This window comes from Helcococcus sueciensis DSM 17243, from assembly GCF_000423145.1.
Taxonomy (GTDB): Bacteria; Bacillota; Clostridia; order Tissierellales; family Peptoniphilaceae; genus Helcococcus; species Helcococcus sueciensis.
Genome location: NZ_AUHK01000001.1, coordinates 1 through 115,343, shown reverse-complemented (window position 1 = coordinate 115,343; position 115,343 = coordinate 1). Strand labels below are relative to the sequence as shown.

At 27.2% G+C, this 115,343-nt stretch carries 105 protein-coding genes and 1 pseudogene (1 of these 106 running past the window's edge); 90 read left to right on the top strand and 16 right to left on the bottom strand.

Annotated features, from left to right (window positions below):
* The 35 genes and pseudogenes from tgt to G534_RS0100365 all read left to right on the top strand — a co-directional run.
* Window positions 1-189: the final stretch of a tRNA guanosine(34) transglycosylase Tgt gene (gene tgt, locus G534_RS0100535; RefSeq protein ID WP_027347385.1), read on the top strand. The gene continues 942 nt to the left of window position 1, outside the view; the window shows 189 of its 1,131 coding nt (coding positions 943-1,131); its start codon lies beyond the left edge, outside the window; its stop codon occupies window positions 187-189.
* Complete coding sequence (yajC, locus tag G534_RS08480; protein ID WP_084509967.1) at window positions 190-801, top strand: preprotein translocase subunit YajC; 612 nt, start codon at window positions 190-192, stop codon at window positions 799-801.
* Window positions 802-882: 81 nt separating this feature from the next.
* A complete protein-coding gene (gene recJ, locus G534_RS0100525; RefSeq protein WP_027347384.1) occupies window positions 883-2,631 on the top strand; it encodes a single-stranded-DNA-specific exonuclease RecJ in 1,749 nt (582 codons plus the stop codon).
* Window positions 2,632-2,656: 25 nt separating this feature from the next.
* Window positions 2,657-4,819 (top strand): RelA/SpoT family protein, encoded by a 2,163-nt coding sequence (locus G534_RS0100520; protein ID WP_027347383.1) that lies wholly within the window; start codon window positions 2,657-2,659, stop codon window positions 4,817-4,819.
* 2 nt (window positions 4,820-4,821) lie between these two features.
* The gene (dtd, locus tag G534_RS0100515; protein WP_027347382.1) at window positions 4,822-5,271 is read left to right on the top strand and encodes a D-aminoacyl-tRNA deacylase; all 450 of its coding nucleotides are present in this window, start codon (window positions 4,822-4,824) and stop codon (window positions 5,269-5,271) included.
* 8 nt (window positions 5,272-5,279) lie between these two features.
* Window positions 5,280-5,915 (top strand): MBL fold metallo-hydrolase, encoded by a 636-nt coding sequence (locus tag G534_RS0100510; protein WP_027347381.1) that lies wholly within the window; start codon window positions 5,280-5,282, stop codon window positions 5,913-5,915.
* Between the two features lie 2 nt (window positions 5,916-5,917).
* The gene (gene aspS, locus G534_RS0100505) at window positions 5,918-7,672 is read left to right on the top strand and encodes an aspartate--tRNA ligase (RefSeq protein WP_205617651.1); all 1,755 of its coding nucleotides are present in this window, start codon (window positions 5,918-5,920) and stop codon (window positions 7,670-7,672) included.
* A 7-nt stretch (window positions 7,673-7,679) separates the two neighbouring features.
* On the top strand, window positions 7,680-8,111 hold the full coding sequence (locus tag G534_RS08285; protein WP_051177358.1) for a SoxR reducing system RseC family protein: 432 nt from the start codon (window positions 7,680-7,682) through the stop codon (window positions 8,109-8,111).
* Window position 8,112: 1 nt separating this feature from the next.
* Complete coding sequence (glyA, locus tag G534_RS0100495) at window positions 8,113-9,336, top strand: serine hydroxymethyltransferase (protein ID WP_027347379.1); 1,224 nt, start codon at window positions 8,113-8,115, stop codon at window positions 9,334-9,336.
* Between the two features lie 9 nt (window positions 9,337-9,345).
* Entirely contained in the window at window positions 9,346-10,668 is a 1,323-nt protein-coding gene (gene der / locus G534_RS0100490; protein ID WP_027347378.1) for a ribosome biogenesis GTPase Der, read from the top strand.
* Window positions 10,665-11,279: a glycerol-3-phosphate 1-O-acyltransferase PlsY gene (plsY, locus tag G534_RS0100485; protein WP_034595790.1), complete on the top strand. Its 615-nt coding sequence runs from the start codon at window positions 10,665-10,667 to the stop codon at window positions 11,277-11,279. The genes der and plsY overlap by 4 nt, the downstream gene beginning before the upstream one ends.
* Window positions 11,276-12,265: an NAD(P)H-dependent glycerol-3-phosphate dehydrogenase gene (locus G534_RS0100480; protein WP_027347376.1), complete on the top strand. Its 990-nt coding sequence runs from the start codon at window positions 11,276-11,278 to the stop codon at window positions 12,263-12,265. Before plsY ends, G534_RS0100480 begins: the two co-directional genes overlap by 4 nt.
* A gap of 6 nt (window positions 12,266-12,271) precedes the next feature.
* Window positions 12,272-13,396: a biotin/lipoyl attachment domain-containing protein gene (locus tag G534_RS0100475; protein ID WP_027347375.1), complete on the top strand. Its 1,125-nt coding sequence runs from the start codon at window positions 12,272-12,274 to the stop codon at window positions 13,394-13,396.
* 53 nt (window positions 13,397-13,449) lie between these two features.
* Entirely contained in the window at window positions 13,450-13,962 is a 513-nt protein-coding gene (locus G534_RS0100470) for a cell division protein SepF (protein WP_027347374.1), read from the top strand.
* Window positions 13,963-14,003: 41 nt separating this feature from the next.
* A complete protein-coding gene (gene lspA / locus G534_RS0100465) occupies window positions 14,004-14,468 on the top strand; it encodes a signal peptidase II (protein WP_027347373.1) in 465 nt (154 codons plus the stop codon).
* The gene (locus G534_RS0100460; RefSeq protein WP_034595788.1) at window positions 14,455-15,105 is read left to right on the top strand and encodes a uracil-DNA glycosylase; all 651 of its coding nucleotides are present in this window, start codon (window positions 14,455-14,457) and stop codon (window positions 15,103-15,105) included. The genes lspA and G534_RS0100460 overlap by 14 nt, the downstream gene beginning before the upstream one ends.
* Complete coding sequence (locus G534_RS0100455; RefSeq protein WP_051177357.1) at window positions 15,093-16,028, top strand: RluA family pseudouridine synthase; 936 nt, start codon at window positions 15,093-15,095, stop codon at window positions 16,026-16,028. The genes G534_RS0100460 and G534_RS0100455 overlap by 13 nt, the downstream gene beginning before the upstream one ends.
* Window positions 16,007-17,467 (top strand): ATP-binding protein, encoded by a 1,461-nt coding sequence (locus G534_RS0100450; protein ID WP_027347370.1) that lies wholly within the window; start codon window positions 16,007-16,009, stop codon window positions 17,465-17,467. The genes G534_RS0100455 and G534_RS0100450 overlap by 22 nt, the downstream gene beginning before the upstream one ends.
* A 79-nt stretch (window positions 17,468-17,546) precedes the next feature.
* Entirely contained in the window at window positions 17,547-18,104 is a 558-nt protein-coding gene (gene efp, locus G534_RS0100445; protein WP_027347369.1) for an elongation factor P, read from the top strand.
* A gap of 1 nt (window position 18,105) precedes the next feature.
* The gene (locus tag G534_RS0100440; RefSeq protein WP_027347368.1) at window positions 18,106-18,498 is read left to right on the top strand and encodes a transcription antitermination factor NusB; all 393 of its coding nucleotides are present in this window, start codon (window positions 18,106-18,108) and stop codon (window positions 18,496-18,498) included.
* Window positions 18,495-19,667 (top strand): exodeoxyribonuclease VII large subunit, encoded by a 1,173-nt coding sequence (gene xseA, locus G534_RS0100435; protein ID WP_027347367.1) that lies wholly within the window; start codon window positions 18,495-18,497, stop codon window positions 19,665-19,667. The genes G534_RS0100440 and xseA overlap by 4 nt, the downstream gene beginning before the upstream one ends.
* The gene (gene xseB / locus G534_RS07535) at window positions 19,660-19,839 is read left to right on the top strand and encodes an exodeoxyribonuclease VII small subunit (RefSeq protein WP_034595786.1); all 180 of its coding nucleotides are present in this window, start codon (window positions 19,660-19,662) and stop codon (window positions 19,837-19,839) included. Before xseA ends, xseB begins: the two co-directional genes overlap by 8 nt.
* A 2-nt stretch (window positions 19,840-19,841) precedes the next feature.
* Entirely contained in the window at window positions 19,842-20,660 is an 819-nt protein-coding gene (locus tag G534_RS0100425; protein ID WP_027347366.1) for a polyprenyl synthetase family protein, read from the top strand.
* An 18-nt stretch (window positions 20,661-20,678) separates the two neighbouring features.
* The gene (locus tag G534_RS0100420) at window positions 20,679-21,131 is read left to right on the top strand and encodes an arginine repressor (protein WP_027347365.1); all 453 of its coding nucleotides are present in this window, start codon (window positions 20,679-20,681) and stop codon (window positions 21,129-21,131) included.
* Between the two features lie 17 nt (window positions 21,132-21,148).
* Window positions 21,149-22,792, top strand: coding sequence for a DNA repair protein RecN (locus G534_RS0100415; RefSeq protein WP_169513537.1), 1,644 nt, complete (start codon window positions 21,149-21,151; stop codon window positions 22,790-22,792).
* Complete coding sequence (locus G534_RS0100410) at window positions 22,789-23,334, top strand: NUDIX hydrolase (protein WP_027347363.1); 546 nt, start codon at window positions 22,789-22,791, stop codon at window positions 23,332-23,334. Before G534_RS0100415 ends, G534_RS0100410 begins: the two co-directional genes overlap by 4 nt.
* Window positions 23,334-23,951: a site-2 protease family protein gene (locus G534_RS0100405; protein WP_027347362.1), complete on the top strand. Its 618-nt coding sequence runs from the start codon at window positions 23,334-23,336 to the stop codon at window positions 23,949-23,951. Before G534_RS0100410 ends, G534_RS0100405 begins: the two co-directional genes overlap by 1 nt.
* Window positions 23,944-24,684, top strand: a complete 741-nt coding sequence (locus G534_RS0100400) for a segregation and condensation protein A (protein WP_027347361.1) — start codon at window positions 23,944-23,946, stop codon at window positions 24,682-24,684. The genes G534_RS0100405 and G534_RS0100400 overlap by 8 nt, the downstream gene beginning before the upstream one ends.
* Entirely contained in the window at window positions 24,677-25,225 is a 549-nt protein-coding gene (gene scpB / locus G534_RS0100395) for an SMC-Scp complex subunit ScpB (protein WP_027347360.1), read from the top strand. The genes G534_RS0100400 and scpB overlap by 8 nt, the downstream gene beginning before the upstream one ends.
* Entirely contained in the window at window positions 25,215-25,904 is a 690-nt protein-coding gene (locus G534_RS0100390) for a pseudouridine synthase (RefSeq protein WP_027347359.1), read from the top strand. The genes scpB and G534_RS0100390 overlap by 11 nt, the downstream gene beginning before the upstream one ends.
* 8 nt (window positions 25,905-25,912) lie before the next feature.
* The gene (gene cmk, locus G534_RS0100385; RefSeq protein WP_027347358.1) at window positions 25,913-26,566 is read left to right on the top strand and encodes a (d)CMP kinase; all 654 of its coding nucleotides are present in this window, start codon (window positions 25,913-25,915) and stop codon (window positions 26,564-26,566) included.
* Window positions 26,556-27,137, top strand: coding sequence for a lysophospholipid acyltransferase family protein (locus G534_RS0100380; protein WP_034595780.1), 582 nt, complete (start codon window positions 26,556-26,558; stop codon window positions 27,135-27,137). Before cmk ends, G534_RS0100380 begins: the two co-directional genes overlap by 11 nt.
* A gap of 179 nt (window positions 27,138-27,316) precedes the next feature.
* Window positions 27,317-28,519: pseudogene (gene rpsA, locus G534_RS0100375) on the top strand (30S ribosomal protein S1); the annotation flags it as partial.
* A gap of 228 nt (window positions 28,520-28,747) precedes the next feature.
* Window positions 28,748-31,246, top strand: a complete 2,499-nt coding sequence (locus G534_RS08280) for a glycoside hydrolase family 73 protein (protein ID WP_027347355.1) — start codon at window positions 28,748-28,750, stop codon at window positions 31,244-31,246.
* Between the two features lie 143 nt (window positions 31,247-31,389).
* On the top strand, window positions 31,390-31,959 hold the full coding sequence (locus G534_RS0100365; protein ID WP_027347354.1) for a rhodanese-like domain-containing protein: 570 nt from the start codon (window positions 31,390-31,392) through the stop codon (window positions 31,957-31,959).
* A 79-nt stretch (window positions 31,960-32,038) separates the two neighbouring features.
* Here G534_RS0100365 and G534_RS0100360 read toward each other — a convergent pair whose 3' ends face one another.
* Window positions 32,039-32,734, bottom strand: coding sequence for an LrgB family protein (locus G534_RS0100360; RefSeq protein ID WP_027347353.1), 696 nt, complete (start codon window positions 32,732-32,734; stop codon window positions 32,039-32,041).
* Window positions 32,715-33,092: a CidA/LrgA family protein gene (locus G534_RS0100355; protein WP_027347352.1), complete on the bottom strand. Its 378-nt coding sequence runs from the start codon at window positions 33,090-33,092 to the stop codon at window positions 32,715-32,717. Before G534_RS0100355 ends, G534_RS0100360 begins: the two co-directional genes overlap by 20 nt.
* A gap of 234 nt (window positions 33,093-33,326) precedes the next feature.
* On the opposite strand from G534_RS0100355, the gene nox reads away from it, so the two are divergent.
* Window positions 33,327-34,664, top strand: a complete 1,338-nt coding sequence (gene nox / locus G534_RS0100350; protein WP_027347351.1) for a H2O-forming NADH oxidase — start codon at window positions 33,327-33,329, stop codon at window positions 34,662-34,664.
* 97 nt (window positions 34,665-34,761) lie between these two features.
* Window positions 34,762-35,229: a PASTA domain-containing protein gene (locus G534_RS0100345; protein ID WP_027347350.1), complete on the top strand. Its 468-nt coding sequence runs from the start codon at window positions 34,762-34,764 to the stop codon at window positions 35,227-35,229.
* A 46-nt stretch (window positions 35,230-35,275) separates the two neighbouring features.
* Here the strand turns inward: G534_RS0100345 and G534_RS0100340 are convergent, their stop codons facing one another.
* Together G534_RS0100340 and G534_RS07525 are read right to left on the bottom strand one after the other, a co-directional pair.
* Entirely contained in the window at window positions 35,276-36,454 is a 1,179-nt protein-coding gene (locus G534_RS0100340) for a hypothetical protein (RefSeq protein ID WP_027347349.1), read from the bottom strand.
* Window positions 36,454-37,914, bottom strand: coding sequence for an FAD/NAD(P)-binding protein (locus tag G534_RS07525; RefSeq protein ID WP_034595778.1), 1,461 nt, complete (start codon window positions 37,912-37,914; stop codon window positions 36,454-36,456). The genes G534_RS0100340 and G534_RS07525 overlap by 1 nt, the downstream gene beginning before the upstream one ends.
* A gap of 134 nt (window positions 37,915-38,048) precedes the next feature.
* Here G534_RS07525 and G534_RS0100330 point away from each other — a divergent pair, with 134 nt between their 5' ends.
* The 18 genes from G534_RS0100330 to G534_RS0100245 all read left to right on the top strand — a co-directional run bounded on the left by G534_RS0100330 (window position 38,049) and on the right by G534_RS0100245 (window position 62,212).
* Entirely contained in the window at window positions 38,049-38,657 is a 609-nt protein-coding gene (locus G534_RS0100330) for a DUF5412 family protein (protein WP_027347348.1), read from the top strand.
* 136 nt (window positions 38,658-38,793) lie between these two features.
* Entirely contained in the window at window positions 38,794-39,876 is a 1,083-nt protein-coding gene (locus G534_RS0100325; protein WP_027347347.1) for an ABC transporter ATP-binding protein, read from the top strand.
* A gap of 1 nt (window position 39,877) precedes the next feature.
* Window positions 39,878-40,756, top strand: coding sequence for a carbohydrate ABC transporter permease (locus G534_RS0100320; protein WP_027347346.1), 879 nt, complete (start codon window positions 39,878-39,880; stop codon window positions 40,754-40,756).
* A gap of 7 nt (window positions 40,757-40,763) precedes the next feature.
* On the top strand, window positions 40,764-41,579 hold the full coding sequence (locus G534_RS0100315; RefSeq protein WP_027347345.1) for a carbohydrate ABC transporter permease: 816 nt from the start codon (window positions 40,764-40,766) through the stop codon (window positions 41,577-41,579).
* A complete protein-coding gene (locus G534_RS0100310) occupies window positions 41,563-42,876 on the top strand; it encodes an MBL fold metallo-hydrolase (protein ID WP_027347344.1) in 1,314 nt (437 codons plus the stop codon). The genes G534_RS0100315 and G534_RS0100310 overlap by 17 nt, the downstream gene beginning before the upstream one ends.
* Window positions 42,863-44,116: an extracellular solute-binding protein gene (locus G534_RS0100305; protein ID WP_027347343.1), complete on the top strand. Its 1,254-nt coding sequence runs from the start codon at window positions 42,863-42,865 to the stop codon at window positions 44,114-44,116. The genes G534_RS0100310 and G534_RS0100305 overlap by 14 nt, the downstream gene beginning before the upstream one ends.
* An 87-nt stretch (window positions 44,117-44,203) precedes the next feature.
* Window positions 44,204-45,721 (top strand): bifunctional metallophosphatase/5'-nucleotidase, encoded by a 1,518-nt coding sequence (locus G534_RS0100300; RefSeq protein ID WP_027347342.1) that lies wholly within the window; start codon window positions 44,204-44,206, stop codon window positions 45,719-45,721.
* 140 nt (window positions 45,722-45,861) lie between these two features.
* Window positions 45,862-47,511 carry a putative manganese-dependent inorganic diphosphatase gene (locus G534_RS0100295; protein WP_027347341.1) on the top strand — a complete coding sequence of 550 codons (1,650 nt, stop codon included), beginning with the start codon at window positions 45,862-45,864 and terminating at the stop codon, window positions 47,509-47,511.
* A 2-nt stretch (window positions 47,512-47,513) separates the two neighbouring features.
* On the top strand, window positions 47,514-49,400 hold the full coding sequence (glgB, locus tag G534_RS0100290) for a 1,4-alpha-glucan branching protein GlgB (RefSeq protein ID WP_205617650.1): 1,887 nt from the start codon (window positions 47,514-47,516) through the stop codon (window positions 49,398-49,400).
* Between the two features lie 13 nt (window positions 49,401-49,413).
* Complete coding sequence (locus G534_RS0100285) at window positions 49,414-50,553, top strand: glucose-1-phosphate adenylyltransferase (RefSeq protein WP_027347339.1); 1,140 nt, start codon at window positions 49,414-49,416, stop codon at window positions 50,551-50,553.
* A gap of 9 nt (window positions 50,554-50,562) precedes the next feature.
* The gene (gene glgD, locus G534_RS0100280) at window positions 50,563-51,681 is read left to right on the top strand and encodes a glucose-1-phosphate adenylyltransferase subunit GlgD (protein ID WP_027347338.1); all 1,119 of its coding nucleotides are present in this window, start codon (window positions 50,563-50,565) and stop codon (window positions 51,679-51,681) included.
* 1 nt (window position 51,682) lies between these two features.
* Complete coding sequence (gene glgA / locus G534_RS0100275; protein ID WP_027347337.1) at window positions 51,683-53,107, top strand: glycogen synthase GlgA; 1,425 nt, start codon at window positions 51,683-51,685, stop codon at window positions 53,105-53,107.
* 14 nt (window positions 53,108-53,121) lie between these two features.
* Window positions 53,122-55,392 (top strand): glycogen/starch/alpha-glucan phosphorylase, encoded by a 2,271-nt coding sequence (locus G534_RS0100270; RefSeq protein WP_027347336.1) that lies wholly within the window; start codon window positions 53,122-53,124, stop codon window positions 55,390-55,392.
* Window positions 55,379-57,217 carry a type I pullulanase gene (gene pulA / locus G534_RS0100265; protein ID WP_027347335.1) on the top strand — a complete coding sequence of 613 codons (1,839 nt, stop codon included), beginning with the start codon at window positions 55,379-55,381 and terminating at the stop codon, window positions 57,215-57,217. The genes G534_RS0100270 and pulA overlap by 14 nt, the downstream gene beginning before the upstream one ends.
* Before the next feature lie 8 nt (window positions 57,218-57,225).
* Window positions 57,226-58,920, top strand: a complete 1,695-nt coding sequence (locus G534_RS0100260; RefSeq protein ID WP_027347334.1) for a phospho-sugar mutase — start codon at window positions 57,226-57,228, stop codon at window positions 58,918-58,920.
* A 101-nt stretch (window positions 58,921-59,021) separates the two neighbouring features.
* Window positions 59,022-59,567 carry an FHA domain-containing protein gene (locus G534_RS08870; protein ID WP_027347333.1) on the top strand — a complete coding sequence of 182 codons (546 nt, stop codon included), beginning with the start codon at window positions 59,022-59,024 and terminating at the stop codon, window positions 59,565-59,567.
* A 1-nt stretch (window position 59,568) separates the two neighbouring features.
* Window positions 59,569-60,840 carry an FtsW/RodA/SpoVE family cell cycle protein gene (locus G534_RS0100250; protein ID WP_027347332.1) on the top strand — a complete coding sequence of 424 codons (1,272 nt, stop codon included), beginning with the start codon at window positions 59,569-59,571 and terminating at the stop codon, window positions 60,838-60,840.
* A complete protein-coding gene (locus G534_RS0100245; RefSeq protein WP_027347331.1) occupies window positions 60,821-62,212 on the top strand; it encodes a peptidoglycan D,D-transpeptidase FtsI family protein in 1,392 nt (463 codons plus the stop codon). Before G534_RS0100250 ends, G534_RS0100245 begins: the two co-directional genes overlap by 20 nt.
* A gap of 59 nt (window positions 62,213-62,271) precedes the next feature.
* Here G534_RS0100245 and G534_RS0100240 read toward each other — a convergent pair whose 3' ends face one another.
* Window positions 62,272-63,084 (bottom strand): NAD(+)/NADH kinase, encoded by an 813-nt coding sequence (locus tag G534_RS0100240; RefSeq protein ID WP_084509962.1) that lies wholly within the window; start codon window positions 63,082-63,084, stop codon window positions 62,272-62,274.
* Window positions 63,085-63,334: 250 nt separating this feature from the next.
* Here G534_RS0100240 and G534_RS0100235 point away from each other — a divergent pair, with 250 nt between their 5' ends.
* From G534_RS0100235 to G534_RS0100080, 31 genes are all read left to right on the top strand, one after another.
* Window positions 63,335-63,835, top strand: a complete 501-nt coding sequence (locus G534_RS0100235; RefSeq protein WP_027347329.1) for a YtxH domain-containing protein — start codon at window positions 63,335-63,337, stop codon at window positions 63,833-63,835.
* Between the two features lie 9 nt (window positions 63,836-63,844).
* Window positions 63,845-64,303: a DUF948 domain-containing protein gene (locus tag G534_RS0100230; RefSeq protein WP_027347328.1), complete on the top strand. Its 459-nt coding sequence runs from the start codon at window positions 63,845-63,847 to the stop codon at window positions 64,301-64,303.
* 217 nt (window positions 64,304-64,520) lie between these two features.
* Window positions 64,521-65,327, top strand: a complete 807-nt coding sequence (gene rpsB, locus G534_RS0100225) for a 30S ribosomal protein S2 (RefSeq protein WP_027347327.1) — start codon at window positions 64,521-64,523, stop codon at window positions 65,325-65,327.
* An 84-nt stretch (window positions 65,328-65,411) separates the two neighbouring features.
* Complete coding sequence (gene tsf / locus G534_RS0100220; RefSeq protein WP_027347326.1) at window positions 65,412-66,482, top strand: translation elongation factor Ts; 1,071 nt, start codon at window positions 65,412-65,414, stop codon at window positions 66,480-66,482.
* 61 nt (window positions 66,483-66,543) lie between these two features.
* On the top strand, window positions 66,544-67,254 hold the full coding sequence (gene pyrH / locus G534_RS0100215; protein ID WP_027347325.1) for a UMP kinase: 711 nt from the start codon (window positions 66,544-66,546) through the stop codon (window positions 67,252-67,254).
* A 1-nt stretch (window position 67,255) separates the two neighbouring features.
* Window positions 67,256-67,813: a ribosome recycling factor gene (gene frr / locus G534_RS0100210; protein WP_027347324.1), complete on the top strand. Its 558-nt coding sequence runs from the start codon at window positions 67,256-67,258 to the stop codon at window positions 67,811-67,813.
* Window positions 67,814-67,826: 13 nt separating this feature from the next.
* Entirely contained in the window at window positions 67,827-68,564 is a 738-nt protein-coding gene (locus G534_RS0100205; protein WP_027347323.1) for an isoprenyl transferase, read from the top strand.
* Entirely contained in the window at window positions 68,557-69,342 is a 786-nt protein-coding gene (locus G534_RS0100200) for a phosphatidate cytidylyltransferase (protein WP_027347322.1), read from the top strand. Before G534_RS0100205 ends, G534_RS0100200 begins: the two co-directional genes overlap by 8 nt.
* Window positions 69,339-70,331 carry an RIP metalloprotease RseP gene (rseP, locus tag G534_RS0100195; protein WP_027347321.1) on the top strand — a complete coding sequence of 331 codons (993 nt, stop codon included), beginning with the start codon at window positions 69,339-69,341 and terminating at the stop codon, window positions 70,329-70,331. The genes G534_RS0100200 and rseP overlap by 4 nt, the downstream gene beginning before the upstream one ends.
* 10 nt (window positions 70,332-70,341) lie before the next feature.
* A complete protein-coding gene (locus G534_RS0100190; RefSeq protein ID WP_027347320.1) occupies window positions 70,342-74,544 on the top strand; it encodes a PolC-type DNA polymerase III in 4,203 nt (1,400 codons plus the stop codon).
* A 93-nt stretch (window positions 74,545-74,637) separates the two neighbouring features.
* Entirely contained in the window at window positions 74,638-75,099 is a 462-nt protein-coding gene (locus G534_RS0100185; RefSeq protein WP_027347319.1) for a ribosome maturation factor RimP, read from the top strand.
* A gap of 8 nt (window positions 75,100-75,107) precedes the next feature.
* Window positions 75,108-76,295, top strand: coding sequence for a transcription termination factor NusA (nusA, locus tag G534_RS0100180; RefSeq protein ID WP_027347318.1), 1,188 nt, complete (start codon window positions 75,108-75,110; stop codon window positions 76,293-76,295).
* Window positions 76,288-76,536 (top strand): RNase P modulator RnpM, encoded by a 249-nt coding sequence (gene rnpM, locus G534_RS0100175; protein WP_027347317.1) that lies wholly within the window; start codon window positions 76,288-76,290, stop codon window positions 76,534-76,536. The genes nusA and rnpM overlap by 8 nt, the downstream gene beginning before the upstream one ends.
* A gap of 12 nt (window positions 76,537-76,548) precedes the next feature.
* Window positions 76,549-78,654, top strand: coding sequence for a translation initiation factor IF-2 (infB, locus tag G534_RS0100170; RefSeq protein WP_027347316.1), 2,106 nt, complete (start codon window positions 76,549-76,551; stop codon window positions 78,652-78,654).
* A 6-nt stretch (window positions 78,655-78,660) separates the two neighbouring features.
* The gene (gene rbfA / locus G534_RS0100165) at window positions 78,661-79,041 is read left to right on the top strand and encodes a 30S ribosome-binding factor RbfA (protein WP_027347315.1); all 381 of its coding nucleotides are present in this window, start codon (window positions 78,661-78,663) and stop codon (window positions 79,039-79,041) included.
* Entirely contained in the window at window positions 79,022-79,996 is a 975-nt protein-coding gene (locus tag G534_RS0100160) for a DHH family phosphoesterase (RefSeq protein WP_027347314.1), read from the top strand. The genes rbfA and G534_RS0100160 overlap by 20 nt, the downstream gene beginning before the upstream one ends.
* A gap of 10 nt (window positions 79,997-80,006) precedes the next feature.
* A complete protein-coding gene (gene truB, locus G534_RS0100155) occupies window positions 80,007-80,858 on the top strand; it encodes a tRNA pseudouridine(55) synthase TruB (protein ID WP_169513536.1) in 852 nt (283 codons plus the stop codon).
* On the top strand, window positions 80,846-81,784 hold the full coding sequence (locus G534_RS0100150) for a bifunctional riboflavin kinase/FAD synthetase (protein ID WP_034595776.1): 939 nt from the start codon (window positions 80,846-80,848) through the stop codon (window positions 81,782-81,784). Before truB ends, G534_RS0100150 begins: the two co-directional genes overlap by 13 nt.
* 93 nt (window positions 81,785-81,877) lie before the next feature.
* A complete protein-coding gene (rpsO, locus tag G534_RS0100145) occupies window positions 81,878-82,144 on the top strand; it encodes a 30S ribosomal protein S15 (protein WP_027347311.1) in 267 nt (88 codons plus the stop codon).
* 160 nt (window positions 82,145-82,304) lie between these two features.
* A complete protein-coding gene (gene pnp / locus G534_RS0100140) occupies window positions 82,305-84,404 on the top strand; it encodes a polyribonucleotide nucleotidyltransferase (protein ID WP_027347310.1) in 2,100 nt (699 codons plus the stop codon).
* A gap of 494 nt (window positions 84,405-84,898) precedes the next feature.
* Complete coding sequence (locus G534_RS07520; protein WP_051177356.1) at window positions 84,899-85,873, top strand: ABC transporter substrate-binding protein; 975 nt, start codon at window positions 84,899-84,901, stop codon at window positions 85,871-85,873.
* A gap of 1 nt (window position 85,874) precedes the next feature.
* Entirely contained in the window at window positions 85,875-86,858 is a 984-nt protein-coding gene (locus G534_RS0100125) for a FecCD family ABC transporter permease (RefSeq protein ID WP_169513535.1), read from the top strand.
* Window positions 86,858-87,646 (top strand): ABC transporter ATP-binding protein, encoded by a 789-nt coding sequence (locus tag G534_RS0100120; protein WP_027347308.1) that lies wholly within the window; start codon window positions 86,858-86,860, stop codon window positions 87,644-87,646. The genes G534_RS0100125 and G534_RS0100120 overlap by 1 nt, the downstream gene beginning before the upstream one ends.
* Window position 87,647: 1 nt before the next feature.
* A complete protein-coding gene (locus G534_RS0100115; RefSeq protein ID WP_027347307.1) occupies window positions 87,648-89,321 on the top strand; it encodes an ATP-binding cassette domain-containing protein in 1,674 nt (557 codons plus the stop codon).
* Window positions 89,311-90,915, top strand: a complete 1,605-nt coding sequence (locus G534_RS0100110) for an ATP-binding cassette domain-containing protein (protein ID WP_027347306.1) — start codon at window positions 89,311-89,313, stop codon at window positions 90,913-90,915. Before G534_RS0100115 ends, G534_RS0100110 begins: the two co-directional genes overlap by 11 nt.
* A 231-nt stretch (window positions 90,916-91,146) precedes the next feature.
* A complete protein-coding gene (locus G534_RS0100105) occupies window positions 91,147-93,387 on the top strand; it encodes an FtsK/SpoIIIE family DNA translocase (RefSeq protein WP_027347305.1) in 2,241 nt (746 codons plus the stop codon).
* Window positions 93,371-93,910 carry a CDP-diacylglycerol--glycerol-3-phosphate 3-phosphatidyltransferase gene (gene pgsA, locus G534_RS0100100; RefSeq protein ID WP_027347304.1) on the top strand — a complete coding sequence of 180 codons (540 nt, stop codon included), beginning with the start codon at window positions 93,371-93,373 and terminating at the stop codon, window positions 93,908-93,910. The genes G534_RS0100105 and pgsA overlap by 17 nt, the downstream gene beginning before the upstream one ends.
* 8 nt (window positions 93,911-93,918) lie before the next feature.
* The gene (gene recA / locus G534_RS0100095; protein WP_027347303.1) at window positions 93,919-94,980 is read left to right on the top strand and encodes a recombinase RecA; all 1,062 of its coding nucleotides are present in this window, start codon (window positions 93,919-93,921) and stop codon (window positions 94,978-94,980) included.
* 12 nt (window positions 94,981-94,992) lie between these two features.
* Window positions 94,993-96,537: a ribonuclease Y gene (gene rny, locus G534_RS0100090; RefSeq protein WP_027347302.1), complete on the top strand. Its 1,545-nt coding sequence runs from the start codon at window positions 94,993-94,995 to the stop codon at window positions 96,535-96,537.
* A 706-nt stretch (window positions 96,538-97,243) separates the two neighbouring features.
* Window positions 97,244-97,984, top strand: a complete 741-nt coding sequence (gene gpmA, locus G534_RS0100085) for a 2,3-diphosphoglycerate-dependent phosphoglycerate mutase (protein WP_027347301.1) — start codon at window positions 97,244-97,246, stop codon at window positions 97,982-97,984.
* Between the two features lie 499 nt (window positions 97,985-98,483).
* On the top strand, window positions 98,484-99,455 hold the full coding sequence (locus G534_RS0100080) for a tyrosine recombinase XerC (RefSeq protein ID WP_034595773.1): 972 nt from the start codon (window positions 98,484-98,486) through the stop codon (window positions 99,453-99,455).
* Window positions 99,456-99,646: 191 nt separating this feature from the next.
* Here G534_RS0100080 and lexA read toward each other — a convergent pair whose 3' ends face one another.
* Window positions 99,647-100,243 carry a transcriptional repressor LexA gene (gene lexA / locus G534_RS0100075; RefSeq protein WP_034595771.1) on the bottom strand — a complete coding sequence of 199 codons (597 nt, stop codon included), beginning with the start codon at window positions 100,241-100,243 and terminating at the stop codon, window positions 99,647-99,649.
* A 126-nt stretch (window positions 100,244-100,369) separates the two neighbouring features.
* On the opposite strand from lexA, the gene yneA reads away from it, so the two are divergent.
* Together yneA and G534_RS0100065 are read left to right on the top strand one after the other, a co-directional pair.
* On the top strand, window positions 100,370-100,666 hold the full coding sequence (gene yneA, locus G534_RS07515) for a cell division suppressor protein YneA (RefSeq protein WP_034595769.1): 297 nt from the start codon (window positions 100,370-100,372) through the stop codon (window positions 100,664-100,666).
* Window positions 100,667-100,713: 47 nt separating this feature from the next.
* On the top strand, window positions 100,714-101,643 hold the full coding sequence (locus G534_RS0100065; protein ID WP_027347298.1) for a diacylglycerol/lipid kinase family protein: 930 nt from the start codon (window positions 100,714-100,716) through the stop codon (window positions 101,641-101,643).
* A 105-nt stretch (window positions 101,644-101,748) separates the two neighbouring features.
* Here G534_RS0100065 and miaA read toward each other — a convergent pair whose 3' ends face one another.
* The 9 genes from miaA to gap form a co-directional block, all read right to left on the bottom strand.
* Window positions 101,749-102,657 carry a tRNA (adenosine(37)-N6)-dimethylallyltransferase MiaA gene (gene miaA / locus G534_RS0100060; RefSeq protein WP_027347297.1) on the bottom strand — a complete coding sequence of 303 codons (909 nt, stop codon included), beginning with the start codon at window positions 102,655-102,657 and terminating at the stop codon, window positions 101,749-101,751.
* A 22-nt stretch (window positions 102,658-102,679) separates the two neighbouring features.
* Window positions 102,680-104,518, bottom strand: coding sequence for a DNA mismatch repair endonuclease MutL (gene mutL, locus G534_RS0100055; protein WP_027347296.1), 1,839 nt, complete (start codon window positions 104,516-104,518; stop codon window positions 102,680-102,682).
* Window position 104,519: 1 nt separating this feature from the next.
* On the bottom strand, window positions 104,520-107,117 hold the full coding sequence (mutS, locus tag G534_RS0100050; RefSeq protein ID WP_027347295.1) for a DNA mismatch repair protein MutS: 2,598 nt from the start codon (window positions 107,115-107,117) through the stop codon (window positions 104,520-104,522).
* Window positions 107,104-108,039, bottom strand: a complete 936-nt coding sequence (locus G534_RS0100045) for a DMT family transporter (protein ID WP_027347294.1) — start codon at window positions 108,037-108,039, stop codon at window positions 107,104-107,106. The genes mutS and G534_RS0100045 overlap by 14 nt, the downstream gene beginning before the upstream one ends.
* 227 nt (window positions 108,040-108,266) lie before the next feature.
* Window positions 108,267-109,022 carry an iron ABC transporter ATP-binding protein gene (locus tag G534_RS0100040; protein ID WP_027347293.1) on the bottom strand — a complete coding sequence of 252 codons (756 nt, stop codon included), beginning with the start codon at window positions 109,020-109,022 and terminating at the stop codon, window positions 108,267-108,269.
* Window positions 109,019-110,014, bottom strand: coding sequence for an iron chelate uptake ABC transporter family permease subunit (locus G534_RS0100035; protein ID WP_027347292.1), 996 nt, complete (start codon window positions 110,012-110,014; stop codon window positions 109,019-109,021). Before G534_RS0100035 ends, G534_RS0100040 begins: the two co-directional genes overlap by 4 nt.
* Window positions 110,011-110,976 carry an ABC transporter permease gene (locus G534_RS07510; protein WP_034595766.1) on the bottom strand — a complete coding sequence of 322 codons (966 nt, stop codon included), beginning with the start codon at window positions 110,974-110,976 and terminating at the stop codon, window positions 110,011-110,013. The genes G534_RS0100035 and G534_RS07510 overlap by 4 nt, the downstream gene beginning before the upstream one ends.
* Entirely contained in the window at window positions 110,976-112,010 is a 1,035-nt protein-coding gene (locus tag G534_RS0100025; protein WP_034595763.1) for a siderophore ABC transporter substrate-binding protein, read from the bottom strand. Before G534_RS0100025 ends, G534_RS07510 begins: the two co-directional genes overlap by 1 nt.
* A 220-nt stretch (window positions 112,011-112,230) precedes the next feature.
* Window positions 112,231-113,226 (bottom strand): type I glyceraldehyde-3-phosphate dehydrogenase, encoded by a 996-nt coding sequence (gap, locus tag G534_RS0100020; RefSeq protein WP_027347290.1) that lies wholly within the window; start codon window positions 113,224-113,226, stop codon window positions 112,231-112,233.
* Window positions 113,227-113,419: 193 nt separating this feature from the next.
* Between gap and G534_RS0100015 the strand changes: the two genes are divergently transcribed.
* Window positions 113,420-113,722 carry a DUF4298 domain-containing protein gene (locus tag G534_RS0100015; RefSeq protein WP_027347289.1) on the top strand — a complete coding sequence of 101 codons (303 nt, stop codon included), beginning with the start codon at window positions 113,420-113,422 and terminating at the stop codon, window positions 113,720-113,722.
* Window positions 113,723-113,777: 55 nt separating this feature from the next.
* Here G534_RS0100015 and G534_RS0100010 read toward each other — a convergent pair whose 3' ends face one another.
* A complete protein-coding gene (locus G534_RS0100010) occupies window positions 113,778-114,707 on the bottom strand; it encodes a D-alanyl-D-alanine carboxypeptidase family protein (RefSeq protein ID WP_027347288.1) in 930 nt (309 codons plus the stop codon).
* A 325-nt stretch (window positions 114,708-115,032) separates the two neighbouring features.
* On the opposite strand from G534_RS0100010, the gene G534_RS0100005 reads away from it, so the two are divergent.
* Window positions 115,033-115,343: helix-turn-helix domain-containing protein (locus G534_RS0100005; RefSeq protein ID WP_027347287.1), on the top strand; the 311-nt coding region annotated here is incomplete at its 3' end.

Below are 115,343 nucleotides of genomic sequence, written 5' to 3'. Positions count from 1 at the left end.
TTTACAAGAGCCTATATTAGACATTTAAATAATGCAAATGAAATATTGGCTTCAAGACTTCTAACATATCACAATCTATATTTCTTAACGCATTTAATGGATAATATAAGACAATCAATTTTAGAAGACAGATTTTTAGAATATAAAGAAGAATTTTATAAAAAATATGGATATACAAAGGAGGATTAAATGTATATAATAGCAGCACAACAACAAGGAGTAGGAAGTATTTTACCTTCACTTGTTATGATGGCGTTAGTTTTTGGGGTGTTTTATTTTATGTTGATTAGACCACAAAAGAAACAACAAAAAAAATTCCAAGATACTATGAATGAATTGAAAGTAGGAGATCAAATAGTTACAAGAGGTGGAGTTAGGGGTAAAATAGTCGAATTAAAAGCAGATTCATTTGTTATACAATCTGGGAATACACAAATTGAATTTTTAAAACAAGCTCTAAGTTATGTAGAAGATCCAACAAAACAATCAAATGAAGGTGTAAATTCAGAATTTCAAAATGTACCAGTACAACCACTACCATATGGAAATGATAAAAGATTTTCAGATAAATTAGATGAACTTAAATCTAATATAAATGAAGAAATTGAATATGATTTATTACTTGAAGATGTGTATGAATTTATAGTAATAGAAGATAAAGCTTCAGTAAAAGAAATTTCAAATACATTTAGACTTTCAGAAGGAAGAGCTACAGAAATTATGAATCAGTTAGCTTTACTTGGAGTAGTTGGAGAATCAACTGGTACTGATTATAGACAAATCTTAGTAGATCCAAGATAGTTGTTTATTTTTAAGAATTTTAAATAAGTAAAAATGGAAAGTTTTTAACTTTTCATTTTTTCATATATAGAGATAGGTATTATGGAAAACTGGTATTTAATGCAAAATGCAACAAATTACAATTTAATAAAAGATATGAGTGAGTTTTCAACAATTCAGAAAATTATATTGGCCAATAGAGATACTGTGGATGAGTATAGTCTGAATACTTTTTTGAATCCATTAATGAAAAATATGCATTCACCCCTTCTTATGAAAGATATGGAAAAAGGTGTAGATGTAATATTAGAATCTATGAGAAAAGGTCAAAAGATCTTGATTGTAGGTGATTACGATCAAGATGGAGTATCCGCAACAGTAATATTATATAAAGGATTAAAATTTATTTATGATGAAGTTTATTATTCAATACCAGATCGCATAGAAGATGGTTATGGAATTAATAATAGTATTGTAGATAAAGCATGTGAAGATGGAATAGGACTTATAATAACGTGTGATAATGGTATAGCCGCTCTTGACACAATTCAGTATGCAAAAGATAAGGGTTTAACTGTGATAGTAACTGATCATCATGAAATTGTAGTTAAAGATAATATTGAGTATTTACCAAATGCAGATGCTATTATAAATCCCCATCAAAGAGAAGATAAGTATCCTTTCAAGATGATATGTGGAGCTTTAGTTGCATATAAGTTTATAGAATCTATACAAATTATGTATGGAAATATGCTTGGATTTGATAGAAGTTCAGTTGAATCTCTTGTCCAATTTGCAGCACTTGGAACAATTTGTGATATGATGCCAATTATAAATGAAAATAGAATTGTAGTTATTGAAGGTTTAAAACAATTAAATTTCAGAAATAATTTAGGTGTAGATGCTCTATTAAATGAAATGAATTGGACTAAGGATGTAGATATTTATACAGTTGGATTTTTAATAGGTCCTACTATCAATGCTTCAGGTAGGATATATACTGCAAAACTTGGCGTTGAATTATTTTTAGAAGAAAATATTGAAATTGTAAAAGAATACGCAAGTGCTCTTGTTGAATTAAATAATGAAAGAAAAAAAATGACAAAAGATTCTGTTGAACTTGCAATTTCAAGAATAGAAGATGAAAATATTGATAAAAATGATATAATTGTACTATATGAAAATTCAATTCATGAATCAATATGTGGTTTAGTAGCAGGAAGAATTAAAGATAGATATAATAAACCAACATTAATACTGACAGATGCTACTGAAGATGGTTTAATAAAAGGTTCGGGAAGAAGTATAAAGGCGTATAATATGTTTGAAAGATTAAATCAATTTAGAGACGATTATGTTGCCTTTGGTGGTCATGAAATGGCATGTGGATTGACTTTAGAAAAAAATAAATTGGCTTATATTTATAAAAGTTTATTAGATAATAGTCACTTACAATCAAAAGATTTCATGAAGGAAATAGAAATTGATTTGACATTGAAATTTAGTCAAATAAAATCAGAAATTATAAAAGAGATTGAGTTTTTAGAACCTTATGGATTTGGATTTAGAAGTCCTATATTTGCTACAAAAAATGTAAATGTAGTTAATGCAAGTATTTTAGGTGTTAATAGAAATGTGCTTAGACTTGTATTATCTGATGGGACAGATACTCACCAAGCTGTTGGTTTTAAGCTTGAAGATTATGTAAAAATATTAAATAAAGATAATATTAAAGATACTGATGATCTAGAGAAATTAAAAGGTCAAAATATAGACATAGCTTATAAAATTGGTCTTAATACATTTAATGGATATACAAATATTCAATTAGAAATATTATCTATAAGATGATTATTAATTTTTAGAGGATGATACTATGTTAGAAAGATTACTTAATTCAATAAAAAAATACAATAAAAATCCTGATGTTGCTCTTATAACAAAAGCTTTTAATTTGGCTAAAGAGAAACATGAGGGACAAGTACGTAATTCTGGTGAAGCATATATAGTTCATCCTGTTGAAGTTTCGATAATATTAGCATCATTAGAAATGGATGATGAAACGATATGTGCAGGACTTATGCACGATGTACTAGAAGATACGGATTATACACGAGAAGAGATGGTTGAAGAGTTTGGTGAGGAAATTACAGCTTTAGTTGATGGTGTAACTAAGCTTAAAAACTTACAATATAAAACTAAAGAAGAAGCTCAAATTGAAAGTATCAGAAAAATGGTCCTTGCTATGGCAAATGATATCAGAGTTATTATTATTAAACTTTCTGATAGATTACACAATATGAGAACTTTAGAATATAAAACTCGTGAAAAGCAAATATCTACAGCAAATGAAACTTTAACTATTTATGTACCAATCGCACATAGACTTGGTATCAATACTATAAAATGGGAGCTTGAAGATTTATGTTTAAGATATATAGATCCTGTTTCTTATTATAATGTTGCTCAACAAATTGATCAAAAAAGATCTGAAAGAGAAAAAGTAATAGAACATATTATAGAAAAAATATCGAATGAATTAGATAAGTTTAATTTTAAATATTCTATAACAGGAAGACCAAAAGGAATTTATAGTATATACAATAAAATGAAAAAACAAGACACTACAATTGATAATATATTTGATTTAATTGCAGTTAGAATTATTGTACAAGATATAAATCAATGTTATGCAGTTCTAGGTATAGTTCATAATATGTGGAAACCGATTCCTGGCAGATTCAAAGATTATATTGCTAAGCCAAAACCAAATTTTTATCAATCATTGCATACAACTGTTATTGGTGAAAAAGGTCAAATATTTGAAATTCAAATTCGTACTGAAGAAATGCACAAAAATGCAGAATTTGGTATTGCAAATCATTGGCAATATAAAGAAAATAAAAAGAAAGCTTCAAATTTTGATAATAGATTAAATTGGATTAGACAGCTGATAGAATGGGGTAAGGATACTTCTGCTTATGAATTTATGGACTCATTTAAAGGAGACTTATTCAATGACGAGGTATATGTATTTACACCAAAGGGTGATGTGATTGATTTACCAAAGGATTCAACACCAGTTGATGTCGCATTTAGAGTGCATTCAGAAGTTGGAAATAAAACTGTTGGGGCAAAAGTAAATGGTAAAATGGTTCCACTATCTTATAAACTCAAAACGGGTGACATAGTAAATATATTGACGTCAAATAATTCAACAGGACCAAATATAGATTGGTTAGATTTTGTTGTATCTTCTCATGCTAAAAATAAAATTAAAGCTTTTTTTAAGAAGAGAGATAAAGATAAAAATATCGAATCTGGAAGAGATTTACTTGAAAAAGAAGCTCGTAAAAAAGGATATGATATTTCAAAAATATTGGACACCGAATCCCTAAACTTTTTAGTAGAAAAGTACAAGAAAAACAATATAGAAGATTTATATAATTCAATAGGTTATGGTTCTTTAAATGTAAATACTATGATGAAACATTTAGAATCAAGATACAATGAAAAATATAAAATTAAAGAAGAAGAAACTGAAGAAAATGTAGATAATATAAAAAATGTTGAAGTTAATAATGAAGTTAGAAATAATTTATCCGATGGCATAATTATCGATAATTTAACAAATCTAGATGTTAAATTTGCTAAATGTTGTAATCCAGTACCTGGAGATGATGTAGTAGGTTATATAACTACGGGCCATGGAATTACAGTTCATAGAAAGACATGTATGAATATAAAAAATGCTAAGAATAAAGAAAGACTTATAAAAGTTAGCTGGAATGAAAGTTCAAATTCTTCTTTCTATGTAGTTGTAAATATCACTGCAAATGATAAACCAGGATATTTAGCTGAATTGACACGTGTTTTATCTAAAGAAGGATATAATATTGCAGGAATTAATTCTAGAATAAATAGTGATACTACTGTAAATATTAGTTTAACAATACATGTTAAATCTACAGAAGAAATTAAAAAAATATTGTATTTAATTCGAAAAACAGACGGTACATTAGAAGTTTATAGGGAGTAATTTTGAGAGCTATTATACAGAGAGTAACAAAATCAAATTTATATATTGACAACAAATTATATTCATCAATTAATAAAGGAATGCTTGTATTACTTGCAATAGAAAAAAGTGATGAATACGAAGATTTGGAATATATAGCAAAGAAAACTTTAGGACTTAGAATATTTAGCGATAGTGAAGATAAAATGAATTTATCCATTAAAGATATAGATGGAGAGATTATGATAGTTTCACAATTCACATTATATGGAGATGCTAGAAAAGGTAATAGACCAAGTTTTACTAACTCAGCAGATTCTAAAAAAGGTGAATACTTTTATGAAAAATTTATTGATAAGGTAAAAGAAAATATAAAAATTGTAGAGACTGGTGTATTTGGTGCAGATATGCAGATAGAATTTGTAAATGATGGACCAGTAACTATACAGCTAGATTCAAGTAAAATTTATTAGGAGATTATATGTCACTAAAAATTATGCAAGATAATAATAGTCCTGCAAGCACAAACACTTATTTAATATGGGACGAAGATACCAAAGATGCTTGGATTATAGATGCATCTTCAAAGACAAAGCCTTTTATTGATAAAATTGAAGAAGAAGGCTTAAAAATAAAGTATTTAATGCTTACACATGGTCATTGGGATCATATACTCTCACTTGATTTTTGGAGAGAAAAATATGGAGTTAAAGTTGTAGCACATAAGAATTCAAAAGATTATCTAGAAGATTCAAGAATTAATATGAGTTTCAAATATTCAGATATACCAGATATAAGTACTCATGCAGATATTTATCTTGAGGGTGAAGAAGGGAATTTTGACATTTTTGAATATTATTATACACCTGGTCATTCATATGATCATCTTATGTATAAATTAGGAAATAAATTAATATTTTCTGGGGATTTAATTTTTAGAGAATCAATTGGTAGAACAGATATATATGGTGCTAAATTTGAGGACTTAAAAAGTTCAATTCTAAATATTGTGTATAGTAAATTTGATGACGAAACTATACTTTTACCAGGACATGGTGGAAGTACAACTATAAAGCATGAAAAACAAAATAATCCATGGATAAGGGAAGAGGAATAATTATGAAAAGAACGCATTTTTGTGGAGAACTTAGAAAAGAAAATATTGGAGAAACTGTTGTATTAAATGGATGGGTATCTAAAACTCGTGATTTAGGCCCGTTGCTTTTTATAGATATTAGAGATAAAACTGGTATCTCTCAAATAGTTTTTAAGAAAGAAGATAATGAAGGACTTTACTTAAAAGCTAAAGAATTAAAATCAGAATATGTAATTGGCATAAAAGGTAATGTTGAAGAAAGAGAAAGTAAGAACCCAGATATATTAACTGGTGATATTGAAATAATTGTAGATGAATTAGTTTTATATGATAGCGCAAAAACACCTCCAATATATATAAAGGATGGTGATAATGTTTCAGAAGAAATGAGATTAAAATATAGATATTTAGATCTTAGAAAACCATCTATGCAAAAGACCTTAAGACAGAGAGCAGAAATCGTTAAAGCTTTTAGAGATTTTCTATATGATAATGGTTTTATAGAAGTTGAAACACCTTTTTTAGGAAAACCAACTCCTGAAGGCGCTAGAGACTATTTAGTACCTTCACGAATAAACAAAAATACTTATTATGCACTTCCTCAATCCCCTCAATTATACAAACAAATGTTAATGGTTGGTGGAACGGATAGATATTATCAAGTTGTAAAATGCTTTAGAGATGAAGATTTAAGAGCGAATAGACAGCCAGAGTTTACACAAGTAGACTTAGAAATGAGTTTTGTTGATATCGAAGATGTAATAGAATTAAATGAAAATTTGGTTAAACATATATTCAAAAAAGTAAAGAATATTGATTTAGAGTTACCTTTCAACAGAATGAGCTTTGATGAGGCTATGAGTAAATATGGTTCAGATAAACCTGATTTAAGATATGGATTTGAAATTCAAGACATTTCAGATTTATCAGAATTTATAGATTTCAATCTTTTTAAGGATTCAGTAGCTGATGGAAAGAAAATTAAAGCGATTAATTTCAATTCATTAAGTGAAAAATATTCAAGAAAGAAAATCGACAAATTAACATCTGTAGTAAAAGGTATGGGAGCTAGTGGTTTAATTTGGTTTAGATTAGAGAATGGAGAAATTAATTCTTCAATAAATAAATTTTTAAATGAAGAGTTCAATTCAAAATTAATTGAAAAATTAAAATTACAAGATGGAGACTTAGCTTTAATAATAATTGACAAAGAACCAAGAGTTTTAGAACTTATGGGTTCTCTTAGAACTATGATAGCAGATGAAAATCTTGAATTTGATAAAAATGATTTTGCTATAACTTGGATAAATGAATTCCCAATGTTTGAATATGATGAGGAAGAAGAAAGATATGTTGCTAAACACCATCCTTTCACACATCCAGTAGATGAAGACATTGAATTTTTAGAAACTCATCCGGAAAGCATGAGAGCTAAGGCTTATGACTTAGTTATAAATGGGGATGAAATAGCTGGTGGATCTATAAGAATAAATAATTCAGAACTTCAAAATAGAATGTTTAAGGCCTTAAAATTAACTAAGGAAGATATTGAAAGAAAATTTGGATTCTTTGTAGAATCCCTTGCATATGGAACACCTCCTCATGGTGGTATTGCATATGGATTAGATAGATTAGTAATGACATTATTAAATAAAGATAATATTAAAGATGTAATTGCTTTTCCAAAAACACAATCAGCTTCTGACTTGTTAACTGAAGCACCAACAGTAGTTGATGAAGAGCAATTGAAAGAATTAAATATTAAAAATATAGATTAGGGAAATTATGAATAAATTAGGTATTATAACAGAAGTAAAAGACGATACAGCTCTTGTAATGGTTGCAAAATCAGAAGCTTGTGGAACAAGTTGTGGATGTGGTGCACTTACAAGAACTGGTAATCATATGAAACAAGATAATCATCATTATGTTAAAGTGAAAAATACAATAAATGGTGAAGTAGGAGATCCAGTAAACATTGAATTTGCAACAAATAAATTATTATCAACATCAGCATTAATCTATTTATTACCACTTATAATGTTGGTTATTGGTATAGTTATAGGAAATGCAGTGCAAGGAGAAAATCCTAGTGAATTGATATCATTTTTGATAGGAATAGTTGCACTTATCAGCTCATATTTAATTTTATCTATAGTTGATAAGAAAAAAGGTAAGGAAGAACTAGTTTCAATTACAGAATTTAGAGGTTTTTAATATGGAAAATATAAAGAAATTTGATCCGGAAATATATGATACTATTTTAAAAGAAACAGAAAGACAAGAAAACAATATTGAATTAATAGCTTCCGAAAACTTTGTTTCAAAATCAGTACTTGAAGCTGCAGGATCTATTTTAACTAATAAATATGCTGAAGGATATCCAGGTAGAAGATACTATGGTGGTTGCGAATATATTGATATAATTGAACAAACTGCAATAGACAGATTGAACAAATTATTTGGTTCAGAATATTCTAATGTTCAACCACATAGTGGTTCAAGTGCAAATTTAGGTGTATACTTCGCTTTATTAAATCCAGGAGATAAAGTTTTAGGAATGAATTTAGCTGAAGGTGGACACTTAACTCATGGATCACCAGTTTCAATTTCAGGTTCATATTTTGATTTTGTTCATTATGGTGTTGATAAAAAAACTGAAATGATAAATTATGACGATGTCTATAATATAGCTTTAAGAGAAAAACCAAAAGTAGTACTTGCTGGAGCTAGTGCTTATTCAAGAATAATTGATTTTAATAAGTTTAAGGAAATAGCTGATGAAGTAGGAGCTATATTTATGGTTGATATGGCACATATCGCAGGACTTGTTGCTGCAGGTTTACATCCATCACCAGTTTCACATGCAGATATAGTGACTTCAACTACTCATAAGACTTTAAGAGGTCCAAGAGGAGCTTTTATTCTTATGAAAGAAGAATATCAAAAACAGGTTAACAAAGCTATTTTCCCTGGTACACAGGGAGGACCATTAGAACATATAATAGCAGCTAAAGCTATTGCGTTTAAGGAAGCTATGCAACCAGAATTTAAAAAATATCAAAAACAAGTTCTTAAGAATGCTAAAGCAATGTCTGAAGTTTTATTAGAACAAGGAATTAGAATAGTGTCTGGTGGTACAGATAATCACTTAGTTTTATTAGATGTGTCTAGTATCGGATTAACAGGAAAAGATGCTGAACATATGCTTGATGAAGTTAATATAACTGCAAATAAAAATACTATTCCAAATGAAAAACAAAGTCCTTTTATCACTTCAGGTTTAAGAATTGGTTCACCAGCGATGACAACTCGTGGATTCAAAGAAGAAGATATGAGGGAAGTTGGAATGCTGATAGCAGATGTTTTATTAAACAGAAAAGATAAAGAAAATATTTTAAGAAGGGTAAAATATCTTACAGAGAAATACCCTTTATACTAAGGAGTTTTTATGGCAAGACCAATAGTAAGTATTATAGGTAGACCAAATGTTGGTAAGTCAACATTATTTAATAAATTAGTAGGAAAAAGACTATCTATAACTGAAGATACCCCAGGGATTACTAGAGATAGATTGTATAGTGAAGTAGAGTGGCAAAATAACTACTTTGTTTTAGTTGATACAGGTGGTTTAGAATTAGAATATAGTGGAGATTTCAACAAAGAAATTGAAATTCAAGCTGATATTGCCATTCAATCTTCAGATTTAATTTTATTTTTAGTAGACGGTAGAGAAGGTCTTACTAATTTAGATAGTTTAATTTCTGAGAAATTAAGAAAATCAGGTCGAGATATTATAATAGTAGTAAATAAAATAGAATCACGAGAAACACCTTTATCAGTTTATGATTTCTATACTTTAGGTTTTGGAGATATTCAAGTTATATCTGCGGAGCAAGGTTATGGACTAGGGGATTTACTTGACGAAATTGTAAATAGATTTCCTGATGATTCCTTAAAAGAAATAGATGATGATAGACTACATATAGCAGTTATAGGAAAACCAAATGTTGGTAAATCATCATTTATAAATATGATTATAGGTGAAGAAAGATCTATTGTATCAAATATTCCAGGAACAACACGAGATTCTATCGATTCAGAATTTGAAAGAAATAATAAAAAATATACATTTATCGATACAGCAGGACTGAGAAGACAAAGGTCAGTAGACTCAAGAGTTGAAAGATTTTCAGTTATTCGTACACTAAATGCTATTGATAGATCTGACATTGTATTATTCTTCATTGATGCAGCTGAAGGAGTGACTGAGCAGGATACAAAAATAATTGGATATGCTCACAATAACAATAAAGCTTCAATTATAGTTGTAAATAAATGGGATTTAATTGAAAAAGAAACTAATACAATGCGAGATTTTGAAGCAGATATTAGAAATAAAATTACATTTACTTTGTATGCTCCTGTAGTATTTATATCTGTGAAAGATAAACAAAGGATTGATAAATTATTTGATTTGATAGATGAAGTTGATGAAAATTATAGCTTTAGAGTTCCTACTGGCCTTCTAAATACAATGCTGAGAGATGCTATGTTAATTAACCCTCCTAAGACTAAAAAAGGTAAAAGACTTAAAATTTATTATATGTCTCAAGTAACTACGAGACCACCTAAGTTTTTAATATATGTAAATGATGAAGAATTGATGCATTTTTCATATTTAAGATTTATTGAAAACAAATTACGTGAAAGTTTTAATTTTAGAGGGGTTCCTATAACTTTAGAAGTTAGAAGTAGGAGATTTGATGTATGATAATTAAAACAATATTGATTTTAATTTTTGTATATCTATTAGGATCAATATCAGGATCGATAATTATAAGTAAGAACTTTTTTAGAGAAGATATAAGATTAAAAGGAAGTGGAAACGCTGGAACAACAAATGCTTTTAGAGCATATGGAGTTAAATATGCTGCACTCGCAATGAGTATAGACTTTATAAAGACTATACTTGCAATGCTAATTGCTGATAAAGTCGGATTAGCAGTTGGAGCATCAGAATTTACTAAGTATATATCTGGTGTAGTAGTTGTTATAGGTCATATCTGGCCAATATACTATAATTTTAAGGGTGGAAAAGGAGTTGCATGTTCAATCATGGTAAATCTATATCTATCTCCGATTATAGTAATAATTCAATTAATAGAATTTTTCACGTTAAATTACATTTTTAGAATAATGTCATTAACATCCTTGATTTTGACTTATTCTGCGGTTATTTATCAATTTATAAAAAATAATAATTTGCCTATGTTAATCATGCTAATTGTTAATGCTATAATAATTACATATAGCCATAGAGAAAATGTAAAAAGATTGTTTAAAGGTAAAGAAAATAAAATTGAAAGATTGGGTAAAAGATGAATATTTCAGTACTAGGTGGAGGTAGTTGGGCTACAGCTATTTCTAAAGAACTATCAAAAAATCATAATATTTTTATGTATGTAAGAGATGAAATAAATGCAAAATCTATAAATGACAATCATCAGAATATAAAATACTTAAAAGGAAATATATTACCTGACAACATAAAAGCATATACAAATATAGAAGATGTATTGCATAATAAATATATAATAAATGCAGTACCAACTCAAAAAATTAGATCTATGCTTGAAGAATATTCTGAAAAGTTTTCTAAAGATAGTATTATAATTAATCTTTCCAAAGGAATTGAGGTGGATACTGATCTTAGAATTTCAGAGATATTTAAGGAGTTTCTTCCTGAAAATAAATTTGTTGCGCTTTCAGGTCCATCACATGCAGAAGAAGTAATAAAAGGCGTACCTACATCTTTAGTAGCTGCTAGTAAAGACTTTGATGTAGCAAAAGAAATTCAAAATATAATGATAAGTGAATCTTTAAGAGTCTATACTAATGAAGATTTGATAGGTGTAGAATTTGGTGGAGCTGTGAAAAATGTTTTAGCCATTGGAGTAGGTATACTTGATGGAAAAAATTTTGGAGATAATTCTAGAGCTGCTGTGATAACTAGAGGAATCCATGAAATGACAAGGTTTTGTATAGCTATGGGTGGAGATAGAACTACTTTATATGGTTTAGCTGGAATTGGTGATTTAATTGTAACGGCTACGTCCCAACATTCTCGTAATCGTAAAGCGGGAGAATTAATAGGACAAGGACACACTATAGATAGTTTAGAAAAAGATATTGGAATGGTTGTGGAAGGTATACCTACATGTAAGGCATTGTATGAAATATCTAAAAAGAAAGATATATATATGCCTCTAACCAATATTATTTATAATATTTTATATAAAAATATGGACGTTTCAACGGCTGTTGAAATTCTTATGTCAAAATCTGGAAAAAATGAATTTGAATTTTAGGATAATATGAAAAGAAAATCAAAATTTGGAATAACATTATTCATAATAGTAGTAGTTATATTAATGTTAATTTCTTTTACAGTAGAGATAATACAACAAAATAAAAGAGAAAAGAACTTATACAATATACAAAATCCAATAGTTGAAGAAATTGATCTTAAATTACCAGCGATAGCAATTTTTAATGAATTTGTAATGGATAATTTTAACGGCTTAGAGGTCGAAAAAGATAATTCTAAAATATATAGGGTTGGAGATATAGTTGAAAATACAGAAAATAATGAGGCATTAAATGCAATACAAAATCTTTTAAATGTTTCTGTAATGAATATAGATTCAAAAGATATAAATGAGTTTAATTCTATAAAAGAAAAAATTTTTAATAAGGATTATAATAATTTAAATATAGACTATATAAATGGAGTAAACCCGGGTAAGGACTATGGTAAGGTATTAGAAAAATATATAAAATCATATGTTTCTAATCATTCTGTTTTTATGGACAATTCAGGATATATAGTTAATTATTATGATGGTTATGAAAATTTATTTGATATTAATAATTTATCGATAGATTTAGATACTTTAATTGGTAATAAAGAATTAAATAAAATGACTGGATTAAAATATGTCGATAATAAGATGTATCATATTGTGACATATATTGAAGACTTAAATCAAATTAATATAAAAGCATTAAAACAAATTAGTTTGAATATTTTAAAAAATAATAAAGAGTCAGATACTTTACAAGCAATATATGAAGATATTTTAATTCTAGATAAGGGATATTTGATTGTTTTTAAGTTGTTTGATGGTATAGAAGAAAGTTTAGAAAATAGATTTTTTGATATTAAACTAAACTTAGGCAAATTTGAAACTTATAAAATACCAAGTACAGCTATAACTCAAAGAAATGGTGTCGATGGTGTATTATATTTGAAAGGCAATATTATTAAATTTACGCCTGTGAAAATAGAAAAAGAAGAAGATGATTATGTGTATATATCTAATGATTTTTCTGAAATATTTCCAAACACCGATACGACAAGTATTGAATTTGAAAATTTACATCCATTTACAAAGATAATAAAAAATCCAATTAATTATTCTGAAGGAGAAATTTATTAAAAAAATAGAAAATAAAAAATATTTATTATATAATAGATTAAATAGGAGGTAGTATGGCTATTTGGGATAAAATTAAAGATTTCATAGGGATTGAAGATGATTACTATGACGAAGATTATGAAGAATATATAGATGATGATTTTGGTGAATCTGAAGAAACTGAAGAAGTAGTTTCTAATGAAACTACAAAAATAGAACCAACTATAAAATCAGAAAGAGCAGACACCAATTCAATTCAAAACGTTTCAAAAAGACCGACAGAAACAAATAGATATTATAAGACAAAATCAGGAGAAAATATGGTAGTTACAATTAGAGAACCAATGACATATGAAGATGGTAAACTGGTTATAGATGACATATTACAAAGAAAAGCAGTTGTATTAAATCTAGAAAATTTAGAAGTAGATAAGAAAACACAAATATTTTACTTTGTAAGTGGTGGAGTTTACTCATTAAAAGGTACAATACAAAATGTAACAAAAGATATTTATGTATTGGCTCCTGAAGGAGTAGAAATAGATGGCAAAGCATCAAAATTATTTGCCGAAAAAAATCTATACTAAAATTCAAAGGGCTTAAAGCCCTTTTTTTATTAGGAGATAATATGTACGCAATTTTATTTGTAATATTGGTAGCGATAGACCAAGTTACCAAATATATAGCAATTATAAATTTAAAAGGAAAAAATGAAGTAGTAATTATTGATAAATGGCTACACTTTACATATGTAGAAAATTCTGGAGCTGCTTTTGGAATATTTCAAAATGCGACTATTTTATTTACAATATTGACTATAATAATAGTTTTTGGAATTATGTGGTATATGTTAAAGGAAAGTAATAATATTGGCATTTTTTTAAAGTTTAGTCTTGTTATGATAATAGCAGGGGCTATTGGAAATTTAATAGATAGAATTCGCCTTGGATATGTGGTAGATTTTATATATTCACCACTTGGGGGACTTTATAATTTTCCTGTTTTTAATTTTGCCGATATATATGTTACTTGTTCCGCTATACTCTTAATTATATATTTATTATTTATTGATGGAAAAGATGTTAAACAATAATTGGGATGTCGTTTTAAGCGATATAATTAATTCAGAAAAATTTAATAATTTTTTTAATTCAATTAAGGAAGAATATAAAAAAGAGAGTATATTTCCAAAATTTGAAGATATATTTAAAGCTTTTAAATTAACGGATTATGATGGTGTTAAGGTAGTAATACTTGGACAAGATCCCTATCATGGAGAAAATCAAGCTAATGGTCTTGCATTTTCAGTAGAATCAGGTCAAATATTACCACCATCATTAAGAAATATATTTAAGGAAATAAATAATGATTTTGGGATTGTGAATACGAATGGAGATCTTTCTTCTTGGGCGAATCAAGGAGTCTTTTTACTAAACTCAGTATTAACAGTAAAAAAGTCTAAACCTGGATCTTTTTCGAATACATACTGGGAAGAATTTACCGATATTGTCATAAACCGCATTTCAAAGAGAAAAAATATCGTATTTCTATTATGGGGAAAATATGCTCAAAGCAAAGAAAGTGTAATCGAAGATGGTAATTATATAATTAAAACAAGTCATCCATCACCTTTTTCAGTATATAGAGGGTTTAGAGATTCAAAAATTTTTTCTGAAACAAATAAAATATTAAAAAATATTGGAAGTGAGGAAATAGATTGGAGAACTTAGAAAAAATTATAGTAGATGATACTGAAAACATAAGAATTGATCAATATCTATCTGAATACTATGAAGATATTTCAAGATCTAAATTATCTAAAATGATTAAAGATAAAGCTGTTTTGGTAAATGGTAAATCTGTTAAACCATCATTTATAGTTTCTGAAGACGATTTAATTGAAATAAATCTTAAATATTTAGAGTTAAAAGAATTAGAAGCTGAGAATTTAGATATAGAAGTAATATATGAGGACGAAGATATCGCTATAATAAATAAACCTTTTGGTATTATTTCTCATCCTACTAATCAAATTAGAACTAATACAGTAGTAAACTTTCTACTTAGTAAATATTCTAATCTTCCATCTTTATATGGTCATGATAGAGTAGGCATAGTTCATAGACTTGATAAAGATACTAGCGGCCTTATGATTATAGCTTTAAATGAAAATTCTATGTTTAAATTAAAAGATATGTTTAAAAATAGAAAAATCATAAAAAAATATAGAGCAATAGTTCTTGGCAAAATGCCTGAAACAGAAGGAACTATTGAAGGTTATATTTCAAGATCTACTAGAAATAGAAAATTAATGATGCTTTCAGATTCAGGAAAATATTCTTTAACTACTTATGAACTTAAAGAATATAATGAAGGTTTTTCATATATTGAGTTAAATTTACACACTGGAAGGACACATCAAATAAGAGTACATTTAAGCTCAATAAGTCATCCTATTTTAGGTGATAGAGATTATAATACTTCAAAAAGTAAATTTAATGTACAAAGACAATTATTACAAGCTTTCTATCTAGAATTTCATCACCCAGTATCAGGTGAATTGATGAAGTTCGAAATTGATCCATACCCCGAATTTAAAAAATATTATGATTTAATATTTAAGGGGGAAGAATGGAAGGAAGAATCAAAGTAGTTAACTTAGAAGATAAGAAGGATTCAATTGTTGAGATAGATACAAAAATTACTAAAGGTATGGTAAAATTTACTATTACTGGAATGATTTCAAGAACGATTAGAGAATCAAACACTAGAATTAAACAAGCGTTTAAGAGTGTTGGATTGAAATTTCCCTATGGAAATGTAATAACAAATATTAGTCCTGCAAATATAAAAAAGAATGGAACACATTTTGATTTACCAATTGCAATTTCTATATTAAAGGCTCATGGACTTGTAAATTTTAATGAAGATTTTGTTATATTAGGAGAATTAAATATAGATGGTACTTTAGTTCCATTAGATAATCCATCTAGACTTATAAATGCTTGTATACAAAATAATATTAAAAATATACTAATAGCTAAAGGGAAATATGATTATATTTCTCTTTTTACTGATTTAAATATTACTATGGTTACCAATTTAAAGGATGCAATTAATTTTTTAAATGGTAAGTATAAAAAAGAAAACATAGAGTATACATATCCAATTCAAAAATATGAAACTACAATCAATGATATTATATCTCAAGAATCCCTGATTAGAGCATTAATTATTGCAATTTCCGGAAATCATAGCTTACTTATTAAAGGCCCAATAGGTAGTGGTAAATCATTTTCTATAAAAGCTTTAGAATCTATTTTACCAATAATGAATATAAGAGAAGCTTTAATTTTAGACGATATAAAAAGAAGATTTGATTTAAACAAGCAATTTAGTTTTATTCCTGAAATTTATTATGCTTCATTAAATTCATCTGCAAATGAAATATTTGGGAATGATAAAATTTTGGGGAAAATCTCACTTTCGAATTTTGGAATATTAGTATTTGATGAGATTAATATTTTTTCAAAAAAAGTATTAGATTTACTAAAATTACAAATGGATAATTATCAATTTTATGATGAAAATTTAAATAAATATTATGATTATCCAGTAAACTCAACAATTATAGGTATAATGAATCCTTGTCCATGTGGAAAATATGGAACGAATGAAAAATGTACATGTACGGCTGGAGAAATTAGCAGATTTAATAAAAAAATAGATGAATCTTTAATGGATAGATTTCAAATGAAAATTTATGTTAATTCACCAAAATATGGGTATTCTAAACATAGCTATAATATAAATAATATTAGAAACAGTATTGAAAATGCATATAATAAACAATTACAAAGATATTTATCTGGAGAAATTAGAAATGCAAATATAAATACAAATATTTTAACTGAAAAAATTTCAATTACAAATGAAATAAAGAATATATTAAACGTATTTATGAATAAATACAAATTATCTAAAAGATCATATGATAATATTGTCAAAGTAGCTAGAACAATAGCAGATGTTGAAATTTGCAAAGATATAGAAGTTCAACATATATATGAAGCGATAAATTATCAAAAATAAAATTTATTTACATTTATGATATTTATCCGAATACATGATTATGATATAATAAATTCATAATATTTTTATGGAGGATTTAATGATAGGAGCAAATGAATTAAGAAAAGGAATTACTTTTGAATATGATGGAGATTTATATGAAGTGATAGATTTCCAACATGTTAAGCCGGGTAAAGGACCAGCATTTATACGTACTAAAATTAGAAATGTATTAAATGGTTCTTCAAAAGAGGTTACTATTAATCCAAATGATAAATTTAAACAAATCATTGTTGAAACAAAAGAAATGCAATATTTATACAATGATGGTTCATTAAATTATTTTATGGATATGAATACTTATGAACAATTACCAATAGAACAAGAATTATTTGAAGAAGCTTCACAATTTGTAAAAGAAAATGAAATGGCAATTATAAAATTCTATAGCGATAGACCATTTTCTGTTGAAGCACCAAATTTTGTGGAACTTGAAGTTACTGATACAGAACCAGGATTTAGAGGTGATACAGCGCAAGGAGCTAGTAAACCAGCAACTGTAGAAACAGGGTATACTTTAAATGTTCCTTTATTTATTGAAATAGGTAATGTATTGAAAATTGATACAAGAACTGGTGAATATTTATCAAGAGTATAAAATGAATAGAGCTGATGAAAGAAAATGGATAACAAAGTTAATATTTCAAAATGATTTTAATGAATTTGATTACTCTATGATTGAAGATGTAATTGATAAGCATAATATTAAATTGTCTAAGTTTGCATATAATTCGATTGAATCAATACTAAATAATAAAGAAAAAATAGATGAGATCATAGATTCAAAATTAATAGGAAGAAAAACACAGGATTTACCCGCTATTGAGCGTGCCGTGTTAAGAGTTTCAATAAATGAATTTTATATTCAAAAAACAGTTCCTGTTAGTGTATCAATAAATGAAGCTGTAGAAAATATAAAAATATTTTCCATAGGAATTTCTCATAAATTGATAAACGGAATACTTTCTTCTGTCGCTAAGGATATGAAATGACAAAAGCCATTACAGTTAAGCAATTAGGTCAATATTTAAAAAGAGAAATTACAACAGATCCTTTTTTAAGAGACTTATATGTAGTAGGGGAAATTACAAGTTTAAGTAAAAAGAAATTTACATATTTCTCATTGACTGAAGAGAATGAGTCTATATCATGTGTATATTTTGACTCAAATTTTCCTTTTGAAGAAGGAGATGAAGTTGTAGTTAAAGGATCTATAAATTTATTTTTAAGGGATAGTAGATATCAAATAAAAGTTGATGAAACTAAACTCGTTGGTGAAGGAAGTCAATTAGCAGAATTAAATAAATTAAAAAAGAAATTAATTGATAAAGGATATTTTGATTTAGATAGAAAAAAAGCTATACCAAAATTCCCATATAAAATAGGATTGATTACAGGATATAACTCGGCTGCGTATTATGACTTTTTAAAAGTTTTAAATGATAATAGATATAATTGTGAAATATATTTATTTCACACTTTAGTTCAAGGAGAATATGCTTCGCAAGAGATTGTACAGGCTTTAGAATATCTGGATAATGAAAATTTAGATTTAATTGTTTTAACAAGAGGTGGAGGTTCAAAGGATGATTTGTCGGTTTTTAATAGTGAATTAATAGCTGACAAATTGTTTGAAATGAATACCCCTGTAATTTCTGCGATAGGACATGAAATCGATTTAAGTATTTCTGATTTAGTTGCGGATATGTATCTTTCTACACCTACAAAGGCATCGGAATATATCACTACTAATTATGTTCATTCAATAAAAAATGTAATTAATATAAATAAAAATATAGAATATTTTATCAAAAGTAAACTATATGAATCTGAAAATATAATTAATAGTATAAAGTTAAATATTAAATCCAATACACCAGAGTATCTTATAGAAGGATATATTAAGGATATATCTATTCTTAAAAATAATATAGATTATATTATCAATGAAAATATTAATTCTATACAAGAAAAAGTTAATTTCACATATCAAAGACTACAAGATAGTATGAAAAGAATAATGGAAGAAAATTATATCGATTTATTAGATATAGATAAAAGACCCATTAGTTTTGATGAATTACAGATAAATAAAAATTACTATATTAAAAACAAAAATACTATTTATAAAATTTTAGTTGAGGAGAAAATCGATGAGTGAAAATTTTGAAAAACTTTTAGACGAATATAAATCTATTGCTGATAGATTAGAAAGTAAAGAATTAAATTTAGAAGAATCTATCAAAATTTATGAAGAGAGTAATGAAATTTATAAAAAATTAAATGAAAAAATAGAGAATGCGAAACAAAAAATTATTAATATAAGGCAGTAAATATGTTTAGTGAATATGTAAAAAGAAAAAAAGAAATAGACTCATTAATAAAAAACTACTTTCCACGGAATAACTTTAATGATATACTTAACTACTCTATAGAAGAAGGTAAAAGAATAAGACCAATAATAATGCTAGAAACATTTAAAATATTGGGTGGGAAAAGCAAGATGGTAAACGATTACGCTTTAGCACTAGAGTTTATTCATAATTATTCTTTAGTGCACGATGATTTACCTGCTATGGATGATGATAATTATAGGAGAGGAAGAGAGTCAGTCCATTATAAATATGGTGAAGATAAAGGCATTTTAGCTGGAGATGCGTTATTAAATTACGCATACGAATTATTATTTGAGACTATATTGGAAAATAATGATACTGACTATATAAAAGCAGCTAAATATATTTCAAATGCTTCAGGAAAAGATGGTATGATCAATGGACAGATATTAGATGTTCAAAGTGATTTAAATAGTTTGGATAAAATTAAAGAAATGTATAAAAACAAAACTTGTAGACTTTTTATGTGTGCTACAACAGTTCCAGCATATTTAACTCACCAAAGTTCAGAAATCATACAAGAAATGGAAAAACTTGGATACTATATAGGTATGGCATTTCAATTACAAGATGATATACTTGATTTAGACCAAGATAAGGAAATCAATAAAGTAACATATGCTAGTTTTTTAGATGAAAAAAGGACATATAATGACATGATTGATTTCACTGATAAAGCAATTGAAATATTAAAGAAATATAATAATAATGAATTTCTTATAAAGCTGATTAATTATTTACGAAATCGAGAGTTATGAGGAGAGGATTATAAATTTATGAAAAAGTATGATAGACAAAGAATTATTTTATCATTAATAGAAGATCAAGTTGTTGAAACACAAGAAGAACTTACAGAATTACTTTTACAACATGGGGTAAGAGCTACACAAGCTACAATTTCACGAGATATAAAAGAACTTAGAATAACTAAGGTTCAAACAGATGAAGGTGTATATAAATATACAGTAATCGATGCTATGAGAGATACCCTTAATGAAAGACTAAGAAAAATCTTTAAGTCAGCAGTTTTATCTTTTGAAATTAATGAAAATCGTATATATGTAAATACTATTTCATATGCAGCTACAGTAACTGCACAAGCTATTAATATTAAGAAAATTGAAGGTATAGCAGCTATTTTAAGTGGACATGATACAATCTTTATTGATGTTAAAAAAGATTATGATGTAAACAAAGTATTAAATGAATTAAAGGATATGATTGTTTAATGTTAGTTAATTTGTATGTGAAGAATTTCGCGATTATTAAAGAAATTAATATTGATTTTGAAAAAGGATTAAATATTTTATCAGGAGAAACAGGTTCAGGTAAATCTCTATTATTAAAGGCTCTATCTATACTTAAAGGAGAGAGATTTAATAAGAATTATATTGGAGTATTTGGGGATAAAACAATTATTGAAGCTGTTTTTTCTACCAATCAAACAATAAATAAAATCCTTGAAGAAAATGATATAGATATAGATTCAAATATCGTTTTGTCACGTACATTTACTGAAAATAGTTCGATAACTAAAATAAATAATAGGGCATGTAATATTAAATTTTTGGGTGAGATTTCTTCACTTTTATTTGATATTCATGGTCAACATTCAAACTTGGTGGTATTAAACAAAAACAACTATATATCATTGATAGATAAATTTAATGAAAAAACTGATGAATATAAGTTAAAACTAAGTAATAATCTTAGAAGACTACAGTTATTAAATAAAGAAAATCAAGATTTAAATATGTCAGATGATGAGATTGAAAGAGAAAAAGATTTATTAACATATCAAATCAATGAAATTGAAAATTTTGACTTTGATAGTTATGATGAAGATTCATTAAATAAAGAATATAAAAAATTATCTAATCAAAGTGAATTGATTAGTGGAACAAATTCTATTATAAACTTTTTATCAGAATCTTCGAGAATTCCTTCTTTTAAGGAGATGTCACAGATATTGTATGATAATTTAGTAGATTTAGAAAATTTAGATGAAGATTTAAATACCTTAGTTAGTGACGCTTTGAATATTAAAGAATTAATAAAAGATTTATCTGAACAAATTGAAAGATACTCTTATAGTTTAGATATAGATGAGGAAAGAATTCAAATTATTGAAGAATTATTTTCTTCTTTTCAAGTTTTGAAATTAAAATATGGCAGAAATAGTGAAGAAATCTTAGGCTTTCTAGAAGAAAATAAAAAAAGATATAAGATTGTTTCAAATATACATGCCAGAAGAGAAGAAATTCAAAAAGACATAGATGATATAAAAAGAGAAAATATTGATATTTCAAAAAAATTAAATGAAATAAGAAAAGATATCATAAAATATTTAGAAACAAAAATAATAAATGAATTAAATGAGATGAATATGCAATATATTGATTTCAAAATAGATATAAAAATCAATGATAAAATTACTAAGGAAGGATTTGATGAGATAGATTTCCTAATATCAACGAATAAAGGTCAAGAATTAAAAAGTTTAAGTGAAGTATCTTCTGGAGGTGAAATTTCAAGATTTATGCTTGCTATGAAGGCGGCATTTATTGAAAAAGAGGATATTGATACTATTATTTTTGATGAGATAGATTCTGGTATTAGTGGTAAAACTGCTGATATTGTTGGAAGTAAATTAAAGAAAATATCAAATTCTGTTCAATTGATAGTAATATCTCATTTAGCTCAAATTGCAAGCAAAGCAAATGCAAATTATTTATTATCAAAGAAAGAAATAGATGGTTTTACACAAAGTAGTATAGAAAAATTAAATTATGATAATACTATTAAAGAGATAGCTCGATTAATTTCGGGTTCTGATATAACTGAAAAAAGTTTAATTTCAGCTGAAGAACTGTTAAAGGAGGATTTATGAGTGATAATTTTCATTATGAAGAAACGATTAAATCAGAAAAAATTTATGAGGGAAAGATAATAAAAGTTAAAGTGGATACTGTAGAATTACCCAATAGATCCTATGCTAAAAGAGAAATTGTCATACATGGTAGAGGTGTTGCTATAGTAGCAATTAATGATGAAAATAAATTATATTTAGTAAAACAATTTAGAAAACCATTGAATAAGGTAATTTACGAAATTCCTGCGGGAATAGTAGAGCCAAATGAATCAATTCAAGAAGCTGCTATTAGAGAAGCTCAAGAAGAAATTGGTCAAAAACCAAATAAATTAGAATTGGTAACGGAAGCTTATGCATCTCCTGGTTTTACTGACGAAATAATTTCAATTTTTTTAGCAACAGAATTAGAAGAAAATAAATTAGAACTTGATGATGATGAGTATGTTGAAGTTGAATTAGTAAGCATACAAGATGCATTGGACATGATTGATAGTTTTGAAATAACAGATGCTAAATCGATTATTGGTATTTTATATGCAGCTAGAAAGTTAGGGATATAATGCCTTCTAAGGATATAACTACAATTATATTGCAATTTGTAGCGATTTTATTTGTATTAGTTACACATGAATTTGCCCATGGATTTGTTGCTTATAAATTTGGAGACACCACAGCAAAAGATAGAGGAAGATTAACATTAAACCCTCTTGCACATTTAGATTTAATAGGTACATTATCGTTGTTTATATTTAGATTTGGATGGGCAAAGCCTGTTCCTATAAATTCAAATAATTTTAAAAATCATAAATGGGGAATGTTCTGTGTATCTATCGCTGGTATATTGATAAATTTACTGACTGCATTAGTATCTTTATTTATTATACATATTTTTAAATTAGAGGGAATACTGTATATTTTATTTGAAAATATATTTATTTATGGACTGGTATTTGCTGTATTCAATTTATTACCAATTCCACCACTGGATGGTTCTAAAATTATAGCATCATTTTTACCATTAAATTGGCAATATAAGATTTATAAATATGAAAGATATGGATCAATTGTACTTATTCTATTAATATCCACAGGAATTATTAGTAAAGTTATGAGTCCATTGTTAAATAGCATAGCAAATTTTTATATGAAATTAGTAATAAGGATTTTATATGGTTAATGTAACTACTGGTGAATTCTATGGGCCATTTGATTTACTCTTAGAATTAATTAGAAAATCTAAATATGATATATATGAAGTAAATATTTCTGAAATCACAAATGACTATTTACAAACGATTCAAAATATAGATATTCCTACGGATGAAGTGGCTGATTTTATACTAATAGCCACTCAATTACTTTATATTAAGACTAAATCTTTGATAAAAGATACTTTAGAAAATGATGAAGATGAAGAAGATTTTATTAGTGAAGATGAGCTTAAACAAAGACTTCAAGAGTATAAAAGAATTAAGTCAATTATACCTAAATTAAGAAGTCTTGAAGAAGAAGGTCTAAAAAAACATGTAAAACTTCAAGAAGATTTGTCAATTTATAAAGATGAAAATAACGAAATTATATATGATGCACAAAGATTAAAATTTGTTCTAGAAGAATTAATTTCTCAATTTTTATCTGAAGATGAATTTAAAGTAGAAAAAATATTAAATATTGAAGAGTATTCATTAGAAAAATACACATTAGATATAAAGTTACAATTAATTGAAGAAAAAATGATTAGCATCTCACATATGTTAAAGAAGGTTGAAAATAAATCTGAAGCGATAATAATATTTCTATCAATATTAGAGCTTTCAAAGACAAATAATTTATCAATAATTCAAGATGTAGATTCATTAGAAATATCTATAAAATTAAAAGAAAAAGGTGAAGGAGTAGACAATGGATAGGAGAGAAATTAAATCTATAGTAGAATCTATTTTATTCGTTTGGTCTGAACCTATACATATAGATGTATTAATGTCTATAATTGAACAAGATAAAAGAACTACTAGAGAAATAATAAAAGAAATGCAAGATGAAATGGAGCATTATAGACGTGGAATTATTATTAATGAACATAATGACTATTTTCAACTATCTACTAGAAAAGAACATGATAAATACCTTAAAAAGTTAGTGAAAAATTCTAATAGGAAGATATCTAACTCTTCTATGGAAGTTCTCGCATTAGTGGCATACAATCAACCTATTACAAGAATAGAAATTGATAATATAAGGGGAGTAAAATCTTATTCATCTATAGACACTTTAAGGTCAAAAGGATTGATAGAAGAAGTTGGTAGATCTGATGCAATAGGAAAGCCGATTCAGTATGGAACTACAATTGAGTTTCTAAGATTATTTGATTTAAAAAATTTAGAAGAACTTCCAGAAATTGAAGAAATAGATAAATTAACTCAAATATTGGATGAAGATGATGAGAATTAATAAATATATTGCAAAATGTGGAATCACTTCAAGAAGAAAAGCTGATACATTGATTGAACAAGGGAAAATCTCCGTAAATGATAAAGTAATGACATCTTTAGGTTATATTGTTCAAGAAGATGATGTAGTAAAATATGAAGGTAAAATTATTAAGCTGATAGAAGATAAACATTATATAATGCTAAATAAGCCAATAGGATATACGTGTACAAATAGCAAAAATTTTGACGATAAAGTTATTTTTGACCTTATAGATATAGATACTAAATTATTTTCAATAGGAAGGCTTGATAAAGACAGTAGGGGTCTGATTTTAATTACCAATGATGGTGACATTTATAATAATGTGGTTCATCCTAGAAATGAAATTTTTAAGAAATACATAGTAAAATTAGATAAATCTTTTTTACATTCAGATAAATATAAAATTGAGTCTGGAATTGATATAGGAGACTATATTACAAATCCTTCAAGAATTAAAATATTAGGAAAAAATATTTTACAAATAGAAATTAACGAAGGAAAAAATAGACAGATTCGTCGAATGTTTGATGTTTTAAATTATGAAGTTATTGATTTAAATCGTGTTTCAATAGGAGATATAAAGTTAGGAGAGTTACCAATCGGAAGTTACAGGGTTTTATCTAATAAGGAAGTGAACTACTTAAGAAATTTATAGGAGTTTTTATGTATAAATCAATAGCTATAGATGGTCCATCTGGTGCAGGAAAAAGCACTATCGCAAAAAGGCTTGCTGAAAAAATTAAATTCAATTATTTAGATACTGGTGCTATGTATAGAACATACACCTATTATTATTTAAAAAACAATTTAGATATTAATGATGAAAAAGTAATTAATGATAATATTAAAAATATAAATATATCAATTAAAGATAGCAAATTTTATTTAGATGGAGAAGATGTATCAGAAATAATTAGAGGAAAAGATGTTACAAAAAATGTTTCTCTAGTATCTTCATATAAAAAAATAAGAGAAAATCTTGTTGAGATGCAAAGAAATATTGCTAAAAATTCCAATATTATCTTAGATGGAAGAGATATTGGATCACATGTATTAAAAAATGCAGATATGAAGTTTTTCTTGACTGCAAAAGCTGAAGAACGTGCACGTAGAAGGCTAGAACAAAGTGATAATCCCAATTTAAGCTTTGAATCAGTATTAAATGACATTATTAGAAGAGATGAGTTTGATTCCAATAGAAAAATAACTCCATTAATAAAAGCTGATGATGCTATACTTATAGATTCTACTAATTTAAGTATAGAAGAGGTTATAAAATTAATGATAAATTATTTGGAGGAATCAAATGTTATATAAAATTTTATTACCTATAATGAAAACTTTTATGAAATCTATTTTTTGGTACAAAGAAGTTAATAAACCGGAATCAATAGAAGGAGAACCACTAATAATATGTGCTAATCACATTTCAAATTGGGATCCTTTATTACTGATGGTTTCATATGACAGAATTATTCATATGCTCGGTAAAGTTGAGCTTTTCAAATATAAATTACTCGCTAAATTTTTTAGTGCAGTTCATGTAATTCCAGTTGATAGACAAGGAAATGATATTGATGCAATAAGAAAGTCATTGCAAGTTCTTAAGAATAATAATGTAATTGGAATATTTCCAGAAGGTACAAGAATAAAAAATAAAGAATTAAGATCTAGAGAAAGATTTAATGATGGAATTGCACTAATTGCTTCAAAATCTAAAGCAGATATTTTACCTATAACTATTAAAGGTAGGTATATTCCATTTAGTAGAATAGAAGTAATATATCATGATAGAATTGAAATAAGTGATTATGATGAATTAAATCGAAAAGAAAAGTATGAAAGCATAGTAGATGATGTTTATAATTCTATCTATAAAGACCTATAGATATATTGAATATGTTAATAAACTTTAACTTTTAAATGCTAAAAAACATAAATTTTAATAAATAAATAAAAAAATCGTATTAAATCTAAATATTTTTTTGCAAAATTATTAAATTTAATATACAATATCATAAAGTACGATAATATCGTATTTGGTATGATTTAGGAGGAAGTCGGTTAATGGACAATATAAGTAACGAAGAATTTATGGAACAAGTAGAAGAAAGCATGGTAAAAATTTACCCTAAAGATATAGTTAAGGGTACAGTAATGAATGTCAAAGATGATGAAGTCTTTGTTGACATCAAATATCGTGCGGATGGGATTATAAAAAAAGAAGAGATGTCTGATGAAGAGGCAGCTAATCCTATTGAAGCTTTTAAAGTGGGTGAAGAAATAGATGTATATGTTATCAAATTAGATGACGGAGAAGGAAATGTTTCTTTATCAACTAGCAGAGTAGAAGGATTAAAAAATTGGAAAAAATTATTAGAAGCTTTTGAAAACAACGAAGTTGTTACAGCTTCTGTAAAAGGATCTAATGCTGGTGGACTTGTAGTAAAAGTAATGGGCATCAATGGATTTATCCCAGCATCTCAAATTACTACTTATTTCGTTAAAAACTTTAAACAATTTGAGGGACAAGATTTAGAAGCTCGTATATTAAGTATTGATGAAAAGAAAAAGAGAGTTGTATTATCTAGTCGTGTATTACAAGAAGAAAAACTTGATGAAATATGGGAAACATTGATTCCAGATTCAATAGTTACTGGTAAAGTTGTACGTATGGTTGACTTTGGTGCATTTGTAGACTTAGGTGGAGTAGATGGTTTAATTCATATTTCTGATATTTCATGGGATAGAATTGAAAAACCTCAAGACGCTTTAGAAATAGGTCAAGAAGTTGAAGTTAAAATCCTTAAAGCTAATAGAGAAAAGAACAGAGTATCTCTAGGATTGAAACATCTACAAGAAAAACCATTTGATGTTTTCTTAGCAAAACACAAAGTGGGAGATGTAGTTAACGGAGAAGTTGTAAACTTATTAGACTTTGGTGCATTCTTAAAACTAGAAGAAGGTGTTGAAGGATTAGTTCACGTTTCTCAAATTTCAAATGAACATGTTGAAAAACCATCTGATGTATTAAATATTGGTGATAATTTAGAAGTTAAAATTCTTGAAATTGATGAAGAAAATCAAAGAATTTCATTAAGTAAAAGAGCTTTAATGGAACCTAAGGAAACAGTTAGAGAAAATAAACAAGTTAGAGAAAATAGACCAAAGAGAGAACGTAAAGAAAATACTAAATTAGAAAATGAAGAACCACAAAATTCATTTGGTTCAAATTTAGGTGCTTTACTAGATGAATTAGATTTGGATTAATTTAATATAAATATTTAGAGTGTTGAAATTTAATCAACACTCTTTTTATTTTAAACAAATAAATATAGTATTAAATTATATTTTGCTGTATGACTATTTTAAATTAATCCGAAATATAATAAAGGTTAAGGAAAAGTATAAAAAAGATTACAAAAAAATAACTATTTATTGAAAAGAAGGTTCTTATTTGGTAATATATATATTACGATAGTGGAAGTGAGGATTAACATGAAGTCGAAAATTTTAAAAAAAATATTGCTTTTATCATTAGCGTTTATATTTATTATAAATACATCAGTTTTATTTGCTTCTGATAAAATTAATATTCCAAAATCTGTTACAATTTATTATACTGCTGCAGATGCAAAAAATCGAACTAATTCTAAAGGTACTTGGTCTGCAGGTGATTATTATGTTTTTACTAGATACGATGGTATGATAAATATTTCTAATTCATCTAGTCAACCAGGAGCTTGGATAAATCCGAATGATTTTAAAAGTGGTTCAATTGAAATAACACCTGATGTTCCAATTCTTACTATAGAATCTACAATTAATAGGTACTCATCTTTTGTAGTTTATTCTGATATGAAAGGATATAGAAGCGCAAGTGATGCGTATAATAGCAATTCACCAATAACTACTTTATCTAGTGGTATATATTATGTATTAAGCGCATCCAATAATATGATTGAAATTTCTAAAACTAAAAGTAATACTGGATATTGGATTAATCCAGCATTAAATAGTGGATCATATAAAACTGCAAATGATTATACTACTTCTGAATTTATTAATGAGATAGGACCATTAGCTCAGAGACTAGCGGCAGAACATGATTTATATGCTTCAGTTATGATGGCTCAAGCCATTTTAGAGTCTGGATGGGGAAATTCTTTATTAGCAAATAAACCATTTCATAACTTGTTTGGTGTAAAAGGATCTTACAATTCAGATTCTATTTTAATTAAAACTTTTGAATATACAAGTAGTGGAAATAGATATGATGTATTAGCTAATTTTAGAAAATATCCGTCTTATTTAGAATCACTTAAAGATTACGTATATGTTTTAACAGGAGACGATGATAAATCTTCATGGAACTATAATTTCTATTTAGGTGTTAGAAAATCTCGTACATCAAATTATAAAGAGGCAACTAATTATTTAACTGGGAGATATGCAACATCTCCAGCTTATGCTAACAGTCTGAATAGTTTAATTGAAACTTACAATTTAACTAGATTTGATGAATTGGGACCAAAAGTCTCTGGTTACACAACTAGATCTTATAATTTAAGAGACGGTGCTAGTATAAACTCAAAAGTAGTTGGATTATTAAAAGCTGGAACATATATTGAAGGACATAAAGTAGAAAACTTTATAAAACTTTCTAATGGAGCATATGTATATAATGGACCTTTATTAAAAGAATTAAAGAAGGTTTCAGGATATCTAAAATCAGACGAAAATGTTTCAAATCATCCTGATCAAAAAGTTGTTGATAGATATAAACAAGGTCAATATATTGAAGGATATTCTCTAGGAAATTATATTCTTTTAGAAAATGGAAAATTTATTAAAAATGTAGGACTTGAGATAGGAGAAAAAGTCTCAGGTTACACAACTAAATCTTACAATTTAAGAGATGGTGGTAATCTAAACTCAAAAGTAATTGGGTTATTAAAAGCAGGTTCATATGTTGAAGGGTATAAGATAGGAAACTTTATAAAACTTTCTGATGGAACATATGTATATAATGGACCTTTATTAGATGTATTACAAAATATTTCTGGTAATATAGCTGAAGATTCAAAAGTTTCAGGACATCCAGGAACTAAAACTATTAATACTCTAGAAAAAGGAAGTTATTTAAAAGGAAAAGATTTAGGAGAATGGATACTTTTAGAAAATGGTAATTTTGCCGAAAATAAAGGCTTTATTTCTGCAAATTCAAACCAACATGGCAAAAAAGTATCTGGTACTATAGATAGAATTATGAATATTAGAAAAGCTCCGAGTACAAATTCCAGTATTGTAGGACAAAAATATTTAGGTGACTATATCGAAGGCTATAGAATAGAAGGATGGGTAAAACTGTCTGATGGTAATTATATCCATGATTCTGGTATATCAAATATCTCAGTATTAGAGACAGATTCTGTTCCAAAAGGTACGAAAGTATCTGGTAACTTGAATAAAACCATGAATATTAGAAAAGAAGCAAGTACAAATTCAAGCGTAGTGGGAACCAAGTATATTGGTGAATATATTGAAGGATATTTAAATGATGGTTGGATAAAATTATCTGATGGTAATTATATTCATGAATCAGGTTTATCAAATAACTCTGTGCCAAAAGGTACAAAAGTATCTGGAAAATTAATTCAGACAATGAATGTTAGGAAAGAAGCAAATACAAATTCAACTGTAGTAGGAACCAAGTACGGTGGTGAATATATTGAAGGATATTTGAATGATGGTTGGATAAAATTATCTGATGGCAATTATATTCATGAATCAGGTTTATCAAATAACTCTGTGCCAAAAGGTACAAAAGTATCTGGAAATTTAATTAATACAATGAATGTTAGAAAAGAAGCAAATACAAATTCAAGTATAGTAGCAATCAAGTATGTTGGTGAATATATTGAAGGGTATTTGAATGAAGGTTGGATAAAATTGTCCGATGGTAATTATATTCATGAATCAGGTTTAGATATATAAAATATGAAAAAATCGTTTTAGATATAATCTAGGACGATTTTTTAATTTAAATAATTAATTATATTAAATTTAACTATTATTTAAATAGAAAATTGATATTTAATGTTATTATATAAATATAAATAATATTAAAGGGGGATATTATGTTAAAGGTAATTCATGTTTTAGCTCCATTTATAGATAGAGACGAAATAAAAGAAATTTATCTAAAAGTATTAGTTAATGTTGATACACAAACTTTAGAAGAGGTAGTAGACTTAATAGGAAACGCTGAATCTGCAGTAAAGCTATTGAATGATGCTATAATCAATAAAGTTCAGATATCTGATTTAAGCAAATATTTTTCAGATAATAATTCTCTAGAAGCTGTAATATATAAGTTATCAGAAATCGTTAATGATATGATTACAGAAAATACCAATAGATTAGAACTTGATAAAGTGAAAGATTATGTAGAAGAAGGATATAATCTAATAGATGTTAGAGAAGTTGATGAGTATGAAAGAGGATATATTTTAAATGCAAAGAATATTCCTCTCAGTGAACTAACTAATAGAGTTGATGAATTTAATAAAAATGAAAAATATGTTCTTTATTGCAATTCATCATCAAGATCTGCACAAGCTGAAAAGTTTTTGAAAAAATTAGGATATGATGTATATAATCTAGATGGATCTTATGCTTTTTACAAACTATATAAGGATAAAATGTAATTAAAATTAAATAAAGAATTATTTATTAATAAAAGCAAAACGAAGACTATGTATTTACAAGTCTTCGTTTTTATATAAATTAATATAATCCTGCAAAGTAGGATATGCTTACTACAGTCAATATACCTGTTATAATTAAAGAAATAGAGCTTATTGCACCTTCTGTTGCACCGATTTCGAAAGCTTTTGATGTCCCCATGGCGTGTGAAGAAGCTCCAAGTGAAACTCCTTTAGCAACAGGATGAGTAATCTTAAATAGCTTAAATATGTGGTCATTGACCATCGATCCGAATATTCCAGTGATAATTATTATAATAACGGTAACTGGAACAATTCCTCCTAATTCTTGAGAAGCTCCCATCCCAAATGCACCTGTAATTGATTTTGGAAGTAGGGTAACATAATCTTCTTTTGACATATCAAATAGAATCACTAGAGGAAGTATTGTGAGCGCAGATGAAATTACACCCATTAAAATACCTATTATAATCCCTTTCCAATAATGTTTTAATATTACTAGATTTTCATAAAGTGGAATTGCAAGGCATACGGTGGTTGGAGTAAGTAAATTAGATATGTAATAACCTCCATTCATGTAAGACTCAATCTTAATATCTAATGATAAAATAATTGCTAAAGTAATCAGAATAGATATAAGTAGAGGATTGAATATTGCAAGCTTTGTTACATCTTTTATCAAAAGAGCGATATTGTAAGCAAGGAGAGTTAGAGCAATTCCAAAAAATACATTTTGACTAATATTTTCTATTAACATTTTTATTCTCCATATTATTTAATATTTTTTGTGTCAATACACCAGATGAAATCATTACAATTAAAGTTGAAATTATACATATTACAAAATAAGCTATTATTTTAGATTGAATATTTGGCCAAACTGTAATTAAATTTATTGCCGGTGGTATAAACATAATAGGCATTATTGAAATAAGAAAATAAGCCGATTCTTTAACATCATCTAGTTTAATAATTTTAGTCGTAAGTGCTAACAACATTAAGATAAGTCCATAAACACTAGATGGTATAGGGAATGGAATAGGCGATATTTCTTTTAATATCTCACCCATAAAAGTAATTGTAAATATAATTGAAACTTGTTTAATATATTTCATAAATCCTCCTTTTAGAATTATAACATAATATTAACACAATGATTTGATATGAATATTTTATGGTCTATTTATGACATATTAATATATATTATCACTTTTATTTAATTAAGAAAAATATTTAACAATTTAAATTTAAGAAAACGTAAATCAAAATTTATTTTTTGTAATAATATATTAATTAAGTTAATAATTTGATAATATAGGTATGTAATGTTTATTTAAAAGGAGAATATTATGGCTAAAATAATTGTCGTAGGGGCAAATCACGCTGGAACAGCAGCGATAAGAACAATATTAAATAGTAAAGAAAATCATGAATTAACAATATATGATAGAAATAGTAATATTTCATTTCTAGGCTGTGGAATGGCGTTATGGATTGGAAATCAAATTTCAAAACCAGATGGATTATTCTATGCAAGCAAAGAAGAATTTGAAAAAAATGGTGCAAAAGTATTTATGAATGCTAATGTACACAATATAGATTTTGAAAATAAAGAAGTACATGTGACTTTAGAAGATGGAAGTGAAGTAGTAGATAAGTATGATAGATTAGTATTATCAACTGGATCAGAACCTATTACTCCAGATATACCAGGACATGATTTAGAAAATGTACAACATGTTAAAATTTTTCAAGATGCACAAAGTATAATAGGTAAGATTAATGATAAAGATATTCAAAACATTGCAGTAGTAGGCGCTGGATATATAGGCGTTGAACTTGCAGAAGCATTCCAAAGACATGGTAAAAATACTACATTAGTTGATCTTGCAGACACTGCTTTATCAACATATTATGATGAAGAATTTACCGATTTAATGAAAGAAAATTTATCAAGCCACGGTATAAATTTAGAATTTGGACAGTCAGTAAAAGAAATAAAAGGAACAAATGGTAAAGTTACATCAATAGTGACTGATAAAAAAGAAATACCGGCAGATATGGTAATTTTAGCGATAGGATTTAGACCAAATACAGGACTTGGTAAAGATAAATTAGAATTATTCAAAAATGGTGCTTATTTAGTAAATAAAAAACAAGAAACAAGCATTAAAGATGTATATGCAATTGGAGATTGTGCAACAGTTTATGATAATTCTATAGACGAAACAAATTATATTGCTCTAGCATCAAATGCTGCAAGAAGTGGTATAGTTGGTGGTACAAATGTATCTGGCGGAAATCTTGAATCAAATGGTGTACAAGGATCAAATGGTATTCAAATATATGATTTAAAAATGGTTTCAACTGGTATTACATTAAATAAAGCTAAAAAACTAGGTATAGAAGTAGAATATACAGATTTTGAAGACTTACAAAAACCAGCTTTCATAGAAGAAGTGAATCCAAAAGTAAAATTAAGAATTGTATTTGACAAAAATTCTAGAGTAATTTTAGGAGCTCAAATGGCTTCAGAATACGATATGTCAATGGGAATCCATATGTTTTCACTTGCAATTCAAGAAAAAGTTACAATTGACAGATTAGCTTTATTAGATTTATTCTTCTTACCACATTTTAATCAACCATATAACTATATTACAAAAGCTGCTATAAATTCATTATAATTAAAGTCGACTCTATATGAGTCGATTTTTTATTAAAATAATGTATTTATCTATAAAATTATAAATATTGGGTATTATTTTAGTATCGGAGGATAAAATGATAAGAAAATTTAAAATAGCAAAAAATTTATTAAAATATGGTAAAAAGGGATCTAAAGAAGCTGTAAAATTTGTTCGAAAAAATCCTGAATTAGTATATGATGCTTTAAAAGTTGTTGGACCTGCTGTATTAGGTGCATTTACAGTATTGAAAACTAAGAAAAATAAGTATATTGAAGTTCCAAATGTATTAGATTTAGATATTAAAGAAGCTGAAAAAATACTTGAAGATGAGGGATTTGTAACTCATAGTATAGTAGTGACCCCAAATCATAAATATTATGATAAAAGGGCCAATTCAGTGATAAGAGTAATGCCAAATTCTAAGAAGATAAAAGAAGGTAGTCATATTAAACTATATTATATTGACGAAAAAGTTCTGAAAAAAAGTATAGAATTGAATGAAGAAAAAACTACTTTTACAGAAAAAATAGCTAATACTTTTAATAAAAAAGAAGAAGAATAAAATAAATCTCAGTAATATCAAATAAATGATACTACTGAGATTTTATTTATTTAGTATATACTAAAATCTTATTATCTTTTCTTTCCATTATTATGTCATATCCAAAAATATTAAATTCATGAGATTCCATTTCGCCTTTTTGTATTTTTAATAGATTATTTACGGTGGTTTGTAAATTATATTTATCAATAAAAGTATCTACGTCATAATTTTCTTTTAAAAAATTAGCATCTAAGGTCATCATTATATTTCCAAACTTTTCTACAATATATGTTTCATAATTATTGTGATAATATGAAATACTTTTAGCTAGGACTAAACCCTCTTTATAAATAAAATAGCTTAATCTATCTTCATCAAATTCGAAAATAGTATTTGTATTAACAGGATAGTAGTCAGTTTGTTGGTATTGTAGTACTTGTGTAAAACTATATTTAGTAACATTATTTGCGATTTTATTATTAACTTCTTGCATTATAGCTATATATTCGTCATCAATTTTTGAATGGTGATATAAGTCATACCAACTTAAAAAGTTAAAAATCATAACAATAGTGAAAGCCCATAATGCAATTCTACGATAAAAATATTTATTAAAAGAATTATCTTTTCTTCTATCTTCGTTTGAATAAAAGTTTGGAATCTTTAATTCACCGAAATCTGTTGAATATATCAAACGTTTTTTATTTTCTGACTTTAATTTAGTATTTGAAAATGTTGTTTTATCATATAAATCAGTGTCAATAAATGCTTCGACAAAATTCAATTGTTGATTTAATTGAACTCTTGCTTTAATTATTTTATAAAAAGTAAATAGATTATTTTTAATTTCAATATTGTCTAAATCTGTAGATTGTATAGTTACAATGCTATAACCTTGATAAATGAGTTTATTTATTTTTAATATTCTTTTATCAGATTTTAAGTTTGCTTTTACAATAGTGTCTTTATCGATTATATATGCTGTAGTCATTTTATTTATATATCTACTAACACTTCCTAAAGCAGTGATAAAAAGTATATTAATTACACTAAATAATACAAAAGATCTATTTAATGAAATATAAGTGAATAATACTTTAAAATTATCTTTTAATAAATCCTGACCAAGTATTACAAATATAGGTACAATTAAAAGGCAAATAATTGCAGAAAATCCTATTATTTCAACTGTTAATGATCTGTTTGTGTACTCTTTTTTTAGAGAAGGTACGTAAATATTCATTATAGTCTCTCCATAAATCTATTCGAAACTTTTTTTGCTAGTCTATTTACTGATAAAGCATCATTATTTCTATAATGTGTTTTTCCAATCCACATACCTTGAATAAACAAATTATCTATTAATCCGTATTTAACGCTTAAAGCATTACAATTAGGCCATTGTACGGATATGAAATCACCATCAGAATCTGGTTTTATCAAATACTTATCATAAAGATTTTTAAGTAATTCATTATATTCAATATTTTCTAATATATTAAATGTAAATCCTGTAGTATTAACTAATATATCTAAATCTACATTTGTATTAGCTTCTACAAAAAATTTATTATCTTTATATTCAATATTTTCAAGACCTTTTATTATCTTTACATTTTCTTTTTTTTCTTCATCATAAATCCAGTTAAAAGTTCCTGCAGGGATTAATGTAATAAATTTATCAATATCTTCATCATATTTTTCAATAAATTCTAATTTATCAAGTTTCGAAAGATTTCCATATAGTCTTGCTAGATAAGGGAATAATTTTTTGAAATAATCTATTAGAATAATAATTTTTGGATCTTTTTCATCGATGAATTTTCTATAGTCTTCTAAATCATTAAATTTCATCTTTTCTAATAATTCATAAAAATTGGTACCATTTATTTCAAAATCATCTTTTATTAAATTAACCATATCATTGAGATTAATAAAATCATTTCTATCTAATTTTTCGTCAATCCATTCTTGACTCATTGAAAATCTATATTCTGGTTTTTCTAAATCATAAGTAAAATCAGGAGTATCAAATAAAGAAGATCTCGATAAGAAATATATAGAAGTATCATTTTTATATTTACTCATTAAATGTCTAAATACGTCTAATGATGTAGCTCCAGTTCCAATAATTCCAACTTTATCAGATTTCTTTATAGAAGATAAATTATTATTTAATGGATATACATCCCATATGTATTTATTAGTTTCCTTAAAATCATATATATTTTTATAGACTGGATGACCTAAAGCTAAAAATAAATAATCAAAATCATTATAAATATTATTTTCAGTTTTAATATTATATGACTGAATTTTTTGAGCGGATGTGTTTGGAATAACATCTATAACTTCTGAATTTATATATTTAACATTTTTATTTTCATAATATTTTTTAAAATAATCATGCAAATATTCACCATAATATGTACGTGGTGCAACTTTTTCGAAGCTTTCTTCTTTATTATTTTTATTTAACCATTCTACGAAATCAAGAGGGTTTTTATCATCAACACTCATTAAATGAGATTGCACATTTAGTACTCTTTTAATTGAATCATATTCATGAGGAAATCCCGCTCCATAAAAGCTTCTTTTATCAAATACGGTAATATATGTACTAGAATTAAAATTTTTATGTTTAATGATTGTCTCCAAAATCGTAGACCCTGTTAATCCAGCACCTATTATAGCTATTTTCATAAAAACTCCTTTATCTTATTTATTATATTATATACATAAATAGATATAACTACAAAATATGTTATTATTTAATATTCTTGTTTATATTTTGATAAATAAGGTATATATATACATAAACAAGGAGGATATAATGTATGGACAATAAAGATAGAAAAAAATTAAATGAAAATCAATACAATGATGAATTTGATAGGGAAGATGTAAATTTTGATCAATACTATAATGTTAATAATGAAAATCAGACAGTAAATAATGATTTTTCGAGAAAAAATAAATCTAATACTAAAAACAAATTAATTATTATCGCAGGAATAATAGCTATAGCAATATTACTTTTCTTTATAATGAATAAATTTGTATTTTCAAAGACATCAGAAGGATTCCCTAAAGGTCAATTATTAGAACAGAAATTTTCACCTAATAATGCTGATATTATGCGAGTATATGGTGATACTTCAAATCCTGTAACTTCTAAATTCATAAGAATTGAAGTAGAAAGTGTTCAAAAGAAAACTACAATATACTATCAGGATTCTGTTAATCCCGCGAATGTAGATTATAAATGGTCTAGCGATAGTAATTCAATAATCATAAATGGTGTGAATTATGATAAGACTAAGACCTTTGTAGAAGAATCTAATGAGTCAAATAATGAAAAAGAAAGCATCAATGAATCTATATTAGAAACAGACACGGAAACTGAACTAGAAACAGATATGGAATCAGTTGAGTCCACAAATTAATATTATTTATTAAATTATTCTAAAAGTTAAAAGTATTACTTTAAAAAGTAATACTTTTTTTTGTATTTAATTTGTATATTTTATATAATAACAACAATGGTTAATATAACTATATTAAGAAAAATTAGAGGTGAATATGATAGAGATCAAGAATTTACGAAAGGTTTTTGACAATAATTATGAGGCTTTAAAAAGCATCGATTTGAAGATTGAAGATGGAGATTTAGTTTGTTTATTAGGACCTAGTGGTTGTGGTAAAACTACTATATTAAATCTTATATCAGGCTTATTAGATCCAACTGATGGAGATATATTATTTGACAATAAATCTATTGTAAATCTACATCCAAAAGACAGAGGAATAGGTTTAGTTTTCCAAAACTATGCTTTATATCCTCACATGACAGTTTTAGAAAATATAATGTTTCCTTTAACTGTAGGTAAAAATAAAAAGAAAAAAGAAGAAGCTAAGCTAGCTGCTGAGAAATATATGAAAATAACTAGTATAGAGGAGTTAGCTGACAAAAAACCAGGAACAATGTCTGGTGGTCAACAACAAAGAGTTGCTATTACAAGAGCTTTAGTTCAAAATCCTAAGGTACTTCTTTTAGACGAACCTCTTTCTAATTTAGATGCTAGATTAAGACTTAAAATTAGAGAGGAAATTAGAAGATTAGTTAAAGAAATTGGTATTACAACAATATTTGTTACTCATGACCAAGAAGAAGCTTTATCAATAAGTGATAAGATTGTATTAATGGATAAAGGTGTAGTTCAACAATATGATATACCTCATAATTTGTATTTAGATCCAACGAATCTATTTGTCGCTAAATTTATGGGTAATCCAATCATTAATTTATTTGATATGCATAATGATGGTGAAAACCTTACTTCACAAGAATTTAATATTAAATTATCTAAATTAAATAAAACTAAATTTAAAGATGAATTAATTAAAGATAGAGAATATGTCGTAGGTATTAGACCAGAATATTTCAATTTATCTGAAAAAAAATCTGAAGATACTATTGAGATAAATGTTGAATCAGTTGAATTAATAGGTAAAGATGCAATAATTAATTTTAATTTAGATGGTAAATTTTCTAAGACTATCACAGATGCAAGTCATAGAATAGCATCAGGTGATAAGATTAATATAGATATAGATTACGATAATATTTATATATTTGAGAAAGAAGGAAGAAGGGTATACTGATATGAAATTTAAATATAGAGCAGAAAATTCACCTATAGGATGGCTATATTTATTACCTGCATTATTTTTTATAGGTATATTTAACGTAACGCCATTAGTTAAAACTTTTATAATAGCGTTTCAAAAAGGTACTCTTAATAATCCTGAATTTAACGGAATAAAGAATTTTCAAATTGTATTAAAAGATCCTAAGTTTCATAAATCACTATCTAATACAGCTTTATATGCATTTATAGTAGTTCCATTAGGTATTATTATATCTCTTTATATAGCTATAAGCATTTATGAAAAAATAAAATTCAAAAAGGCTTTTGAATCAATCTTTTTCTTACCTTATTTGACATCTATGATTGCCATTGGGGTAGTATTTAGATATTTATTTAATCAAAATTATGGTTTAATTAATTATTTTTTAGGATTAATAGGTTTTGGACCAGTAAACTGGTTAGATAATCCGCAAACATCTATGACTACAGTTATTATATTCGGTATCTGGATGGGGTTAGCATTTAATATAATCATATTACTAACCGGAATTAGAAATATTGATGAATCTTATTACAAAGTTGCTGATATGTTTGGAGCCAGTAAATTTGAACAATTTAGAAGAATTACTTTGCCACAATTAATACCTACAATAACATTTTTAATGTTAATGAATTTCATAAATGCATTTAAGGTCTATGGACAAGTTTATGCAATATTTAATGGTAAACCTGGTATAGCAGAATCTGCTTCAACAGGAGTATTCTACATATTTACCAAATTCTATACAGAAAATAGATATGGTCAAGGTATGGCAGCAGCTGTAATATTATTCTTATTTATATTAATATTTACATTTATTCAAAATCGTATTATGAAGAAAGTATCAGAGTAGGTGAAATATGAAAAAATTAAATTTATTTACTAGAATATCAATGGTAATACTTGCAATTATTACATTATTTCCTTTTATATATATGATTTTGTCATCTTTAATGACATTTCAAGAGGCTACTTCTATTCCGCCTACACTAATTCCTGAAAAATTAAACTTTTCAAATTATAAGGAAGCGATGGAAGCAGCACCTTTTGCAAGATATTTCCTAAATACAATATTTACATCATTAGCTACAACAACAGGAACACTTATAACTACAGTTCTTGCAGCATTCGCAGTAGTTAAATTAAAATTTAAAGGAAAAAATATTGTTCTTTTGTTTATGGCAGCTCTTTTAATGGTACCTTATGAAATTACAGTATTTACAAATTATCAAACTATCGCTAAATTAGGCTTGCTTGATACCTATTGGGCATTAATAATTCCTCACATGGCAAGTATATTCTATATATTCTATTTAAAGGGATATCTAGAATCAATGAATTTATCATATTACAATGCAGCTAAGGTAGACGGTGCTTCTGATTTAGAATTTATTATTAGAATATTGGTTCCAATGTCTAAACCAGCTTTATTTACAATGGGAATATTGAGCTTTATTTCTGGATGGAATTCATTCTTATGGCCAATATTAGTTACGAACTCAAGAAATATGAGATTAATAAGTAATGGACTTTCAGCATTCTCATCAGAAAGTGGTACTGCTGTACAATTACAAATGGCAGCTTCAACAATAACTATTATTCCAATATTTATTTTATACTTTATTTTTAGAAATCAAATTATGAGAGGAGTTTCTAGAAGTGGACTTAAAGGATAATGACACAAAAGTAACCTATCATCATGGCATGCGTACTATAGGCGGAACTTATATTGAAGTAGAACATAATGGCTACAAAATATACTTTGATTTTGGTTCAGTGTTTAATCCCAAGATTTCTATGGAAGGGAATTTCTTAGAAAAGGCAATTAAAAATGATTTAATACCAGAACTTAATGGTGTTTATGATAGGAATATTACCGGACAATTAAATGAAGATTATAGTAAAAAAGCTGTTTTCATTTCACATATTCATCTAGATCACACTCAAATGATTAATTTTGTAGATAAAGAAATACCAGTTTATATGTCAAATGATACTAAGAATTTATTAGAAGTTCTCAATATAAATGGAGAGTTCATAACTAATAATCCAAATTTTGAAGGAACAAGAAAATTAAATGGTGTTAATTATGATGACATCGTTAAAATAGGTGAGATATCAGTAAAATTGATAAGAGTTGACCATGATGGATATGGTGCATGTGGATTTATAATCAATACTCCTGATGTTAAAATCGCCTACACTGGAGATATTAGATTTCATGGATATTTAGAAAAAGAAACATTAAATTTCATAGAAGAAGCTAAAGATTCTGATTTATTAATTATCGAGGGAGTTAGTGTATCATTTGATGAGAAACTTAATGATACCAGTGATTATAATAAGAAGGTATATGATTCTGAAATTAAATTACTAGAATCTTTAGATTCAATGATAAATGAAAATCTAAATAATCCCATTTTCTTTAATTATTATGAAACAAATATTGAAAGAGTAATAAAATTAATTGAAATAGCTAAAAAATATGATAAGGTAGTTGTTTTAGATGCATATTATGCAAATATAATAAAATCATTACTGAATTTAGATGTCTACTATTATCAAACTGGTGATAATAGCTATAATATAAATTCAGATTATAATATTGATATTAATTCAATAGGGGATAATAAATATATCTTCCAATTACCAATCGAAAATTTTGAACTATTAAACTTTGTACCAAATAATTCAATTTATTTACACATTGATGCAACTCCACTTGGAGAATTTGATATAAGTTTTGAATCATTTTTAAATAAAATTAAAAAATATTTTAATAATATATTTATCCTCAAATGTAGTGGTCATGCACATCCAAAAGATCTGTATAGAATAATTGATGAAATAAAACCAAAAGTTTTAACACCAATACATTCATTTAAACCAGAAATGTTGTATAATGAGTATGGTAATCGAATATTGCCAGATAGAAAGCAAACTATAAAATGGAGGAAACATGAAACAATCTAGAATCTTGTCACTTTTACTTGCTATGATATTAGTATTGGCAGCTTGTTCACAAGGTGGTACAGAAACTAAAAAAGAAGATGAAACAATCGGTGAAGTTACAGAAGATACAACTATTGTATTTTGGCATGCTATGAATGGAGCTCAAGAAGAAGCTTTAAAGGCTATGACTGATGCGTTCATGGAAGCTAACAAAAATATAACTGTTGATTTACAAAATCAAACAGGATATCAAGAATTACAACAAAAATTAACAGCAACAACAACTAGTCCAGAAAACTTGCCAACACTTACACAAGCTTATCCAGACTGGATGTTTAATCCGATTCAAGATGGTTTAGTACATGATTTAACAAAGTTTACTGAATCAATAGATAGCTACGATGATATTCTTGATGGGTTTAAAGAAGGAACAAAAATAGATGGTAAAGTTTATTCAATGCCATTTAATAAATCTACAGAAGTTTTATTCTACAATGAAGAAGCATTGAAAGAATTAGGAAAAGAAGTTCCAAAAAACTTAGATGAATTAGTTGAAGTTTCTAAAGCATATAAAGAAAAAACTGGAAATGCAGCATTAGGATTTGACTCATTATCTAACTACTATACAACTTTCTTAAATGCAGAAAATGCTGTATTTGATGATAAATTTGATCCAACAAGTGAAGCTTCTAAAAAAGCAGTTAATTATTATTTAGATGGTGTAAAAGAAGGTTACTTCAGAATAGCTGGTTCAGATAAATATATGTCAGGACCATTTGGAAACGAACAAGTATTAATGTATATCGGTTCAAATGCAGGTGAATCATATGTTAAACAAGGTGCAGAAGGTAAATTTACACCTAAAGCTGCTAAATCACCATTCCCTGCAACAATTCAACAAGGTACAGATATATTTGTATTTGAAAGCGCTAAAGATAATCAAAAAGCTGCAGCTTATAAATATTTAGAATGGATTACAAATGCTGAAAATCAAGCACAATGGGGTGTTAACACAGGATATATTCCAGTATCTAAGTCAGCTATAGAATCAGATCTATACCAAAACTCAGATTCTATAATAGCTCCAATTCTTTCTGAAGCTACAGAAAAACTATACTCAAATCCAGTTTTAAGAGGTGCAAATGATGCATATAGAGAAGCTGGTACAGTATTAGAATCTATATTAGCTGATCCAAACTCAGCTGATGTTGATTCAGTATTAAATAATTTCAAAACAACATTAGAAGGAATTTGGAATTAAAATATTATATTTTAATAAGCAAAGTGATTAATCACTTTGCTTATTTTTTTGCTCTCATATGATATAATTTATACTTATGGAGGATTTATGAAAATTGTTATATATCATACTACAGACATGCATGGACATGTTTTTCCAACGAATTATATCGAATACCAAAATCTTGGTATGTTAAAAATATTTTCATATATTAATAATGATGAAAAAAAATACGATGGTAAATTACTTCTTGAGGGGGGAGATTTAATCCAAGGAACAGTCCTTACAAACTTTCTTTCAAAAAGTAGTTATTTACCGAATCCTATTCTGAAAATTTGCGAAATGGCAGGATACGACGCATATATTATGGGGAATCATGAATTTAATTACGGATTAAAACATCTTAGAGAATCATATAAAGATGTGAGCGCTAAAATATTAAATTCTAATATTAAGAATTTAGGATTTGATTCAAAACCATACAAAATATTTGAAATTAAAGGATATAAGATAGCCGTGTTTGGTGCTACAACTACATATATTCCAAATTGGGAACAAGGAAAAAATATCGAAGGCCTTGTATTTACTAATCCAATAGAAGAATATGCTAAGTTTGAAAAAGAAATAAAAGAAAATTCAGATTTAATAATAGTTTTGTATCATGGTGGTTTTGAAAAATCATTAGATGGAAAATTCATTCCAACTGAGAAAATTAATGCTGAAAATCAAGGTAGTGAATTTTTAGAAAAATTTGAATCAATTGATATTATGCTTACGGGTCATCAGCATAGATCTTTTATTACTAAAATAGGAGATGTTATATGTTCTCAACCTATAAATAATGCAAGAAATTTCACGAAAATAGTTATAGACACTGAAACCAATGAATTTGATTATCAATTGATAGATGTAGAAAATATAGATATTGAGATTGATTCAAATCAAGAAAAAATATTTGATGAAATAAATCTAGAACTTGAAAAATACTTATCACAAATAATAGGATATCTTGATAAGGAATTAATATTAGGAAATCATATGAACGTAAGATTAAACGGGCATCCATATATTAATTTATTGAATAAAATTCAATTAGATATTACAAATGCTGACTTTTCTTCAACAACTTTATTTGATCAAGCTATAGGATTTAGCAAGGAAATAAGCATAAGAGATGTATTAATAAATTACCCATATCCAAATACATTAAAAGTACTTGAAATAACTGGTCATGATTTGAAGAGTGCTATAGAAGTTTCAGCATCATATTTTATTTTAGATGAAAATGGTGAAATTGTATTAAATCCAAGATATCAATCGCCAAAAAAGAGAAATTATCTTTATGATTTCTTTTATGGACTTGATTATAGTATAGACATTTCTCGTCCATTTGGAGATAGGGTAGTATCAATGAAAAAGAATGGAGAAATATTAGATTTAGATAAAAATTATACTATAGTTGTAAATAATTATAGAGCTACTAATTTTACAGATTATTCATGTTATGAAAATAAAAAAGTTGTTATGGAAACTTCTGTAGATTTTAGCGAATCAATGATTGAATATATTCAAAATAAAAAATATATTAATATTGATGAAAATAATAATTTTAAAATTTATGGTTAAAATTTTATTACTTAATAAGATTTTAAATTTAATATAAAAAGGGTATTATATATTGAGAATATGATCAACAAAAATTAATACAATGATGAATTGATATACGTTTTCATTAGTGATAAAATATGTATAGATAAGGAGTTATTATGAATAATAAAATCTATATCACAGGACATAAGAATCCTGATACAGATTCAATAGCATCAGCAATTGTGTATGCTGATTTGAAAAGTCGTCTGGATGATGAAAATAAATACATTCCTTTAAGACTTGGGGAATTAAATAAAGAATCTAAATGGGTATTGGAACAATGGAATCAATCTGCACCGAAATATGTAGAAAATCTTAAGCCAACAATAAGTGATTTGCATTTACAAAAACCACTATTAGTTTCAAAGGATATTTCTTTATATGAAGCCGCAAATTATCTTCAACCAAGAAATAGATCATTTTTGCCTATTGTAGATAAGGATGAAAAATTAATAGGTATAATTACTCTCTCTAACTTAACAAAATCTTACATGAATGTGTGGGATGATGATATTCTTCATAGAGCTGGAGCAACTATTGAAAATATTGTTGATGTACTAAGTGGAGAGATAGTAAACTTGCCAGAAAATCCGAATCCATATGATGGTAGGATGTTAGTTTATGCATCTGAAGTTGATGAAAAAGGTCATGTAAGTAAGGGTGATGTTGTTATAGTTGGTAATAGAAGAGCTTCACAATTAGAAGCTATTGATAGAAAATGTGGAATTATAATAGTATCTTCTGGACATGAGATGGACGAAGATGTATTGGAAAAAGCTAAGAAAAATAATGTAATAGTGATTAAAACAAAATATAATTCTTTCATGGTTGCTAGATTGATACCTCAATCAATTCCAATTTCTCATGTAATGACCACTGAAAATCTAACTTCATTTACACCATATGATTTATTAGAGGACGTTGCATTAAGAGTTGCAAATACTCGATATAGAAACTTCCCAATAGTTGATACCAATGGTCGTGTAGTTGCTGAATTAAATCGAAATGATTTACTTTTTGACAAGAAAAAACAATTAATTTTAGTAGACCATAATGAAGAAAATCAATCAATTGATGATAGAGATAATGTAGATATACTAGAAATTATTGACCATCATAGAGTTGCTAATATAACTACAAATCAACCTATATATTTTAGAAATGTACCTGTGGGTTGTACATCTACTATACTTGCAACTATGTACAAAGAAAATGGGATTAAACCTTCTAAAGAAATGGCTGGTTTAATGGCTTCAGCTATTATATCTGATACATTATTATTTAGATCTCCAACAACAACTATTACTGATAAAATTGTTTTGAAAGAATTAGCAGAAATTGCAGAAATTGATTTAGAGGAATATGCTGCACAAATGTTCTCAGCAGGTACGTCATTAAAAGGAGTAAATGCTAGAACAATATTACTTACAGATTCAAAAAAATTTGATATGCAAGATCAAAATATTAGAGTATCACAAACATTTACTACAAATCTTTCATCAGTAGATTCAATGATTGATGATATCAAGAAAAATATGAAATTTATAAAAGAAGATGAAAAATTAGACTTCTTCTGTTTATTTATAACAGATATATTTGGAGAAAGATCTTTAGTTATTACTGTCGGAAAATATAGTGATGATTTAGCTGAAGAATTTGAATCTATAAATAAAGAAAATGGTTATATTGTTGATGGCCTATTATCCAGAAAGAAACAATTTATACCAGCTGTAAATAAGGTGATAAATAATTTTAATAAGGAGTAATCGTGGAATTAAACATTTTATATAGAGATGATTTGCAAGAATCGATTTATCTTTTTAATGAAGGAAAAAATTATGAATCATATGAATTTATGGGAGCTCATAAATATAAAAAAGATAATAAAGACTATATTAGCTTTACAGTATGGGCTCCACTTGCAAGAGAAGTTTTTCTTGTTGGAGATTTTAATGAATGGCATGATCATAATTTACCTTTGAGAAATATTGATAATTCTGGTATTTGGAATATATGTGTTGAAAATGCACAAGAATTTCAAAATTATAAATACAGAATTATTTCTCACGAATATAAAGAACTTTATAAAGCTGACCCATATGCTTTTTTAGCAGAATTTAGACCTGATACAGCATCTAAAATCTACGATTTTAATGGGTATAAATGGCAAGATAAAAAATACATGAAGACTAGATTAAACAAAAATCATAGAGAAGAAGCTATGTCTATCTATGAAGTTCATTTAGGATCTTGGATGAGACATTTTAACAATGACTATTATTCATTTAATGATATGGCAAAGGTATTACCTGACTATGTCAAAAAAATGGGATATACTCATGTAGAAATTATGCCCATTACAGAATTTCCATATGATGGGTCATGGGGATATCAAGTTACAGGTTATTTTGCAGTAACTTCAAGATTTGGAACACCTAAAGATTTTATGAATTTGGTAGATGAGTTTCATAGGAGAGGTATAGGTGTAATACTAGATTGGGTACCTGTTCATTTTACAAAAGATGCTCATGGCCTTATACATTTTGATGGATCTGCCGTATATGAAAAAAGCGATTATTATAGAGCACAAGTAGAAGGATGGGGAACTCATTACTTTGATTTTGGTAAAAAGCAAGTCAAGAATTTCCTAATATCATCTGCTTTATATTTATTGAAATATTTCCATATAGATGGACTTAGAGTAGATGCAGTATCTGCAATGCTTTATTTGAATTATGGTGGTAAAAATCTTTACAATGAAGATGGGACATCGACTAACTGGGAAGCTGTTGAATTTATAAAAGAATTAAATTCTGTAATACATCTTTTCCATTCTGATGTAATGATGATAGCTGAAGAATCTACCGCATTCCCTAAGATTACTCATTCTGTAGATGAAGGTGGCTTAGGATTCGATTATAAATGGAATATGGGATGGATGCATGATATTCTCAATTATTTTGATATAGATCCAATATATAGAAAATACAATCATGATAAATTAACATTTACAATAACATATGCTTTTTCTGAACATTATATACTTCCATTCTCACATGATGAAGTAGTTCATATGAAAGGTAGTATGATCAACAAAATGCATGGAGATTATGATAATAAATTTAAAGCATTAATGTCATTATATGCTTATCAATTTGCTCATCCTGGGAAAAAATTAATGTTTATGGGTGATGAGATTGGGACTTTTGAAGAATGGAATTATGATAAAGAATTATCTTGGTCAGTATTAAATTATGAAAATCACCAAAGATTACAAAACTTTATTAAAAAATTAAATGAAGTATATACTTCAGAAAAGAGTCTTCATGAAGTCGAAGATGATTATTCTGGCTATGAATGGATAGTAGTAGATGATAAAGATGCTAATACAATAGCATTTGAGAGAATAGATAGAAGTGGCAATAAAGTATTATGTTTCTTTAATTTCTCACCAGAGTATAGATTGGGCTATAGATTTGGTGTAGATTCTAAAGGAATGTATAAGATACTTATTAACTCAGCACATAAAGAATTTGGCGGATCAATTAATAGAAATACACCATATTATGCTAAGGAAATATCTGCACATGGTAGACCTTATTCAATTGAAGTTGATTTACCGCCATATGCGGCTATATTTGTAAAACATAGATAGAAAGGAATATATTATGGCATCAAGAAATGAAATGGTGGCGATGCTTTTAGCAGGTGGTCAAGGTAGTAGATTAAAGGCTTTAACAAAACACACAGCTAAGCCAGCAGTGCCATTTGGAGGAAAATATAAAATAATTGACTTTGCGATATCTAATGCAGCAAATTCTGGTATTGATAATATTGGTATATTAACTCAATATAAACACTTTTATCTAAATGAACATATTGGGCTTGGACAAGCTTGGGACTATGATAGATTAAAAGGTGGATTAAAACTTTTATCACCATATTATACAGAAGAAGGTGGTAGATGGTATAAAGGTACAGCAAATGCTATTTATGAAAATATTGATTATTTAGATAATGTTAATGCTAAATATGTATTAATTCTATCTGGAGATCATATTTATAAAATGAATTATGATAAAATGCTTGATGTTCATAAACAATCTAATGCTGATATAACAATTGCTGTTATGGAAGTTCCTTGGGATGAGGCATCAAGGTTTGGAATTATGAATACTGATGATAGCGATAAGATTGTTGAATTTGAAGAAAAACCTGAAAATCCAAAATCTAATTTAGCTTCAATGGGAATATATATATTTGACTGGGATGTATTGAGAGCATCTTTGATAGAAGACTATAATAATCCAAATTCTACATATGACTTTGGTCATGATATAATTCCACATCTATTAAAAACTGGTAAAAAATTACAAGCTTATAGATTTTCTGGATATTGGAAAGATGTAGGAACAGTAAGATCATATTGGGAAGCTAATTTAGATTTAATCAAGGATGATAATACTCTAAATATTTATGATCAAAGATGGAGAATTCACACAACTTCTAAAAATTTACCACCTCAATTTATAGGTAAAGATGGTAAAGTTGAGTCATCTTTAGTTAATGAAGCATGTCAAATACATGGATTAGTTAAAAATTCTGTTTTATTCGATCAGGTTACTGTAGAGAGGGGCGCAAAAGTAATAAATTCTGTTCTATTACCTGGAACATATGTCAAAAAAGATGCAAGATTATATAATTGCGTCGTAAATGAAAATATTACGATTGAAGAAGGACAAAAGATCGGTGTAGAAAATGATAAACATGTATATCTTATATCTGAAGATGGAATTTCAAAGGAATAAGGGGGAAAGATGAAAAATTTAGTTGGCTTGATTAAATCTGGGCAAAATACTCAACATTATCAATCACTGTTAAATACAAGACCTGATTATATGCTACCTTTTGGAGCTAGATATAGACTTATAGATACAACTCTTTCAAACTTTCATGAACATGGTATTACTAAGGTTCTATTACATGGAGGATCTAAAATAAGATCTACACTAGATCATGTTGGTAATGGTGCACATTGGGAAATGGATAAAAGAGAAAATGGTCTTGTAATTACAACCCCATCCTTAGAGGAAATAGAATCTAATAATAGAAGAATGCTTTCTTACTATGAATCTTTAACATTCTTTGATGAAGAAGATATTGAAGACATCTATATAGCAAATCCAATGGTTATTTCAAGAGTTGATATAACAAGTGCTTATCAAAAATTTAAAGAAGAAAATTATGATGCAATGTTTCTGTATAGAGTTCAAGAAGATCTTACCGGAAGATATCTAAATGCAAGAAAAATCATATTTGATTCTGATGGAAATGTAGAAAATATTGGAATTAATTTGGGAACTGAAAATATTATTCCATTATTTATGGATCATATTTTTATAAAAAAAGAAGTATTTATGAGAATTGTTAAAAATACGGTTGAAAAAGATTCAGCTAGATATTTATCACAAGCAATCATGAATCATAAAAATGAATTAAATATAGGTTCTTTTGAGGTTAAATCTCATGTTGAATATATAAGAGATTTACAATCTTTCTATATAGCAAACTTAAACTTACTTAACGAAGGCATATATGCTGACTTATTTTTACTTGGTTCAGGTATACTTACAAAAAATAAAGATGAACCATCAACTTTATATAAAGAAGGTAATAAAGTAAGCAATTCAATTCTTGCAAATGGTTCTATCATAGAAGGTGAAGTGAGTGATTCAGTATTATTTAGACAAGTTAAAATAGGGAAAAATGCAATAGTTAAAAATTCAATAATTTTCCAAGGAGCAATTATTGAGGATGGTGCTATCGTCGTTAATAGTATAGTTGATAAGAATGCTGTTGTTAAACAAAATGTATTTGTTCAAGGTACTCGTAACAATCCATATGTAGTTCCAAAAAATAAAGTATTGGAGAAATAGTATGAATATTTTATACATTACGGCAGAGGCAACTCCTTTTGTTAAAACTGGTGGATTAGCTGATGTTGCTGGTTCTCTTCCAAAAGCCATAAAACAACACGGCCATGATATAAGAGTTGTTTTACCTTTGCACTCAAAAATCGATAAAAAATATAGAGAAAAAATGAAATATATTGGATACTATTATGTTGATATAGCTTGGATGCACAGATATTGTGGTGTTTTTGAATTAGAATATGATGGTGTTACATTTTATTTTCTAGATAATGAATCTTATTTTAATAGAGAACAATTGTATGGTGAATTTGACGACGCTGAAAGATATATATTCTTTTCAAAAGCAGTTGTTGTTCTACCTAAATACTTAGATTTTAAGGTTGATGTAATAAATGCTAATGATTGGCACACAGGACTTGTTCCAGTTTATGTAAATGATTTTAGAAATGGTGATGATTTCTATAAAGATACAAAAACACTATATACAATTCATAATATTAAATATCAAGGCATATTTGATCCTGCAGTATTTTCTATGACTGGACTTGATATTAAATATATGGGACATAATGACTTAGAGTTTCATAATGCTATTTCATTTATGAAAGGTGGAATCGTACATTCTACTAAATTTAACACAGTATCAAAGACTTATGCTGAAAATATTAAAACATCGTTTTATGGTGAAGGTCTTGAAGATGTTATTAATTATCATTCATATAAACTTTCTGGAATTGTAAATGGTATTGATTTTGATGTGTGGAATCCAAAGACAGACACTTCCATTACAACAAATTACACTATCAGGTCTATTAATAGAAAGTCTAAAAATAAAACAGAATTACAAAAAAAATATGGTCTTCCTATCAATCCAAATATTCCAATGATTGGTATGGTTACAAGATTGACTTCGATGAAAGGTCTAGACCTGCTTAGATTTATTTTAGATGAATTACTTCAAGAAAATATACAATTTGTAGTGCTTGGTACTGGTGATTATGAATATGAAGAAATGTTGAAATATTTTGAATATAAATATCCAGATAAAGTTGCTGCTAGAATGTATTTTAGTAGTGAAGAAGCAAATATGATATATGCTTCAAGCGATTTATACATGATGCCATCAATATCTGAACCTTGTGGTATATCTCAACTTATCGCAATGCGATATGGATCTATACCAATAGTAAGAGAGACTGGTGGGCTTAAGGATACTGTTGAACCTTATAATGTATATACAGATGAAGGTACAGGATTTACCTTTGCAAATATAAATGCTCATGAACTTTTATTTAAGACTAAAGAAGCTGTAGAATTATATATCAATGAACGTGAAAAATTCAATAAAATTATAAAAAACGCTATGAGTAAAAAATTTAATTGGGATCAATCATCCAAAGATTATATCAAACTGTATAAAAGCTTGTAGCATGAGGAGTAGTTGTGACAAATTATGATTTAGAAAAAACAATTGAAAACAATCTTTTTAAATTATTCGCTAAAGATTTTAAGCATGCCAGAGATGCAGAAGTTTTTATTGCATTAGCTAATAGTCTTAGACAAATAATTGGTGAAAAATGGTTTCATTCTTTATACGATAATATATCAAGTAAAAGAATATATGTGCTTTCATTTGAATATTCTTTTGGTGAGAATTTATATAAAAATTTAATAAAACTTGATTTATTAAATGATGTTAAAGAAATATTAGATAAACATGAAATTAATTTTGAAAATATAAAACAACAAGATTTAGAATTTGCTTTAGGATTTGGTGATTTGGGTGAAATCTCAAGCTATTTACTTAGTGCGCTTACAAATCACCATAAAAATGTATATGCGTATGGACTTAGATATAGAAAAGGTATGTTAAAACAAGAAATCATAAATGGTAAGCAAATTGAAAAGCCAGATGATTGGAAAGTTAATAAAAATCCTTGGGAGCATGAAAAAGGATTTAGTCATAATATAAATTTTTCCGACTATCAGGTTGAAGCAATACCTTACGATATACCTATAGTTTCAAATGACTCTAACAGAGTAAATACTTTAAGACTATGGAAATCTTATTCTAAGACAGATATTAATTTTGATGAATTTTCTAAAGGTGAAATAAATAATGCTTATAATGATATAATTAGAGCTAATTCTATTGTTGAATTTCTATATCCAAGTGAGGGAAATCTTTCAGGTAAAAAACTTAGATTAACTCAGGAAATTTTCTTTGCTAGTGCATGTATTCAAGATATATTAAAAAAATATAAAAAATATATGAGTGATGATATTGAGAAAATTCACGAGTATATTAAAATTCAAATTAATGATATTCATCCCGCATTCGCTCAAATATTCTACATTTATTACTTAACAAATAAGTACGGAATAGAATTTTCGAAAGCTGTTTCGATTGCAAAAAAAACTTTTGTATATATGCAATTATCCATATTACCAGAATCATTTGAGACTTGGGATATTTCATTGTTAAGTGAAGTTTGTCCATATCTAATTGATACTATTTATAAATTAGATAAATATGTGAAAGAAAACTTAGAAGAAAAGAAAATATTAAATACAAAGCCTTTGTTAATCATTCATGAAGGTAAAGTTGATATGAATAATATTATATATTTTATTTCTAAGAATATTTTTACAGTAGTTGAAGATCATATATTTTTAATGCAAAATAATCAATTAAAAGAATTATATTTCGCTTATAATTCTAAAATTGAATTTGTACAAATTAATTATGATTCAAAACAATATTTGAAAGAAAGTACTCAAAGGGAAAGTAATCCTAATTTTAACCATTTAGATTCTTCAGCTAAAGACTTTTATAATATAAAGAAAGAAAATAAGATTAAGCTATTAGATAGACTTGGAATAGATAAAAATCTAATTAATGTAGATTCTCCATTTGTAATGCATATGGATATTTTTCATGAAAATAAAAGACAGATATTATCAGCATTGGGAATAGCTTTGACGTATTTTAGATTAAAGAAAAATCCTAATTTGGATATTCCACAAAGAATTTATTTCTTTGGTGGAAAATCTTATCCTAATTATTATATCGCTAAAGAAACAATTTCATTCATAAATGCATTATCGAATTTAATTAATAATGATCTTTATATAAAAGATAAGATGAAAATTATATTCATTAAAAATTATAATATGACTGAAGCAACATATGCTATACCAGCATGTGATATAAATCAGAAATTAGAATTATTAAATATGAATACCAGTGATATAACTCTTTATAAATCAATATTGAGTGGTGCAAATATCTTGGAATCAGTAAGTTCTTTTCATAATAGTGATTTTTATAAATTTGATATTAGTGTTTATAAATTTGGAGAAACTAGAGACAATATCATATTCAATAATAAATATAATATGTATGAATATTTAGATAATAATCCTGAAATAAAAGAAATGTTTGACTTTTATCGATATCAATCAAAGAATGATTTTCCTTTTGATATAGATATTATATATAACTCAATATATTATTTTAATGATTCGAATTTTATATTGAAAGATTTATTTGAATATGTTGATGAGCTTGAAAAAGCTTTAAATGACTATAGAAATTATGAAGATTGGTTTAGTAAAATTTATGATAATAAGAAAAAAATAATAAATCAAAATGATAAAGAATCTATAGAAGAATTTGTATACAAAATTGGAGAATTAGATGCAGAAGATTAACGAAATATATACTGATAAGGAGTTAGGTTTAATATACTCTAAAGAAAAATCGATATTTAGAGTATGGGCTCCAACTCAGAAACAAGTAAAACTTGCCTTATATCAAAATTATTCAACTTTGCAAAGACAAGTTTTTGAAATGAAAAAAGATGAAGATGGAGTATTTGAGTGTGAAATTGAAGGTGATTTAGAATCTATGTTCTATACATATATTCTTAATAATAGTGAAGTTTGTGATCCATATTCATTTTCTACTTCAGCTAATAGTGTAAGAAGCGCTATAGTCGACTTAAAAAAATCAAATCCAGAAGGATTTGAAGATCATTATATTCCTTTTAATGATAAAGATAAGGCTATTATAGTTGAAACTCATGTCGCAGATATATCTATAAATGAAAATTCTGGAGCTATTAATAGGGGACTATTTTTAGGTGCTGCAGAAATTGGAACAAAGTGTAATAATGTCTCAACAAATATTGACCACTTTGAAGAATTGGGTGTAACACATGTTCATTTACTACCCGTTACAGATTATATTACTGTGAATGAATTGAAACCTTTATCTAAATATCCTGGTAACTATAACTGGGGATATGACCAAGAGCTTTATATGAATATAGAAGGTTCTTTTTCAACTAATCCAAATGACCCATACTCAAGAATTAGAGAATTTAAAACTTTGATTAAAAACTACCATGAAAAAGGAATGTCTATAGTTTTAGATGTAGTTTATAATCATACTTTTAAAACTTTTGATTCAGTGTTTAATACATTAGTTCCAAATTATTATTATAGAATGGAAGGTTCTGTATTTGCTAATGGTTCAGGTTGTGGAAATGAAATCGCATCCGAAAAACCTATGGTTAGAAAATTCATTATTGATTCACTATTGTATCTTGCTAAAGAATATAAAATAGATGGGTTTAGATTTGATTTAATGGCATTAACCGATATTGATACTCTTATGGAAATAATTAGAGTACTTAGGGAATATAATCCTAATATTTTAATATATGGAGAGCCATGGATGGCAAATCCAAGTCCTCTAGATTATAATAAACAAGTAAATATTGGATCTCAAAAAGGAAAAGATTTTGCAATATTTAATCCATTTTTTAGAGATGCATTTAAAGGAGATAATGACGGCACTGTAGGAGGTTATTTACAAGGTGAATATTATAATAAATATCAAATGCAAGTAGGAATTGCTGGATCCGTACCAATGGATGAGATGGATACAAATTTTGAAAATCCTTTAGAAGTTATTAATTACTTTAACGCACATGATAATTTAATTTTCTATGATAAATTAGTAAAAACTGGTGTTTCAGAAGAAAATATTAATGATTTAACCTATATGGCATTTTCAATACTTATGACAAGTCAAGGATTACCATTTTTCCATTCAGGAAATTCATTCCTAAGAACTAAAAAATTAAACCATAATTCGTATAACGCATCTACAGATATAAATGGTATTGACTGGTCTCTTAAGGAAAAAAATTATGATTTATTCTTAAAGATTAAGGATATAATTAAATTGAGAAAAGATTTAGGGATTTTTAATATGAAAACAGGTGATGAAGTACGAGAAAAGATTTCCTTTATAGATAATCTTAAAGACTATGTACTTGGCTATATTATTGATGACGGTAAAAATTCTTTCTTAATATTACACAATGTATCTAAAAATATTGAAGATATTAATATGAAGGATTTAACTGATAAGGACGAAATTAAATTAATCTTTTCAAATGGATTTGTTGATGAAGATGTTAATAATATAAAATTGGAATCATATACAACAAATGTATATATAATTTAGGAGGATTTATGGAATATAGAAAAATTTATGAAGAATGGTTAAATAATAAATATTTTGATGATAAAACTAAAGAAGAACTACTATCTATTAAAGATGATGAAACTGAAATTGAAGATAGATTTTATCAAAAGTTAAAATTTGGTACAGCAGGATTAAGAGGAAAAATTGGAGCAGGTACTAATAGAATGAACAAATACACTGTTTCTTTAGCAACTCAAGGTCTAGCAGATACAATACTTTCATATGGTGAAGAGGCTGCACAAAGAGGTGTTGCTATTTCTCATGACGTAAGACATAAATCTAGAGAATTTGCTGAAATTACTGCTTCTGTTTTGGCTGCAAATGGAATAAAAGTATATATACACAAAGATATTACACCTACACCAGTACTTTCCTATACTATTAGAAAATTAAATACCATTTCAGGCGTTATGATAACTGCATCACATAATCCTAAAGAATACAATGGTTATAAAGCATATTGGGAAGAAGGATCTCAAATTTTAGATAATATAGCAGATCAAATATTAAATAATATTGAAAAAATCGGTGATTATAGTAATGTAAAAATAATCGAATTTGATGAAGGTGTAAATAGTGGTTTAATTGAAATATTAGACGAAAAAATTATTGATGAATACATCGATGATGTGCTTAATTTGAAAATTGAAGATGAAAATATTGATAAATCTGTAAAAGTTGTATATTCACCACTTAATGGTACTGGAAATAAATTAGTAAGAAGAATATTACAAGAAAGAGGGTTTGAAAATATATACATTGTTAAAGAACAAGAAAATCCAGATCCTGATTTTACAACAGTTGGCTATCCAAATCCAGAAGATCCAAAAGCTTTTAAATATGCTGAAGCTTTAGGGAAAGAAAAGGGAGCTGAGTTATTAATTGCAACAGATCCAGATGCAGATAGAACTGCTCTTGAAGTTTTAAATAAAGATGGAGAGTATCAATTTTTAACTGGTAATGAAATAGGTTCACTATTAACATATTATATTTTATCTAGACTTCATGAAAGAGGTGAAATGCCTGATAAACCTGCAATAGTTAAATCTATTGTTACATCAGACTTACCTGATAAAATAGCTAAAAAATACAATGTTGACTCATTGAATGTATTGACAGGATTTAAGAATATATATGCTCCAGCTAATAAATGGGATGAAAATAATGAAAAAACATTTGTATTCGGATTTGAAGAGAGTATAGGTTATTCATATGGATCAAAAGTTAGAGATAAAGATGCGATATCATCTGCTATGATGATAGTTGAAATGGCAGCTTACTATAAATCTCAAGGTAAATCATTGCTTGATGTACAAGAAGAATTATTTGATGAATTTGGATATCACGGAGCAAAACTAATCTCTATAGTATTAGAAGGATTAGATGGACAAAAACTTATTTCTAGAATAATGAAAGATTTTAGAGAAAATCCTATTAAAGAAATTGGTGGTCAGGAATTAGTAGAAGTAATCGACTATCAAAATGACGAAACTGGATTACCAAAATCTGATGTATTAAAATATATTTTAAGTGATGGCTCATGGTATGTTTTAAGACCATCTGGAACAGAACCAAAGATTAAATTATACATCTATTCAAACGCTGATACAAAAGAAGCTGGAGATGATATGGTAAATGAAATCTTTAATACAGCTAACAACAAAATAAAATCAGTAGAATAAGATATATTCAAATATTACTATAAATTTAATATAACTAAATTGTAAGGAAGAAATGATATTTCTTCCTTATTTTTTGGTATAATATACGATAAGGAGTGAATATGAGAGAAATATTAAATGCAATAAGAAATTTTTTCTTTTATGACATAATTGCAGACATTAATTTATATACAATAATTTCTACATTTTTTAAATTTATATTTGTATTTATCGTTTTATACTATATTTATATTATTGTTAAACTTATAGTACTTGATATAGGAAATATAGATCATAATGATAAAATTAAAAGAAATATTTTAATTGTAAGTCATAGTAATCAAAACGATAAAAGATTTTTATTAGAAAATGTAACTAGAATAGGCAGATCATTTTCTAATGATATAGTGTTAGAAAGTCCAATGGTATCTGCGCAACATGCAGAAATTGTAAAATCTGGAAATGCTTACTATATCATTGACTTAGATTCTTCAAATGGAACAATATTAAACGGAGAGCTTATACATGAAAATTTAGAGCTACTTGATGGCGACATTGTAGATATAGCAGACTTTAGATTAACATTTATTGAAGAAGAAAGCGATGTAAATGATAAAAATATGAATTATAATAATTCATTTACAAATAATACTCAAGGCGGAAACTAATATGGAAATGTCTAGAAATGTATTTACTTTCAATTATAAAAAATCATACAATAGATCAATAATAACAAGTTTATTTATGTTTCAAATATTTGGAATATTATTAGCTATTCTTTCAAATGAAGAAGTAAATATGATATCAATTTATCTTTCAATTGCCTTTGTATTTGCAACATTGTTTAGTAATATTTATATTCCAAAAATTACAAAATCGGATTCTACATTTATATTAATTGTAAATATGTTATATTCAATAAGTGTGATTATGATAATGAGATTATCAAGCAATCTTGTTATAAAACATATTATTTGGTATTTATCAGGACTCGTAATTTTGTTAATAGTATATTATTTTATGAAATTTTTTGACAAAATATTAAAAGGAAAATTTTTATTGTTCTTTATTATAACTACACTTACTTTTATAGTAACTCTCGCATTAGGTTTTACATCTGGGGGAGCTAAAAATTGGATAGATGTTGGTGGACTTTTTTCTTTACAACTATCTGAATTTGGAAAAATTTCATTTATATTTATGATTGCATCTTATTATTATAAATATGATGAATTTACAAGAAATAGAATAGGAAAATATTATTTAATATTATCAACATATATATTTGCTTTATTATTCTTTCTTCAAGGAGAATTGGGAACAGCTATGATATTCTTTGGGCTATTAATTTCAAATATGTTTATTTTCGAAAAACGCTATATTTTTATAGTCCTCAATATTATTTTAGCTTTAGTTGGTGTTTATTTAGCATCCCTTGTATTGCCACACATCAAAGTTAGAATTGATATATGGCTTGATCCATGGAAAGACTTCAATGAAAGAGGTTATCAAATAATACAGTCACTTTTTGCAATCGCAAGTGGGGGATTTTTTGGAACAGGCATAGGATTAGGTATGCCAGATTTAGTTCCAGTGGTTGAATCTGACTTTATACTTACAGCTATAATTGAAGAAATGGGTATGTTTATGGGATTTTCAATTATATTGATGTATATTTTATTATTCTATAAAACATTAAAACTTTCTCTAGAATTTTCTTCAAAATATTATAGCTCTTTATCTTTATCGATAGGATTAATATATGCAATGCAGGCACTTATTATGTTTGGTGGAATATTAAAATTAATACCTTTAACTGGTATTACAACACCATTTTTAAGTTATGGAGGAAGCTCAACAGTTTCTAATTTCATATTACTTTCTATATTGCAATATTTATCACAGAAAGCAGGTGAAGGAAATGAAAAATTCAAAAAATAGAAAAATAGTATTTTTACTTTATACTATTATAGGACTATTTTTAGCTATTTCTCTTTATCTTGTTTACTTTCAACTATTTAAGTCAAATGATTTGAATAATGATTCTAGAAATGCAAGAAATTTTATAGATGAATCAACTATCAAAAGAGGAACTATATATGATAAAAATGGTTTAGAACTTGCATATTCAAAAAAAGTAGATGATAGTTATCAAAGAATAAATAGATATAACTTTATGTATTCTAGTATTATTGGATATAATTCAAGCAAATACGGAAAAAGTGGTATTGAAGCATCTTATAATACAGACTTATTAAATATAAACAACAATAAAGATTTTTTCACTAAGATAGATAGTCTTATCAAACCGGTTGATGGTAATGATGTGTATCTAACGATAGATGATGATTTACAATCATATGCATATGATTTATTAGGTGATTTATCAGGATCTGTAATAGTATCAAATCCAAATACCGGAAAAATTTTAGCAATGGTGTCTAAACCTACATTAAATGTCAATAATATAGATGAAGATTGGGAACAAATTATAAACTCTAAAAATGGAGAATTATTAAATAGACCTACTCAAGGTCACTATGAGCCAGGTTCAATTTTTAAAACGCTAAGCTCTTTAGTGTTTTTAAGAAGTGGTATAGATTTAGACTATTATGATACAGGAGAAGCTACTATAGATGGCCATAGTGTATATAATTTTGATAATGGTATATATGGAGAAATGGATTTAGAAAAAGCTCTTAATGTTTCAGCTAATACCTATTATTATGAAAAGTCTCAACTTGTTTCTAATGCCGATTTTAGAAAAGCCATACTTGACTTTGGGATAGGAAAAAAATTTGATTTTCCATTAAATATTGTTCAATCTGAATTTCCATTTAAAGATTCATTATCTGCAATAGATAAAGGAAATGCTGCATTTGGACAAGGATTAACTTATGTAAATCCTTTAGATATGAGCCTAATTGTTAATGGGATTGCTAATAAAGGAATAGTACAGAAACCAATTTTAGTTGATAAGGTTGTAAGAAGTGGAATCGAGTTACCAACAAAAGAAGAAGTCCTATCAAGTGAAGTAGAATCTCAATATGCAAATATTATTAAATCTTATATGAAAAGTACTGCAGAATATAATAATTATACGGACTATATTGAAACAAGCCTTGCTGCTAAAACAGGTACAGCAGAAAATGGACAAGGTTCATATAATACATGGTTTATGGGAATGGCTCCAGCTGAAGAACCAAAGTATACAATAATTATTGTTATTGAACATCAAGACGAAGCATCAGGAAGTAACGCCGCTCCAATAGGTACAAGGATTCTTGATTATGCAGTGCAAAATATTGATTAATACAATTAAGTATATAAAAAGCAGATGATCTAAAAACAAATCATCTGCGTTTTTTATTATTATATGAATTTTTCTTTAATATTAATCCAGAACCAATCTGGGTTAAATACAATTTTATTTATAATCTTATCACTTAGTTTAATATTAATTTCACGTATATTGTCATGTTCTTTATGAATTCCATCAACACCAATTGAAAATGGAACATCACCTCTTGATTTAGGAACAAGTCTAATCAAAGTTTCTTTTGGTACTACCAAGCTCTTATCAAGAGATCTATGAAGAGAGGATCTTATTGCAGCAAGTGGTGTAATTTGAAAAGCATTTAAATTTTGACAAAGTAAAGCTCCACCAGCTGATAAATTATATGCTGTAGAACCAGATGGGGTAGAAAATAAAATTCCATCTCCTGCAAAAGTTTGAAGTTTAACATGGTCAACATATAAATCAAAGTTCATGATGCTTGTATACTTAGCTTTTAAAACAATTTCATTAATACTATTGTAAGTGTAAGTTTTATCATCAGTTATAATTTCACAATCAATAACTTTTAAATGATTTAGTATAAAATCATTTTCTTTTAATTTCTTTATAGCTTCTTCAACTTCATAATATTTAACATCATTATAAAACCCTAAGTGTCCAGTGTTGATACCAATAAATGGTATACTTGAAAACTCTGAGTCATGTACAGCTTTAATAAAAGTACCATCTCCGCCGATAACAATATTAAAATCTGCATCAGGATGAAAAGTCTCAGATACATCAATATCATTATCTATAAGTTCTTTTATAACTTTTTCTTTTACTTCAAATGATAATTGGTAAAGATTTGCAAAAATATTAGCTTTTTTAGTCATTTCTTCCTCCATTATTTTAATTATACTATAAATGGCAAAAAAATATTCTAAAACTTTAAATGTTATATTTTATTTGTTATAATATATATATCCACAAATGATTTTGTAATTAACCTACACTATTTATAAGGGCATCCGGAGTTTGTATTTTGATGCAAAGCCTTAAATGGACTGCAGATATCTATGACAGGTAGCCCACCTTCACATACGAAGGTATAATTTCGGTCATTTGTGGATTTTTAATAAAAGGGAGGAAAAGAACATGTCAATAAAAGATTATTTTGTTGCAAAACAAAGAGAAATAGATAGAAAGAAAAGATTAGATACAGCCGCAAAAGTGGGTGTAGGAGTAGCGTTAGGTTCGCTAGTTGGATCAGCAGCAGGTGTTTTATTTGCTCCAAAATCTGGTAAAGAAACTAGAAAAGATATTAAAGATGTTGCTGAAAAATCAGTTGATACAATTAAAACTAAATCTAATGAATTAAGTGATACAGTTCAAGAAACTTATAGTGAAGCATTAAATAAATTCAATAAATTTAGTGAAGAAAAGCTTACTGACTTAAAGAAAGTTACTTCTGATGTAGAAGAAAAAGCTGAAAAAAAAGCTAAAGAAGTTAAAGAAGAAACTACAAAGAAAGCAAATGAAGCTAAATCTGAAGCTGCTAAAGGTGTTGACAAAGCAGCAAAAAAAGTTGAAGAAGGGGCTAAGAAAGTTTCTGATAAAGCTAAGGAAGAAAAAGCTGAAGCTGACAAGAAAAAATAGGAGGCACTTATGCTACTACCATTAGCAGTTAATGTTTCATTTACTTTAAATGAAGTACTAATATTTTTATTAATATTAGCTGGTATAGTTGCATTAGTTTTCTTAGCAAAACTATTTATGGCACTTGGTAAAACAGTTGAAAATCTAAATAAAACTTTAGAAGATAATAAATTTAGTATAGACCAAACTATAAAAGACTTGCCAAAGATAACAAATAATGTTAACAATATTCTAGATAATACCAATGGACTTGTAGAAGATGTTAGTCCTCAAATTTCATCAGTGTTATATGATGTTAACAATGTAACTTCCTCAGTATCAAATGTTACAACTAACATTTCTGATACAGTAGAAGTTGTTGGTATTGCAGTTGCAGATACTGCTTCCCGATTTGTTGGATCAGCATCAAAATCTACAAATAAATTTGGTTTAATAAAAGGTTTAGTTAGTTCATTATTTAAAAAATAAAATAAAGATGTTGTCAAATTATCAATTTAGTTTGGCGGCATTTTTTTTTACAATTAAATATTTGAAAACATAGTTAATTACTTGAAAATATATAAATCATATGATATACTAATCAAGTCAAATAATCACATCATTTGTTTTTATCTGTGTGCCTATTTTATAGGTTAGATAAGTAAAAGGGTGATGGAAGGCAAATAAAAAACACAAAGGAGAGAATATGTCAGTTATTCCAATGAAGTCCTTATTAGAGGCAGGGGTACATTTTGGTCACCAAACTAGAAGATGGAACCCTAAAATGAAAAAATTTATTTTTACAGAAAGAAATGGTATCTATATCATTGACTTACAAAAAACTGTTAAAAAAGTAGATGAAGCTTATGAAGTAGTAAGACAAGTTGCTGCTGATGGTGGTAATATACTATTTGTAGGTACAAAGAAACAAGCTCAAGATGCTATCGAATTTGAAGCAAAAAGAGCTGATCAATACTATGTTTCACAAAGATGGTTAGGTGGTATGTTAACTAACTATGAAACAATCAAAAAGTCAATTAATAGATTAGAAGAAATCGAAAGAATGTCAGAAGATGGAACTTTTGATTTACTACCAAAAAAAGAAGTTATAGGTTTAGAAAGAGAACTAGAAAAATTAAACAAATATTTAAGTGGTATTAAAGATATGCCAGGTATACCAGATTTAATGTTTGTAGTTGATCCTAAAAACGAATATATCGCTGTAAGAGAAGCTAGAAGATTAGGTATTCCAATAGTTGGTATAGTTGATACAAATACAGATCCAGACGATGTAGATTATCCAATCCCTGGTAATGATGACGCAATTAGAGCTGTAAAATTAATTACTGCAGCTATGGCTGATGCAATCATCGAAGGTAAACAAGGAGAATCATTATCTTATGAAGAAGAGTTTGAAGTATCTAATGAAACTGAAGAAAAAGTAGAAGATGAAGAAGTTATCAGTGAAGAAGAAGTAGCTGAAGAATCTGAAGAAGTTTCTGACGAAGAATAAAATAATTATAAATGAATAGGAAGTAGTTTAACTACTTCCTATAAATATATGTAAACAAATAAATATATATAATTAGGAGGACATATGTCAATTTCAGCAAAACAAGTAAAAGAATTAAGAGATATGACTGGTGCTGGTATGATGGATGCAAAAAATGCATTAGTTGAAACAAATGGCGATATTGATAAAGCGATTGAACTTTTAAGAGAAAGAGGAGAAGCTAAAGCTGTTAAAAAAGCTAGTAAAGTAGCAGCCGAAGGTATCATGAAATTAAAAGTTTCTGACGATCATAAAAAAGGTACTTTACTTGAAATTAATACACAAACTGACTTTGTAGCTAAAAACGAAGGATTTATTGAATTATCTGATAAAATATTAAATCATGTTTATGAAAATCAAATTGACACAATTGAAGAATTAAATAAATCAACAATTGATGGTCAAAATTTTGAAGATTTCATTAAAGAACAAATTGCTAAAATCGGTGAAAATATCGTTGTTAGAAGAGTTGTAAATTATATAGCAAATGAAAATGAATATATTTATGGATATATGCACTTCAATAATAAAAATGGTGTTGTATTAAAAGCTAAATTTGATAGTGAAGCTACAGAAAAAGGTGCAGAAAAATTAATTCAACAAATTACAATGCACGTATCTGCATTAGGACCAGAATATATTTCATATAAAGAATTCACACACGAATTTGTTGAAAGTGAATTATCAGCATTAAAAGGTCAATTAAAAGTTTTAAATGAAGAAAATGAAATTTTAGGAAAACCATTAAAGACAATTCCTGAATTTGGTTCAAGATTACAAATTACAGATGAAGTGTTAGCTGAAAAAGAAGCTGAAATTAAGAAAGAATTATTAGCAGAAGGTAAACCAGAACAAATTTTAGATAAAATTATTCCTGGTAAAATTGCTAGATTTATCGAAGATAATACACAAATAGATTCTCAATATGCTCTTTATGAACAACCATTTGTATTAAATCCTGAAGTTTCTGTTGAAGAAGCAATTGCTCAAGAATCAGAAAAATTAGGTGGAACAATTGAAGTATTAGAATACAAGAGATTCGTAGTTGGTGAAGGAATCGAAAAGAAAGAAGAAGATTTCGCAGCAGAAGTTGCAAGCCAAATGAAGGGTCAATAATCTATTACACTTACAATAAAGAGAACATTTTTATGTTCTCTTTTAAAATATGGAGATTTATATGTATATTAATAAAAGAGTATTAATTAAACTAAGCGGAGAAGCTTTAGCTGCAGGAAAAGGCTTTGGTATGGACGATGAGGCCATTAATGAAATTGCTAAAACATTAAAAGAAGTTCATGAACTTGGAGTAGAGATAGGTATTGTGGTAGGTGGTGGAAACTTCTGGAGAGGCCGCAATACAGAAGATATGGATAGAACTGTTTCAGATAATATAGGTATGTTAGGTACAGTTATGAACGCTTTAAGAGTACAATCTGCTCTAGAATCTTTAGGTCTTGAAACTAGAGTTCAAACTGCTATTCAAATGAATGAAGTTGCAGAACCTTTTATAGTTCGTAAAGCAATAAGACATTTAGAAAAGAAAAGAATTGTAATCTTTGCAGCTGGTACAGGTCATCCTTATTTCTCAACAGATACAACGGCAGCGTTAAGAGCGCTTGAAATCGGTGCTTCTGCGATATTGTTAGGGAAAACAGGTACAGATGCAATCTATGATAAAGATCCAAATAAGTATAATGATGCAGTAAAATATGATAAACTATCTTATAGAGAGATTTTATCAAATAATTTACAAGTCATGGATTCTTCAGCTGTATCTTTATGTCAATCCAACAACATGCCACTTGTAGTATTTGGTATAGATGATCCATATAATTTAGTTAGAGTTGTAAAAGGCGAAAAAATTGGTACTTATGTAGGAGGTCAATAATATGATAGATAAATTAATTTCTGATAATAAAAAAAATTTAGAATCACATATTAATGGTTACAAAGAAGCTCTAAATAATATAAGAGCTGGTAGAGCTAATCCATCAATTGTTGAAAATATAAATTTTGATTATTACGGAGTAGAAACACCTATTAGAAATGCAGCTACTATTACTGTCCCAGAGGCAAGATTATTAGTTATTCAACCTTGGGATGCATCACAAATTAAAAGTATTGAAAAGGCTATATTAGCTTCAAATATTGGAATTACACCATCAAATGATGGTAAAGTAATTAGATTACCATTTCCAGAATTAACAGAAGATACAAGAAAAAATCTTGTTAAAGAAGTAAAACAAAAGTCTGAAAATTCAAAAATTGGAGTTAGAAATATTCGAAGAGATCTTATGGATGCTGTAAAGAAAGCTGAAAAGAATAAAGAAATTTCAGAAGATGAAAAGAAGATATATGAATCAGAAATTGATGATTTAACAGATGAATTCATAAAGAAAATAGAAGATATAACTAAACAAAAAGAAGAAGAATTATTAACAGTATAATTTGGTAAAGCATATGGAAGATAAACAGATTAAAAAATTCATACAAGAATACTCATTAAAACACATAGCTATGATTATGGATGGTAATGGCAGATGGGCCCAAAAACGTGATCTAAAGAGAACAGAAGGTCACAAAGAAGGAGCACTTAGAGTTGTAGAGATTGCAGAAGCTTGTAGCGATTTTGGAGTCGAAGTAATCAGTCTATATGCTTTTTCTACTGAAAATTGGAAAAGACCAATTTCAGAGGTCAAAGCTATCTTTGATTTGTTAAATAAATTCATTACAGAATATTTGGATAGACTTCATGAAAATAATGCAAAAATTGTAATAATGGGGGATATTTCAAAATTAAATATAGTAAATCAAACTGCTATAAATCATGCAATGAATAAAACAAAAAATAATACTGGTCTTATTATAAATATAGGCATAAATTATGGAGCTAAGGATGAATTGTTAAGAGCTTCAAAAAAAATTATCGATGATGTTCAAAATAATAAGATATTTATTGAAGAGATGGATGAAAATACTATTTCTAAATATCTTGATACAAAAGGTTTACCTGATATAGACTTATTGATTCGAACTGGTGGAGATCAAAGACTTTCAAACTTTATGCTATATCAACTTGCTTATGCAGAACTTTTATTTATAGATACATTATGGCCAGACTTTAACAAAGATATATTAAAAGATTGTATTGTAGAATTTTTAAAAAGAGATCGTAGATATGGTGGGTTAAATGAGTGATTTACATAAAAGAGTAATTACAGGAATATTTATATTCTTATTTATTCTTTTTATTTCATTAATTAATAAGTATATATTGTTATTAGGTATTACTGTTTTATCCGTATTGTCTATTTTAGAAATGGACAATGCATTAAAAAAAATAGGCTTTGAAAGCTTATTAAATATTGCGATAAGCTTTAATATAATATTTATACTGTCAGCAAATTATATTGATGTAAGTTTATTATTTGTAAGTATAGCTATTTATTTTATACTCTTATTTGTATTATATGTATTAAAAAAAGATATGAAGTTTCAATCTTTACTTTCAAATATATTCATGTTTTGCTACATTACATTTCCTTACATTTTATTGGGATTAATCCATGATATGAGATGGGTATTGTTCTCATTTCTAATCAGTTCAGTAACTGATACATTTGCATATTTTTCCGGTATATTGTTTGGAAAACATAAATTAATTGAAAGACTAAGTCCCAAAAAAACTATTGAAGGAGCAATTGGCGGTATTATTGGTTCAGTTTTATTTACAATATTATTTGTAAATGTATTTAAAATTGAACATAGCATATTAATTTATATATTTTCTATTATGGTTTCAGCAATTTCACAAATAGGTGATTTATTTGCATCGCATATTAAACGAGATATAGGTATAAAAGATTATTCTAATATTTTAAAAGCACATGGTGGAATAATGGATAGATTTGATTCTCTACTATTAATTGCTCCATTAATTTATTTATTAGATTATTTAATGAGGTTTGTTTTATGATAGGTATAATAGCAGGTTTATTGATGTTTCTGTTTCTTATTACAATCCATGAAGGTGGACATTTTTTAGGAGCGAAACTATCAGATATAAAAGTTAATGAATTTTCAATTGGCATGGGGCCAAATATTTTTAGTAAACAAAAAGGTGAAACAAAATATTCTTTAAGAGCTCTCCCTATAGGGGGATATGTTAGCATGGAAGGAGAAGATTCTTCTTCAGATGACCCAAGAGCTTTTGAAAACTCAGCACCTATCAGAAGATTTTTGACTGTATTTGCAGGACCATTTGTTAATTTATTATATGCATTTATAATAATATTTTTAATAGCATCTTTTCAAGGACACGCATCCACTACTATAGATACTGTAAGCTCTGATATGCCAATAGCAGAATCTGGTATAATCTCAGGAGATAAAATATTAAGTATTGACAATAAAAATGTTCATTTATTTAATCAAGTTAATCAATATATTAATGAATCAAATGGTGAAATTTCTATAAAAATAGATAGAGATGGAGATATATTAGATTTTAAATTAACTCCTATTGAGTCCCAAAACGGTAAAATAATTGGTATAACACCAAAAATTATAAACAGTTTCTCAAGTAATTTACTTTATGCATGGAATATGGTGTTTTTTATAATTGGATCAATATGGCAAGGGCTAAAAGGTTTATTTACAGGTTTATTCGGACTTAATCAACTTTCAGGTCCAATAGGTGTAGTAAAACAAGTTGGACAGACATTAGATATGGGATTTGCATCTTTTATGTTATTCAGTGCATTTATTTCAATAAATCTTGGCTTTTTCAATTTACTACCGATACCTGCTTTAGATGGATCTAAACTGGTGTTTACACTTATAGAAATGATTATTGGAAAACCAATTAATAAAAAGTTCGAACAAACTATTACTATTATCGGATTTATTTTACTTTTGAGTTTAATAGCTATAGTTTCAATAAAGGATCTTATTAATTTGTTTTAGGGGGAATTAAATGAATTTTAGTAATATACTAAATGAATTCAATGAAAAGTATAAAACGAAACTTATTTTAGATGAAGTTTCGTTTTTTAAAATGGAAAATGAATTAGAAATAAGTTTTTTATCTAGAAATATAATTGATGAATCTTTAATCGATATTTTTTTTAATGAAAAACTTGGTGGATATGGTTTGAATTTATCATTTAATATAACATATCTTGATAATATTTTGGAATATTTTAATAATATTTATCCAAATTTAGAATGTGAGACTAAAGAAAATCTCTGTACAGTTCTTTTTAATGATGAAAAGGAAAAAGAATATTATATTGATAATTCTACATTTCAATCATTTATGAGTAAAATGAAGAAGCTAGAATATTCTATTGAACTCAAAAAAAATCATAAAATAAATGATATAGATTTTGATGAAATTCAAAAACAAAAAGAGATTGAATTAAATAATGAAATAAAAAAAGCTGAAGAATTAAGTAAAAAAAATGAAAACAAAAATCTAAATAATAGTATTGATGCAGACACCGGAAATTTTAAATTTGGTTTTATAAAATCCGCTCCTAAAACATTTACAGATATAGAAGATTTAGAAGAAGATACAGATAAAATTGCAATAAAAGGGCAGGTTTATGAACTTAGCTATTTCGTAATTAAAAATGGTGCTTTTGTAAGCTTTGATTTAGATAATGGATCAAATGCTGTATCTTGCAAAGTATATGTTAAAAACGATAAATTAGATTATTTTAAAGATAATTTCAAAGAAGATATGGGAGTCGTTGTTTCAGGTGTATATAAATACGATGAATATGCTAAAACAAATCTTATAAATGTATCTTCAATAGAAGAAATTATTTTACCTGAAAAAGTTGACCTAGAAGATAACAAACGAATTGAATTTAACATACATTCAAAATATACACAACTTGAATCTATTGTAGATATAAATAAACTATTCAAAAGGCTGAAATCTTTTGGGCATACTTCTGTTGGCATTACAGATTTGTTCAATGTTCAATCCTATCCTGAAATTTATAAAGCTGCTAAGAAAAACTCTATTAAATTAAATTTAGGTTTACAAACAAATATTTATGAAGATTATCCTAGTTTATTAACTAATTATAAAAATGAAGATATAACTGATAAAGATTTTGTAGTATTTGATATTGAGACTACAGGCCTTTCAAATTTCACTGATAAAATCATTGAAATAGGTGCAGTTAAAATAAGGAATGGAAAAATAATTGATAAATATCAAACTTTTGTAAATCCTAAAGAACCATTATCAAACTTTACTACTGAATTAACAGGAATAACTAATGATATGGTGATAAATGAAAAAGAAATACATGAAATATTACCAGAATTTTTAGAGTTTTGTGGTAATTGTGTATTAGTAGCACAAAACGCTGAATTTGACCTAGGATTTATAATTCAAAAATCAAATGAATTGGGTATAGATTATAAACCTGTTTATGTCGACACATTATATATTTCAAGAGCAATCAATCCGGAATTCACTAATCATAAACTTGGAACACTTGCTGCTAAATATCAAGTATCTCTTCAAAATCATCATAGAGCTCTTGATGACGCTATGGCTACAGGTGAAATATTTATAAAAATGATTGAACAAATTAAAGATTTAGGATTTGAATTCAATAATGAAATAAATAAAATTAAAACTACGATGCCTACTTCTCATAATATGAATTTTCAAAATATTATGTATGCAAAGGATAAAAATGCACTTAAAAATCTATATACAATAGTTTCAAAATCTAATCTTGAATATTATTATAGAGAGCCGGGCATACCGTTTAATATATTGAAAGAATGCAGAGAAGGACTTCTAATTGGAACAGGAAATTATAAATCAAAACTATTTAAATTGGTATCTCTAAAATACAGCGATGAAGTTTTGTTAAACGAACTAAGTAATTTTGATTTTGTAACCATCGTTCCAAATGATTTTTCTACTCATCTAATAAATAGGGGATATATAAAGGATGAAAAACATTTAGAAGAAATTAATAAAAAGTTAGTTGAACTAGCTAAAAAACAAGATAAATTATTTATTGCTATTGGAGATGTATATTATTTAGATAAAAAAGATTATCCTTACAGAAATATATTAAAAAATTATCCAAGAAAAAGAGGTTTAGAAAATTCTGGTGCTTTCTACTTAAAAAACACTAGAGAAATGCTTGATAATTTTGAATATCTTGACCTAGAAGATAGAGAAAATGCAGTTATATACAATACTCATAAATTGAATGAACTTATTAGTGATATTTCTCCAATTGCTGATGGAACATTCCCACCTAAAATTAAAGATGCAGATAAAATACTTACTGAAGAAACTTATCAAGTAGCAAAGAGAATTTATGGAGAAGAGCTTCCAGAAATTGTTAAAGAAAGACTTGATAGAGAATTAAATTCTATTATTTCAAATGGTTATGCTGCATTATATATAATCGCAAGAAAACTTGTAAGAAAATCTAATGAAGATGGATACTTAGTTGGATCAAGAGGAAGTGTTGGTTCTTCTTTTGCTGCAACTATGGCAGAAATTACAGAAGTTAATCCTTTGCCACCACATTATATATGTGAAAAGTGCCATATAAGTGAGTTCATAACAGATGGTAAGTATACAACTGGAATCGATTTACCTTCAAAAAATTGTCCTAATTGTAATGAAGAGATGAAAAGAGATGGATTTGATATTCCTTTCGAAACTTTTCTAGGATTTAGTGGTAATAAAGAACCAGATATAGATTTAAATTTTGCATCTATATATCAATCAAGAATTCATAGATATACCGAAACCTTATTTGGTAAAAATAAAGTTTTCAAGGCAGGAACGCTTGGAACTATACAAGATAATATCGCTTATGGTATGGCAAGAAAATTTAAGGAATTCTACCCGGATGACACAACTATAAAGACTGATAATGCCTCTATGAATAGAGTTAAAAGAATGATAGTTGGTGTTAAAAGAAGCTCTGGTCAACATCCTGGAGGCCTAATAATTGTACCTGAAGATAAAGATATTGAAGATTTTACACCTGTCCAATATCCTGCAGACGATGCTTCAATTGGTATTATTACTACACATTTTGATTATCATGCAATTGATAGTAATCTTCTTAAACTTGATTTATTAGGACACAATGTTCCTACAATGATTAGATTACTTACAGACATGAGTGGAGTTGATGCTGCCAAAATAGATTTAAGTGATAAAGATACTATGAGCATATTTTCATCAACAGAAAGTCTAAATATAAAACATGATTATTCAAATAAAAACAATGGATCTTTAGGAATACCAGAATTTGGCACATCTTTTGTTAGAGGAATGCTTGATGATACTAAACCTACGACATTTGAAGAGCTTATAAGAATATCTGGTCTATCACATGGTACCGATGTATGGCTAGGTAATGCTCAAGAATTAGTTAGGAGTGGAACAACTGATCTAAAGGGAGCAATTTGTACCAGGGATGATATCATGAATTATCTTATAGATAAAGGTTTAGATAAAAAACTTTCATTTGACATTATGGAGCAGGTTAGAAAAGGTAAAGGCCTTAAAGAAGACCAAATAAGTGAAATGAAAAAAAATAATGTTCCTGATTGGTATATTGATTCATGTTTAAAAATAAAATACATGTTTCCTAAAGCACATGCTGTTGCGTATGTAATGATGAGTTATAGACTTGCATATTTTAAGGTTCATTTACCAGAATATTTTTATGCAGTAGTATTTACAAATTCGGTTTCTGACTTTAAATATGAACATATTTCTAAAGGATTAAATTATTTAACTTTATTATTAGATACCATTAAAAATGATAAAGAAAATAATGAAGATATATCTAAAATATATTTATACGAATTAGCTGAAGAAATGTATGCTAGAGATATAAAATTTGCAGACGTTGATTTATATAAATCTGATCCTGTAAACTTTGTAGTGGTTGAAAAAGGTTTGATTAGACCTCCGCTTACAGCATTACCAACAGTATCTGAGTCAATGGCATTTAAAATAGATCATGCTAGAAAAGAAGGTGAATTTATATCTAAAGAAGATTTTGCTAAAAGAGCAAAAATAGGCAAAAAAGCTTTAGAATATTTAGAACAAACAAATATATTAGATAGTTTGCAAGATACAAATCAGATTGATTTCTTTTCTATATAATTTGACTATATTGCGCTAAATTGATATAATTACAATGATAGAAGTTACTAGAGAGTGGGTTAAGCCCACTCTTTATTTATTAAAGGAGTACAGATGCAAAATAAGCTTCTTGAAAATCTAAAAAATCAATTAGAACCAGAAATTGAGCAATTAGGATATGAACTTATTGATCTTGAATTTGTTTTTGAAGATGGAGAAAACAGACTTAGATTTTATATATATAAAGAAGATGGCGTATCTTTAGATGATACTGAAATAGTGTCGAGATATTTAGATACTAGACTAGATGAAATAGACCCAATAGATACAAGTTATTACCTAGAGGTTTCATCACCAGATTTAAATAGACCTTTAAAGACAGATGATGATTTAAGAAGAAACCTTGGTAATGAAATAAGTGTTCATTTGTATAAAAAGATTGATGGATTAAAGGAATATCAAGGTTATTTAGTTTCATATGATAAAGAAAATATTGTAATCGAACTAGATGATGGAATAGAAAAAAGTTTTAATAGGAAAGACATAAGCATAATAAAAATTGTAATAAGATTTTAGAGGGAGTTATGAATAAAGATTTTATTAGAGCGCTTGATGAAATTGAAAAGGAAAAAGGAATAAAAAAGGAAGAAATTTTACAAGCGTTAGAAAAAGCTTTACAAAAAAGCTATGAAGAAAATTACAAAGCAAATAATGCAGAAATATCTATAAATCCTGAAACAGGGGATACAAAAGTTTATGCATTAAAAGAAGTAGTTGAAACTAAAGATGATGTTGAAAACCCAGATTATCAAATAGCATTAGATGAAGCTTTGGTTCATTCTAAAAGAGCTAAAGTTGGGAAAACAGTAAAAATTAAAGTAATGCCTAAATCATTCTTAAGAGTTGCTGCACAAAAAGCTAAAAATATTGTAATTCAACAAATTAGAGATTTCGAAAGAAAAGTAGTCTATGATAGTTATATTGATAAAAAGCATGAATTAATTAATGGAACCGTGCAAAGAATTGATTTCAATAATATTTATGTAGATCTTGGTAAATCAGAAGGAGTAATACCTGAAAGAGAAAGGGTCCCTGGTGAAGAATTTAGTCCTGGAGATAGGATTAAAGTATATGTTAAAGATGTTAAAGAGACAACAAAAGGAGCTCAAATAATACTTTCAAGAAAAGATCCAGATTTAGTTACTAGACTATTTGAACTAGAAGTACCAGAGATAAGTTCTGGTATAGTTGACATCATTTCAATTTCTAGAGAGGCAGGATTTAGAACCAAAATTGCTGTACATGCAAATGATCCAAATATTGATCCTGTTGGAGCTGCAGTTGGAGTAAAAGGTAGTAGAGTAAATTCAATAGTTGAAGAGATAAATAACGAAAAAATAGATATTATAATATGGAGTAAAGATAATAAAGTTTATCTATCAAACTCTTTATCACCAGCAGAAGTTTCAGATATCTTCATTGATGAAGAAAACAAAGAAGCTGTTGCTTTCGTTCCAGACGATCAACTTTCTCTAGCGATTGGTAAAGAAGGGCAAAATGTTAGACTAGCAGCTAAACTAACAAATTGGAAGATAGATATTAAAGGTGATTCTGTTAAAGATGAAGTATTGCCTGAATTAGAAAAGAAACTATTAGAAAATGAATCAACTATATTAGAAGAAAAACAAGAAATAGAATTGGATAATGATTCTAATGAATCAGAAATAGTTGATTCTGATTTAAAAGAAGACGAAGACAAAGAAAATGAGTAATTTTAAATTAAGAAAATGTATAGCTTGTAATGAACATAAAACTAAAGATCAACTGATTAAAGTCGTAAAAAATAAAACAGGTGAAATAAATATAGATACCAGCGGCAAATTAAATGGTAGAGGTGCTTATATTTGTAAAAATAAAGAATGTATAAATAAAACAATCAAAAATAAGCAATTAAATAGATCGTTAAAATGTAATGTTCCTGAAGAAATTTATCAGGAGTTAGAAGCTATGTAGAAAGGTGGTAATATGTCAAAAGTAAGAGTATATGCATTAGCAAAAGAATTAAACCTATCTAGTAAAGAATTAATAGCTACTTTACACGAAGAATTTGGTCTAGAAATTAGCAGTCATATGGCAGTTATAGAAGATGAGAATCTTGAACTGATAAGAGAGTATTTTGAAGAATTAAATGAAGATAAAAATAAAAAACATAAAAAAGAAGAAATAATAATCGATAAATACGAAGAAGAATATGATGAAGAACTTTTAAGAAAAAGTAAGAAAAATAAGAAAAAAGAAAAGAATAAAAAAGAAAATCAACAAAAAAATGAAGAAACTGTAAAAGAGAAATACTCTGCTACAGTACCAGAAGAAGATGATGATGTTGTATACATTGAAGAGGGAATTACTGTAAAAGAATTTTCAGAATTAATTAATAAACCAGTAACTCAAGTGATTGGTGAACTTATGAAAATGGGATTGTTCCTAAATATGAACCAACAAATTAGTATTGAACAAGCCATAGAAGTAGGTATGAACTTCAACATAGAAGTAGAAGAAAAGGTTGTAGAAGAAGACAATTCTGATGATATATCAAGTATTGATTTTGAAGATAAAGAAGAAGATTTATCTCCTAGAGCTCCTGTTGTATCTGTTATGGGACACGTTGATCATGGTAAAACATCTTTACTTGATAGAATGAGAGACTCAAAAGTAGCAAAATCAGAAGCTGGAGGAATTACTCAACATATTGGTGCTTCAACTGTATATGTGAATGATAAGAAAATAGTTTTCTTAGATACTCCAGGACACGAAGCATTTACTCAAATGAGATTAAGAGGAGCAAATGCAACTGATATAGCAATACTTGTAGTTGCTGCTGATGACGGAGTTATGCCTCAAACAATAGAAGCTATTAACCATGCTAAAGCTGCACACACACCAATAATAGTTGCAATTAATAAAATAGATAAATATGAATCAAATCCAGAAAAAGTTATGTCTGAATTAGCTGAACATGGATTGACTCCAGAAGCATGGGGTGGAGATACCATTATGGTACCTGTATCTGCTCATACTGGTGAAGGTATTGATGATTTATTAGAAATGATACTACTTGTAGCTGAAATGGAAGAATTAAAAGCTAATCCAAATAGGGATGCAGTAGGTATCGTTATAGAAGCACAATTAGATAAGGGGAGAGGTCCTGTAGCTACAGTATTAGTTAATAAGGGAACTCTTAACAAGGGTGACTTTGTAGTTTCTGGTAGCACTTCCGGTAAAGTAAGAGCTATGTTTGATAGCAATCAAAGAGAAGTAAAAAAAGCAAAACCTTCCACTCCTGTATTAATTTTAGGTCTATCCGAAGTTCCTGAAGCAGGTGATAAAATCTATGCAATTAAAGATGAAAAATTAGGTAAAAAATTTGCTGACAAAGTAAAAGAAAAAGAAAGAGATGATTATATTAGAAGAACATCTACAGTAAATCTTGATCAATTATTTAATAAGATTTCTGATGGTGAAGTAAAAGACTTAAATATAATAGTTAAAACTGATGTTAAAGGGACTATTGAAGCTGTTACATCATCATTTTTAAAACTTTCAAATGATGAAGTTAAAGTAAATGTTGTTCATGGTGCTGTAGGTGGTATTAATGAGTCTGATATAATGCTTGCAAATGCTTCAAATGCGATAATAATAGGTTTTAATGTTAGACCAAATCAAGGTGCTAAAGCTCAAGCTGAAGAGCACGGAATTGAAATTAGAACATATAGAGTAATATATGAAGCTATTGAAGAGCTAGAAAAAGCAATTAAAGGTATGTTAGCTCCAGAATATGTAGAACAAGTAATAGGAACTTCCGAAATAAGAGATGTATTTAAAGTTCCTGGAGTTGGAAATGTTGCGGGAATATATGTAACAAATGGTAAAATGCAAAGAAATGCTAAAGTAAGACTTATAAGAAATGATGTTGTAATTATGGAAGGCGTGATTTCTTCTCTTAGAAGATTTAAAGATGACGTTAAAGAACTAAATCAGGGCTATGAAGGCGGTTTAGGAATAGAGAATTACAATGATATTAAAGTTGGAGATTATATCGAAGCATTTATAGATAAAGAAGTAGAAAGATAGGTCTATATGAATAAAACTAGAATTAGAAGAATTGCATCAGAACTAAAAAAAGAAATATCAGTTCTTATTAATCAAGATTTGAAAGATTCAAGAATAGCTCCAATTACTTCTATTACTGAAGTTGACTTAACAGATGACTTACAATCTGCAAAAGTATATATTTCTGTATTAGGTTCTCAAAAAGAAAAAGAAGATACTATGGAAGGACTATTGCATTCCAAAGGTTATATAAAAAAAGAACTTGGTAATAGATTAAATTTAAGACATATTCCAGAACTATATTTCATATTAGATGAGCAATTAGAAAAAGCTATGAAAATTGATAAATTAATTAGTGAAGTTATCAAAAAAGATAATGAGGCAATAAATGATAGAGAAGAAGAATAAACTATTTGATCAAATAAAAAATGCAAATAATATTTTAATATCTGCACATGTAAACCCAGATGGAGACGCTGTTGGCTCTTCATTTGGTCTTGCGCATATACTCAGAAATATGGGTAAAAATGCTTATGTAGTAGAAAATGACAAATTTCCAAAAAATTTAGAGTTTATGTATGATGAAACTATTTATTTCAATAATCAATTTGAAGAAATTGATTTATTTATTGCTATAGATAGTGCAGATATATTGAGAATAGGGAACTCTGTAGAATTTTTTAATAAATCTAAAGATACCGCAGTTATAGATCATCATATAACTAATGAAGGATATTCTAACAATGATATTATTTATTTATCAAGCTCTGCTTGTGAAATTGTAGCTGAAACATTTATGGAAAATAATATAAATATTCCACAAAAAGCAGCTGATTATCTATATTTGGGAATTTTAACTGACACTTATAGATTCCAATATTCTTCATCTACTTCAGATACTTTAAGAACAGCAGCTGATTTAATTGATTTAGGTGCAAGAAAAGATTTTATACATGATAATTTATATGAAAGATTTGATCCAAATTATTTATTTTTACAAGCTGAAGTTATAGAAAATGCTACATGGATAGGTGATAAAATTATTACCGCCAAAATTTCTAGAGATTTAATGAATAGATACAATATGGACTTTGATGAAGCAGAAGGCTTAGTTTCTCTTTTAAGAACTATAAAAGGCGTTGAAGTGTCTGCTATAGTTAAAGAATATACTGAAACAGAACAAAAGTTAAGCTTTAGATCACAAAATATCGTAGATGTATCAGAAATTGCTAAAGAATTTGGTGGCGGTGGTCACACAAGAGCTTCTGGAGCAACTGTAAAAGGTACACTAGATGAGGTTTTTGAAAAACTAAATAATAGATTGGAAAAACTTTATGAAAACGGGAATCTTGGTAATAAATAAATCCGAGAATATGACTTCTCATGATGTCGTAGCTATATTGCGAAAAAAACTAAATATGAAGAGAATAGGACATACTGGAACACTTGATCCAATGGCGACAGGAGTTCTTCCTATATGTATTGAAAATTCTACCAGAATCTCTGAATATATTATGAATCAAGGAAAATCATATATAGCTACTCTAAAGTTTGGTGAGTCAACTACTACTTATGACAGTGAGGGAGAAATTACAAATATAAGCGATAATGTATCATTCACATCTGATGAAATAAACAAAGTTTTAAAAACATTTTTAGGTGACATTTCTCAAACACCACCAATTTACTCAGCTATAAAAGTAAATGGTAAGAAACTTTATGAATATGCAAGAGACAATGAAAAAATTGAGATTAAATCTCGTAAAGTAACTGTATATGATATTAAACTATTAGAAATTAAGAATGAATTTGCTAAAATATATATTAACTGTTCAAAGGGAACATATATCAGATCTATAATTCATGATTTAGGTATAAAACTTAATAGTTATGCTCATATGACGGAGTTAATTCGAACTAGAGTTGGACATTTTGATTTAGAAAATTCAATTGATATTTCTAAGATTGATTCATATTCATTAGAAGATTTAGAAAATTCATTAATTTCTATTAATGACGCATTATATAATTTTGAATCTATTGAAGTTACAAAAATCATTAGAGATAGACTTGTTAATGGACAAAGAATTAATATAAAAGATTTAATAAATATAAAAATTCCAAAAGACGAAGAAATTAAAATTATTTCAGAAAATGAATTTATTGGTATAGCTAAAATAAATAATAATATATTAAAAATGGAGAAAATGCTTTGGCAAAGATAATTGATTTAGATTTAGAAAAATTTGATTTTGATATATCGGCTATAGGTCTTGGAAATTTCGATGGATTCCACAAAGGCCATAGAGATATAGTTGAAAAAACAATAGAAATAGCAAAAGAATATAATGTTAAATCATCAATTCTGCTTTTTAAACAACATACAAATGAAGTATTTCCACATTTTCCAAGATATTATATAAATTCATTAGAAGATAAAATAGAAATACTTGAAGAATATGGTGTCGACTATATATTTACTATAAATTTCACCTATGAATTTGCTCAATTAACGAAAGAAGAGTTTATCTTAGATTTTATTAGAAAAGAATTAAATGCTAAATATATTATTTGTGGACCAGATTATACTTACGGGAAACTATCAAAAGGAACCGTATCAGATTTATATAAAATGGAAAAGACAAATGATATAAAAGTATTCGTTGAAGATTACACTATGATTAAAGATGAAAAAATATCTTCTACAATAATTAGAAAGCTTCTGTATCAAGGAAGAGTTTCTGAAGCATATAAACTATTAAATAGACCATATACAATTAGAGGAAATGTTGTGCATGGATTTAAAATTGGTTCAAAAGTTCTTGGATATCCAACAGCAAATATAGAGACTAATTTCAGATATATATTACCTAAAGAAGGTGTATATTTAACTAATCTAATATTAAAAAACAAAAAATATTTATCTTTAACTTCAATTGGTACAAATCCAACAGTTACTGATAGTAGAGAAATAAAATTAGAAACATTTATTATAGATTTTGATAAAAAAATATATGGTGAAGAAGTTAAAATAGAGTTTTTAGAATGGATTAGAGATCAAATAAAATTTGATTCAAAAGACGAATTAATAGATCAAATGAATAAAGATTATCAATATTCACTTAAATATAAAAAGAATTTACAAAATTAATTTATTTTGTTATAATATATAAGTACTTTTGCTTGGTGATTGGAAACTCCGGTCATCACTCGGTAAAAGTGAATATAAAAATAGGAGGAAACAATGATTTCACAAGAAAAGAAACAAGCAATAATTAAAGAATTCGCTAGAAAAGAAGGCGATACAGGCTCAACAGAAGTTCAAGTAGCTATAATGACTGAAAGAATCAAAGAGTTAACTGAACATTTAAAAGCTAATCCTAAAGATCATGCATCAAGAAGAGGATTATATATGCTTATCGGTAGAAGAAAAGGTCTTTTAGATTACTATCAAAAGAAAGATATTGAAGCATATAGAGCTTTAATTGAAAAATTAGGAATTAGAAGATAATTAAAAAGATATATTATTTATTTCAAAATACATTCAAAGAGCAAGAATTCATACGAATTCTTGTTTTTTTATTTATACTTTTTTATATTATATGGTATGATATTATAGTAAACAAAAAGGAAATATAATATAGGATAGCAGGTGCTATCAAGGAGAAACAATGGTAAAAAAATACAGATACAGTTCAGAAAATTACGAATTTGAAGTTGAGATAGGTAAAGTTGCAAAACAAGCTAGTGCAGCAGCAACTTTAAGAGCTGGTGATTCAATGGTTCTAGTTACAGTTGTTGGATCTGATGAAGAAAGAGAAGGGATAGATTTTTTCCCATTATCAGTTGAAGTTCAAGAAAAACAATATGCAGTTGGACGTATACCTGGTGGATATATTAAAAGAGAAGGAAGACCAACAGATGAAGCTACATTAACAGCTCGTATGATGGACAGACCTTTAAGACCTTTATTCCCAGAAGGTTACAAAAAAGATGTTCAAATAGTTTCAACTATTTTAGCTGCTGATGAAAATTACGATACAGGGATTTTGTCAATGATTGGGTCATCAATAGTTCTTGGAATTTCTCCAATACCATTTAATGGGCCTACAGGATCAGTATCAGTAGGATATGTTGATGACAAATATATAATCAATCCAAAATCAGATGAAAAGAAAGTATCAAAATTAGATTTAACATTATCTGGAACAAAAGATGCTATCATGATGGTTGAAGCTGGAGCTTTAGAATTAACAGAAACCCAAATGCTAGAAGCTATACTATTTGGGCATGAAGAAATTAAAAAAATCTGTGAATTTCTTCAAACGATTATAGATGAAATTGGACAAGAAAAAAATGAATTTCATTATGAAGGTGTAGATAAAGTTTTATATACAGAAATAGATGACAATTTCGGACAAAGAATAAAAGAAGCATTACAAACTGTAGATAAGAAAACAAGAGATGATGCCTTAGATGAAATCCAAAATGAAATTATTGAAAAATATACAGATGAAGATGATGAAAACATCGAAGAAAAACTAAAAAGTGTTAATGAAGTATTTGAAGAATTAGAAAAAACAATTGTAAGAAAATTAATCTCTGTAGATAAGGTTAGATCCGATGGTAGAAAAATGCACGAAATCAGACCTTTATCTGCTGAAGTAGCATATGTTCCAAAAGTACATGGTTCTGGATTATTTACTAGAGGTCAAACACAAGTATTAAATATTGCAACACTTGGATCTCCTTCAGATGTTCAATATATCGATGGATTAACTGATGAAGAAGTTAAGAAAAGATATATTCATCACTACAATTTCCCGGGATATTCAGTTGGTGAAATCGGAAGATTTAGAACACCAGGTAGAAGAGAAATAGGTCATGGTAGACTTGCAGAAAGAGCATTAGAAGCGGTAATTCCTTCAGAAGAAGAATTCCCATATGTAATAAGACTTGTTTCAGAAGTACTTGAATCAAATGGTTCATCTTCAATGGCTTCAGTATGTGGTTCAACACTTTCATTGATGGATGCAGGTGTTCCAATAAAAGCACCAGTTGCAGGTATTGCAATGGGACTTATTAAAGAAGGTGATGACTTTGCAATCCTTACAGATATTCAAGGACTTGAAGACCATTTAGGAGATATGGACTTTAAAGTAGCTGGTACAAAAGATGGTATAACAGCATTACAAATGGATATCAAGATTGATGGTATAAATAGAGCAATCTTGGAAGAAGCATTAGAAGATGCAAAAGATGCAAGAATGAGAATCTTAGATGTAATTCTTGAAGCAATTCCAGCTCCAAGACCAGAAGTATCACCAAATGCTCCAAGAATTTTTACAATTCAAGTTAAACCTGAAAAAGTTAGAGAAGTTATAGGTTCTGGTGGAAAAACTATTAACAAAATAATTGATGAAACTGGTGTTAAAATAGATATAACAGACGAAGGATTAATTACAATTACTTCTTCAGATACTGAAAGCGGTAAAAGAGCAATCGAAATTATTGAAAGTATAGTTGAAGAACCAGAAATAGGGGATGTCTACTTAGGTAAAGTCGTTAAAATAATGAACTTTGGTGCATTTGTACAATTTGCAAATGGAAAAGAAGGATTAGTTCATATTTCAAAACTTGACCATAAGAGAGTAGAGAAAGTTGAAGATGTCGTAAAAGAAGGCGACGAAATAATGGTTAAAATCATAGAAATAGATGACAAAGGTAGAATCAATCTTTCAAGAAAAGATGTACTGCCAAAAGGTGAATAAGTAAAGTAATATTGAATGAGTGACAAGTTTCATTTTTAGGAATTTGTCACTTTTTTTGTTATTCTCTAAATGCTACGATTAACTCAATTATAACAAATCTTCATTTTTTTTTATTATTGAATATTATATTAAGAGCTGTAATTTTCTTAATATTAATTGTATTAGTTTTACTATTATTACCATATTTTGGAATTAGAATTTTCCATTGATATAATCCTAATTTAGGGTACATTTGCAATTTCTGCATTTGTACCCAACTTGACTATCGAATGATATGTTAAAATCGGGTACATTCAGCATATTCGCTATTTGTACCCGACTTTTCTTAATTTCTGAAGAATTTAAAATAGGGTACATTCATCACTTTTCCTATTTATACCTACCATTAAACTTATTTGTCATCTTTTAAATTTGATTTGCATTCATAAATATTTGTGTTATAATATCTAAATGATAATGATTCTCATTATCAGCAAAATTATGTTGGAGGATTTATGAAAAAGATATTATTAACAATTTTAAGTATAATCTCTGTATTTATTTTAGTAGCATGTTCAAATACTAAAGAAACAGAAATGGAAACAATGGTAGAAAGTAATGATGAAACCATGAATGAAACAATGATGGAAACTGATAATGAAAAATCAGAGGAAACAAATAATGAAACTAAAATGGAATCTGAAGCTAAATATCACAATGTAATTGCAGGTTCAACCACAGTAGCTGAATATTTAGATGCACTTGGTGTAGATATAGTTGGTGTATCAAGCCAAGACAATACTCCAGAAAGATATAAGGACGTTACAAAAGTAGGAGCTCCAAGAAAATTAGACTATGAAACAATAGTTTCATTAAATCCAGATTTATTTATAGGTGACAAATTACTTGAAGATTTAAGTATAGAAAATTTAAAAAATCAAAATATTGAAACCATATACCTAAGTAATTCAAATATCGATGAAATAAAAGAAAATGTAAATACTTTATCTAATCTTTTTGGAAAACAAAATAAAGCAAAAGAAATAATTGCAAATATTGATAAAGAAGTAGAAAACGCAGTAAGTAATGCTAAAAATTTAGAAGGTAAAAAAGTAGCAATTTTATTTGGTACTGGTGAAAAATATATGTTAGCAACAAAGAGCTCATTTATTGGTGGATTATTAGAAGAATTAAAAGTAGATAATATAGCAAATTATATTTCTAAAGATCCAAGACCTTATGTACCTTTTAGTTTAGAAACAGTAGTAGAACAAAATCCTGATTATATACTAACTTTATCTCATGGTCATAAGGAAGCAATGAAACAAGCATTTAAAGAAGAGCTTGCTAAAGATTTATGGAAATCAACAAATGCTGTTGTAGAAGGTAGAGTATATGCTTTAGATGATAAAAAATTTCCTGTAACAGGAAATATTCATATAGGTGAAATATTAATGAATCTTAAAGATTTATTAGAAAATGGAGAGTAAAATGAAAAACGTCAAAAAATCGTCTTTTTGGATAATGTTAATATTTTTATTGATTTTAGTAACTATATTGAGTATTTCATTTGGTAGTGTAAACATTGAATTCAGTGAAATAATTGATATTATAATTGGTAAAGATACTCCAAATAGAGTGATTTTTTGGAATATTAGATTACCTAGAGTTATTTTTTCTATAATAACAGGAATTAATTTAGCCGTTTCAGGCTTATTATTACAAATAGTTTTGAAAAACCCGATGGCAGACCCTGGAATACTCGGAATAAGTTCTGGGGCTTCATTAGGTGCAATATTAGTTATGCTAATACTTCCTATAAGTGCAAGTGCGTTGCCATTTGTAGCTTTTTTAGGAGGTATTTCGGCATTTTTAGTGATAATGATATTTGCATGGAATAATGATATTTCACCAGTAAGATTAATCCTTTCTGGTGTGGCTGTAAATGCAATGATAGGTGGTATACAATCAACTATCATGACTTTGTATTCAGATAGATTACAAGGCGTAATAAACTTTCTAAATGGAAATTTAAGTGGAAAGACATGGGCTCAAATCCAAACGATGCTAATTTATAGTATTCCAATATTTATATTAATTTTATTATTTAGATCTAAAATAAACATTTTAAATTTACCAGATAATACAGCCTATAATTTAGGAATAAATATTAGAAATTACAGACTTATAGTTGCATCACTTAGTGTGTTTCTTGCATCAATTACAGTCTCACAAGTTGGTTTAATTTCTTTTGTAGGACTAGTTGTACCACATCTTGCAAAAATAATTGTCGGTGGAAACTTTAAAAAACTATTTCCAACAACAATTCTAATGGGGTCGATACTCGTCGTATTTGCAGATTTTCTTTCAAGAATGATAGTTAGACCTTTAGAAATACCAATTGCAACAGTTATGTCAATCATTGGTGGACCATATTTTCTATATTTATTGCATAAACAAAGAGGTGATAAATAATGTTTGAATTTACAATTAATAATTTGGACTTTTCATATTCACAAAAATTTGAAAAAGTATTGAAAAATGTGAATCTTAATATTCACCCAAATAAGTTTACCGCAATAATTGGGGCAAATGGTTCTGGTAAAAGCACATTATTCAAATTATTATCAGGAGAAGAACAACCATCAAGTGGTAGTGTTAAATACTATGATAAAGAAATTTTAGATATAGATTTGAAATCAAGATCTAAGGATATTGCAATAGTTCATCAAATAACTGAAACTATTAATTATTTTACAGTCGAAGAAATTGTAGAAATGGGGAGAACCCCATACCAGTCATTTTTCAATAATAAACTTACTAAATATGATAAAGAAGCAGTTCAAAAAGCAATAAAAATGGTTGGTTTAGAAAACAAAAAAAACAAATATTTTAATCAATTATCAGGTGGTCAAAGACAAAGAGTCTGGATTGCATTAGCACTTGCAAAAGAACCAAAGACAATACTCTTAGATGAACCTATGACATTCTTAGATATAAAATATCAATTAGAAATACTTAGTTTGCTCAAAAAACTAATAAAAGAGTATAATATAACAGTAGTTGCAATTTTACATGATTTGAATCAAGTTTTACATTATTCTGACTATCTAATAGCTCTAAAAGATGGCTTACTATATGCAGAAGGTGAGACTAAAGATACGATAACTAAAGAACTTGTAAGAGATTTATTTGATGTAAATTCAGATTTTATAAAATGTCTTCACGGAAAAAAGATATTAGATATATATTTAGAGGAATAATATGATAAAACGATTACTTAATATTGAAAAGAAATACATGATAACAACTATATTTACAACATTTATGGATTGGTTTGATATGTTTATATTTGCTCAAATTGCAAATATAATGATTAAACTTTATTTAAATGGTGAAATTTTAAACATTACATATAGTCTATTAATCTTATCAATATTATTCTATTCAATTTACAAAATATTTTTAGAAAAAAAATATATAAATATTTGGTACAATAATGCTTATCTTAAGATAAAAGAAATGTATTTTAATTCTATATTTGAAGGACCTGAAAAAAGAAACATCGTTAAAATAGTTCAATCAGATCTAAAAAATATGAAAAGACTTGGAGAACTTTATAATATTGTGTTTCCAGCGGGTATAAAATTTATACTAGGAATTATTCTTTTCACAATATTAGCCATTATTTATAAATCATATTTGCTATTCGTAATTATTGCCTATTTTCTCGTTTTAGGGCTTTCAATGTCTCTTTTTGGCAAATCCATATCAAGAGTAAATGTTCGCTATATGGGTGCATTTATGAGCCTAGGAAATAGATTTTTAGATGACCTAAGTGGTATCAATACTCTAATCATGTACAATCAAGACGAATTCTATTATGAAAAATTTAAAGATGATTCTGAAAATTTCAGAATAAAGACGATGGAGCTTTTATCCAAACAATTACAGACTTTATTTATATTAAATTGTTTGATATTTGTATTTATGTTGGTTGGAACAATTGTAACTATTCTTCAATCTAAAGCATTCAATTTTACCTTATTACAGGCAATAATCTTATTTGTAGTGTTTGCAAGAACTATTCTACTTACAAGAGAAATTGGATTTAGTGTTCATATTGTAAAATCAGCAATGGGCTCACTTAAATCAGTGTTTGAAACAATAGATTCTCATTTATCCGATAATTCATTTCATAAACCCTTATTAAATGTTGAAAATATCAAGTTTGACAATGTAAGTTTTGCATACAATAAAGAAAGACCAATTATTAGTAAATTCAGCTATACATTTAATAAAGGAAATATATATAAAATTGTAGGTAGAAATGGCGAAGGAAAATCCACAATTTTCAAAATGATTAAGGGAATTATTGAAGCTACCAATGGATCTATTTATGTAAACGATATTAATCTAAATGATATTTCATATGGTGAAAAAAGTGATTTAATTGGTTCTTTAAATACAGCTTCATATTTATTTGAAGGAAGTATTAAAGATAATTTAGATATATTTAACAATAAAAATATAGAAAAAGAAATTGAAAAATATAATTTACTTGAGTTTGTCCAAAACCTTAAAGACGGTCTTGATACAAATGTAGGAGAAGATGGAAAACTTATGTCTCCAGGGCAAAAACAACAAATTGCATTTTTTAGACTTCTATTATCTGATAAACAAATTTTCTTGCTTGATGAATTTGTTTCATCTGTAAATAGAGAAAACATAGATAAAATTATCTCTTCATTAAATCAAGTAAAGGACGATAAAATTATATTTATAATAACTCATGATTTGAAACATTTGCTTCCAGATGAAAAAATACTTTTTTTGAGTAATAGTGAAATTATCGAATCTACTCATAAAAATTTAATTGAGAATAACAAAGATTACAAAGAATTATATGAAATGAAAGTAGGCGAAAATGATATTTAAATTATTATCCTATATTAAAAATTTAAAATTTTATCTAATCTTAAGTTATTTATTTGCCTATATAGCAAGCTTTAGCACAGTCTTTGCTATAGCATATTTACTACATTCAATTTTTAAATTAAATATTACATTTGCTTCTGCGATTATATTTCTATTAATTTCAATTTTGCTTGGAGTTTCTAATTATTTAGAGCATTATTTCGGTCATTTAGTAGCATTTAAACTGCTTTCAGAATTTAGAATAATGGTCTATAATAAACTACGTGAAATTGCCCCAGCAAAAATGGATAATAAAGAAAGCTCAAAAATTCTTTCAATAATACACACTGATATTGAAAATGTCGAAGTTTTCTTTGCTCATACGATTGTGCCACTTTTAAATGCAATTACAATGACAATTACTACAAGTATTATATATATTATATTCTTTGGATATTCAGGACTTATTAGTTTAATTACTTATATATTAATTGGTTTTATCATTCCTTTTTATAAGAAAAATAAATCCTTTGAAAATTCTCAAAAAGTAGATATTATCAAGGATAGACTAAATAAGACAATTACAGAAGATATAAATGGTAAATATGAGCTTCAAGAATTTAATTTAATTAATAAGGAAATTGAAAAATTAAATAATATAACAAAAGAAGAAAATAGTATCTCTGACAAAATTGCATTAGTAAATTCTAATAAAACATTTATTACAAATATACTTATATTTGCAACTTGGGGATTACTGTATTTACTAAATATTGAAAATCTAAATACTTTAAAGCTTATTCTTATACTTGTTTATCCATTTACATTTACAACACAACTTGCTTTATCAAAGCTAAGTGTTCAATTTTCAACAACTATGAAATGTGCAAGAAATTTAATAAATTTTCTATCAGAAGAAAGTATTGTAAATGAAGGGACAAAAGAAATATCCGATATTTCATCAATAAGTTTTGAAAATGTAACATTTTCTTATCCAAATACCAATATCAATATTTTAGAAAATCTTTCAATTGATTTTAATCATAATAAAATAATTGGAATTGAAGGTGAATCTGGTATTGGAAAATCAACAATTGTTAAACTAATTATGAAATGGTATACTCCCACAAATGGTTCAATTTACTTAAATGATACCGATATTAATAAAATTTCTAGGACATCTATAATAGAGCAAATTAGTTATGTTTCACAAAATCCATATATATTTAATGGGAATATACGTGAAAATTTAACTTTAGGAAAAAAATATTCTGATGAATTAATTAAAGAAAAAATTAAAGAAGTATTACTTGATAATAGAATTTCGCATATTGAAAATGGATTAGATACAAAACTAAATAAAAAAAATATACCATTTTCATCGGGTGAACTACAACGATTTGAACTTATAAGGGCTTTACTTGTTGATAAACCAATTATGATACTTGATGAGCCAACAAGTAATTTAGACCTTCAAAATGAGCAAATATTTCTAAACATACTAAAAAACATTAAGAATAAAACAATATTTATCATATCTCATAGAAAATCAACCATTGAAATATGTGATGAAATCTATAGATATGATGGAAAAAATATAATTAAAGTAAAATGACCTTATTGATATGAGGCCATTTTTTTATTTATCAAATCTTTGTTCCTATATGAAATCATTAAAATTGAGTAAACAAGGTAAATACTACTGTAAACATCACATATGTTAAATAATGATGAAACTATAATTATTTGTAAAATAGAACAAACGTTCGTATAATATAGATATATAGATAATTCAATTATGGCAATCTTTATGGTATAATTATAGTTGAGTTATTATGGAGGAAGCATGACTAAAAATAAATCATCAAGAGCAAAAAAAAGATCCAAAAATCAATCAACTATTGCTATGTCAATAATTGTATTATTTTTATTTATTTTAACTACTTCTACAGTATTATTAAAAGATAAAATGGGGATAATTGGATTAATATTTAGCCAAGGAATGTTTATACTTTTTGGTTTGGCAGCTTATATTGCTCCATTTTATGCAATGTTTGTTTTCTATTCTTTCAGAAATAAAAAGTTCTGGACAGAGTTTAAATGGAAACTATTAACTTTCACTATATTATTTATTATGTTGTCATTAACTGCAGCAACATTTTTTATGAATGGTGATGAATTAAGTTTCAATCAAACTATTGCAAGCTCATATAATCAAGCTTTAAATTATACAGGAGTTGGTGTAATTATTGCATCTATTTATTTTGTATTTAATTCACTAATTGCTGATATAGGAATCTATATATTTACTGTTTTAACTATTTTCGTTTCTTATTTTTACTTATTTGATAAATCTATGGCAGATTTTATTAAAAATATTTTTTATAAAATTAAGGCATTATTTGTAAAAGATAAAAAAACAAATAAAATAAAAGAGAAATCAATGGCAAAAATTAATAAAAATGAAGATAAAAAGACAGTTATTGAAAATGATGATTTCAAAAATAATAATTTAGAACCAATGATTTCATATCATAATTCAGATGAACAATCTGAAGAAGTGATTCAAAAAGTTGAAGAAACTGGACAGGTAGGAATTGTTTATGACGAAGATTATGAATATATAAAACCTCCAGTCGATTTATTAATTAGCCCTTCTGAATCAGCAGTAGATGATAAAGGTATTTTATTGAAAAACGCTGAAATTATAACTGAAACTTTAAACAGTTTCGGTATTGAATCAGAAGTTGTAAATATCAATAATGGTCCTACTGTAACTTCTTATGAAGTAAAACCACAATCAGGTATTAAAGTTAGTAAGATAGTAAATTTATCTAATAATTTAGCTATGGCTCTAGCTTCTTCTAGCATAAGAATAGAAGCTCCGATACCTGGAAAACCCTATGTAGGGATAGAGGTACCTAATAGAAATAAGGATGTGGTTGGATTCAGACAATTAATTTCAACAGAAGAATTTCAAAAACATGATGAGGATATAACCGTTGCTATAGGTAAAGATATATTTGGTAAACCGTTATATGCTCAAATTAATGAAATGCCGCATTTATTAATTGCAGGTGCTACAGGATCTGGTAAATCTGTATTGATGAATGCAATAATTATGAGTATTATATACAAATACTCTCCTAAAGAAGTGGAATTTATAATGATAGACCCTAAAATGGTTGAACTTAAGATTTATTCTGGTATTCCACATCTAAAAGGACGAAAAGTAGTTACTAAAGCAGTCGAAGCTACAGCTTCTCTACATGAAGCAGTAAAAGAAATGACTGATAGATTTGAATTATTTGCGAAATCTGGTGCAAGAGACATCAAAGCATATAATTCAAAAATTGAAGAAGATGACGAAAATAATACATTGGAAAAACTTCCATATTTAGTTGTCATAATTGATGAGCTTTCTGATTTAATGATGGAAGCTTCTAAAGATGTAGAAAACTATATCACTAGACTTGCTCAAATGGGTAGAGCTAGTGGTGTACATTTAATAATTGCAACACAAAGGCCAAGTGTTAATGTAATTACAGGTATTATAAAAGCTAATATACCTTCACGAATTGCCTTTCAAGTTGCATCTAATGTCGATTCAAGAACTATTATAGATTCATCTGGTGCTGAAAAGCTTCTCGGAAAAGGTGATATGTTGTATTATCCAAGTAAATTACCTAAACCAAAGAGAGCTCAAGGTGCATTTGTAACAGATCAAGAAGTTGAAAGAGTTGTTACTTATATTAAAAATAAAAACGAAACTATAAAAGTAGATGAAACATTTAATAAAAAAATTGAAGAAACATACAAACCACAAGATTCATTAGATGATGTAGATGAATTATATGACGAGGCAGTAAAATTTGTACTTACAGAAAACACTGCATCAATCTCTGCTATTCAACGTAGGTTTAGAGTTGGATATGCTAGAGCTGGTCGTATAATTGATCAAATGACTAGAAATGGTATTGTAAGTGAACAAGATGGCGCAAAGCCAAGAAATATTTTAGTTACATTAGAAGAATATGAAAATACATTAGAGGGTGAAGATAATGTTGAAAATGAATTTAGCGAATAAACTAACTATAATTAGATTATTTATGGTCCCAGTATTTGTTGTTATATACAATATATTTGGTGTAAATAGCGTTATACCAGCTATTATTTTTGCATTAACTTCTGCTACTGATTTTTTAGATGGTCATATTGCTAGATCTAGAAATTTAATAACCACATTTGGTAAATTTATGGATCCACTAGTAGATAAAGTCCTTACACAAGCAGGCTTTTTAGTTTTAGTGGGTTCTGGAATTATACCTGCATGGGCTGTAATTATAATAATTTTTAGAGAACTTCTAATAGATGGATTAAGAATTTTAGCAGCATCAAATAATATTACAATAGCTGCTTCAATTTACGGGAAATTAAAGACAACTAGCCAAATGATTACAATAATTTTGTATCTTTTAAGCGGTGTACTAACATTTATTCCAAATATCGTATATGATATATTTCTTTATATCTCAGTTATACTTACTATACTTTCCGGTATGGATTATCTAATGAAAAATATACAGGTTTTAGATTTAGATAATATATAGGAGGAATAATGACTGAAAATATCGATAAAGATAAGAAAAAAGCCTTAGATCGTGCTTTAACACAGATTGAAAAATCTTATGGTAAAGGTTCTATAATGGTTTTAGGAGATTCTCCTCAAACCAATGATATTAAAGCTATTCCTACTGGAGCATTAACATTAGATATTGCTTTAGGTATTGGTGGATTACCAAGAGGAAGAATAGTTGAAATATATGGCCCAGAATCATCTGGTAAAACTACACTAGCACTTCATAGTATTGCTGAAGCTCAAAAATTAGGCGGAATCGCTGCATTTATAGATGCTGAGCATGCTCTTGATGTTAATTATGCAAAAAATTTAGGTGTTGATATTGAAAATCTAGTGCTTTCGCAACCTGATACAGGAGAACAAGCACTTGCAATTACCGAATCATTAGTAAGATCAAATGCAGTTGATATAATTGTAATCGACTCTGTAGCAGCTTTAGTTCCTAGAGCTGAAATCGAAGGAGACATGGGGGATACTCATGTTGGTTTACTTGCGAGACTTATGTCTCAAGCTTTAAGAAAACTTACTGCTATTGTAGCAAAATCAAATTGTACAGTAGTATTCTTAAATCAATTAAGACAAAAAATTGGTATAATGTTTGGTAATCCCGAAACTACCACAGGTGGTATAGCACTTAAATTTTACTCTAGTGTAAGATTAGACGTTAGAAGAAAAGAACAAATAAAAAGTGGAGATGATGTAATTGGGAATATAACTCAAGTTAGAGTTGTTAAAAATAAAGTTGCTCCACCATTTAAAACTGCAACATTTGACATAATGTATGGAACAGGTATATCAAAAACTGGTTCATTACTAGACGCAGCTGTTGATTTTGGAATTGTTGATAAAGCAGGTTCTTGGTATAGTTATAAAGGTGAGAGACTTGGTCAAGGTAGAGAAAATGTTAAAGAATTCTTATCAAATAATCAAGATTTATTAAATAGCATTGAAACTGAAATTAGAAACAATTTAAAATCAGATAAAAACTCTAATACGGAAAATGAAGAAATAGAAGAAACTGATACAGATAAAATAATATAGCAAGAGGTAAAAATGGATAATATGGGATATTATATCCTAGCCTTAATAGTGGGAGTTTTAATAGGTTATATTATTGTTTCAATTATAAAAACAAACTCAGATAAAAAGAAATTAAATTCTGCTAAAAATTTATCAATGAGAATTATTGAAGATGCAAACAGAGACGCTGAATCTCTAAAAAGAGAAGCGATGTTGACAGCAAAAGATGAAATTTTTAAATTAAAACAAAATATTGAACATGAAGAAAAATTAAGACGTAAAGAACTCAATAAGCACGAACAAAGGTTAGTGAAAAAAGAAGAAAACTTAGATAAAAAAATAGATAAAGTTGACAGAAAATATGATTCTCTTAATTCAAAATTAAAAAATGTTGAATTAAAAGAACTTGAAGTAAATGAAAAACTACAAGAACAAATTACAGAACTAGAAAGAATTTCTGGTTTAACTGATCAAGAAGCTAGACAAATAGTTTTAGATCAGGCTGAAGAAGAAGCTGAACATCAAAAAGCTTTAATTATACGTGATTATGAAGCTCGTATAAAAGAAAATCAAACAAAAATAGCTAAAAATATTATAGTTCAAGCTATACAAAGACAGGCTTCAGATACTGTAGCGCAATCATCAGTAGCTGTAGTATCTCTACCTAATGATGAGATGAAAGGTAGAATTATAGGACGTGAAGGTAGAAATATTAGAGCCTTTGAAAGTTTAACTGGTGTAGATATCATAATTGATGATACACCTGAAGCTATCGTTCTTTCTTCCTTCGATTTAAAAAGAATAGAAATCGCAAGAATTACATTAGAAAAATTAATGCTTGATGGAAGAATTCATCCTGCAAGAATTGAAGAAATGTACGAAAAAGCACAAGAAGAAATTGAACAATCTATAAAAGAATATGGTGAAGAAGCTTGTGAAAAAGCTAAAGTTCACGGATTACATCCTGATTTAGTACGTACCTTAGGTCTTTTATATTTTAGAACATCTTATGGACAAAATGTGCTATGGCATTCCGTAGAGGTTGCAAATATAGCAGCAACTCTAGCACGTGAAATTGGTATTAATGATAAAGTAGCAAGACGTGCAGGATTATTACATGACATTGGTAAAGCACTAGACCATGAAATTGAAGGTACTCATGTTGAGATTGGGGTAAACTTATTAAGAAGATATAAAATTAAAGAAGATATAGTTCACGCAGTAGAAGCTCATCACTTCGATGTACCTTTCCAATCACTTGAAGCTATGATAGTACAAGCTGCTGACGCTATATCTGCAGCAAGACCTGGAGCAAGAAGAGAAGCGATTGACGCTTATTTAACAAGGTTAGCTAATCTTGAAGCTATTGCAACTTCTTATGAAGGTATTAAGCAAGCATACGCTATTCAAGCTGGTCGTGAATTAAGAATAATGGTAGAACCTGATAAAATTTCTGATGATAGACTTACTATACTAGCATCTGAAATTGCAAGAAGAATTGAAGATGAACTTGAATATCCTGGAAAGATTAAAGTTCATATAATTAGAGAAACCAGATCTTCAGCTTATGCTAAATAATTTAATTAAAATATTAAAGACGCATTCTTTTTGAATGCGTTCTTTTTTATGTGAAATAGCGTAAATGGGATAATGTTATATTTTTAACTTTTAATAACATTTATAAATATTAGAGTATTAGCTAAGAGTGTAATTAAGCAAGGTGTTTAAATGCTTAAAACCCTGTAATAATCACCCTTGGAGATGCTCTTCAGGGGTGTTTAAATGATTAAAACCTTGTAATAATTACCCTTGATCTTAGCGCTCATGGATGTTTAAATCCACAAAACCATGAGTTAATCACCCTTGAAGTAGGAATTAATGGATGTTTAAATTCACAAACTATGAAATAATCATCCTTGCCGCTGGAACTCATGGGTGTTTAAATATATATAATCATCCATTAATCAATTTTCCCACTTAATACTACTGATGATTAAGGAATAAGCTAAAAATAAATAATTCAATTATTATTTTACATTTAATACTATTTAATTAAATTATTTTACAATAAATTATAAAACTATCAAAAATTTCATTTTTAATAAATCTCCTTAAATTTTAGACATGTAATTATATGCCTATGTTATTTTAAATCGCTTAAAACGCAAAATAGAGCCTCGTTTTTTGCCGATTTTAGAAAAAATATATATTATCAAATAATTGACATTTTTTATTCTTAGAGTAATAATATTTATGTATAGAAAATAAAAAAGGAAGGAAAATTATGAAATTAGTATTAGTTAGACATGGCGAAAGCGAATGGAATAAATTAAATTTATTTACTGGTTGGACAGATGTTGAATTAAGTGAAAAAGGTCATGAAGAAGCTATTGAAGGTGGTAAAGTTCTTAAGGCTGAAGGTTATGATTTTGATATTTGCTACACTTCATATTTGAAGAGAGCTATTCATACATTAAATCACGTTTTAGAAGAAATGGATCGTGAATGGTTACCAGTCGTTAAATCATGGAAATTGAATGAAAGACATTATGGTGCATTACAAGGATTAAACAAGTCTGAAACTGCTGAAAAATACGGCGAAGACCAAGTTAAAATCTGGAGAAGATCATTTGATGTGCAACCACCAGCATTAGAAGAATCAGATGAAAGAAATCCAAAGTTAATCGATGCTTATAGAGATGTCAAAGAAGAATTACCACTTTGTGAAAGCTTGAAAGATACAATAGCTAGAGTAGTTCCATATTTTGAATCTACAATCAAAAAAGACATGTTAGATGGTAAGAGAGTATTAATCGCAGCTCATGGTAATTCATTAAGAGCTTTAGTAAAATATTTTGAAAACTTGTCAGATGACGAAATTGTTGGAGTAAATTTACCAACAGGTATACCACTAGTATATGAATTTGATGAAGACTTCAATGTTGTATCAAAAGGATATCTAGGAGACCAAGAAAAAATTGCTAGCAAAATTAATGCAGTAGCAAATCAAGGTAAAGCAAAATAGTTTTTGTAAATTGATATTTTAATAAAATAAACTATTTTTAAGGACAATGCGTGTTTAGAGCTTATTTTAAGAGCATTGTCCTTTTATAGTGTTTAAAAGTATATTTTGTCACAAAATCATTATTTTGTGACAAAGTTAATTTAAGTTAAATCATCCCTATTTCTATCAAATTCTGTCCAATTTTATTTATCACCCTATTTATTAATTCATTATAAAATAAAAACATTTTTATTATTTCTATCTAAATTATTATTTCATTTATATTTTATGAAAATTAAATTTATAAAATTCTTAATCTTTATAGATTTATATTTTTTTATTCTACTTGTATATATTTAAAAATCTTTTATTTTATGATACTCATTTATTCTTCTATATTTTAATTTATTTCTTTTATTTATTTTAATGTAAAAATTTTGAATACCCCTATTCCTATTTATCTATATTTTCATTATGTGATATACTATTTCTATAATCATATTTAAAGATGGGGTTATTTATGTATAAAGATGTACCAATTTTTGTTGATGACTTTTTATCTTATCTTAAGACTATAAAGGGATTATCAATAAATACAGTAAATGAATACTATTATGATATAAGGCTATATCTAAAATTTATGGCATATCGTTTAAGACTTGTAGATTATGATGACGATGATGAAGTCGAAGATTTAGATATTAGAAAACTTCGTGTAAAAGATCTTGAAGGAATAAGTGTAATAGATCTTCATAGTTATATTTCATATAGGGATAATACACGTGACAATTCTTCAACTACCAGGGCAAGAAAAGTATCAAGTTTAAGAACTTTTTATAAGTATTTGACAACAGTTGATAAATCTATCGATGAAAACCCTACTCTTGAACTTGAGCTTCCTAAACAAAAGAAAAGAAATCCTGTATATTTAACTCTAGATGAATCTAAAAAATTATTACACACAATAAGTCAAGAGAAAAATCAATTCCAAAGATATAGAGACTTTGCAATTGTATTGTTATTTTTAACTACTGGAATTCGATTGTCCGAACTTTCATCTATAAATATAGACTCTATAAAAGATATGGAATTTACAGTTATAGGTAAAGGAGATAAAGAAAGAATAGTCTATATGACTGAAGCTTCCAAGCTTGCAATTGATGAGTATTTAAGTATAAGACCAGAAATCGAAAATGAAAAAGCCCTATTTCTTTCAAATAGAAATAAAAGAATGAGTAATAGAGCTATTCAGCATATGATCGAAAAATATTTACTAAAGGCTGGTTTTGATACTACAAAATATTCTACTCATAAATTGAGACATACAGCTGCTACTCTTATGTACAGAGAAGGTGTTGATATAAGAACACTACAAAATGTATTGGGACATACCTCTATCGCAACAACTCAAATATATACACATGTTGCTGATGATAGTGTAAAAGGAGCTATAAGCTCAAATCCATTAAAGGATATTTCAATTGAAGACTAAATTACAATAGTCTTAATTCATAATAATTTTATATTAAATATAAAAAATATCTGTTAGTTATAATATAAACTGATTTTCTTAAAGTTAGTTTTTTAGGGCAACTTTTTGAGTTAGTTCAATCCTCTAACAGATATTTTTTTATTTTTTATATTATGATCTTTTATTAAAAAAGAAACATCAATTTCAATATATTAAATATGTTCTCTAAATAAAGAAACTACTTTTCCTAATATTTCCAAATTATCAGGTATAATAGGTTCCATAGTAGAGTTCTCAGGAATTAACATAACTTGTCCATTCTTATCATAAAGTCTTTTAACAGTTGCACTATCATCAATTAGAGCTACAACTATATCTCCATGATTCGCATAATTCGCTTTCTTAACAAGTATAAGATCACCATCAAATATACCTATGTCAATCATAGAATCACCTTTAATATTTAACATAAAATATTCTCCGCTTTTAGCAATATGTGCCGGTATTGGAAAATAGTCATTTATATCTTCTATTGCAAGTATTGGATTACCTGCTGCTACATCCCCCACTATTGGAATATCAATCGTTTCTTCTTTTTGAATATCATCTTCTACTAATACTAATGATCTACTCTTTAAATCTGGTCTCTTGATAAGACCTAATTCTATTAACTCTTTAATATCAGATTGAACTGTTGATGTTGACTTAATTTCTAATTCTTTTTGTATCTCTCTAACTGATGGAGAATAATTGTGTTTATGAATATACTCTTTTATAAAATCGTAAACTTTTTGAACTCTAATCTTCATATTATACCTCTTTTCAATATTATTATAGCAAGAATTTAAAATTAAAACAAATGTTCTTTTTTATTTGACAAAGAACATTTGTTCTGGTATTATTTATTTAGATAGAACAGATGTTCGGAGGTTTGTATGAAATTTAGAATTAAAGATAGAAAGAAATTTAATAGATTTATATTTATTACAATGATGTTTATTACTATATTAACTTATACTCTTGTAAGTTTAACTAGCTCATATTTTGTAGAAGGTAAAACAGTCACTAGCAATAGTATAATAGTTAAACAAGGTGATACATTATGGTCTATTGCATCTAATATAGATTCTAGAAGAGATGTTCGTGAAATAGTCTATGATATTCAAAAATTAAACAAAATTAATGGATCTAATTTATATCCTGGAGAAAAATTATATATACCTGCTAAATAGTATAAAATATCACTCACTTATGGTAAAATTACTACATAGGTGAGTTTATGATTTTAAAAGATTTTAATAAAATTTTAGTCATTGTAAGTAGCAAAGGTCATAATGCAGAAAAGACTAAAAGAATAATTTCAAAAGAATTTAATAAATATATAGATACTTCAAAATACGATATTTTACTTACAGAAAATGAAGATTCTGTGCGTAATAATTCAATAAATTTTGCAAAAAATAACACCAATTCCCTATTGATAGTAGTTGGTGGAGATGGTAGCATAAGTGAAGCCGTCAATGCAATTGCAGATGAAGATATCTATTTTGGTTTTTTACCTTATGGGACAGGTAATGACTTTGCTAGAACAGTGTATCCTAAAATGAAATTAAAAGATATTATAAAAGGATTTAATAATATATCAATAAAAGACACTGATTTAATCAAAGTTAATGATGAATTTTCTGTAAATGCTACATCATTTGGATTCGAAAGTATAGTACTTGAAAAATCATTACAAGTTAAGAAATATCTAGGCAAATTTAATAAACTATCAATTCTATTAGGAGTAATTTTTTCATTAAATAAAATAAAACCATATACATATTGCTATGATATTAAATTTGATAATGGAAAAGTAGTTAAAGGATGCACTAAAAAAATTATAAGTGCAATTTGTAATGGAAAATTCTATGGAACGGGATATATGCCTGCACCATATGCAGAAATTAATGATGGCTGTATAGATGTTAATGTAGTAGAATATTTAGGCCCTCTAAAACTCTTATCACTTATGAATAAATACAAATCTGATAAACATTTAAATTTAGGTATAAGCCATAATTATAGAGTAGTATCTGGTAGTATACAATCAATTGAAGGACCAATGATCGCAAACAATGATGGAAATATACGATATTATACCAATTTGAATTTTGAAATAGTTCCAAATAAATTAAAATTGGCAATATTTAACCCGAATAATTAAGGTTCATAATAACTTTTATAATAGTTATTATGAACCTTTTTAATTCTATTTTTTTATATTAATACGTAATTTTAATTTTATATTTCAATAATAAATTGTTAAAAATTAATTAAATACCTTATTCATTATAAATTCAACAATTTCTTCTGTGGTTTTACCTTCTATGTTAACCCATTGAGAATATTCATTTCTTCTAAACCAAGTTAATTGTCTCTTTGCATAATTTCTAGAATGCTGTTTTAATATAGATTTCATAGTTTCAAGATCCGTTTGTCCTTTTAAATATGGAATTACTTCTCTATATCCTATAGCTTTCATAGATTGGGCATTTTCATCAGTATTTTTTAATATGGATTTAACTTCTTCTATTAAACCATCGGTAATCATTATATCCACACGTTTATTTATTCTCTCATAGAGTTTTTCTCTATCATCATACAAAACAAATAAATGATAATTATTTTCTGTATTTTTGATAGATCTGGAATAGTCAATTATCTTTCCGGAGTCTTCATATACCTCTATAGCTCTTATCAACTTTTTTTTATCTTTTAAAGATAGATGTGAATATGACTTATTAGAGATTTTATGCACTCTATCTAAAAGTGCTTTAGGATTTTTTTTATAAATAGATTCTAATTCTTCACGTAATTTAGAATTTGGTTTTACTTTTACAAAATCAAAATCATGTGTGAGAGAATCTATATAAAGTCCTGTACCACCTACTATTATAGGTACTTTTCCTTTTTTATGAATTTCTTCAATAATTTTAAGAGCCTCTATTTGATATTGTTGAACAGAGAAATTTTCATTAGGATTTAAAATATCTATCATGTGATGTTTAATCCCTTGCATTTCTTCCAAATTTGCTTTGGCTGTCCCAATATCCATCCCTCTATATATTTGCATGGAATCTGCTGAAATTATTTCCGTATTTAATTTTTTTGCAAGATTTATTGATAGAGCGGTCTTCCCTACTGCTGTCGGACCCGCTATTATAATTACATCTTTCATATCTTCCTTAAATATATATTAATCAGTTTAACCCTAATAATTTAATAAAATTATCAAATTCTATTTCAAAAATTATTGATTTTCCAAATGGACTAGTATTTGGATTTGAAGTTTTATTTAATTCATTTAATAATAATTTAGATTGTTTTTCATTAATTATTTTAGGTTTACTATTTGCAATTTGAAGTGATTTCTTAAGCAAATAATCTTTCTTATCTAATTGTTCATTTTCAATATCATCCAGCATTGCATGTATTTGATTCATGCTTGATGGTTCATCAAAATAATATGGAATAGATCTTATTGCAATACTTCTATCATCAAATTGATCTATTTCAAATCCTAGTTCTTCAAATAATAATTTATTCGAAGAGATTATTTCAATTTCTTTTGTAGTTAGTTCAATAATTAGAGGTGTCAATAGAGATTGAGTTTTAATTTCATCATTATTGATTTCTCTATCATAAATAATTCTTTGATTTGCTCTATTTATATCTACTAATTTTAATTTTGAATTTAATGCATCCTCAAGAATCATATATCTATTTAATAATATTGATTTAAATTCTAAACTATCAAATTCCATTTCAATTTGAATTTTGTCAGATATATCATCTGATTTACTAAATCCTGCAGGATTATTATCAAAATCTGTATTTTCAACTTCAATTTTATTATCTTTAATAATGTAATAATCTTCTTCTATTTCTTTAAAATTAATTAAGTTTTGATCTGAATAATCCCTATTAAAATCTTTATTTAAGTCCATTGGTAGCTTGTATGCGTCAAGAACTTTTTTATATCCATCTCCTTCATTTATATCTTGGAAATTAATATATTTTTCTTCTACTTCCTTTGTATCTAGTACTTTTGATTTTTCATTATTATATAAAGCACTAGTCAATGTTTCATTGATTAATTCAAGTAATTCATCTAAATATGAGAATTTAATTTTTTGTTTATTTGGATGAATATTTATATCTATAAGAGAAGGATCTACTTCAATTTTAATTTCATATACAGGAAATCTTCCTTGAGGAATCATATTTTGATATGCTTTTTCTATCTCTTGACTAATATTTTCACTTTCTATATATCTATTATTAACAAATAGAAATTGCATACTTCTATTTCCTTTGTAATATTTATTATTAGATATATTTCCTTTTATAATGTAGTGATCTGATTTAGCAAAAATATCTATATTATTTTTCATAAAATCTTTGCCAAATAAAGTTTCATAATTTAATATCTTTGAAAGTGCAGTATTTGTTCTAAATACTTCCCTATTATCTTTAATATATGTGAATGAAATTCCAGGATTTCCTATAGCAAATATATACATTAATTCAGATATCTTATTTGATTCTGAAATATCTGAATTTAAGAATTTTTGTCTAACTGGTATATATTTAAATAAATCAAATACTTCAATAGAAGTTCCTTTATTCATTCCTATATCTTTCTTTTCGATTAAAGCATTATTATCATAAACTACCTGTACACCCGTTGTTTGATCTAAAATTTTTGTTTTCATGATTACTTTAGATACTGAAACAATTGACGCTAATGCTTCTCCTCTAAATCCCATAGAATATATGGTATATAAATCGTCAAATTCGTCAATTTTAGATGTAGCATGTCTTTCAAAAGCTAATTCTACATCATCTTTTGGAATACCATCACCATCGTCAGAGACTTTAATATATGTTTTACCACCATTTTTTATTTCAACAATTATATTTTTAGAATTTGCATCAATTGAATTTTCAACAAGTTCTTTAATAATTGATGCCGGTCTTTCAACTACTTCTCCAGCTGCAATTTTTTGAATTGTATCATTTGATAAAACTTTAATCATATTACACATCCTTTGCTTTGTTTATAAATTTATTTAAAGTGTCAAGAGCTTGTATAGGTGTCATATTATCTATTACAATATCTGATAATTCACGAATTAAAATATCTTTTTCGATATTTACATTTTTATCAGCTATAAAGTTTAATTGTGCATTTTCAACTATTTGATTATCATTTATACTTTCAAGTATTGTATTTGCTCTAAATATTATTTCATCTGGAAGTCCTGAAAGCTTTGCTACTTCAATACCATAAGATTTATTTGTTTTACCTTTTACAATTTTTCTTAAAAATACTATATCTTGATTTGATTCTTCTATATCAACCTTTAGATTTTCAACATTTGGAAGAATATCTTCTAAATCTGTAAGTTCGTGATAATGGGTTGCAAATAAGGTCTTAGACTTATTGTGTTTACTCATATATTCAACTATTGATTTTGCAATACTATATCCGTCATTTGTAGATGTTCCTCTACCAACTTCATCTAAAATTACAAAACTAGTATCTTTAGCATTATTTATAATATTTGACATCTCGTTCATTTCTACCATAAATGTAGATTCACCCTTTGCAAGATTATCAGAAGCTCCAATCCTTGTAAACAACGCATCAGAGATTGAAATATCACATGCAGAAGCCGGTACAAATGATCCTATTTGTGCCATCAATATTATAAGGGCTACTTGTCTCATATATGTTGATTTTCCAGCCATATTTGGTCCAGTTATTATTTGAATAATTTTATTATTCTTACCAATAACTGTATCATTTGAAATAAATTCATTTATTCCCATGCTAATTTCTACAATTGGATGTCTTCCATCTTTAATTCTAAAATAGTTTTCATCATTAAATATTGGTCTTGTATAATTGTTGTTTATAGCAATTTTAGCAAGATTGTTTATTACGTCAATTGTAGAAATAATATCTGTCACTAATTTAATTCTTGTAGAATTACTTGAAATTTCATCTCTAATTGTAGAAAAAATCTTGTATTCTAAATCAACAATTTCACTTTGACTTCCAAGTATCATTTCTGATATTTGATTCAATCTATCGGTAATATATCTCTCACTATTTTTTAAAGTTTGACGTCTTATATAGTGATCTGGTACCTTTGAAATATGAGAATTTGTCACTTCTATATAGTAGCCAGTATTTTTATTATAGCTAATTTTAAGCTTATTTATATTAGTATTCTTTCTTTCCTCTAATTCGTATTCTAATAGCAATTCTTTACCGTGAGTTGATTCATATTTCAAATTATCAAGTTCTTCGGAATATCCAGATTTAATAATATCTCCTTCCGTAATAACGAAAGGTGCATCTTCTCTAATTGAACTATTTACTAGATTAAATAAATTTTCTAAAGTATCAAAATTTTGATACAAGTTATGGTAATGTTTATTATCCATAGTACCAAGTATTTCTTTCAATACAGGTAGATTTTCAATTGAATTTCTAAGATTTAATAAATCTCTAGCATTTGCATTCTTAAATGAAATTTTAGAAAGTATTCTCTCTAAATCATATATAGAAGATAATGTGGCAGAAAGTTTTTCAATTTTATCTTGATTTAATGTTAGATATTCAACCATATCAAGTCTAGTATTGATATCACTTTTATTTATCAAAGGAAATTCAAGCCATGAATTGATTTTTCTTGATCCCATTGGTGTATCGCATTTATCAAGTATTGAAAGCAATGAATTCTTTTTAGAATTATCTTGAAGATTTTTGTGTATTTCAAGATTTTCTCGAGTATGAGCATCAATCTTCATATATCTTACAGTATCTATATAATTGATATTATCAATATGCTCAAGTGTATCATTTCTAAATAGATAAATATAATCTAAAAGCATTGAAGACGATATTATAGAGAACATTTTTTCCATAAAGAAATCTCTATCATATCTTTTAATTTTTCCAGATATATTTTTTATCAAGTTTTTTATATCAAGATTATCTATATCAACATATGAAATTATAATATTATAATTATTTATATATGATGTAAAAGATTTAAATTCTATTGGTTTATTTAATATAATTTCTTTAGGATTTACCTTTACTATTAAATCTATTAAATCTCTTTCAATATTATTAGAATTGATAATTTCAGTTGTATTAAATTCTCCAGTTGTTATATCTACATATGAAACGCCAAAAGAGTCTTTTGTATTGTATATACTAAGTAGAAAATTGTTTTGACTATCCTTACCTTCCATATCAACTAAAGTTCCTGGAGTAATTATTTTTACAATATTTCTTTTAACAATACCCTTAGCAGTTGCTGGATCTTCTAATTGTTCAACAATTCCAACTTTGTATCCTTTATCTACAAGTCTTGTAATATATGCAGATGCTGAATGATGTGGAACCCCCGCCATTGGTACTTTTTCATCAAGACCAGCATCTCTACCAGTCAAAACAATCTCTAATTCTTTCGAGGCTAACAATGCATCATCAAAAAACATTTCATAGAAATCACCAAGTCTGTAAAATAATATAATTTCTTTATTTTCTTTTTTTAAATCGACATATTGCCTCATCATAGGCGTTAATCTGTCATAGTTGATTTTATCTATTAACATATTTTTCCTTAACTATATTTTCTCTTGTTCTGTTAATTATAATTATTCCAATAATTACAAAAATTAAACCTATAATTATTCCCCAAGTAATTTTTTCTCCAAGAATAAGTGCACTTAAAAATGTTCCAAAAAAAGGAATAAACAATCTCAAAAATGCTATTTCTGAAGCTTTATACTCTTTTAGAACCATATACCAAAGTGTAAATGCCGTAGCAGATAAAAACCCGCTATAAAGCAATAACAATGCAGAATTAAACGTAAATACAAGTGGTGTTTTAAGCATAAAATAACCAATCAGCATAAGTAAAATTCCACCATATAGAAACTGTCCACTTGACTGTGCAAATGCTGAAACAGAAGATGAACTTCTCTTAACATACATAGTTCCTATAGCTCCAAGTACGGCATTCATGAACATAAATCCTTCCCCTATTAATGAGAAGCTCCAATTAAATTCCTTATTTAAATTAGATATAATCACACCTACTAGACCAAATATAATAGCAATAAATTTATAAATATCAAATCTTTCATCTAAGAAGAAATGTGAAAATATAACTACTAAAAATGTAGAAGAAGATGTCAAAATAGCTGCTTTCATACCAGTAGTATTTCCAGTACCTATATAGAAGAAAAGATAACCTAAAGTTGTAACTATTATTCCTAATTTTAATAAATATGGGAATTTTGTTATCATTTGATTTACATTTTTTCTATCAAATATAAACATAAGTATAAGAACAAGAACACCTGCAATTGTAAATCTAATTCCTGCTACAAACATCATTGCAAAATAATCTCCACCCTGTATACCTAACTCCTTATACGTAAGTTTTACAGCTGGAAATGCTGATCCCCATAAAAACATACAAAAAATTGAAATCGCATATGCAATCCATTTATTCTTTAATAATTTATGCATTTAACTCTCCCAAAAATTTTATTTTCAATATATACTATATATTATATCATTGCTACAAAATTTTTAACAATTATAAACTAAATTCAAATTATCTTTTCTAATAAAAACTGACCTAATTTAGATAGTTTTTGGTCTATCTTATAGGTCAGTTCATTACTTAAATTCATATAATCTTTATCTATAAACAAAAAATATGTGTGTATATATCACATTTTCTTAAAATTGATTTAATCATAAACAGCAACTTTTCCAAATGGACTGTCTATAACATCTATTTTAGTTTCGAAAATATTTGATAAAATTTTAGTATTCATTATTTCATCTACACTACCCTCAAATAATAATTTCCCTTTTTTCATAGCTAAAATTCTATCAGAAAATCTTGCAGCAAAATTTATATCATGAATAACAATAAGTATTGTTCTTCCAAGTTCATCACATGCTTTTCTTAAGTATTTCATCATAGATACTGATTTTGCAACGTCAAGATTATTTAATGGTTCATCTAGAAGTACATATTTAGTATCCTGCGCAAGAACCATCGCAACATAGGCTCTTTGTCTCTCTCCTCCCGATAATTCATCTAGATATCTATTTTCTAGATGTTTTAATTCTAAAAAGTGTATATATTTATCTATGATTTCCATATCATTTGGCGTTAATCTTCCTTTCGTATAAGGATATCTTCCAAATGATACTAATTGCTTGACAGTTAATTTAGAAGTAAAATTGTTTTCTTGCCTTAAAATTGAAAGATTTTTAGATAATTCTTCGCTAGAACAATTGCATACATCCATTCCACCAACAGTTATTTTACCTGAGTCCATAGCCAAAAGTCTACCGATCATTAAAAGTGTTGTTGATTTCCCAGCACCATTAGGACCTATTATCGAGTTAATTCCGCCTTCTTTAATTTCAATATTAAGTGCTCCTATTTTTGCATCACTATTATAATATTTTTCAACATTTTCTAATTTTATCATTTTCTTCCCTTTCTTAATACTATGTAAAGGAAATATAATCCTCCAACTAATTCTATCAAAATTGATACAACGCCATTAGCATTAAAAATATGATTCATTACAAAGTATGCTAAAGTTATTATAAAATAAGCAAGAAAAAGAGCCATTAAAAATAAGTATTTATGATCATAAGTTTTTGAAATTTCATAACAAATACTTACAGTTAAAAATCCAAAGAAATTCATTGGCCCTATGAGCGCAGTAGATACACTCATCAAAATGCTTACTCCTATTAATGTATAAATTATTGATTTTTTATAATTTAATCCTAAATTATTTGATACATCTTCACCAAGTCCTATTACATTTAATTTATTAGATTTTGTAAAAATTATAAATCCAACAACTCCAATTATAATTGCAGAAATTAAAAAATAGGAAGGATCAGAATTGTTTACAGATGTAAATAGCTTTGCTTGTAAAACATCGAATTCTGATGGAGATAATAATCTTCTCATAAAAGCTGATATAGACCTAAGTCCTTGCCCCATTATTATTCCTATTAGAAGCAGAAAATCTATATTTCTATGTTTTTTAAGTAAAGTTGAAAATAATAATAAACTTATTATTACCATAATAGCTATTTGACTGAGATAATATGTCATTCCAGATAGAGCTATAAAGGAATTTATACCTAAAAAATACATAGTTGCTGTATTTATAGTAGAATAAATAGCCTCAAATCCTAAAAGTGATGGAGTTATTATCTTATTGTTAGTTACTGTCTGGAAAAGCAATGTAGCAAAAGCTTGGCAAGTTGCTGCTAAAAGCATAGCAATTATCGCATTTTGTCTTCTACTTACAACAGGTAAAAATGATGGCGAATCTATAGGAACAGGATTATTATATGTGAGAAGTCCATATATATTTACTAGAGTCAAGAAAATCAGTATTGATAAGATAATAAAGTATTTTTTCTTTTCTTTATTTGTCCTAAATGAAATTTCTTTCATTTCTTTCCTCCCTTAACAAATATTATAATCAAGAATCCGATAGCTCCGATAGATCCTAATATAAGTGAAACAGGAACTTCAAATGGTGATATAATAGTTCTTCCAATTATATCTGCTATCATTATCACTACCATTGCAGATAAACAAGTATATGGAAGATTTTCTCTAAGATTGTCTCCCCTATACATAGAAACAAGATTTGGTACTAAAATTCCAAGAAATGGTACATTTCCAACAACCGAAGCAACCAATCCTGTAGCAATTGATACTAATACATTTGATACAAGTATTATTTTCTTATAATTTAAACCAAGATTTGTCGCTACATCTTTACCAAGTCCTACAAGAGTTAATTTATCAGCATAGATATATATTATAACTGTTATTAAAATTATTAAATATAGATATTCATACCTTCCTTTTTGCATCTGTGCAAAAGATCCTGCAAACCATATTTCTAATGACTGAGTCATATTAAACTCTAAAGCTACAAATGTTGATATAGCTGATATTACCGCCCCCATCATTATACCTATAATTGGTACATAAAAAGATGATTTTAATTTAATATTTCTCAATAAAAGAATAAATATCATAGATCCTATAAATGAGAATACTATAGCAGCTGTTGTCCTTAACAATAAACTAGCAGATGGAACTAAAATATATGCTAAAATCAAGCCTAAACCGGCCCATTCAATGGTACCAGTTGTTGTTGGCTCAACTAGTTTATTTTGTGTTATAAGTTGCATTACTATTCCTGACATAGCCATAGCTGCACCAGTTAGCATAAGACTTAAAGTTCTAGGTATCCTCGTTATAAAAATCATTCTCCAGCCTTCATGATTTTTGGTGATATTATATGCGCCAGTGAATATTGAAATCAGTGCAACTAATATAACTAGTAGTATAAGTAAAACTAAAGATTTATCTATTTTCTTATTCGTATTTATATCTTTCATTATTTAGAAAATAGTTTGGTTAATCCTTCAAAAATCTTTATGAAGGTTTGTGGTGATTCATTTGTATATGTGTCAGCAGGAGCATAATAAATATCAGCATTTTTAATAGCTTCTACATTTTTCAAAGCTTCAGAAGATTCTATTACATCACTTGCTGGAATTGATTCCTCACCTTTTTTTGTTGTAGCTGCATCTCTATCTAAAACTAAGATATATTCTGGATTTGCTTGAGCAATTGCTTCAACAGATATATCGTCACCTTTATGGTCACTTGAAGTATTCTCTATATTTATTGCTGGTTTTAAATCAAGAACTTGATACAATGGTCCCCATACTCTACCAAAACCTGGTGCAGAATAACCAATTTCACCACCAGAAACTACTACAGATACTACACTTCCGCCCTTATATGCTTCTTTTGCATTAGCAATTGATTCATCAAGTTTGTTTTTCAATGCTTCCGCTTCATCTTTTTTATCAAATATAGCTGCAAGACTATCTATAGAGTCTTTGAATCCATTTATTAAATTCTCTCCAGGATTTTCAGCTTTTTCACTTACATCCCAGTTAAGATTGATAATATCAGCATTAGGTAAAAGTTTTTTAATTTCGTCATAATGTGAACCAAATCTTTGACCAACAATTACAAGATCAGGGTCTGTTGCTGCCAGAGCTTCTAAATTTGGTTCTCTATGATTTCCAACATCAACAATAGAATCATCTTCTTTATATCCACTTGTAGCGGACATTATAGGCTTTGGAGCTGCAACTAATTTAATTCCCCAATCTTCTAAAGTTTCAAATGTTCTATTATCGAGAGCAACAACTCTCTTAGGATTTTTTCTAACTTCAACTTCTCCTGTCAAATCTTTTATCTTAACAGTATCTTCTGATGCTTCTTCAGTAGTATTACCTTCCACAGTTTCTTCCATTTTTGTTTCGGTTTCTTTATCTGTATTTTGTACTTGTTCCTTTCCACAAGCAGTAAGAATAGTTGATGCTAAAAGCAAAATTAAAATTAATTTATTTTTCATAAAAATCTCCTTTTTTTATTTGTTACAATATTATTTTAGCACAAAAAATCTTAAAGTCAACATAATGAAAACGTTTATCACTACTATTTTGGTCAGGATTGAAATTTAATTTTTACAATAAAAAAAACGATAGAATTTTCTATCGCTTTTTACCGATTCTAAAATATCTTCTAGGAACTACTCCAACAGATATTTTAGAAATCTTTTATTTCTTTATATTTTATAGACTTGTCATGTATTCTAATGTATGGATCATGTTTCCTGTGAAACCATATTCATTATCATACCATGAAACAGTTTTAACTAATTGTTCACCGTTTTCACCAGTCATTATCTTAGTTTGAGTTGCATCAAATATTGATCCAGCTGGAACTCCAATAATATCAGAAGAAACTATTTCATCTGTGTTGTATAAGAATGCTTCACTTGAATATTTCTTCATAGCTTCGTTAACTTCTTCTGCAGTTACTTCTTTGTTTAATACTGAATATAATTCAACTACTGAACCTGTAATAACTGGAACTCTTAATGCTGTACCGTCTATTCTTCCATTTAAAGATGGTATAACTTTACCAACTGCTTTTGCAGCACCTGTTGACGCTGGAATAATATTTTGAGCAGCTGCTCTACTCTTTCTTCCACCAGGAGCATCTTGTGTTCCTTGTGTAGCTGTATAAGCATGGATTGTTGACATTAAAGCTCTATCTACACCAAATTCTTTATCTAAAACATTTACCATTGGCGCTAGGCAGTTTGTTGTACATGAAGCTGCAGAAACAATTTTATCTTCTGCTTCAATTATTTCGTGGTTAACACCAAATACAACTGTCTTTAAATCACCTTTAGCTGGAGCTGAGATAAGAACTTTTTTAGCACCTGCATCTATATGAGCTTGAGCTTTTTCTACTGATGTATAGAAACCTGTACATTCTAGTACAATATCAATTCCTAATTCACCCCATGGTAATTTTGAAGCATCTTTTTCTTCATATGATTTGATAGCTTTTCCATCTACTACTAAGTCATCATTTTTAACTTCTACTGTATATGGGAATCTACCTTGAGCTGTATCATATTTTAATAAATACGCTAAATCATCATTATTAGTTAAGTCGTTGATTGCAACAACTTCTAATTTTGTATCTGATTCTAAGATTCTTCTTAAAGCTAAACGACCTATACGACCGAAACCATTAATTGCTACTTTTATTGACATAATTTTTCTCCTTTTAATTTATTCTTACATATACTATTTTATACCTAAGTTAATTTTTTTTCAAATTTTAGTTCAAATTTTACAATATATATCAATTTTTTTACAAATAAATAATATATATTGTAAAAAATAATTATATTATTATTTTTTGGGTATTATATATTTGTATCAATTAAAAATATTGGAGGAAAAAATGGAATTTAAACATATTGAAGAATATACTGAAATTTATGAAAATCACAAACAAGTTATAGAAGAATTTAGAGCTTCTTTAGAAAAATTTCAAGAAAGCTATAAAGAATATAGAAAATTAGTAGATTATTATGATAGTGAACAATTTATGATAGACTTTAATAAATCTAATAATAACGAAATAGATCCAGAAATAAATCAAGGAATATTAACAGAAGATGCAATATATGATTTAATTGGAGACAATTACTATTTAGCTATCGATTTATTAACAATGTCAACAGATATGATAAAGAATAATTAGTAATGTAAGAATAAAATAATCCCCAACAGTTAAGCTGTTTGGGGAATTTATTTTATTATTTTTCTATAATTGTATCAATGGCTGCATGTATAGCCTTATATCTATCTTTATTTGATTTAGCTCCAAGACAAGTTATCAAATATCTTTTACCATCTTTTTCATATAAAGCAATTAAATTATATGATGATGCCATTGTTCCTGTCTTTACTCCTTTAATATTTTCATTATAATACAATGAGTTTTTGTCTAATAATGCATTTGTGTTTTTCCAAGTAAAATCTCCTTGCTTAGTTTTTATAGTAAAGGAACTTTCACCCATACATTCTTTAACAAAATCATAATCAATAAGCTTAAGAGCTACCCGATTTACATCTTTTAAATTAGTATCAGCTTGTGTAGAAAAACCACTAGGATCAAATAAGTCTGTATCATTATATCCCTCATTTTTTATGTGTTTTTTAAGGTTTTCTACAAAGTATTCTACATATTTTTCTGCCTTATATCCGTCTCCTAAGTCTTTCTTACCAATATTATATGCAAGCGCTAAAGCTGCATCATTACCAGATGGCACAAGCATAGCCTGCATTATTTGTTTAGCTGTATACTCTCCACTTTCTAAATTGGCCAGAGATGACCCATCAGGTACAAGACTCAATAATTCATCATTAATATATAAAATATCATCTAAATTGACTTTTGTCATCGCATAGTCTATTGTAAAGAGCTTAGATAAACTTGCAACAGTAGGTAATTGTTTGCCACCCTCATTAAATAAGTATTTTTCTTCATCGATATCATATACTGAAAAAGAAAGAGCATCTTCAGGAACTTTTACATCCTTTGTATTCACAATAAAATCCAGTCTATCATTTATTATTCTAAAAACTCTAGATTGTAATATTGTATTTTTGAATAAGAAAAATGAGCTAACAAGGATAACTATAATAATGAATATCGTAATTAAAAATTTCTTTTTTTTCTTCATATTTACCTCTTTTTAATAATGATTAAATTATATACTTTTAAATAATACTTGACAATAGTTTATGCTTAAATAAGTATTAATAAAATTTATAGCTTAGTTTTATTTATTTAGTTTTCAAATATAAATTTTATAATATTATTACCAATTTTATTATCTTCTACCATATTTAATTGTGCAATTTGATGAAAAAATCAATTCTATTATAAAAGTATTTTATTTAAAAATAAATATATCTAAAATCTGGGTGTATAAAATATAAAACTAAAAAAGATGACTTAAATGACCTGAACCCCAAAATCCGGAATATGGATGGAGGGGTTTTTGTATGCCAAAATACACAAAAGAATTTAAAATAAAATTAGTTATGGAGTACTTGACAGGTGAGTCTGGAGGTTATGAAAATGTAGCTAAAAAATATGATATTCCATATTCAACTATGAGAAACTGGATAGATAAATATAAAACAGGAGGTTTTGATAAATTATCTAAAAAATCAAAAAATAATAGATTTACTAGTGAATTTAAGCTATCTGTAATACAATATAGGCAAATCAATAATACTACGCTTAGAGAGACAGCTAAACACTTCAACCTTGCAAATGAATCTATTGTATACAGATGGGAGAAATCTTACCA

Excerpts from the sequence above, each read along its gene's own strand:
- glgD (WP_027347338.1), top strand. The coding sequence starts at position 50,563 with ATGAAAAATTTAGTTGGCTTGATTAAATCTGGGCAAAATACTCAACAT.
- G534_RS0100205 (WP_027347323.1), top strand. The coding sequence starts at position 67,827 with ATGGAAGATAAACAGATTAAAAAATTCATACAAGAATACTCATTAAAA.
- G534_RS0100305 (WP_027347343.1), top strand. The coding sequence starts at position 42,863 with ATGAAACAATCTAGAATCTTGTCACTTTTACTTGCTATGATATTAGTA.
- G534_RS0100365 (WP_027347354.1), top strand. The coding sequence starts at position 31,390 with ATGTTAAAGGTAATTCATGTTTTAGCTCCATTTATAGATAGAGACGAA.
- G534_RS0100190 (WP_027347320.1), top strand. The coding sequence starts at position 70,342 with ATGAATTTTAGTAATATACTAAATGAATTCAATGAAAAGTATAAAACG.
- G534_RS0100240 (WP_084509962.1), bottom strand. The coding sequence starts at position 63,084 with ATGGAGGAAGAAATGACTAAAAAAGCTAATATTTTTGCAAATCTTTAC.
- G534_RS0100355 (WP_027347352.1), bottom strand. The coding sequence starts at position 33,092 with ATGAAATATATTAAACAAGTTTCAATTATATTTACAATTACTTTTATG.
- G534_RS0100235 (WP_027347329.1), top strand. The coding sequence starts at position 63,335 with ATGTCAATAAAAGATTATTTTGTTGCAAAACAAAGAGAAATAGATAGA.
- recA (WP_027347303.1), top strand. The coding sequence starts at position 93,919 with ATGACTGAAAATATCGATAAAGATAAGAAAAAAGCCTTAGATCGTGCT.
- G534_RS0100380 (WP_034595780.1), top strand. The coding sequence starts at position 26,556 with ATGTTATATAAAATTTTATTACCTATAATGAAAACTTTTATGAAATCT.
- G534_RS07510 (WP_034595766.1), bottom strand. The coding sequence starts at position 110,976 with ATGAAAGATATAAATACGAATAAGAAAATAGATAAATCTTTAGTTTTA.
- pnp (WP_027347310.1), top strand. The coding sequence starts at position 82,305 with ATGGTAAAAAAATACAGATACAGTTCAGAAAATTACGAATTTGAAGTT.
- pgsA (WP_027347304.1), top strand. The coding sequence starts at position 93,371 with ATGAATTTAGCGAATAAACTAACTATAATTAGATTATTTATGGTCCCA.
- infB (WP_027347316.1), top strand. The coding sequence starts at position 76,549 with ATGTCAAAAGTAAGAGTATATGCATTAGCAAAAGAATTAAACCTATCT.
- recJ (WP_027347384.1), top strand. The coding sequence starts at position 883 with ATGGAAAACTGGTATTTAATGCAAAATGCAACAAATTACAATTTAATA.
- G534_RS0100080 (WP_034595773.1), top strand. The coding sequence starts at position 98,484 with ATGTATAAAGATGTACCAATTTTTGTTGATGACTTTTTATCTTATCTT.
- G534_RS0100105 (WP_027347305.1), top strand. The coding sequence starts at position 91,147 with ATGACTAAAAATAAATCATCAAGAGCAAAAAAAAGATCCAAAAATCAA.
- G534_RS0100330 (WP_027347348.1), top strand. The coding sequence starts at position 38,049 with ATGGACAATAAAGATAGAAAAAAATTAAATGAAAATCAATACAATGAT.
- G534_RS0100405 (WP_027347362.1), top strand. The coding sequence starts at position 23,334 with ATGCCTTCTAAGGATATAACTACAATTATATTGCAATTTGTAGCGATT.
- G534_RS0100410 (WP_027347363.1), top strand. The coding sequence starts at position 22,789 with ATGAGTGATAATTTTCATTATGAAGAAACGATTAAATCAGAAAAAATT.
- G534_RS0100035 (WP_027347292.1), bottom strand. The coding sequence starts at position 110,014 with ATGAAAGAAATTTCATTTAGGACAAATAAAGAAAAGAAAAAATACTTT.
- G534_RS0100010 (WP_027347288.1), bottom strand. The coding sequence starts at position 114,707 with ATGAAGAAAAAAAAGAAATTTTTAATTACGATATTCATTATTATAGTT.
- G534_RS0100230 (WP_027347328.1), top strand. The coding sequence starts at position 63,845 with ATGCTACTACCATTAGCAGTTAATGTTTCATTTACTTTAAATGAAGTA.
- yajC (WP_084509967.1), top strand. The coding sequence starts at position 190 with ATGTATATAATAGCAGCACAACAACAAGGAGTAGGAAGTATTTTACCT.
- G534_RS07525 (WP_034595778.1), bottom strand. The coding sequence starts at position 37,914 with ATGAAAATAGCTATAATAGGTGCTGGATTAACAGGGTCTACGATTTTG.
- G534_RS0100045 (WP_027347294.1), bottom strand. The coding sequence starts at position 108,039 with ATGCATAAATTATTAAAGAATAAATGGATTGCATATGCGATTTCAATT.
- scpB (WP_027347360.1), top strand. The coding sequence starts at position 24,677 with ATGGATAGGAGAGAAATTAAATCTATAGTAGAATCTATTTTATTCGTT.
- xseA (WP_027347367.1), top strand. The coding sequence starts at position 18,495 with ATGACAAAAGCCATTACAGTTAAGCAATTAGGTCAATATTTAAAAAGA.
- G534_RS0100040 (WP_027347293.1), bottom strand. The coding sequence starts at position 109,022 with ATGATAAAATTAGAAAATGTTGAAAAATATTATAATAGTGATGCAAAA.
- G534_RS08870 (WP_027347333.1), top strand. The coding sequence starts at position 59,022 with ATGAGAGAAATATTAAATGCAATAAGAAATTTTTTCTTTTATGACATA.
- tsf (WP_027347326.1), top strand. The coding sequence starts at position 65,412 with ATGTCAATTTCAGCAAAACAAGTAAAAGAATTAAGAGATATGACTGGT.
- miaA (WP_027347297.1), bottom strand. The coding sequence starts at position 102,657 with ATGAAAGATGTAATTATAATAGCGGGTCCGACAGCAGTAGGGAAGACC.
- rnpM (WP_027347317.1), top strand. The coding sequence starts at position 76,288 with ATGAGTAATTTTAAATTAAGAAAATGTATAGCTTGTAATGAACATAAA.
- G534_RS0100160 (WP_027347314.1), top strand. The coding sequence starts at position 79,022 with ATGATAGAGAAGAAGAATAAACTATTTGATCAAATAAAAAATGCAAAT.
- mutL (WP_027347296.1), bottom strand. The coding sequence starts at position 104,518 with ATGATTAAAGTTTTATCAAATGATACAATTCAAAAAATTGCAGCTGGA.
- G534_RS0100460 (WP_034595788.1), top strand. The coding sequence starts at position 14,455 with ATGTTAAACAATAATTGGGATGTCGTTTTAAGCGATATAATTAATTCA.
- G534_RS0100470 (WP_027347374.1), top strand. The coding sequence starts at position 13,450 with ATGGCTATTTGGGATAAAATTAAAGATTTCATAGGGATTGAAGATGAT.
- G534_RS0100115 (WP_027347307.1), top strand. The coding sequence starts at position 87,648 with ATGATAAAACGATTACTTAATATTGAAAAGAAATACATGATAACAACT.
- lspA (WP_027347373.1), top strand. The coding sequence starts at position 14,004 with ATGTACGCAATTTTATTTGTAATATTGGTAGCGATAGACCAAGTTACC.
- rbfA (WP_027347315.1), top strand. The coding sequence starts at position 78,661 with ATGAATAAAACTAGAATTAGAAGAATTGCATCAGAACTAAAAAAAGAA.
- G534_RS0100475 (WP_027347375.1), top strand. The coding sequence starts at position 12,272 with ATGAAAAGAAAATCAAAATTTGGAATAACATTATTCATAATAGTAGTA.
- G534_RS0100390 (WP_027347359.1), top strand. The coding sequence starts at position 25,215 with ATGAGAATTAATAAATATATTGCAAAATGTGGAATCACTTCAAGAAGA.
- xseB (WP_034595786.1), top strand. The coding sequence starts at position 19,660 with ATGAGTGAAAATTTTGAAAAACTTTTAGACGAATATAAATCTATTGCT.
- nox (WP_027347351.1), top strand. The coding sequence starts at position 33,327 with ATGGCTAAAATAATTGTCGTAGGGGCAAATCACGCTGGAACAGCAGCG.
- glgA (WP_027347337.1), top strand. The coding sequence starts at position 51,683 with ATGAATATTTTATACATTACGGCAGAGGCAACTCCTTTTGTTAAAACT.
- G534_RS0100245 (WP_027347331.1), top strand. The coding sequence starts at position 60,821 with ATGAAAAATTCAAAAAATAGAAAAATAGTATTTTTACTTTATACTATT.
- G534_RS0100065 (WP_027347298.1), top strand. The coding sequence starts at position 100,714 with ATGATTTTAAAAGATTTTAATAAAATTTTAGTCATTGTAAGTAGCAAA.
- G534_RS08285 (WP_051177358.1), top strand. The coding sequence starts at position 7,680 with ATGAATAAATTAGGTATTATAACAGAAGTAAAAGACGATACAGCTCTT.
- pyrH (WP_027347325.1), top strand. The coding sequence starts at position 66,544 with ATGTATATTAATAAAAGAGTATTAATTAAACTAAGCGGAGAAGCTTTA.
- G534_RS0100425 (WP_027347366.1), top strand. The coding sequence starts at position 19,842 with ATGTTTAGTGAATATGTAAAAAGAAAAAAAGAAATAGACTCATTAATA.
- G534_RS0100325 (WP_027347347.1), top strand. The coding sequence starts at position 38,794 with ATGATAGAGATCAAGAATTTACGAAAGGTTTTTGACAATAATTATGAG.
- cmk (WP_027347358.1), top strand. The coding sequence starts at position 25,913 with ATGTATAAATCAATAGCTATAGATGGTCCATCTGGTGCAGGAAAAAGC.
- G534_RS0100120 (WP_027347308.1), top strand. The coding sequence starts at position 86,858 with ATGTTTGAATTTACAATTAATAATTTGGACTTTTCATATTCACAAAAA.
- G534_RS0100510 (WP_027347381.1), top strand. The coding sequence starts at position 5,280 with ATGTCACTAAAAATTATGCAAGATAATAATAGTCCTGCAAGCACAAAC.
- yneA (WP_034595769.1), top strand. The coding sequence starts at position 100,370 with ATGAAATTTAGAATTAAAGATAGAAAGAAATTTAATAGATTTATATTT.
- rny (WP_027347302.1), top strand. The coding sequence starts at position 94,993 with ATGGATAATATGGGATATTATATCCTAGCCTTAATAGTGGGAGTTTTA.
- G534_RS0100125 (WP_169513535.1), top strand. The coding sequence starts at position 85,875 with ATGAAAAACGTCAAAAAATCGTCTTTTTGGATAATGTTAATATTTTTA.
- aspS (WP_205617651.1), top strand. The coding sequence starts at position 5,918 with ATGAAAAGAACGCATTTTTGTGGAGAACTTAGAAAAGAAAATATTGGA.
- G534_RS0100250 (WP_027347332.1), top strand. The coding sequence starts at position 59,569 with ATGGAAATGTCTAGAAATGTATTTACTTTCAATTATAAAAAATCATAC.
- G534_RS07520 (WP_051177356.1), top strand. The coding sequence starts at position 84,899 with ATGAAAAAGATATTATTAACAATTTTAAGTATAATCTCTGTATTTATT.
- gap (WP_027347290.1), bottom strand. The coding sequence starts at position 113,226 with ATGTCAATAAAAGTAGCAATTAATGGTTTCGGTCGTATAGGTCGTTTA.
- plsY (WP_034595790.1), top strand. The coding sequence starts at position 10,665 with ATGATAATTAAAACAATATTGATTTTAATTTTTGTATATCTATTAGGA.
- G534_RS0100320 (WP_027347346.1), top strand. The coding sequence starts at position 39,878 with ATGAAATTTAAATATAGAGCAGAAAATTCACCTATAGGATGGCTATAT.
- G534_RS0100285 (WP_027347339.1), top strand. The coding sequence starts at position 49,414 with ATGGCATCAAGAAATGAAATGGTGGCGATGCTTTTAGCAGGTGGTCAA.
- G534_RS0100025 (WP_034595763.1), bottom strand. The coding sequence starts at position 112,010 with ATGAAAAATAAATTAATTTTAATTTTGCTTTTAGCATCAACTATTCTT.
- G534_RS0100360 (WP_027347353.1), bottom strand. The coding sequence starts at position 32,734 with ATGTTAATAGAAAATATTAGTCAAAATGTATTTTTTGGAATTGCTCTA.
- G534_RS0100315 (WP_027347345.1), top strand. The coding sequence starts at position 40,764 with ATGAAAAAATTAAATTTATTTACTAGAATATCAATGGTAATACTTGCA.
- truB (WP_169513536.1), top strand. The coding sequence starts at position 80,007 with ATGACTTCTCATGATGTCGTAGCTATATTGCGAAAAAAACTAAATATG.
- gpmA (WP_027347301.1), top strand. The coding sequence starts at position 97,244 with ATGAAATTAGTATTAGTTAGACATGGCGAAAGCGAATGGAATAAATTA.
- der (WP_027347378.1), top strand. The coding sequence starts at position 9,346 with ATGGCAAGACCAATAGTAAGTATTATAGGTAGACCAAATGTTGGTAAG.
- rpsB (WP_027347327.1), top strand. The coding sequence starts at position 64,521 with ATGTCAGTTATTCCAATGAAGTCCTTATTAGAGGCAGGGGTACATTTT.
- G534_RS0100420 (WP_027347365.1), top strand. The coding sequence starts at position 20,679 with ATGAAAAAGTATGATAGACAAAGAATTATTTTATCATTAATAGAAGAT.
- lexA (WP_034595771.1), bottom strand. The coding sequence starts at position 100,243 with ATGAAGATTAGAGTTCAAAAAGTTTACGATTTTATAAAAGAGTATATT.
- G534_RS0100400 (WP_027347361.1), top strand. The coding sequence starts at position 23,944 with ATGGTTAATGTAACTACTGGTGAATTCTATGGGCCATTTGATTTACTC.
- G534_RS0100340 (WP_027347349.1), bottom strand. The coding sequence starts at position 36,454 with ATGAATATTTACGTACCTTCTCTAAAAAAAGAGTACACAAACAGATCA.
- G534_RS0100450 (WP_027347370.1), top strand. The coding sequence starts at position 16,007 with ATGGAAGGAAGAATCAAAGTAGTTAACTTAGAAGATAAGAAGGATTCA.
- nusA (WP_027347318.1), top strand. The coding sequence starts at position 75,108 with ATGAATAAAGATTTTATTAGAGCGCTTGATGAAATTGAAAAGGAAAAA.
- frr (WP_027347324.1), top strand. The coding sequence starts at position 67,256 with ATGATAGATAAATTAATTTCTGATAATAAAAAAAATTTAGAATCACAT.
- G534_RS0100185 (WP_027347319.1), top strand. The coding sequence starts at position 74,638 with ATGCAAAATAAGCTTCTTGAAAATCTAAAAAATCAATTAGAACCAGAA.
- mutS (WP_027347295.1), bottom strand. The coding sequence starts at position 107,117 with ATGTTAATAGATAAAATCAACTATGACAGATTAACGCCTATGATGAGG.
- G534_RS0100200 (WP_027347322.1), top strand. The coding sequence starts at position 68,557 with ATGAGTGATTTACATAAAAGAGTAATTACAGGAATATTTATATTCTTA.
- G534_RS0100480 (WP_027347376.1), top strand. The coding sequence starts at position 11,276 with ATGAATATTTCAGTACTAGGTGGAGGTAGTTGGGCTACAGCTATTTCT.
- G534_RS0100295 (WP_027347341.1), top strand. The coding sequence starts at position 45,862 with ATGAATAATAAAATCTATATCACAGGACATAAGAATCCTGATACAGAT.
- efp (WP_027347369.1), top strand. The coding sequence starts at position 17,547 with ATGATAGGAGCAAATGAATTAAGAAAAGGAATTACTTTTGAATATGAT.
- rseP (WP_027347321.1), top strand. The coding sequence starts at position 69,339 with ATGATAGGTATAATAGCAGGTTTATTGATGTTTCTGTTTCTTATTACA.
- G534_RS0100300 (WP_027347342.1), top strand. The coding sequence starts at position 44,204 with ATGAAAATTGTTATATATCATACTACAGACATGCATGGACATGTTTTT.
- glyA (WP_027347379.1), top strand. The coding sequence starts at position 8,113 with ATGGAAAATATAAAGAAATTTGATCCGGAAATATATGATACTATTTTA.
- G534_RS0100440 (WP_027347368.1), top strand. The coding sequence starts at position 18,106 with ATGAATAGAGCTGATGAAAGAAAATGGATAACAAAGTTAATATTTCAA.
- G534_RS0100260 (WP_027347334.1), top strand. The coding sequence starts at position 57,226 with ATGGAATATAGAAAAATTTATGAAGAATGGTTAAATAATAAATATTTT.
- pulA (WP_027347335.1), top strand. The coding sequence starts at position 55,379 with ATGCAGAAGATTAACGAAATATATACTGATAAGGAGTTAGGTTTAATA.
- G534_RS08280 (WP_027347355.1), top strand. The coding sequence starts at position 28,748 with ATGAAGTCGAAAATTTTAAAAAAAATATTGCTTTTATCATTAGCGTTT.
- G534_RS0100345 (WP_027347350.1), top strand. The coding sequence starts at position 34,762 with ATGATAAGAAAATTTAAAATAGCAAAAAATTTATTAAAATATGGTAAA.
- G534_RS0100110 (WP_027347306.1), top strand. The coding sequence starts at position 89,311 with ATGATATTTAAATTATTATCCTATATTAAAAATTTAAAATTTTATCTA.
- G534_RS0100520 (WP_027347383.1), top strand. The coding sequence starts at position 2,657 with ATGTTAGAAAGATTACTTAATTCAATAAAAAAATACAATAAAAATCCT.
- G534_RS0100015 (WP_027347289.1), top strand. The coding sequence starts at position 113,420 with ATGGAATTTAAACATATTGAAGAATATACTGAAATTTATGAAAATCAC.
- rpsO (WP_027347311.1), top strand. The coding sequence starts at position 81,878 with ATGATTTCACAAGAAAAGAAACAAGCAATAATTAAAGAATTCGCTAGA.